The sequence below is a fragment of the Pseudomonas sp. S30_BP2TU TE3576 genome (assembly GCF_050436025.1).
Taxonomy (GTDB): domain Bacteria; phylum Pseudomonadota; class Gammaproteobacteria; order Pseudomonadales; family Pseudomonadaceae; genus Aquipseudomonas.
Genome location: NZ_JBNDLK010000001.1, coordinates 3,069,502 through 3,165,000 on the forward strand (window position 1 = coordinate 3,069,502; position 95,499 = coordinate 3,165,000).

A 95,499-nucleotide genomic window follows, 5' to 3' on the forward strand; every position below is an offset into this window, starting at 1 on the left:
GCGAACATTGCCCATGGCATCGGTTTGTTCCCGCAGCTCACCGCCGGGAGTGAAGGTGTGGCGGGTGATGAACGATTGCGCTTCCAGCCATGTCTCGCGCTCTTCGATGTCCAAGGGCCAATCGGGTGTTTCGAGATCAGCGAGGAAGCGTCGTTCTTCCACCAACACGGCGCCGCCAAGCCCGTAGGCGGGGAAGGTTTGAACACCGGCCGGATCGTCATGACGGATCAACTGCCCGCACTGGTTGTGTTCGGCGAAAGCAGGATCGGAATCTCCATAGGTCAAGCGCTCCACCACGTGTGGCAGCTCTCCCGCAGCCTGCTCGGTGACGGTGATCGGCCGCTGTTGCTCGTCGAACTCGGTGTGGCGCTGACTGCCGCGCGCATCCCAGAACGAACAGGGCGAACCCACCTGATCGAGCAAGCTCAATTGCCATCCGCCATCGACGCTGTCTGTCAGCAACGGTTGACCGCTCAGGCCGCAGAGCGTGGTCTGGTTCGGTTTCAGCGCCGTGCCCCACAATCGCGGGTCCCAGGATTCAATCAAGTGACCTGCCGCGTCGAAGCGTTGCCGGGTAATGCGTGGATCAATCATCGGGCTATCCGGGTGACGGCAATAACCCACACTGCAAATTGTCAGAGCACGCGGATCGATGACCGACAGTGTTGGTGTCGCTGCATGGTGAGAGGTATTCACGACGCTGACGGTCCTTCGCTTTGACTGTTGAAAGACTGCGCCATTTCTGGCCAAGCCGAAACTGTAAGAAGTTACAGGTCGATGTCTTTGAAAGCAGGCAAGATCCCTGATCAAAAGGTAAGTTTTCGTACAGGAAAATCAGCGGTTCCGCAGGCCCGTTCCCTTTCATTTGCAGGACATTTCCTAGATCATTTCGCTCGCTTGCGCCTGCCATTTTCCGTGGCTAGTCTCGGCCCGTCACCGCTCATCAGTGATCGGGTTTAGTCGCCCGGATCTTTCCAGGCGCACAGCGCCACCTCATTCCAGGTGTTTTCATTGCCTGAAAGTTATGGTGGCTGTGCGCAGGGCACCCTCGGGTGCGCCGGTATTGCCTGGAGACCGGTCGACTAACCTGCGTGCAGCCGCCACCCCGTTCGTTTAGTCGCGATATCGGTTGGCTCCAGTTAATTCCAGGAGTTTTACCAATGGAAAAATCCGTACCCGATCCACCACCCGAAAATGCCAACAACGAAACCAGCACTGAAGACCCTCTCAGGGACCGATCAGCGCTATATCGTGCTATCGATTTTTACCTGACCGGCAATCAACCCTCACCACCCGATGAACTGCGCTTCTACAACGTCAGCAAGGATGTGAGTTTCGAAGACACCCAGCTCTATGTCGCCGATCTGCTGCGTTGTGCCTCGGTCACGGCCTATCAGTGTGGCGACCATCTCAAGGGTGCCGACCGGGCGATGGTGTTTTCGATCTGGCATTTGCTGGAGATTGCCAAGGCGATGGTCGATCACTCCATTGAATGTTTGGGGATGAAAAAAAGTTGAGTCAGACTTTAGTAATCCGTTGTCAGTGATACAGCTTTCGCGAGCAAGCCCGCTCCCACACTTGGTCTCTGGCGAACACAAACCATTTGTTCGACGCGGTTAAGTGTGGGAGCGGGCTTGCTCGCGAATGGCTGCGAAGCAGCCCCCAGCGTCATGGCGTATATTCGACGAACCCCAATGACCTGCGTAGCCGACCATGAAACAGACGCCCGACGACCTCGAACAGATCACCGCCACCACCCTGGGCCATTACAACGCAGTGGCCGAAGACTTCCGTGAAGGCACGCGAGATCACGATGTCAGCCAGAACATCGAGGCCCTGCTGCGGCATATTCAGGGCGAAGCGCCTTTTGACATTCTCGATTTCGGCTGCGGGCCGGGCCGCGATCTGCAAACTTTCACCCGCATGGGCCACATAGCGATTGGCCTCGACGGATCGGAAAAATTCGCGCAGATGGCCCGTGAAGACAGCGGTTGCGAGGTCTGGCAGCAGGACTTTCTGAAACTCGATCTACCGGCCGAGCGCTTCGACGGGATCTTTGCCAATGCGGTGTTGTTTCATGTTCCGCGTCAGGAATTACCACGGGTGCTGAAGCAGTTGTGGGGAACGCTGAAACCGGGTGGGGTGTTGTTCAGTTCCAATCCCCGTGGCGAGAATCAGGAAGGCTGGAACGGACCGCGTTATGGGGCGTATCACGACCTGGCGGCCTGGCAGCAATTGCTGACCGAGGCGGGGTTTGAGGAGCTTGAGCATTACTACCGGCCGGCAGGGCTGCCGCGGGAGCAGCAGCCCTGGTTGGCGAGTGTGTGGCGTAAGGTGTAATGCCGACAAATTTGCAGCGTTTGTTCTGACGCCTTCGCGAGCAAGCCCGCTCCCACAGGGAACCGAGTGTTGCTGAACAACTCGGTCAACTGTGGGAGCGGGCTTGCCCGCGAATAGAGCGCGCAGCGCTCGCTTTTAAGCCACCTCTTTCTTCGGCTCGCGAATCTTGTACCAGGCCACATACAGCGCCGGCAGAAACAGCAGCGTCAGCAAGGTGGCGATAACGATCCCGCCGATCATCGCGTAGGCCATCGGCCCCCAGAACACTTCCCGGGCAATCGGGATCATCCCCATGCTCGCCGCCGCAGCGGTCAGCAGGATCGGCCGACGTCGATGTTCGGTGGCCTGCACCACTGCATCCCACGGCGCATAACCCTTCTGCTCGTACTCCTCGATCTGGGTCACCAGAATCACCGAGTTACGGATGATGATACCGATCAACGCGAGAATCCCGAGGATCGCCACGAAGCCCATGGGCGTACCCGTAGGCACCAGCGCGATCACCACGCCGATCAGTCCCAGCGGCGCGACGCTGGCCACCAGGAACAGCTTCTGCACGCTATGCAACTGGATCATCAGGAAGGTCGCCATCAGGAACAGCATCAACGGCACAACCTTGGCAATCGGTCCCTGAGCCTTGCCGCTTTCCTCCACCGTACCACCGGTGGCGACCTTGTAGCCCGCCGGCAATTTGGCTGCGAAAGCATCGATGGACGGCTTGAGAATTTTCACCAGGTCCGTCGGCTGGATCTCGTCGCGGATCGTCGCCTTGATGGTGATGGTCGGCAGGCGATCGCGACGCCACACCAGCGGCTGCTCCAGTTCGTAGCGCACCGTGGCGAACGCCAGCAGCGGAATCGACGTGCCGCCAGGCGTGACGATTTGCAGGTTCTGCAGGGTTTCCGGCGTACCACGCTCGGAATCCACCGCACGACCGACCACGTTGATCAGGTAAATGTCGTCGTCAACCTGGGTCACCGACTGGCCGCTGACGATGCCGTTCATTAGATTGGCCACATCCTCGGAAGACAGCCCCAACTGCCGCGCCTTGTCCTGGGCGATGTCGATCCGCAGCACTTTGCCCGGTTCGTTCCAGTCGTAGATGATCTCGCCAACATGCGGGTTCTTGTCCAGCTCAGAGGCCAGGTCGATGGCATGTCGGCGCACCTGGTCGGTGTCTTTGCCGCTGACCCGGTACTGGATCGGACGCCCTACCGGCGGGCCCATTTCCAGCGCCTGGACATAACCGCCGATGCCGACGAAGTCGTTGCGCAAGCGCTCGCTGATCTTCTGCATCATGGCCTCACGGGTATGGCCTTTGCTGACGATCACCAGCTGCGCGTAGAACGGGTTTTGCAGTTGCTGGTCCAGTGGCAGATAAAAACGGATGGCGCCCTGACCGATGTAAGTGCTCCAACGCACGATGTCCGGATCGTCCTTGAGCGTGGCTTCGAGGCGGTCGACGGCCCGGCGGGTTTCGTCGATCGAGGCGTTTTGCGGCAGGTTCAGGTCCACCAGGATTTCCGGTCGATCCGAAGACGGGAAGAACTGGTTCTGCACGTAGCGCATGCTGAACACCGCCAGTACAAAGCACAGTACGGTGATGCCAATGGCCCACCAGCGATTGCGCATGCACCACAGCAGCCCGCCGTTGAACGCCTTGCCGATACGCCCGGGTTCAGCTTCATGGGGTTTCACGTTGGCACTGAGAATGTGCACGCCAATCACCGGCGCAAACAGAACCGCCACCACCCATGACACCAGCATCGCGCAGGCAATCACCGCAAACAGGGTGTAGGTGTATTCACCGGCCGAGCTGGCGTTCAAGCCGATCGGCACGAAGCCCGCCACCGTCACCAGCGTACCGGTAAGCATGGGGAACGCCGTGGAGGTGTAGGCGAAGGTCGCGGCCTGTTCCTTGGTCTCGCCCAATTCCAGGCGCGTCACCATCATTTCCACGGTGATCATCGCATCGTCCACCAGCAGGCCGAGGGCGATGATCAGTGCGCCGAGGGAAATCCGCTGCATGGTGATGCCGCTGTACTCCATGAATACAAACACCATCGCCAACACCAACGGGATCGAGCAGGCCACCACCAGCCCGGCACGCACGCCGAGGCTGACGAAGCTGACCAGCAGCACGATCACCACCGCCTCGAACAGCGCGCTGGTAAAGCCGCCGACCGCTTCCTCCACCACCACGGCCTGGTCGGACACGTTGTAAATGCCAACGCCCACCGGCAAGTCTGCGGTCAACTCGTCAATACGGGCGTGCAAGGCCTTGCCGAACGCCTGGACGTTGCCACCCTTCTGCATGGCAATCGCCAGGCCGATGGCCGGTTTGCCGTTGAAGCGGAATTCCGGCGAGGCCGGATCGACGTAGCCACGGCTGATTTCGGCAATGTCGGCCAGACGATAGTAGCGGTCGTTGAGCTTGAGGTTGACCTCGGCCAGGTCTTTCTCCGAAGCGAACTTCCCTGAAGTGCGCACCGAAATCCGCTCCGGCCCGGCCTCGATGACACCCGCCGGGGTCACCGCGTTCTGGCTTTGCAGGCTCTGCACCACTTGACGCTCATCGATGCCCAGCGCTGCGAGTTTGCGCGTGGAGAAGTTCAGGTACAGCACTTCGTCCTGCTGGCCGACCATTTCGATCTTGCCCAGCCCCGGCACGCCACGAATTTCCATGCGGGCCTGTTCCACATAGTCGCGCAACTGACGCATGGTCAGGCCGTCGGCGGTGAAGGCGTAGATCGACCCGAAGACGTCACCGAACTCGTCGTTGAACGACGGCCCCTGTATGCCTTGCGGGAACTGGTACTTGATGTCGTTGATCTTCTTGCGCACCTGGTACCAGATTTCCGGGATGTCCTTGGCACTGGTGGTGTCGCGCAGGTACACGTACACCGTCGATTCGCCGGGGCGCGTGTAGCTTTTCACATAGTCGAGGGAGTCGAGCTCTTCGAGCTTTTTCTCGATCCGGTCGGTGATCTGCTTGAGGGTTTCCTCCTGGGTCGCCCCCGGCCATTTGGTCTGGATCACCATGGTTTTGATGGTGAACGAAGGGTCTTCTTCGCGCCCCAGGTTGAAATACGAGAACACACCCATCAACAACGCGACGAACATCAGATACCAGATGAACGACTGATGCTTGAGGGCCCATTCCGAGAGGTTGAAAGGCCCTTTCATTGACTGTCCTCGTCGATTTTCACTTGCTGCCCCGGTTTGAGGCTGTTCACACCGGCGCTGACCACCCGCTCGCCGTTCTTCACGCCGCCGGCCAGCACCACGGTGCTGTCGTTGCGGCTGATCACCGTGATGTCACGGGGGGAGACGGTTTTACTCTGTGCATCGATCACCCAGATCCGTGGCTTGCCATCGACCTCTTGCAGCGCGGTGACAGGCAGCTCGATGCGCGGCTTGATCGCCGAGCTCAGGGTGACGCTGATGGCTGTACCCAAGCGAAAGCCCGGTGGCGTTTCGGCCAGGGACAGACGGGCGCGACGGGTGCGTGTGGCCTTTTGGGCCTGAGGTTCGATTTCGCGAATGACGGCGGTAGTGTTGATGCCCGGATCAAGTTGCGAAGCGACCAGAAACACCACATCGCTGGGCAGTTGATCGACCAGGGTATCCGGCAGGTCGATCACCGCTTCCTTGATATCCGGTTGTGCCAGGGTCACCACTTGCTGACCCGCCGTCACCACTTGCCCGGCCTCGGCGCTCCATGCGGTGACCACGGCTTTATGGTCGGCGCGCAACTCGGTGTAGCCCAGTTGGTCCTTGCTCTGGTTGACGGCCGCCCGGGCCTGATCGAGGGAGGCCTGGGTAGTTTTCAGGTACGTATTGGCCTGGTCCAGTTGCGCTTGCGCACCGACCCCGCGATCAAACAAGGCTTGCTGGCGTTGGGCACTGGCCTTGGCATTGATCAGTTGCGCCTGGATTTTCGACAGGTCGCCCTGGGCCGAACGCAACTGGTTCTGCTGATCGGAAGGATCGAGGGTGGCGAGCAGCGTGCCCTTCTCCACTGCGGCTCCGACATCGACGTTACGACTGGCGATGCGCCCGCCCACGCGAAAACCGGTATTGCTTTCATAGCGTGCCTGGATGCTGCCGGCGAAGCGGCCCAGGTCCTCTTCGCTCAAGGCCTTAATCTTGATCGACAACACTGGCCGTACCGGTGTCGGCGGCGGTTCGCTCTTGGAACAGGCGCTCAGCACCAGCCCGATAGACAACACCCATAAAGGCTTCATGGCTTAGCTCCCCAAGTCAGATCCTTGTAAGTGTTATCGGCAATCTCGACTTCCATGCCCGGGTGCAAGAGTTGTCCGCCCGCGATGATGACTTTGTCGCCCTCTTTCAACCCGGCGCTGATGATGACCTTGCCGGTCAGGTAGCGGCTGACCGTGACCGAATGCAACTGGGCCTTACCCTGGTCATCGACAATCCAGACCGCAGGTTCACTGATGTTTTTGGTCAGCGCCGACCATGGCAATTCGATGACCGACTTGCCCGAGCCCCTGGCCGTGGCACTCACCACCGAGCCCAGTTGCATGCCGTCGGGCAGACTGTTGAGGCCGACCTTGACCTGCACGGTACCGGATTGTGCCGACACCGACGGGGTGATTTCGCGCACGGTGCCGGTGGTTTTGATCGCCGGGTTGTCGAGCAGGCTCAGGACAATGGTTTCATCCCTCGGCTTCTCGGCCAGCAGCGATTCATAGACATTGAACACCGCATCCCGGTCGCCGTCCCGGGCCAGGCTGAAGATCGGCATCGTCGCCTGAACCACCTGGCCGACTTCCGCCTGACGCGCGGTAATGATCCCCGGCGCATCGGCGATCAGCGCCGTATAGCTCAACTGATCCCTGGCATTGGCCAACTGTGCCTGGGCGGCGCTCAAGGCGCTCTGGCTGCTGCGCAAGGCGGCCTGGGCCGAGTCGAATTCGCTCTGGCTGGTGTAGCCCTTGGGCAAAAGTTTTTGCTGGCGCACGAACGCCGCCGCGCTCTGCGTCACTCGCGCCTGTTCAGCCAACACTTGTGCCTGGGCCGAGTCGACGTTGGTCTGCAAATCCTTGGGGTCGAGCCGGGCCAGCACTTGCTTGGCTGTCACGCGATCACCGACGTCCACCGAGCGCTGGATGATCTTGCCGCCCACGCGAAAAGACAGCTCTGTCTGTACCCGTGCCTGGATATCACCGGTGAGAGTAACCGGGGCCGCGTAATCCTCTGGCTTGACGACTTGCACGAACACCCGTGGCAAGTATTCCTGCACGGGCTTTTTCTCGTCGCAAGCAGTCAGCAGGGTGACGACACTCAAGGCCATTACGACTTTCAATCCAGGAACCGCCATGCACACTCCTTGGCCTTTTTTATGGACAACTCGACAGAGAGCTTAGAACAGTATTCCAACCGTGCACGCCCCCCTTATGAAGAAACAAACCGCAACGTTTAACGCCTGAAACACTTGCCATAGACGGCTGCGCGTACCTGACAATGAGCTCCGTCGATACCGTTTCAGGAACCCACATGCTCAAGACCCTCGCGGTGGCCAATTACCGCTCGATCAACAAACTGGTGATCCCGCTGGGTCAGCTGAATCTGATCACCGGCCCCAATGGCAGCGGCAAATCCAACCTTTACCGTGCTCTGCGCCTGCTGGCGGAAACCGCTCAGGGCGGCGTGGTCAATGCCCTGGCCCGTGAAGGCGGACTGAATTCGACCTTCTGGGCCGGCCCGGAAACCATCACCCGGCGCATGCGCAACGGCGAAGTGCCCATCGAAGCCACGATGCGCCAAGGCGCCAAACGCCTGCGACTGGGGTTTGTCGGTGAAGATTTTGGTTACTCGATCAGCCTGGGGTTGCCCGAATCCAATGGCCATTTCATGCTGCCCGGGCACAGTTCGCCCATACCGTCACGTTTCAGCCTCGACCCGCAGATCAAGCGCGAATGCCTCTGGGCCGGAGCGTTCTATCGCCCGGCGAGTCTGCTGGTCGATCGTGACGGTCCAATGATCCGTGCCCGCGCCAATCGCAGCTGGGATGTGCTGGCCCAGCACACGCCGACTTTCGACAGCCTGTTCGATCAGGTCGGCAGCCTGCGCGGTTCGCCGGAAGTGCTGGAGATGCGTGAGTTCATCCGCCGCTGGCGCTTTTACGATCACTTTCGCAGCGACGCCGACGCCCCGGCGCGGCAACCTCAACTGGGCACCCGCACGCCGGTGCTGCATCACGACGGACGCGATCTGGCGGCGGCCTTGCAGACGATCGTCGAAATCGGCGACCCCGAGGCATTGTGGGCCGCAATCAGCGATGCCTTTCCCGGTGCACGACTGCATATCGAACCCTTGCCCGGCGGGCGCTTCGCCATCGAGTTCTTTCAGGAAGGTTTGTTGCGGCCGTTGTCGGCCGCCGAATTGTCGGACGGAACATTGCGCTATTTGCTGCTGGTTGCAGCGCTGCTGACGCCACGGCCGCCAACCCTGATGGTGTTGAACGAACCGGAAACCAGTCTGCACCCGGATCTGCTGCCGGCGCTGGCACGCTTGATTATCCGTGCATCAGAACAGTGCCAGGTGTGGGTGGTGTCCCATGCCCGGCGCTTGATTTCGGCATTGCAGCAGGCCCCCCAATGCAACTGCATCGTGCTGGAAAAAAATTTCGGCCAGACCGGAATCGTGGGCCAGCGCATGCTGGATGAGCCAGCATGGTATTGGCCGGATTGAATGGCAGATGATTTGCCGGGACGATGGAAGACGTCTACTTTCCCTGGCGTCGTAGGAAGGATCTTTTTTTCGCAGTACATCTCCAGGGACGAAGCACTTTTGGTCAGACTCCCGGCCAACACCTCACAAGGACGAGAACATGGCAGACGTACAAACGCCGCACCGGTTGGATCCGCAGGACATTCTGAAATTATTGATGGCGTTGCGCAGGGCCTTGAAGGCCGGGCCGGCCTGAGCAACTCCAGGGTCAACAGGCTCTTTGTGGCGAGGGGGCTTGCCCCCGTTGGGCTGCGAAGCGGCCCCTAATAACCTCCAAAATTCTCAATGACGCACCTTGGGACGAATGCTGCGCATTCGAACGGGGGCAAGCCCCCTCGCCACAAAAACTCCCTCGCCACAGGTAAATCGAAGGCTCAAAAAAACGCCGACGCTAAATCAGCCGTCGGCGTTTGAAACCTTGAAGGGGTTTACTTCGCGAATCAGAACGCAGGCAATACCGCGCCGCTGTACTTCTTCTCGATGAATGCTTTCACTTCAGGGCTGGTCAGGGCCTTGGCCAGTTTCTGGATGGCAACGCTGTCCTTGTTGTCCGGACGGGCCACCAGGAAGTTCACGTAAGGCGAGTCGGCACCTTCGATCACCAGGGCGTCTTTAGCCGGGTTCAGACCCGCTTCCAGCGCATAGTTGGTGTTGATCATGTCCAGGTCGACCTGATCCAGCACACGCGGCAACATAGCGGACTCAAGCTCTTTGAACTTGAAGTTGTGCGGGTTCTTGGCGATGTCTTTCGGCGTAGCCAGGGCGTTTTTCGGGTCTTTCAACTCGATCAGGCCAGCCTTCTGCAGCAGGATCAGGGCACGGCCGCTGTTGCTGCCTTCGTTCGGGATGGCAATGGTCGCACCGTCTTTCAACTCAGCCAGGGTTTTGACTTTCTTCGAGTAGCCGCCGAACGGTTCGACGTGCACGCCGATCACGGTTTCCAGGTGAGTGCCTTTGCCTTCGTTGAAGCTCTTGAGGTATGGCAGGGTCTGGAAGTAGTTGGCGTCCAGACGCTTCTGGTCAACCTGCACGTTCGGCTGAACGTAGTCAGTGAAGACTTTGATTTCCAGGTCCACGCCTTCTTTGGCGAGGGTTGGCTTGATCAGCTCAAGAATCTCGGCGTGTGGAACCGGGGTTGCTGCAACCACCAGTTTTTCGCCAGCCTGGGCCAGGCCCGCGGTCAGGGCAGCCGCCAGTGCGGTGAACAACAGAACCTTTTTCATGCAGTGTCCTTATCGAAAATCACAGTCGCTTATGGCGACGGCTTGAAGATGAGAGTGCCAGTGAAGTGCTATCGCTGGCGTGAAGCGGACAATACCGGGATTTTTTATTCCCGAACAATAACGTTTATTCAGCTTCATATTCCATTTTGTTCATACAGCGCGTTAAAGCGTCTGCGTCAGGCTTTCCAGCAAACGCTTGAGTGCCGAACGCTCGGCAGCGGTGCCGTTTTTGCTCGTATAAACAATGTGTTGCTCGATTTTTGCGAGTGAAATCGAAGGCTCCGGCAGGTTCAGATGCTCCGGTAAAATCTCGTCACCGGTACTCACCAACAGCGCAAAGTGAATGACGTTTTCCAGCTCCCGGGTATTGCCCGGCCAACTGTGGCGTTCCAGCACAAGTTGCGCCGCGTCGCTGATCAATGGCACCGGCAGGCCGAGGCGTTGGCTGTAGATGCCGAGAAAGTATTCGGCCAGCGACAGGATGTCGCCCGTGCGCTCGCGCAGCGCCGGCAGCTCGAGCGGGCCTTCGCTGAGGTAGTGATAGAGCCGCTCATGGAATTTTCCGGCGGCGACGGCCTGGGCCAGATCGATGCTGGTGGCCGCCACCAGCCGCACATCCACCGGGCTCGGCTGCTGAGCGCCGACGCGGGTGACTTCGTGGTTCTCCAGGGCGGCAAGCAGCTTGATCTGGATCGGCAGCGGCAGGTCGCCGATTTCGTCCAGGTACAGCGTGCCGCCATTGGCCGAGCCGAACCAGCCTGCACGACTGCTCGCCGAACCACTGTAGCTGCCCGCCGCATAGCCGAACAACTCGGCGTCGGCGTAGGTCGGGCTGATCGCGCCGCAGTTGACCGAGACGAACAACCCGCCGCGATCACTGGCGCGATGGATATGCCGCGCCAGCAATTCCTTGCCGGTCCCGGTTTCGCCACGGATCAGCACCGAGACTGAACGCGTGGCCAGTTGCTCCAGGTCCTCACGCAACTTGCGCGAACGCGGATCGACAAACACCAACGCTTTGGCGCGGATGCTCAGGGGACTTTTTTCGGCATCGGGAAAGGTCAGCAGCGGCTGACCGAAGGTTTCAAAACTCATGGCAGACTCCCGCCCAAAACCGCCGGGAGACGGGGGCGTATTTACAGAAAAAGAAATTTCAAAGGGTTCAGGCACGGCGCAGGGCGTGGTGTTCCATACGGTTCTGCAGGCGATAGAGATAGGCAAAACCCTGCTCCCAGCGCTGGTGACCGGACTTCACATTGATATGCCCCGCTCCCGCCAGAATCCCCGCCTCGGCACCCCAGTGGCGCGCCAGTTCCAGGGCGCGCGGCGCACTGACAGCGCTGTCGTTGTCGGAGCTGACGACCTGGCTCGGGAAGGGCAGCAGATCCGTCGGGATCGGCGCGAAATTGCGCAAGGCCGGCGCGCAGGCCGGACGTTCGACATCCGCCGGTGCGACCAGCAGGGCACCGCGCACCTGACGCAAGAACTGCACGGGGGCGGTCGCCGCCCAATGGGCGACAGTGATGCAGCCCAGGCTATGGGCGATCAGAATCACCGGCGTGCTGTCGGCGGCAATCGCCTCGGCCAGCGCCGCGACCCAGTCTTCGCGACGCGGCGTCAGCCAGTCGGCCTGCTCCACCCGCGCACTGTTCGGCAGGCTGTTCTGCCAGTGGCTTTGCCAATGATCTTCTGGCGATCCTTGCCAGCCCGGCACAATCAGGTAGCGAATTGATTCGTTGCGCATGGGGGAGCTCTCCTGCTGCGTGTCTGTTCCCGGTCGAGTATAGGGAGGAGAGATATATTCGTTAAGGAATAAGAAGCTATTTGTTAATGCGATAATTGAATATACAACACACTTAAATGTGGGAGCGGGCTTGCTCGCGAAAGCGCTGTGTCAGTTGAAATTGATATACCTGACCTGACGCCTTCGTGAGCAAGCCCGCTCCGACAGGGATCAAATCCAGTCCAAAAAAAGGGGCCGCACCCTGCCAAGGAGACGGCCCCGGAAACTCAGAATCTGTCAGCGCTGATCAACAGCCCTTGAGCCGATGATTGGCGAAATTGGTTATCCAATAAAGGAATATTTAATTACTTTAATAGGCCAAAATCGCATATATCATCCCTACACTCATGAACAGGCGCCATCCTTGGCTTGCGTCATAACGTAGCGTCGCTTTGGGTCAAATTGATGACTGGCTTCTTCACATCCGAGTTTCCTGCGGCATTTGCTCAAGCCTGAGCGGCACGCACCTGTTGCGGCTCTGCCATTTCCTTGGTCACGAACCGGTTGGCCCGGCTGAACGTGCCGATATCGTTGAAGCGCACGCCCATTTCACGCATCACTTTATGCGCCACCGGCGCGGTCATCTGGCGGATGTAGAACGGTTCCTTCACCACGAAGTGATGGATGCCGTGGGTGCTGCCGAAGTTGAAGCAGAACGCCTGCAACGGCCACAACCACCAGGCGTTCAGTACCTGGGTCTGCTGCATCACGTTGCCCGGCTCCACGTCGCCGTAGTAATGCATGTTCGAACTGATGAAGTGCAGGCAAAAGGTACGCAACACGTTCGGGCCGATGATCACCACCGCTGCGATATCGATGACCTGCATCACCGACAGCGTGGTCGCCGACCACTCAATCGGTGCGCCCACCAAATGAGCAACGCCGTTGGCCGCATGGAAACCGAGAAACACATACCACGCGCCCCAATGCATCAACGCCAGTGGCGCGTAGGCCTTCAAGGTACGAGTGATGATGCTGAGTTTGAGGGCCCAGGTTTTCGCCCGCAGCATGCGGATGAAAGACGACATGATGTTATCGCCAACCATCAACAGCCGTGCGATGCCCCACGGCTCGCCGTTGGTGATGGCGCGCTCTTCCAGATCGGCCTCGGAGCCCGACACCTTGTGGTGATTGAGATGCAGGTGACGGCGAATCCATGGGTTGATCGTGCTCGGGCGCGCCAGCCAGACCAGGCCCATCATCAGGTTGTGCGGCACCCGCTGCTTGCGGAAGTACATGCTGTGAATAAGGTCGTGTTCCAGTTCGTGGGTCAGTGAAGCGAAAAACGCGTTGAGCAACAGGCACGCGCACCACGCCATTTGCCCTGTCAGGTAAAGCGCCGCCGAGCCGATCATCCCGGCCAGCGCGAAGGCCAGAATGCCCGCGCCGATGGCATCCTGATGCTTGAGAATCGGGTATCGCTCGCGCAACTCGACGCCCTTGGCTAACACCACTTCACGAATATGCGCTGATCGTTGAGTTGCATTCAATCGCTGGGGACTTGCAGAAGTACCGTGCATGCTTCCATCCTCTGGTTATCGATGGTTGCATCCTGCCTTGCGAGCCCTCGCAACGCGGTAGCCGAGAACGCCAACCTGTTGACTGGAAGCGCCAATCAGCATGACCGAACCGACCTCCCTCGCCAGCTGGACCCGCGCCCTGCGCAAGCAACTCGATGCCCTGGGCATCGACAGCACCGCCCTGTGCCATCAAGCGGGGCTCGACCCGTTGTTGATGGACGACCCGAACGCGCGCTACCCGCTGTCGGGCACCACGCGCCTGTGGGAACTGGCGGTGCAGGCCAGCGGCGATCCGGCGATTGGTTTGCGCGTATCACGCTTTGTCAGCCCGACCACGTTTCATGCGCTGGGTTATGCGCTGGTCGCCAGCGGTAGCCTGCGCGAAGTGTTCGAACGCATCGTGCGTTATCACCAGGTGGTCAGCGATGCCCTGGAACTGGAGCTGACCCGCGACGAGGATCGCTATCGTTTCCGGCTGAAAATTCCTTCCGGCAACCCGGCCCCGGCCTTCGAAGCCATCGATGCGTTCATGGCGATTTACGTACGCACCTGCCGCAATCGCCTGGGTCGTGATTACGCGCCGTTGGCCACCTACCTGCGCCGTCCGGAGCCGGAAGACGCGCACCAATGGCACAAAGTCTTTCGCTCGCCGGTACATTTCGGCGCCGACGAAGACCGGCTGGAATTCGCCTTCGTCGACTTCGACAGCCATCTGGACGATGCCAACCCGGAACTGGCCGAACATAACGAAACCGTACTCAAACGCACCCTGGCGCAACTCAAGCCACTGACCTGGGAACGCAAGGTCCGCGATGCCATTGAAGAACAACTGCCCGAAGGCGAACCCAGCGCCGAACACATCGCCAAGGCCCTGCACCTGAGCCTGCGCAGCCTGCAACGGCACCTGGCCGATGAAGGCTGCCGGTTCGATACGCTGCTCAACGAAAGCCGCGAAAACCTCGCGCTGTTGCACCTGCGCGACCCGCAGGTGTCGCTGAGCGAAATCAGTTATCTGCTCGGGTTTGCCGATACCAGCAGCTTCAGTCGCGCGTTCAAGCGCTGGACGGGAATGACGCCGGGGCAGTTTCGGGATGGGTTGCGCTGACGGATCCCGGAAGTGGGTTGCCTGGACCGGCCTCTTCGCGAGCAAGCCCGCTCCCACAGAGGTATTCGGTTAACCACAGATCTGAAGTTCACAAAAATCCACTGTGGGAGCGGGCTTGCTCGCGAAAGCGGTGTGTCAGTTGAAATTGATATACCTGACCTGACGCCTTCGCGAGCAAGCCCGCTCCCACAATGGTTCGTGCCAGCCATCAGATTGTGGCCAGTGTTCGCAACCGCACGGCATCGAGGATTTCGATTTCGCCGTAACTCAGTCCGATAATCCCCTGCCCCTGCAACTCCTTGAGAATCTGGTTGGTGGTCTGGCGCGACAGCGACAACATGGCGGCAAGCTGCTCCTGGGGCAGTTGCAGGACGCGGCGCGGCGGGGCGGTCTCGCCATAGCCTTCGGCGATCATCAGCAAACGGTGCGCCAGCCTTGCCGGGGCTGGCAACAGGCTCAATTGCTCGAGGTTGATGAAGGTCATGCGCAACTTCTGGCTCATCAGCAACGCCAGTTGCCGCCAATGCTGCGGATGCTCGTCAAGCAACGCCAGCAACGTGTTTTGGGGAATGTGCAGCAGCGTACACTGGCCCACGCCGCAGGCATCGTGGGTGCGTGGCTGGCCATCGAACAGGCAGATTTCGCCGAACCAGTGCGATGGCTCTACCAGGCTCAACAACGCTTCCTTGCCCTGCTCGCTCACGGCACCGACGCGCACCGCGCCTTCAAGTACCGCGTACAGGCCACAGGGCGGATCGCCACGCTTGAACAGCCGCTGGCCCGGGGACAAGCGCCGCACCCTGGCCGCCGACAGCAGACTATCCTGTAGGGAAACAGGTAAATGACTGAACCACTGACCGCTCATCAGGCGTGGACGCCAGACCTGCATATCCATGAAAACTCCTAGAGATTGTCGCCTGGCTGACAGAGCGGGAAGTGGCCCCGGGGGATGATCAATCACCCCACAGGAGAACAACAATGAAAAGCCTCGTCGACCACCTCAGTCAATACGCCGCCTACCACCGTGACCCGCGCAACATTGCCTCGCACTTTATCGGCATTCCGCTGATCGTGGTGGCCGTCGCGGTGCTGTTGTCCCGACCGCAGTGGTCGCTGGGCGGCCTGTGGATGTCACCAGCGGTGCTCGTTTCGCTGGCAGCGGCGTGGTTTTACCTGCGCCTGGAATTGCGCCTGGGTGTGTTGATGACGGTTTTGCTCGGGCTTTGCGTCTGGGCTGGTCATGCACTGGCTCAGCAAAGCACGCTGGTCTGGCTGAGCAGCGGCGTGGCGATGTTCGTGATCGGTTGGGCGATCCAGTTTGTCGGCCATCACTACGAAGGGCGCAAACCGGCCTTTGTCGATGACGTGACCGGGTTGATTGTCGGGCCGTTGTTTGTGGTGGCTGAGTTGGCGTTCATGCTCGGGATGCGGCATGAACTCAAAGATCAGATTGAGGCGCGAGCGGGGGGTGTGCGGGTCAATCCGAAGCGTGCAGCTGTCTAGATTGCATTCGCGGGCAAGCCCGCTCCCACACTGGATCTATGGTGTACATAGAACCCCTGTGGGAGCGGGCTTGCTCGCGAAGCTTTTGATTTCAAATATTCGCGACCTTCTGCCAGACCTTCGGCTTGAAGAACAGCGTCTCACCCTTCGCCAACCCGATCAGGCTGTCGTGATCCTTGACCACTTCGGCCTCGATCAGATCGCTCTGCCCTTCGACCTTCAGCGTCACCCGCGTCGTCGCACCCAGCGGTCGAATGTCCCGCACTTCAGCCGCGTGGTGATCTTCCAGTTCATGCCGGGACAACGACACCTCGTGCGGACGGAACAGCACGTGATTGTCCTCGCCCAAATGCAAACGGTTCGAATCACCGAGGAAGTGATAGACGAAGTCGCTGGCCGGATTTTCGTAGACGTCGCCCGGTGAGCCGATCTGCTCGATCACACCCTTGTTCATCACCACGATACGGTCGGCGACTTCCATCGCTTCTTCCTGGTCGTGGGTCACGAACACCGAGGTCAGGTTGATGTCTTCGTGCAGGCGCGCCAGCCAGCGGCGCAGCTCTTTACGGACCTTGGCGTCGAGGGCGCCGAAGGGTTCGTCGAGCAGCAGCACTTTCGGCTCCACCGCCAAAGCACGGGCCAGGGCAATGCGCTGACGCTGACCGCCGGAGAGTTGCTCCGGGTAGCGATCCGAGAGCCAGTCCAGTTGCACCATGTTCAACAGTTCGTGAACTTTGGTGGCGATCTGGCTTTCGCTCGGGCGCTGGTTTTTCGGCTTCATGCGCAGGCCGAAAGCGACGTTGTCGAACACCGTCATGTGGCGGAACAAGGCGTAGTGCTGGAACACGAAACCGACGTTGCGATCGCGCACGTCATGGCCGGAAACGTCTTCACCGTGGAACACGATGTTGCCCTGGTCCGGGGTTTCCAGGCCGGCGATGATCCGCAGCAGCGTGGTCTTGCCGCAACCCGACGGACCGAGCAACGCGACGAGCTCGCCGCTCTGGATATCCAGGCTGATGTTGTCCAGCGCCTTGAACGCGTTGAAATTCTTGCTGACGTTACGCACTTCGATCGACATGAATTATTCCTCCGCGGCGCTGGCGCGCAGGCGGTTAATACGGTTTTCGCTCCACTGCTTGAGCAGCAGGATGAAGAGCGCCAGGATCAGCAACAGGCTCGCCACGGCGAACGCGGCCACGTGGTTGTATTCGTTGTAGAGGATCTCGACGTGCAGCGGCAAGGTGTTGGTCACCCCGCGAATGTGCCCGGAAACCACCGATACCGCACCGAACTCACCCATGGCCCGCGCAGTACACAGCACCACGCCGTAGATCAGGCCCCATTTGATATTGGGAACCGTGACGTGCCAGAACATCTGCCAGCCGTTGGCCCCGAGCAGGCGCGCAGCCTCCTCTTCCTGAGTGCCTTGTTCCTGCATCAGCGGGATCAGTTCACGGGCCACGAACGGCACGGTGACGAAAATCGTCGCCAGCACGATGCCCGGCAGGGCGAAGACGATCTGGATGTCGTGATCCTGCAGCCATGGGCCAAACAGGCCCTGGGCGCCGAACATCAGCACATAGACCAGACCGGCAATCACCGGCGACACCGAGAACGGCAGGTCTATCAGCGTCACCAGCATGCTCTTGCCGCGGAACGAGTACTTGCTCACGCACCAGGCGGCGCTGACACCGAACACCAGGTTCAACGGCACCGAAATCAGTACGGCGATGACCGTGAGTTTCAGTGCCGACAGCGCGTCCGGCTCAAAGATCGCGGTGAAGAACGCACCGAGGCCGAGCTTCAGGCCCTGGGACACCACGATGAACAGCGGCAGCAACAGGAACAGCGCAAAAATCAGCCAGCCAAGGCCGATCAGGACTCGCCGCGAGGTCGCACTGCCACGGCGGGCAGCGTTCGAGGAAGCGGCAGCAATAGACGATTGGGACATGTGTGCGCCTCCTTATGGGGTTTCGATTCGCCGCTGCAACAAGTTGATCAGCAGCAACAGGACGAAGGAAACCACCAGCATCAGTACACCAATGGAGGTAGCGCCGGTGTAATCGTATTGGTCGAGTTTGACCATGATCAGCAGTGGCAGGATCTCGGTTTTCATCGGCATGTTGCCGGCGATGAAAATCACCGAACCGTACTCGCCGACCCCGCGGGCAAAGGCCAAAGCGAAACCGGTGAGCCATGCCGGCAGCAGCGCCGGCAGCAGGATATGGCGGAAAACCTGCAACGGCTTCGCCCCCAGGCACGCCGCCGCTTCTTCGACTTCACGAGGAATGTCCGCCAGCACTGGCTGTACGGTACGTACTACGAATGGAAGTGTCACAAAAGTGAGGGCAAGGGTGATGCCCAAGGGGGTGTAGGCGATCTTGAAACCCAGATCCGCTGCAAACTGACCGACCAGGCCGGTAGGGGTATACAGCGCCGTCAGCGCAATACCGGCCACCGCCGTGGGCAATGCGAACGGCAGGTCGATCATTGCATCGATCACTTTTCGTCCAGGGAAGGTATAGCGCACTAATACCCAGGCCAGCAGCGTGCCGATGATGCCGTTGATGATCGCGGCACACAGGGCGGTGCCGAAGCTGAGCTTCAACGCGGCCAGCACCCGTGGCGCCGAGATGATTGCCCAGAACTGATCCCAGGTGAGTTGAGCGGCATGCACGAACATCGCCGCCAGTGGTATGAGCACAATCAGGCTGAGGTACACCAAGGTGTAGCCCAGCGTCAGCCCGAAGCCGGGTATGACGGGGGAGATACGACGCGACATAAAAGTCCTTGGTTAAAAAAGCGATCAGCTAAACCCACTCATGTGGGAGCGGGCTTGCTCGCGAAAGCAGTGTGTCAGTCAACGTTAATGCCGCCTGATACACCGCCTTCGCGAGCAAGCCCGCTCCCACATGTTAAGCACCTTAGCTGACTTGCATTGGGGCTCGTAGTGGCTATTTAAGATTACTGCGCCTGATAGATCTGGTCGAACACCCCGCCATCATTGAAGAATTTCGGCTGCGCGGTTTTCCAGCCGCCGAAGTCCTTGTCGATGCTCACCAGTTCCAGCTTCGGGAACTGCTGGGCGTACTTGGCGGCCACGTCCTTGTCACGCGGGCGATAGAAATTCTTCGCCGCGATTTCCTGGCCGGCCGGGCTGTACAGGTGCTTGAGGTAGGCTTCAGCGATCTGCTCGTTGCCCTTTTTCTCGGCATTCTTGTCGACCACCGCCACCGGTGGCTCGGCGAGAATCGACAGCGAAGGCACGACGATGTCGAACTTGTCGGCGCCACCCTCTTCTTTCAGGGCCAGGAAGGCTTCGTTTTCCCAGGCCAGCAACACGTCGCCCTGGCCGTTGTTGACGAAAGTGATGGTCGAACCGCGAGCGCCGGTATCCAGCACTGGCACGTGCTTGAACAGGGTTTGTACGTATTCCTTGGCCTTGGCTTCGTCACCGCCATTGGCCTTCAGGCCATAGGCCCACGCCGCGAGGAAGTTCCAGCGCGCACCGCCGGAGGTTTTCGGGTTTGGCGTGATCACCGAGACGTCATTCTTGATCAGGTCACCCCAGTCCTTGATCCCTTTAGGGTTGCCCTTGCGCACCAGGAACACGATGGTCGAGGTGTAAGGCGTGCTCGCGTCCGGCAGGCGTTTTTGCCAGTCAGTTGGCAGGCTTTTGCCGAGCTTGGCGATTTCGTCGATGTCACCGGCCAGGGCCAGGGTCACGACGTCGGCACGCAGGCCGTCGATCACCGCCCGACCTTGCTTGCCCGAGCCGCCGTGGGATTGCTGGACCTTCACCGTGTCACCCGCGTGGTCTTTCTGCCAGAACTTGATGAATTCGGCGTTGTAGTCCTGATAGAGCTCGCGGGTCGGGTCGTACGACACGTTGAGCAACTCGTAGTCCTTGGCAACTGCAGAACCGGCAAAAAGGGCGCTGGCCAGGGCGGCCAAAGCGAGATGACGAATCGACGACATGGTGAAAGCTCCTGGAATTCTTGGTTTGTTGGCTTTTTCTTATGGGATATCGGAAATCGCGGTGCCTGATTCGCCTCAGCCCGGCTTGTTGCCCGGCTGCTGCAAACGGAATTTTTCTTTACGCTCGATCTGCACCACCTGGGCGTTGTGCACGGTGATCTCAACGGCACCAAAGCGCAGGTCGCGCAGGGCACTCTGGATTTCACGCAGGATGGTGGCTTCGTCTTGACCGTCGACGCTACGCAGGGATGCGCTCATATTGCTGCTCCTTCAACTGAGAGGTTGCCTGGCAGTGGCGGCACTGCTTGCGGCGTGAGAGCAATAGTAGAGAGGCACAGATATTCTTAAAAAGACTATTTAAGAATGTTTATATAACCATAAGACATTAATTGAAGGGACAAGGGCTTGAAGCGAATCGCCCTCTTCCAGGCACACCAAAAACCCTGTGGGAGCGGGCTTGCTCGCGAAGAGGCCGGCACATTCAACATCCCTGTTGCCAGACAGTCCGCCTTCGCGAGCAAGCCCGCTCCCACAGGTTTTGTGTATCAGCAAGGCGGTGAGGTAACTGCTCCGATCACCGGCGCATGAGCCCAGTTCAACTGCCCTGCCGGCACCGGTCGCCCAAACCAGTAGCCCTGCCCCAGATCGCAACCGTGTTCAAGAAGAAACGCCGCCTGCTCAACCTGCTCGATTCCCTCGGCATGCACCTGCATGCCCATGCTCTGTGCCAGGGCAATGATCACCCGCGAAATCGCCGCATCGTCGTCATCCCACGGCAACCCGGCCACGAAGCCCTGGTCGATTTTCAGTTTTTGCACCGGCAGGCGCTTGAGTCGCAACAGCGATGAATAACCCGTGCCGAAGTCGTCGATGGCCAGGCGTACTCCCAACTCGCGCAACCGATGCATCTGCTCCAGTGCGACTTCCGGGTCCTCCATCACCGCGCTTTCGGTCACTTCCAGCTCCAGAAAGGCCGGCTCCAGCCCGGTTTCGCGCAGCACCTGCGCCACCTGCTGATACAACTCACGACGGGCGAACAGCCGTGAAGATACGTTGACCGCAACAAACGACAGCACCACCCCGTCCTGCTGCCACAGGCACATCTGCCGGCACGCCTGCGCCATGACCCAGGCATCGATTTCGGCGATCAGACCGGTTCGTTCGGCGACCGGAATGAATTCCGCCGGCGACACCAATCCCCGCTGCGGATGCTGCCAACGTACCAGCGCCTCGACACCCATCAGGCGGCTGGTCTTGAGGTCGTGAACCGGCTGGTAATGAACCCGCAACTCTTGCCGGTCCAGGGCGCGGCGCAATTCGAAGGCGATCTCGACTCGTTGCTGCACGTGGGCCGTCAGCTCTTCGGTGTACAGGGCATAATCATTGCGCCCCGTGCTTTTGGCCTTGAACAGCGCAGAGTCGGCATTACGCAGCAGCTGCTCGACGCTCAAGGCATCGCTGGGGAACAGGCTGATGCCGATGCTGGTGTTGATGAACAGCGGGTGCCCATCGATGAGGAACGGCTCTTTGAGGCCATCGATAATCCGCTGGGCCAACGCAGCGGCCTGAACCAGTTGCGGACAGCTTTCGGCGAGTACCGCGAACTCATCCCCGCCCAAGCGCGCCAGGGTGATGCCCGGGCCGAACATGGCGCCCAGGCGCTCGGCCACAGCCTTGAGCAACTGATCGCCAACGCTATGCCCGAGGCTGTCGTTGATCATCTTGAAGTGATCGAGGTCGATCATCAGCAGCGCGCAACCACGCTTGTGAACCTGCGCCGAAGCCAGGGCCTGTTCGGCGCGGTCGGTGAACAACAGGCGGTTGGGCAGGTCGGTCAGCGGGTCGTGGTGCGCCAGGTACATCAACTCGTGTTCGGAGTTCTTGATCGCACTGATGTCGGAAAACACCGCCACGAACTGGCTCGGCTGGCCGTTGTCGTCGTGGATCAGACGGATCGTCTGCCATTGCGGGTATATCTCGCCGCTTTTGCGCCGGTTCCAGATTTCCCCGCTCCACTCCCCGGTGCTTTCAAGCGCGGCGAACATCGCCCGATAGAAATCGGGCGGATGACGTCCGGACTTGAACATGTCGGGCCGCTGGCCCTGCACGTCCTCACTCCCGTAGCCCGTGATTTCCATGAACGCCCGGTTCACATGGATGATCACGCCTTCCCGATCGGTGACCAGCACGCCTTCGCGGGTGCAGTCGAACACCGCAGCCGCCTGGCGCAGGCGCTCGCGGTTGGTACTGCGCTCGTGCAAAGTGGCGCCGATCCCCAGGCATCGCAACAGCCGCGCCCGGACAATGAAGATCAACCCGGCGCTGAATAGCCCCCAAACGTAACCGTTGATCAGTTGCCATCGCAGTCGCTCGACGGAGCTATCGAAGAAACTGTTCAATAAATAGCCACTGATCTGCAGCCAAATCACAGAAAGCAACAGATAGAGCAGCGCTGTGCGCAAGGCATCACGATAGGTGGCAGACATCCGGCGATCCATGTCCCTACAAAAAGGTTGGAATTATAGTTTAAAGACACATCCAGCCACTCTTATCTGAAAGGGCGACTGGTTTTCTGTGTGGGCTTAGTGATAATGCAACGGCTGTTTTTTTCTTTATCGAGGGCCCTATAGCCTATGTGGTACGAAGGTTTTCTTGGCTTGTCGCCCTGGTCACTGGTAGCAGTCACCCTGCTGATGACCCATGTCACAATCATTGCCGTCACGGTCTATCTGCACCGTTACTCGGCCCATCGCTCTCTGGAGCTGAATGGGGGCCTCAAGCATTTCTTCCGTTTCTGGCTGTGGCTGACCACGGCGCAGAACACCCGCGAGTGGACCGCCATCCACCGCAAGCATCACGCTAAATGCGAGACCGTCGATGATCCGCACAGCCCGGTCATCAAGGGTTTGTCCACCGTACTGCGCAAAGGCGCCGAGCTGTACCGCGCCGAAGCGGAAAACCCCGAGACCCTGCGCATCTACGGCAAGAACTGCCCCGAAGACTGGATCGAGCGCAACCTCTACAGCCGCTTCCCGCTGCTGGGCATCGCGATCATGGGCGTTATCGACCTGCTGCTGTTCGGCACCATCGGCATCACCATCTGGGCTATCCAGATGATGTGGATCCCGGTGTGGGCCGCCGGCGTGGTCAATGGCCTGGGCCATGCCATCGGCTACCGCAACTTCGAATGCCGCGATGCGGCGACCAACCTGGTGCCGTGGGGCATCCTGATTGGCGGCGAAGAACTGCATAACAACCATCACACCTACCCTAACTCGGCAAAACTGTCGGTGAAGAAGTGGGAATTCGACCTGGGCTGGGCATGGATCAAAGTCTTCAGCTTCCTGCGCCTGGCCAAGGTTCAACGGGTTGCGCCGATTGCCCATCGCGTCGAAGGCAAGGGCAACCTGGACATGGACACCGCCATGGCGATCCTCAACAACCGCTTCCAGATCATGGCCCAGTACCGCAAATTGGTGATCGGCCCGCTGGTCAAGCAAGAGCTGGAAAAGGTCGATCACTCGGTACGTCACCAGTTCCACCGGGCCAAACGCCTGCTTTCGCGGGAGACCAGCCTGCTGGATGACAAACACCACGTGCGCATCCAGAACATGCTCGAGCACAGTCAGGCGCTGAAGGTAATTTACGAGAAACGCCTGGCCCTGCAGCAGATCTGGGTCAAGACCAGCTCAAATGGTCACGACATGCTGGCGGCCATCAAGGATTGGGTACACGAAGCCGAAGCCAGCGGGATTCAATCCCTGCGCGACTTCGCCGACCAGTTGAAAACCTACTCCCTGCGCCCTGCTACCGTCTGAGCCACAAAACCTGTGGGAGCGGGCTTGCTCGCGAAGGGGTCGTGTCAGTCACCTTTTATTTCGACTGACACGCCCCCTTCGCGAGCAAGCCCGCTCCCACATAGGTTTGTGGCCTGGCCGAAAAATCGCGTCATCAATACCGCCCGGCGGGAGCCGCCTCCCTCGCCACAAATGGCGGGAACTTCATCCAAAAACCCCTATCTCAAAGACACTTCGCCATCCCGGCGGGCTTGGTGTTGGCCGCTATCGAACTCGCGGCATGCCCTTTGAGATTTGTGTCGATGGCCCCAAAAAACCTGCAAGACTCATCTGCGCCCCATTGGCCCGAGGCCGCGCAAACCCTGCTGGCGCTGATGCAAGCCCAGGGCGAAGTCGCACGCCTGAGCGAACGCGAACAGTTGTTCAGCACCTTGCTGGGGAGCGTCAACGCGGTGCTGTGGGCATTCGATTGGGAATCGCGCCGGGTGCTTTACGTCAGCCCCGCCTATGAACGGATCTTCGGCCGCTCGGCCGATCTGCTGCTGGCCGACTGCAATCAATGGCGCGACAGCATTTACCCTGACGACCTGGATTATGCCGAACGCAGCCTGGCCGAAGTACTGGACAAAGGTGCCGTGGAAGACCGCGAGTATCGAATCATTGCCGCCGACGGCCAAGTACGCTGGCTCCGCGACAAATGCTTCATCAATCGCCAGGCCGAGCCGGGTCAACCGGTGATCATCGTCGGCATCGCCGAAGACATCACCGACAAGAAGCAGATGGAAACCGAGCTGCATCGCCTGGCCACCACCGACGCGCTGACCCAGAGCAGCAATCGCCGTCATTTCTTCGAATGCGCTCACCGCGCGTTCGAATACGCCCGGCAACAGGGCGAGCCGCTGTCGTTCCTGATGCTGGACATCGATAATTTCAAAACGATCAACGACACCTACGGTCACCAGGAAGGCGACAACGTGTTGCAACGCATTGCCGAAAGCGGCCGCGCAGCGTTGCGCCGTCGCGACCTGTTCGGGCGCATTGGCGGTGAGGAGTTCGCAGCGGTGTTTCCCGGCTGTACGCCACAGATGGCCCTGCAAGTGGCTGAACGCTTGCAACGGCAGATACAGCAATTGAGTTTCAACCATGAAGGCCTGTCGTTCGGCATCACCGTCAGCCAGGGCCTGACCAGCCTTACCGCCAAAGACGAAAACGTGGAGAACCTGTTTTCCCGGGCGGATGCAGCGATGTATCAGGCCAAGCGTGAAGGCAAGAACCGGATTGTCACTGCCTGACAGGCCACCACAAAACCAATGTGGGAGCGGGCTTGCTCGCGAAGGGGCCGCGTCAGTCACCTTTTATGTCGACTGACACTCCGCTTTCGCGAGCAAGCCCGCTCCCACAGGGAATTGCGTGAAACTTACTTTTTGCGCAGGCGCATCAATTCAGGCAAGCCGATTTTGAGTAACCGCGCCGTCCGGCTCTTTGCCAGCTCTTCGATGCCCTCATGCTCAGTCAGGCGCGCCATCTGCGCCGCCATGTTCATCACCAATGCTTCGCGGGAGTAAACCCCGCCACCGAGCTGGTAGGCCGCCGCAATCAGCTCCCGCAACTCCAGCGGCAGGCGCCAGCGCGTGCGCAGGGCCGAACCATAGGCCGCACCATACTCGGCCAGCGCTTCACCCACTTCCTCTAACTCGTCCAGTTCGCCACCGGCCTGTTTCCATTCCTGCAAACAGCGCAGCAACGCCAGATCGCCGAGACGATGCAACATACCCGCGCAATAGCAGCGCTCCTGATCCAGATCGAGCAGGCGCGCCAGCGTCCGGGCGTATTCGGCGGTGTGCAGCGACAGATCCCAGTAACGCTCGGCATAGTCGGCCAATTGCGGATCGCTGAGCCGGGCACTGCGCTTGAGCGCCAACCCGAGAATCAGGTTCATGCTCTGCCCGGTGCCCAGGCGATGCAGCGCCTGGGACAGGGTTTGCACAGCGGCACCGTGGTGCTGGGCCGCGCTGTTGGCCGCGGCGATCAGTACAGCGGTAACCTGCGGGTCAGTACGGATTTCGTCTTCCAGTACCGTCAGATCAAGGCCATTGGGGTTGAGGCTGCGCTTGACCGCCACCTGCACGTCGGTCATCAGCGGTGCGCCATCGGCCAATTCGCGTCGACGTTCCAGATACACCGGCAATGTCATGCCCGGCGCCAGCAACGGTACTTCGCACGAAACCTCTTCACCGGCGTTGAGCAACAGAGCCTGCAGGCGCTGGGTCAGGCTTTCCATGTTCAGGGGCTTGGTCAGGTACGCGGCCGGCGCCAGCGGCAAGGCTTCACGCACACTGGCGCTGTCGTTGCGGCTGCTCATGAGGATAAAGGACAGCGGCGGATTGCGTTTGCGCTGACGAATACTGCGCAGGACATTCAGGCCATCGACGCCAGGCAACTCCCAATCGGCGATCACCAGGTCATAGGGGTTGGCCGCCAACAGCTCCAGCGCTTGCTGACCATCGGCGCACAAATCCAGCCGCGCATCGCAGCGTACGCTCAACAACACTTCCTTGAGCAGATCCCGGGACCAGGGGTCGGCCTCGGCGATCAGGACTCTCGGAACCGCGGGTAAAATGACAGTCGTCATACAGCTCTCCCTGGCAATGCCGGAACCTTAGCCAATACCGGCCATTCGATACAGCGCTAATGCGCGGGATGTGTTTCAAGGGGCGTAAAAAAACCCGCCGAAGCGGGTTTTTTGTGGATCAGATCACATCAGAGCTCGGAGAAGCACTCTTCGATGATCGCCAGGCCTTTGTCCAGTTGCTCGTCCGGCGAGGTCAGCGGTACCAGGACGCGCAGAACGTTGCCGTAAGTGCCGCAGGACAGCAGGATCAGACCCTTGTCGCGAGCCTTGGCCACAACCGATGCCACAGCGGCAGCGTTTGGCTTGTGGCTGTCGCCGTTTTCGAACAGCTCGACAGCGATCATCGCGCCCAGGGCACGGACTTCGCCGATCACCGGGTACTTGGCCTGGATGGCCTTCAGGCCAGTCACCAGACGCTCGCCAACAGCTTTGCAACGATCCAGCAGGTGCTCTTCTTCGAACACTTCCATCACGGCCAGGGCCGCGGCGCAAGCGATCGGGCTACCGGCGTAGGTGCCGCCCAGGCCGCCTGGAGCGATGGCGTCCATGTATTCGGCCTTGCCGCACACACCGGCCAGCGGGAAGCCGCCAGCGATGGATTTGGCGAAAGTGGTCAGGTCGGCAGCAACGCCCATCTGTTCCATGGCGAAGAAAGTACCGGTACGGCCAGCGCCAGTCTGTACTTCGTCAGCGATCAGCAGGATGCCGTGCTGGTCGCACAGGGCACGCAGGCGCTTCATGAACTCTTTTGGAGCGACGTAGAAACCGCCTTCGCCCTGAACCGGCTCGATGATGATCGCAGCGATGTCTTTCGGCTCGGCGTCGTTCTTGAAGATGCGTTCGATGGAAGCGATCGAATCGTCGATGCTCACACCGTGCAGTTCGTTCGGGTACAGCGCGCGGAAGATGCCGCCTGGCATCAGGCCCATGCCGGCCGAGTAAGGCACGACTTTACCGGTCAGGCCCAGGGTCATCATGGTGCGACCGTGGTAAGCGCCGGTGAACGCGATCACGCCGGCACGGCCGGTGGCGGCACGGGCGATCTTGATGGAGTTTTCCACGGCTTCGGAGCCAGTGGTCACCAGCAGGGTTTTCTTGGCGAAATCACCTGGCACCTTGGCGTTGATTTTTTCGCACACTTCCACGTACGGCTCGTAGGCCAGCACCTGGAAGCAAGTGTGGGTCAGCTTGTTCAGCTGTTCGGTCACGGCGGCGATAACTTTCGGGTGCACGTGGCCGGTGTTCAACACGGCGATACCGCCGGCGAAGTCGATGAACTCACGACCTTCAACGTCGGTCACGGTCGCGTTCTTCGCGGACTCGGCGAAGATCGGGTGAATCTGGCCAACACCACGTGGAACTGCATTGGTACGGCGGGCCATCAAAGAAGCGTTAGTCTTGCTCATTACATTCCTCATTCGCCGCTCATCGGTCGGCGTGGTTCAAGGATTAAGCGGTGGGGAGGTAACTAAGGCAGCATGCGATGATCGACTGCCACAGCTTTCCCGACCACAGAGAAAATTCCGGTTTTACGCACGCAAAGGGACAGCGCTCTCGTGCCCTTTGCGTTTCAAGCAATGCCTTCCCGGCTTATACCTTCGAGCTTAGATGCCCAGGCAGAGGTATTTGATTTCCAGGTAATCTTCGATGCCGTACTTGGAGCCTTCACGGCCCAGGCCCGAGGCCTTGATGCCGCCGAACGGCGCGACTTCGTTGGAGATCAACCCGGTGTTGACGCCGACCATGCCGTACTCCAGGGCTTCTGCCACACGGAACACACGACCCAGGTCGCGAGCATAGAAGTACGAGGCCAGACCGAATTCGGTGTCGTTGGACATCGCGATCACGTCGGCTTCGTCTTTGAAGCGGAACAGCGGAGCCAGTGGGCCGAAGGTTTCTTCCTTGGCCACGGCAGCATTATTCGGCACGTTGGTCAGGATGGTCGGCTCGAAGAAGTTGCCTTCCATCGACTTGCCACCGGACAGTACGGTAGCGCCTTTGGAAACAGCGTCAGCAATGTGCTCTTGCACCTTGGCCACGGCTTTTTCGTCGATCAGCGGGCCAGTGGTGGTGCCTGCTTCCAGACCGTTACCGATCTTGAGCTTGGCCACAGCCACTTTCAGCTTCTCGGCGAACGCGTCGTAGACCGAATCCTGAATGTACAGGCGGTTGGCGCAGACGCAGGTCTGACCGTTGTTGCGGTACTTGGAAATGATCGCGCCTTCGACAGCCTTATCCAGGTCCGCGTCGTCGAACACGATGAACGGTGCGTTGCCGCCCAGTTCCAGGGACACTTTCTTGATGTCCTTGGCGCATTCCGACATCAGTTGACGACCGATTTCGGTCGAACCGGTGAAGGACAGCTTGCGCACGATCGGGTTGCTGGTCAGCTCGCTGCCGATGTCGCCGGCACTGCCGGACACCACGCTGAACACGCCAGCCGGGATGCCGGCACGCTGGGCCAGTTCAGCCAGGGCGAAGGCGGAGAATGGAGTTTGCGAAGCAGGCTTGAGGACCATGGTGCAACCGGCGGCCAGTGCTGGACCAGCCTTACGGGTGATCATCGCAGCCGGGAAGTTCCACGGGGTGATGGCAGCGGTTACGCCGATAGGCTGCTTGATCACGATCAGGCGCTTGTCTGGCTGGTGGCCCGGAATCACGTCACCGTAGATGCGCTTGGCTTCTTCGGCGAACCATTCGATGAAGGACGCGGCGTAAACGATTTCGCCCTTGGCTTCGGCCAATGGCTTGCCTTGTTCCAGGGTCATCAGGCGAGCCAGGTCGTCCTGGTTCTCGATGATCAGCTCGAACCAGCGACGCAGCTTGTTCGCACGTTCTTTGGCGGTCAGTGCACGCCAGGCCGGCAGCGCTTTGTCAGCAGCTTCGATGGCACGGCGGGTTTCGGCCGCGCCCATTTTCGGCACGGTGCCCAGAATTTCGCCTGTTGCCGGGTTGTTGACCTTGATCGTCTGACCATTGTCCGCATCAACCCATGCGCCATCGATGAAGGCTTGCTGGCGGAACAACTGGCTGTCTTTAAGCTGCATGTCGGCTTTCCTTAACAGCACCGTAACAATACGGAGCAAATTATGATTGTAGAAAGGCGCCTCAATAGGCTGCCGTCAGGGAAATCATTCACCGGGCTGAAGCACATAAATAGCGCACTGATTGAACTCGTGCGGTTCAGCACCCAGACAAGAGCGTTTGAAATCTCAAACGAATCCTAGGATCAAAGGGGGTAAAGGACAATAGCCTGTTCGAAAAAAAGAACGAAAACGACGCTTTTGCCCATTTTTTCTGATCAACGTAGCAAACGCCCGTTACGCTTGTAATAAACGTAGGCGATTCAGCAGCATGGACGCCCGCAGCGCATATGAGTATCATGGCGCCCGCATTGCACCAGTAGCTCAGCTGGATAGAGTACTGCCCTCCGAAGGCAGGGGTCGTGGGTTCGAATCCCGCCTGGTGCACCATATAGATGTTTCTAGTTATCTCCCGATGTCTACGAAACACCCCGCAAAGCCCGCCCCGTGCGGGCTTTGTTGTTTCTGGTTGTCTCTACTCATATCCCCTTATATCTTTGCCCTCTGTATCCTAGGGTGTATCCCTATGAACTCTTAGAACTGATGGGATACACGGAAGTGAAGCGATCAGAAATCAAACGCAGACCACTCAGCGATACCGCGCTGGCAAGCATCGAACCCGAAACCCGCGAGTTTCGTGAGTTAGATGGCAACGGTGTGTACTTTCGAGTGAAGCCAGATGGCCAGAAATCCTGGCAGCTTCGCTATAAAAACCAGGCTGGCAAGTGGAGCTGGCTCGGACTAGGCGGTTACCCGCAGGTAGGTGGCGCATTAGCACGCAAGAAGGCGAGCGACCTACGCAAGGAGATCGCCCAAGGTGAAGACCCTCTCGCCAATAAAAAGGCCCGCCAGGCCGCCGAGCTTGCGGCAGCGACCAACACGTTCGAAGCTTTAGCCCGGGAGTGGATAGAAATTCGAACACCTGGTTGGCAAACCAGTACCGCCACGCGCAACGTTGGTGCACTCGAGCTGCACGTCTTTCCCGTCTTCGGCAAGCGGCCATATACCGAGATCACGCCGAAGCAGTGGATGGACTTCCTACAGTCGCTGGAGCGTAAGGGCATTCTCGAACAGATGAGTCGAGTTCGCCGTTCCTGCAAAGAGATCTACGACCTAGCACGCGTGACCGGCAGGGCCATTCACAATCCCTTGGAAGGTCTCAACAGATTCCTGCAGTCCAAGCCAGCCGAAAATTATGCCCACGTAACTTCCAAGGATTTACCCGAATTACTGCGAGCGATCCGCGCTTACCCTCACGCTCCAGATCTTCGACTCGGCCTGCGCCTACTTTCATTAACCGGCGTGCGGCCTACTGAATTGCGCGAAGCGCCTTGGGCAGAGATTGATTTCGATAACGCCCTTTGGAGTATTCCGGCCGAGCGCATGAAGAAACGCCGAGATCACCTGGTGCCACTTTCGCGCCAAGCAGTCGAGGCTCTACGTGAATTGCATGCTCTCAGTGGCCGTTACCCGCTCCTATTTCCTGGTCGCAGCGATCACAAGAAAGCTCGCAGCAACATGGCCTTTAATATGGCACTGCGTCGTATGGGATATGAGGGCCGCCAGACTGGCCATGGTTTTCGGCATATAGCGTCAACCACCCTACGCGAGCACAACTTCCCTCGGGAGCACGTGGAGGCCCAGCTTGCGCACGTCGAGGGAGGTGTAGCCGGGGTGTACAACAAAGCTATTTACCTCGAGCAGCGTAAACAGATGATGCAGTGGTATGCGGATCACCTGGACAAACTCGAGCGCGGCAATGTCGTGACAGTCGACTTCCAAACTAAAGGCTAAGGGATTCAGATGCCTGACTATCTATTCAAGGAATGGCTGACATTTGCTGAAGCAGCAGCTTGGCTTACGGACGCCACCGGTAAACATTTCAGTGCCGATGCAATCGCTCGCGCCGTGATGACCGCACGATTACCCGCTCACTACTGGCCAACTGACGGGGCCGAGATAGGCGTGTTTACTCTTCATATGCAACCAAATGCAATGCATCAAGAGCTGCCCGGTTTGAAGCCGATGGCTGAGTCGCCTACCGGCCTGGATCTGGAGCAAAGTAAAATTGTTTGCTTGGTGGACGGTCCTGTCCCTTTTCAACAGTACGAGTTTTTTCACAGTACAGTTCAAGCTAATCATGTGTCGCCTATCGGCATTTCCGCTTTCCACGACAAGCCGGAGCTGTATGGCTGTTACCGAATCGACGAAAACGACCGGCCAGTTAGTATGTCTTCTGGAAGCTTCCAGACGCTTATTCACATCGCGGATATGGAGCAACTGAGCAAGAACCTGCCCCTTCCAATGCCTCAGCGACCCCACAGCCTACTGCTTGAATCCGCCTATGTAGTCGGCATTGAGCAACGCTTAATTAGAGCTCGTACCTCCGTACAGTGGTTTAGCTACCCAGATTCAAGTGCAACAGCAGAATCTAAATCTGCGTCCACCGATAAACGCGCCGAACCTTTGTTGCGAGCCTTGGGACTCGCCACACACTTAATTGCCAAGCTAGGCACTGAACTCGACGCCCGTGAGAGTGTACCGAGCCACCGTAGAGGCTACACCCGGGGCGCGTCCCCCAATGTCGCAGCGATTGCCAGGACCTTAACCGACATTGCAGAAGAACTTAGGCACGAAGGCCACGGCTTCAAAGGTGATGGATTCCAGAAGCTGCTTAGCGCCGCCCTACGAGAAGTAAACTGACTGTTTTTCCGAAATCAGAAATCGGAATACCCCCCCTCCAGGCACATCCCATTGGCATCCTCGCTCCGTAGTCGAAAACTGCACCTACGGAGTCGAGAATGCATCTTCCAAGCCCCACAACACGCATCACTAACCTCTGGACGCCCGAGCATGCGGCACTCGCACTGGGCGTATCTATCCGCACGCTTGCTGCCTGGCGCAGTACCGGTCGCCACGGCCTCCCCTATGTGAAAATCGGCCGTTTAGTCCGCTACCGCGAGCAGGACATACGCAATTGGCTGCAATCCCAATTGCAGTGTTCTGAAGGGAGCAGCAAGTAATGGCAAGCACCCTTCCCCTAACGCATCGGCAAACAAGAACACCTTGTAGCCTGCGGCGCTACAGTGCCATGGCGTTTCGTTCTTCCCCAGTACTAGAGATGCTTGAGCCATCCAGAATTGGAGGCTCAATACACATGCCTAATACCTCATCCACGCCACGTAAAAATACTATCGGCATTAAGCGTCGGTGCCCCGACTGCGGAGCCGGTCTCGTTAAGCGCAGCTCCGAATCGCAGCACCTGCTGATGTCGAGGACATTTCTCGTTTGTAAAAACGCCGTGTGCGGAGCTACGTTCGCGGGCGTTGACGAGATTACCCATCGTCTGAGTCCAGCTAGTCAGCCAAACCCTGAGATCTCACTACCGTACGCGCCGAGCGCGATTCGTCGAAACATTCTCCAAGAGCTGGGATTACCAACCTGTCAGGTAATTCAAGTCGAGCTTACAACGCTCAAGGAAAAGCGCCCATGAGCGATCTGCCTACCCGAAAATCCACAGAGACCCTGGCTTTAGTACGCATGCCAGAGTTACAGCAACTCACCGGATTAGCACGCCCCACCGTCTACAAGATGATCCACCGCGACCCAACTTTCCCGCGCCCGGTGAAGTTGAATGACAGCGGCGCACGAAATGCGCCAGTGGCTTTTGTACTGAGCGAAGTGCACACCTGGATTCAGTCCCGTATCGCATCGCGGGAGCAGCATGCATGAGTCGATTTGCGCCAAAGCCATTTAGTCGCGTTCAACACATCGAGTTGGGCAATCGCCTGCTTAGGCGCAAGGAAGTGGAGTACAAAACAGGTAAAAGTCGCGCATCGATTTACGCGGACATTCGAGCGGGAAGTTTTCCGGTACCTGTGCCTATAGGACTCAACAGCGTGGCTTGGCTGGAGGCGGAAGTCGATCAATGGATCGCCGATCGCTTGGCTGAGCGCAACGAGGCGAGAGCAACCAGGTCGACATGACCGACTGCTGAAAAATCACCACACGAAGAATCACATCGCTGCTTGGCTTCACGCCGAGCGGACAGGAGTTTTGCATGCCGCAGAAAAGACAAAGCCCCGGCAAGCGCGCCAACGCTGCCAGGGCCACAAATCACATTACTCGCAGGTCGAAGTCTATCACCCCTACCAGCGGCGTGAGCGTTTTCGGTATTCAGGTCGGCTTGCAATCTGTACCTGGTGGGGCATATAGTTTGCCCGTCGCTGCAAATTCAGCGACCGACCTTGGCCGGTCGTTTATCTCTAGGCGCACAAGCGCCCACCATCCGATTGCTGGCGCTTTTTTTGTGCTCGCAGTTTCGTGTTATGGCGGCTGTGCGTGGGACACCTTCGGGTGTGCCGGGTGCCTAGAGTCCCGGTCGGCCAACCCGCGTACAGCCGTCACCATTCCTCGCTTGGCCGCGAGCGGTGATGGCTCCTCTACTCTAGGAGCTATACCCATGATGTACTCGCACGCCCTCAATCCGTCCTCACGTTTCATCCGCGCATCAGCACACAAGGCAATGGCCTTGGCTGCTCTACGCGCAAACTCCAGCCTTGCAACCCGTCTCGCCCGTTACAACCACCATATGCAACTCGCCCGCCTCGCGGTATCTGAGCAGATCGCAGCCATGGCGGTGCGCCATGATTAATCTCGTACCACTCACCTCCAACCCAACCAACACACCTGTCCTCCTATTGGATGCCAGCACGCCATTTGTTGACCTACAGGAGTGCGCAGAGCAGCGCCTGTGTGCCGCTAAGGGCCTTCTGTTCAGCTTGTCCTGCATGGGCATCAATCGGGCTGATGCAAAGGACGTAAGCCGCATCGCCGACGCCGCTTACGTACTGCTGGAAGATGCCACCGACCTCTTCAATGCGGCACGCAAGGCCGCTCTGCGTGAGGGCGTGCGCCATGCCTAAATCAATCTATGCCGTCCTGAAATCAGCTGATGATCAACCAGAAGCGACGACTGTTTGGCCAGTTGAATATCAAGAAGCAATCGACGCCGGCGGCGCCGCCTTCGAGCAATGGTTAAGCGAGCAAATCGAGCCAATGGCCACGTTCCTCGATCGTTGCGTCCAACGCCTACCTGGTCGCGTCATTGAAGCTTTTGAGCTTGCCTTCTGGCATCGCCTAGAGCAGCGCCTGCGCAGCCAGAACCCACTCACGTGCGCGATCGCCAAGCAACATTCCGAGGCCCTAGCCTTGGGCAATCGCGCTACGGCCATGATGCGACTGAGTTTGGAAGACACACTGCAACTCGCAAACAAGGGCGAGCTACGCGCTTGCACCGAGGATGCGGGGCGACACCTGAAAAAAGTAGCAGCTCTGGCCAGCGCCATCAGCCTGCCGGAAGCCTCGCTCTTTTTGGCGGAGGGTGGGGCTCATGACTGATCTGGATACTGTAAATCTGATCCGTTTGGTCGCCCTTCGAGCTCTCGAAGCAGCACCCCACCTGCTCAAAGAATGGCTTCCAGAAGGACGTGCAAACGGTCGCGAATGGGTGGCTCGCAACGATGTCAGGGGAGACCGTCAGCCTGGATCGTTTGGCGTATCTATCGACTCTGGTCGCTGGAATGATTTTGCCGATGATCGCGCCCATGGTGGGGATTTGGTTTCGCTATTGGCTTACCTGCATGGCTGTCGTCAGGTCGAAGCGGCGCAAAAGATCGATCACCGCTTAAACCTCGGTCTATTTGCTAGCCGCGGCGCCGATATGCAGCATTTGGAACAGCAAAAACATGCTGCAGAGAGTGCCCGCTTGGCCGCGAATCGACGCGATCAGGAGCGGTTACAACAAAAGCACCGGGATGCCGCCAACCAAGCGGCGAAGCTCTGGCAGATGGCCAAAGCAGCCGACCGCCAGCACGCCTACCTATTGGCCAAGCAGGTGCCACCATTCAGTCTGCGCCAATTGAGTCAGGGGCGCCTTCTGATTCCACTCTGCTCGGACGGGCGCCTGGTCAACTTGCAAATCATCAATGGCCACGGCACCAAACGATTCCTCAGAGGTGGCCGTGTACAAGGCTGCTATTCGCCCTTGGGCAGGATCAGCGATGGCTGTCGGTTATACATCTGCGAAGGCTGGGCGACGGGCGCCACACTGCACGCCCACACCGGCAGCCCCGTGGTCTGCGCGATGAACGCGGGCAATCTGAAGCCGGTGGCCATTGCCATGCGAGAACGCTACGGGCAGACCATCGAATTGGTCATTGCAGGCGACGACGATCAAGAGACACCGGGCAACCCCGGCCGTGCCGCAGCCAACCGTGCCGCCAATGCCGCAGATGCTCTAGTGGTTTTTCCCGAATGGCCCGCCAGCGCACCCGTCGAGCTTTCTGACTTCAACGACCTACACCTTTGGCGCAATGGTCGCAGGGAGACCCAATCATGAGCCATCCCAGCGATAAGAAGGCTGAACTCAGTCTAGTAGGCACACCCAAGACACCAACCCCAGACAAGCTTGAGCGCCCTGTGTTCGCCGTGTACGAAGAGATCACCTATATCGAAGGTAAGCAGTACAAACCTGGCACCTGGTATCACGGCGTGAAGCAAAGCGGGCCAGAAGAAAAGGCCATTCCGGTGGATCACTGGATCTGCGCACCGCTGCACGTTGAGGCAGAAACGGTGAACAGCGAGGACGGCAGCATTGGCCGTCTATTGAGATTCAACTATCGGGGCCGGCGCATCGAATGGGTCATGCCCATGGAGGCGTTGGCCGGCAAGGCAGACGACGTGATGAAAGCGTTGATGCGCCAAGGGCTGACAATCGAGTACCACCAGCGTCGCCATGTAGCGCCGTACCTGGCCAGCCACCACGCACCAGAGTTGATTATTGCCACCACGACCAAACCTGGCTGGCATGAGTCCGGGGCATTTGTCATGCCGTCTCGCGTGATTGGCGGCGAAAACGTGCGATACCAGGACTCTGGCCGGTCAGTGAACCTGTTCACATGCAAAGGCTCGATGGAGGCCTGGCAGACCAACATTGCGCCACTCTGCCTCGGAAATCCCGTGTTGATACTTTCGGTGTGCTGCGCTCTGGCAGGCCCATTGTTGGCCAAGTTAGGGATTAACGGCGGCGGTATTCATCTGGTAGGCGATTCTTCCAGCGGCAAGTCCTTGGCTCAACTCCTAGCCGCGTCCGTGTGGGGAAATCCTGGCACTTTCGCCGCCTCCTGGGACGTGTCCAAAGGGGGCGTCGAGATCGAGGCAGCGTCGCGCAACGACACGGTGCTAATCCTGGACGAGATCAAACGGGCCGACCCTAAGCGGGTGCAGGAAATGGCCTATGCCATCGCCAATGGCATGGGTAAAAGCACCATGACCCGTGAGCGTGAAGGCCGAGCGAAATTGACTTGGCGTGTACTGGCTCTCTCCAGCGGCGAGCGATCCTTGTCCGATCACGCCGCCATTGGGGGCAATGGCGCACACGCCGGGGCCGAGCTTCGCATGGTTGATGTGAACGCAGGCACGCGAACCCACCGCGCTTTTGATGATGTCCACGGAATGACCGGGCAAGAGTTTCATCGAGTGTTAAGCGATGCCGTGACACAACATTTTGGCCACCTAGGCCCCATGTTCGTTGAGGCGCTGATTGAGCAGTCAAAGGAGCTGCATACCGCCTTCGCACAAGTGCGAAATGCCTTTGCAACTGAGAGCTCACAGGCAGGTCGCGTGGCTGACCGATTCGCAATCATGGCGTTAGCCGGGGAATTGGCTATTGAACATAATCTGGTTGGATGGCCCGTAGGAACAGCCACCAAAGCATGCCGCCAATTGTTCAATGAATGGCTGGCGCGAATGGGTGATGGTAACGCCGAAGACCGCCAAATCCTGCGCGGCATTGCCGACTTCATCGCCCTGCACGGCGACAGCCGTTTCTCGGATGTACACGCTCAGCACGCCAACATCACTGTGCGCGACAGAGCCGGTTACTACGAGGTGGAACTCGACAAACGCCTGTACCTATTCAACGCACCAGCTCTGCTTGAGGCAGCCTCAGGCTTCAGCAGAGAACGGATCGTGCGAGCCCTGGTTGGCGCCGAGGCGCTAGCCAAATTCGACCAGGAGGCCAAGGGCACCCGATTAATGAAACGGTATCGCACACCGGGTGGAGGGAGTTCCCGTTTTTATGTGATTGAGTCCGACCTACTGGAAAGTGCGGGTGAAAGCCAATGCACTTGAAGGCCTACCGCTACCAGCAATGGTGGTTTTTTTGCGGGAACACGGGAACAGCGGGAACGACCCAGCAAGTCCGGGGTTTACAGCGTTCCCTATTAAGACTGGAGAGTGGGAACAAGGGAACACAACTCTGTTTAATAAAGAGCCTTCCCTCCTCCCTTGTTCCCGATGAAGAAAAGCCGGGAACAGCCATCACCTCTGAAACTCCCGTTTTAGAGCTACTGATCCCGCTTTCCAGCGTTCCCAGCGATTTTGAAATCAATCGCGTGAACAAGGAGGGAGCGTGTCGTTTCTATTGACAGAACTTCAGTCCCTTGAGCCGAACTTTTCCCACGCAGCTTTCAGACACCACCGATTCCGAAGATCGGATCGGGCTATAGACCAAGAGGAAATGCCCCATGCAGACAACACCAATCAACCAGGTCGAGCTGTCGCCACTGTTCCAGGAACAGCACGCCAAATTCGTTGCCGCACGCAGCGCCTATCACGAGAGCCAAGAGACCTATCAGGCAATTGTCCGGGAAACCGCCCGGCTTGAGCAGGCCGCGCAGGCGTTAGAGGCTGAGGCCGAACAGGCCAACAACTCGTGGAAGGAAATGGCCAAGGCCCGGCACGCCGACCAACGCAAGATCAACCAAGAAGTAGAGCGCAGCGTGCAGCTCAAGATGGAGGCCGAGAAATACCGTCGAACAGCCGGTGTCCGCGAAGAGCTGCATGGCGAGATCGTCGTGCAGATGGCCAAGGCGCGGGCAGATGTCTGCACGAACATCACCGCTTTGCGCGACCTCTACTGTGATGAGCGCATCGCCGCACTGCTCGCAACTGAAGGTCTACCGGAGCTGTTACGCGAACTGCGCGACCTTGCGGGTGATGATTTCAAAGGCCATCTGGACAAGACCGCTGACCAGGCGGAGCCCATCGCTTCGCCCGTCCTGGATGAAATCCACGCTCCCAAAATTATTCCCGGTGAAATCGTCCCGAAGAATGGCATGGAGATGCGTCGGCTCGAGATCAGCGGCGGTAAGACCACCAGTCACGCCGCCCACCAATAACCCTTCCAAGACCAGGAGAACCCCATGCAGAAAGAAACCCGCGACCTCTTCAATGCCTATCGCGAAAACCTCGCTTCCGAGAACGGCACCACCTCTACAGCTAGCACTTTTACCGCCAAGCCAGCTATCGAACAGCGGGCAGTGGCCACCGCCCAGGAGTCGCACGAACTGCTGAAGGGCATAAACATGGTTGGCGTTGAATCGCCCGAAGGCCAGGCGGTCGGGATCTCTATTGGCTCACCTATCGCAGGGCGTACCAACACCGAGATCAATCCACGTGAGCCTCGCAACCTGCTCAACTTGACCGAACAGAACACCTACAAGTGCGAGAAAACCGAGTTCGATGTAGCACTCCCTTACACCATGCTCGATGCCTGGACGCAGTTCCCCGACTTTTCCAAGCAGGTCGATCGCGCCATTGGTGAGCGTCAGGCCCTTGATCGGTTAACCATTGGTTTCAATGGCACCCATGTGGCGGCGCAGACTGACCGCGATACCTACCCGCTTCTGCAAGACGTCAACATTGGCTGGCTGGAGAAAATACGCACAAAGGCCCCGAGTCAGGTGAAAGCTGCGGGCGGTACGCCGGGCAAGGTGACAGTCGGGTCGACGGGCGATTTTCGAAATCTCGACGCCCTGGTTTATGCCGCCGTGCAGATGCTTTCTCCCTGCCATCGCAAACGCCCTGATCTGGTGGTGCTGATTGACCGCGACTTACTGCATACCAAGTCTCTGGCCAACGCGGACGGGGCAACCGACAACATCAACGAGCTGGCGTTGAACCGCATCCTCACCAGCGGCCTTATCGGTGGAATCACTCACCGTGATGCGCCGTTCTTCCCGGATGCCAAGCTGCTGGTCACGACTTTGGGCAATATTTCGATCTACTACCAAAAGGCAACATTGCGGCGATTCATCAAGGATGAGCCGATGATCAACCAGGTAGGCGACTATCAGTCGCTAAATGAAGCCTACGTGATCGAAGACTATGGTCTGGTGGCTCTGATCGAGAACATCGAGTTCGTCTAACAGGTGTGCCGGCGCGCCTGCTCCTTTCTAGGCAGGAGCCATGCTCACTGAATGCCTCCTTCAAGCCGCCGTTTGCGCGGCTTTTTTGTTGCCGAGGAGTACCTATCATGCAAGAGCTGGATCGATTCATACGAGTATCTGAGGTGCTGCTGTTTACCTCATTTTCGCGAACGACCCTTTGGCGAGAGATGAAAGCCGGGCGTTTCCCGAACTCAGTCCACATCAGCGCTGGTCGAAAGGCTTGGCGAACATCAGAGTTGACGGCATGGCAAGAAGACCCCGAAAACTGGAAAAATCGTCGGTGAAGCGATTCCCGCCCGACATCGAGTAACCGCGCTCGCCGGGGTTCGTTTCATCCTGGCGCGCGCAGTTGTCCCCCCGCCACACCTGCGGGCTAAATGTGTCGCTTTTTCTGCACCCCTTCAGTACCGTCACTGCCGCGCAGCCATTGGCTATGCATGACTCATTCGGCATGAGATAAAGCCTGCAAAACCCTGCACCGTGACGCAAATTCACCAAAGCCTCTCACGTTCGCAGATAGCAGCGGAGTTCCACCCAAATCATGCCCGCTGATAGAGATGTGATTAACGCAGTAAAGCAGGGACGAAAATGGCAGAAAAAACCATCAGGGAATTAACTGAGGCAGTTAAAAAGTTAAGTCCTGGCAAACCGCTTTTAAACTACATAACACACGCAAGATTCCCAAACTTCAAAGGTCTGGAAAAAAATGCTGAGCTTGATTTTCCATTTGCTCTCACTGCATTAGTTGGTGCAAACGGCATAGGAAAAAGCTCTGTTCTCCATGCGCTGTATGGAATGCCAGATGGGCAAAGTACGGCAAAATACTGGTTCGCGACTGCCGTAGATCCAATTGAAGTTAAAGTCGTTAGGGACCCTCCTAGGTACGTTTATGGTCATTGGCATGAAGGCGTAAATGGCATTGTTGAAACCCGCAAAGCACGCATCCACAGTAAAGCGCGAGCATATGAATACTGGGAGCCAACCAAAGTATCTAAAAACGATGGCATGTCTGATATGCCAACGAAAGAATATGATCGAAAAAGTACAGACCGCTGGAACCCTGTAGTTCGAGAAGTAGTATATATAAACTCAAAATTCAACATTGGCGCCTTTGATAGAAATTTTAACTTTGGCGACAAAGACGACAACCAAACAGAAAAATATGCTGAAATGCAATGGGGCGCGAATAAACTCAGACGCGCAATCGACAACAACATTCAAAGTTGGAACTTGGGCGGTGGCCGGGAAAGAATTTTCGAAAACCGCATGCTAAAAAAAGAGGAATTAGATGCGATTTCATTGATACTCGGAAGATCATATTCTTCAGCGAGGCTTATCAAGCATTCACTTTATCCGACTCAAAGAGGGAAAGATACAAGCGTCATTTTCGAGAGAGAACTCCAATACTCAGAAGCTTTCGCGGGAAGTGGAGAGATCTCAGTAGTCAGCATTGTTACAAGGGTATTGTCCGCACCGAAATACTCTCTCATTCTTCTAGATGAGCCAGAGACTTCTCTGCACCCAGGTGCGCAGAAGGAGCTTTTGGCGTTTTTACTTCAACAAATTCTGAAAAAGCATCTTCAAATTGTAATATCCACCCACGCAATTGACTTCATCGAAGACCTTCCAGAAAATGCAATAAAAGTCTTCGAAGATAACGGCCAAGCCAAAACCCGCATTATTAATAGCAGCTCTCCATATATCGCATTAAACAGACTAGGCCGAGCTTTAGAAAAGAAAAAAACAATTCTCGTTGAAGATGCAATGGCGAAAATTGTAGTTGAGAGGGCAGCACAAAATCTTCACGAAGGTGATAGAAATGCTCTGGATATCAGAATCTGTCCTGGTGGAGCCGATGCAATTCTTTCACTCCAAGTACCTGCAATGCTGCAAGCCGGCTCAAAAATATTTGCCTATCTCGACGGAGATAAAAAGAAAACGAGCACTTTCAGCAAACGAAAGAAGATTACTCCAGATATGCACGCCGACCTACCTGACATTATTAAAAAAGAAGTCGGAAGTAGTCCGCGCTTCACAAAAAACGGTGGAAATGACAGAAAAGGAATTCAGGAGCAACAAACCGAAAACCACTTGAGCTATTTGGACTGGATGAACTCTTATCTGGAATACATACCGCTCTGTTGTCCAGACGCAATTATCTATGAGTGCCTTACCGGTAGCAAAAGCAATTTTACAAAAAGTGCAGACGCAAAAGACAGCCTGAGAGAACAAATAGGTTTAGATCAATCAGCAGAGAACTCAGTTGGCGTGGCGCGGTATGCGCTAAATAGATGCACCGATAACACTCATATAAACCAAATACATGAAATACTCAAAAAGTGGGTAGCAACTGAGTAGCGATTGGAGATATAATCATTCATTGTACAAGACGACCAGATCATGAAAGGCTCTAGACAAGATATGCAAAAGCCAACTGCAATTGACCTATTTAGTGGGTGTGGCGGCCTGACATTAGGTTTAAAATACGCAGGGTATAATGTTCTGGGCGCAGTTGAAGTTGCCCCCAAAGCACAGCAAACTTACAAGATGAATCATCCTGAAGTAAGACTGTATGAGTCTGACATCAGAGATATATCTACAAGCACTATCCTTGCAGATACAGGTATAAATTACGGGGATTTAGACCTCCTCGCTGGGTGCCCTCCATGCCAAGGCTTTTCACGTTTGAGAACGCGAAACAGATTGAACTCTGTCGATGACCCACGAAATGACTTGATATTGCAGTTCCAAAGGTATGTTGAAGAGTTACTGCCAAAAAATGTCATGATGGAGAATGTTCCGGCACTTGCAAAAGACCCACGCTTCAAACAGTTGATATCCCACCTTGAAAGTTTAGGATACAACACAATATTTGAGGTTGCAGATGCCGCTAACTTTGGCGTAGCTCAGCGTCGAAAACGGCTCATACTACTCGCGTCCAGAGTAGGCGTGCCTAAATTAGCGGAAAAAAGCAAAAAACGGCTATTTGTTCGAGATGTTATTTCGCATATAGATGCACCTACCGTAAGTTCAGACGTAATTCACACTATTCCTGAGAAACGATCTGATGCTGTTAAACGGCTTATCGCCCTTATTCCTAAGGATGGCGGAAGCCGCGCTCAGCTCCCTTTGGAGTACCAACTTGCCTGCCATCTCAGAAGTGATGGTTTCAGGGATGTGTATGGAAGGATGGCTTGGGATGATGTCTCACCGACTATCACCAGCGGTTGCATCAATCCATCAAAAGGGCGTTTCCTCCATCCAGAAGAGAACAGAACGATTACGCTTCGGGAAGCTTCATTGCTCCAAGGGTTTCCTGTGGAGTATCGATTCGATGCAACGCATGGCAAAGAGGCGATTGCACTGATGATAGGAAATGCTTTGCCTCCCCCGTTCATCATGGCGCATGCCTTGGCTCTGCGTGCCCAGAAATGAAGTTACGGTGTATCCCTTTATGTATCCCAGATTTTTTGCTGGGAGCGAAGACCCTGTAATAGTGGACCTATTCTTGCTGGTTCGAATCCCGCCTGGTGCACCATACGTTGTAGCGAGAAAGCCTCAGGCCCGTTGGGTCTGGGGCTTTTTTGTGGGTGTATGAAGGCTTGGCGTCTAATGGTCAATGCTGTTTTTTTCAAACAGCCGGCCGATATCTCTCGCACTATGCAGTACGCGTTCGACCTTGATCCCGTCGTCCATCAGACAGTAGAAAATCAGATATCGGCCATGAGGAAGCATTCGCAACCCCTTGGCGCAATCGTCTCTAGAAACACCAAAATTCGGTTGATCGATCAATCGTGTGCACTGCATGCGTAGCTCGACCACAAACGTCCGGGCCCGTCCAGGGTTGTCTCGGGCGATAAAACGAGCGACTTGCAGCAGATCGTCCCGTGCCAATGCAGAGAAAAGCAATTGCCTCATGGACGGTTTTGCTCTGCTGCTACCTCGTCAATCAGCGTATCAAGCTCGGCAAACACTGCATCGGCAGCAATGGCCGGACGCGGATCATTGCGGCTGGCTGCAATGGCTTCACGAAGTTCGGCAGCATGCAGTCGATCCAGCAACTGTTGATAGGCCGCGTGCGGTAGAAGATAGGCGGCTGGGCGATTGTGGTTGAGCACGGCAACAGGCTCGGAGCCCGCTTGCTCGATTACCGTGCTCGGGCTGCGCTTGAGCTCGGTGATGCTGACCGAACGGCTTGCAAGTAGCTGCTCCATGACGGCTCCAAAGGTACTAAAAAAAGTACCTGATAGTGTTCCATTCGCTGCGTAGGGGTCAACGGATCTCCGACCAGTGCTGTGTCGGCGCACAAAAAAACCGCCAAAGGCGGTTTTTTCATTCTGTCGTCCAGTCGAACTCGTCATATTCATCGTCATCATCCTCGTCGTCCTCAAAGAATTCCTCTTCAAGGTCGTCGTCTTCAACAACGTCTTCTTCCGGCTGGTTCAGCAGAAAATCCTTGCGACTCTCGGTTATCGCTCGCCGCAGTTCTTCACCCTTTTGCGGGCAGTTGAGCATTTGGGCGATGCGGTCGATCTTTTTTGCCACGGCATCCTCCAACGCATCGGCTATGGCCTGATAGTGCGCGCTTTCGGGGGTGGATGCCAAATCCCCGGATGCTGCGCACTTCAGTTCTCTGCAAATCCGCCGGGGCGATCAGCCTTCAGCGGTGATAGCGCCGTACCACGCTGCTGTTTCTCAGGACGTGGCCTTTGATTTTTTCCAGCAACTGCGCACGGGTCAGGCCGGCGGGCAAGGCGTCCGGGGCCAGGTCCAGGGCGTAGATCTGGATGATGTAGTGGTGCGCGCTGTCGCCGACAGGCGGGCAAGGGCCGATGTATCCGGAGGTTGCCTTGCTGTTGGTGCCGCCGACGCCCTCAAGGCCAGGTTTGCTTCCGGCGCCCGCCGGGATCTGGTGGGTGCCGGCCTTGATGCCGTAATGCACCCACTGATCGACGCCCTGGCCGTTCTGGCCATCAGGGTCGTGCATGACGATGGCGTAGCTTTGGGTGGCTGCCGGGCCGGCGTTCCAGTTCAATGCCGGGGAAATGTTATGTCCGCCACAGCCCGCGGAATCGCTAGCAGCGGCCGAGGTGAACAAACGGTCATCGGAGACGCCGGGAATATTCAGGGTGAAGCGTTCCTGGGCCTGCGCCGGGAACTGCACACAAAGGGCGACTGTTACGGCCGCGAGCCAAGGGTTCAATGAGGTCAATCGGGTCATACCGGAGCACCTTGTGCGTGTTGGGCCGTCGTCGGCGTGCAAACTATAGCCGGACCGTTCGCGCCGTGGCAGGGGGGAAATTGGCTGAACCTCGCGATAAGCACCAGACTCATAAGTGAAACGTCTGTCTGGAGAGCGATCATGACTCTGCATCGCGTTGCGCGCTTCATCGATGTGCCCGAAGACCGGGGTCTGGAAGTGCAGGTTCAGGGCAGCAAGATTCTGCTGTTGCGGGCGGGCGCACACCTGCGCGCCTATCAGGCCGAATGCCCGCATGCCGGAGCCCCGCTGGCGGACGGCGCGATATGTCACGGGCGCCTGACTTGCCCGTGGCACAAGGCGCAGTTTCGGATCGAGGATGGCGGCCTGTGTGAACCGCCAGCCCTGGACAGCCTCATGCGCTATCCCCTCGAAGTCCGTGACGGTGACATCTGGGTCGGCGACCAGCCATTACCGGACGCCCACACGCCGCCGGACGACGATCCACGAACCTTCATTATTATCGGCGCTGGCGCGGCAGGCACGGCGGCAGCGGCGGCGTTGCGCGAGAAAGGTTTCGGTGGCCGGGTGCTGTTGATCGACCGCGAAGCCGATGCCGGATACGACCGCACCGCGCTGAGCAAATATGTGATCGCCGGGGAGATGCCGCCGCAGGAAGTCCCGCCGCTGCGCGACGAGGCGTTTTACCGCGAGCAGCGCATCGAGCGCCTGCAGGGCGAAGTGGCCAGTCTGGACGCATCAAACCGCACACTGCGGCTGACTGACGGCCAATCACTGACATACGACGCCGCGCTGCTGGCCACCGGCGGCATACCCAAGCCGCTGACGCTGCCCGGTGCCGACCTGCCGCAGGTGTTCGTTTTACGCTCCAAAACCCACGCACAACAGATTCTGGACAGCGCCAGCGCCGGCCAGCGAGTCGTGATCATCGGCGACAGTTTCATTGCCATGGAGTCCGCCTCGTCCCTGCGCCAGCTTGGCCTGAATGTAACGGTGCTGGCCCGCCACGAAGTGCCGTTTGCCAGACAGTTCGGAGACACGGTCGGCAAGGCCATTCGCGCGCGACATGAAGCCAATGGCGTCGTGTTTCACACCCAGGGCAATGCGACGCGGATCGAAGGAACGGACAAGGTCGAAGCCGTGCACCTGGACAACGGCCAACGCTTGGCGGCCGATCTGGTACTGGTTGGCATTGGCGTCACACCAGCCACGGCTGCCTTCACCGGGCTGCCGAAAGAGCAGGATCACTCACTGCGTGTCGACGGCGGAATGCGCGTGGCCGACGGCCTCTGGGCGGCTGGCGATATCGCCACGTTCCCGCTGAACAACCAACACTTGCGCATCGAACACTGGCGACTGGCCCAACAACAGGCGCGAATCGCTGCGGCCAATATGCTCGGTGGCGACGAGCATTACCTCGACGTGCCGTTTTTCTGGACCTGGCATTTCGGTAAAACCTACGACTACCTCGGGCACGCCGAGGCCTGGGACGAAGTCGAGTTCAAAGGCGACCCTTACGATCCGCCTTTCATAGGCCTGTTTGGAAAAAACGGCGTGGTGTCGGCGGCAGTAGCCTGCGAAATGGACTGGGCAATGGCGATGCTCGCTGAGCGGATGAAACAACCGTTGCCATGGACAGAGGCATGGCGCCTGATCCGCGACGTTCCCTAAAGACAGCAAAACGCCCGGCGTCTGCGCGATGCAGAGGCCGGGCGTTGCGGAGTCAACAGCCGACGTTATTCGGTAGCGCCAGTTCCTGAAAATTTGCTCATGACAAAACCGGCAAACTCTTCGACGGTCATCTTCTGGCCGTTGAAGTCCACCTGATTGTTGGCGTAATGCAGGTTGGTGACGATGTTATTGCCGTCCAGTGTTGCCAGTTGGCTGCCGACCGCCATGCTGCTGAACATGTCCGCGGTGGCGGTGGCCTGATCGGCAATTAGCTTGGCGTCGGTCTGACCGTCGATTTGCGATTGCACGGTAAGTACATCGACCAGCATGGGCTTGGACACCTGCAGCTTGAAGTCCAGCAGTGCGATCAGCTGTCTGACCAACTGATCGGTCGGCAGGTCGATGGCTTGTGGCTTGGTCAGGTCGAGCACCATATTGGCGCGGCTCTCGCCATTGGCAGTGTTGAACGACAGGTTTTCCAGGGCCACCCGCGGACCGGCCGCCAGCAGTTTTTCCAGGCTGGATTTGAGCAGCGCTTCTTCGGCTTCAGTGAGTTTCAGCTCCGGCGCCGGCAGGCCCGCCGCCGTCGCTTCGGCCGCCGCCCTTTCATACGGCTGCAGTCTGCTCTGGTAGACCTGCATCAACGACATCGTGGCCGGAATGTCGAGGTTCTTCAGGCTCATGGCCAGCGCACCGGAACCAATGGCCTTGCCGTTCAGGGACACTTCGCCGACCTTGTAATCGGCACGCCCGGAGGCGCTGCTGCCCGATTCTTCAGTCAGGTTTTTCATTTCGAATTTCTTGAAGTCCAGCACCGACTGCTTGACGCCAAAGGTCGATTTGCCGCTGGCCAGCTCAAGGACGTTCTCGCCGGTGTAGAAGCCGTAGGTACTTTTTGTCAGGTTGCTGGCCAGGGTCAGGCCGTTCAACTCAACCTGCACCGGTGCCTGGTCTTCGGAAACAGTGGTTACCTTCAAGCTGTCCATGTAGCCGTTGGCCTTGACCTTCTGCGCCTGGGCGCTGGCGGCGACGTCGATGCTCAGGCCGGAGAACTTCATGCTCGACTTGTCATCCAGCGCCATCTCCAGCGGCTGCAACTCGAAGGTACCGTTGGTGGCGTTGTCATAGCCGATGTTGACCACGCCGGTCAGCGGGGATTTATCCTTGGCGGCGGCAAACCACTTCTCGGTGAGCGGAGTCTTTTCCAGTTCGTAGTGACTGGTCGCCAGGACCGGCAACCACTTCAGCGACACCAGCCGCGAGAACGGCAACGGGCCGTGTTCGATGTGATCGACAAACAGCAGCTCGACCGGTGCTTCGCCGAACATTTCACCTTCGCCCTTGAGGCGGTAGTGCGCGGTGCTGCTGAATACATGACGCTCCAGCGACACCAGCTCCAGCGACGCGGTGCCGTTGGAACCGACCATGGCTGCTTGCAGTTCCTTGTTGGCATTGGCAATCGAGGTGTTCAACACACCGTCGAGCCTGGTGCCGGTGAACCAGGCGCCGCCTGCGCTGATGGCACCGATTGCGACAACAATTCCCAGTAGCACGCCTGCTGATTTATTCATGTATGACCCGTTCAATGTCCGTTGCTGAAAGAGAGGTCGTCTTCCCTGAACCCTTGACGGGTTGCGGCTCGACTGCGCTGAAAGTGGCATGCAGATTAGCACCAGGCACGACGAACGGCCCAATGATTAAAGGTGAAAGAGTGTCATTGGGGGGCGCAGGGTTCGAAATTTTCGCTGTGCATTCAATCGCTTTCGCGAGCAAGCCCGCTCCCACATTGGAATGCGTACTCCTGTGGGAGCGGGCTTGCTCGCGAAGGCGTCAGTCTTGCCAACACAGAATCAGGAATACTGGACTTCAATCTCGTCCAGTTGATGATCAAAGCTTTTGAGCCGCGCCGTCCAGGTGTACACCAGCACTTCGAAGTCGCGGTTGATCACCGCCCCGCCCGTCACCTCCGCACGTGGGTCGCAGACGTCCAGTTGATAGCGTTCGCGGGCCATGGCCGTGGCGACATCGGCCAGTTCCCGGGCATTGCTGAGCCAGTGCCGACCGTCGTCAGCTACTTGCCGGTCGAGCGCCAGGCATTGTTTTTTCAGGGTATCGAGGCTTTTTTCCAGCGGCGTGCCGGTCAGTTCGCCCATGACTTCCTGGAATGTGCGCCCCGGTTGCCAGTAGCTGCCCCAGAAATAGCGGTCGAACACCGTTTCGACCCGACGCAACGCCACCTTGGTATCCCAGATCAGGACCAGGGTCTTGCCTTGTTCGAGTTGTCTTTTTTTGATGCGTTGATTCTGGACCGAAGCCCAGGCCACCACCGCAACGGACATCACGGCAATCAGTGCGACGGCACTGTCGAGGAACGCCAGGGCCTTGTCGATCTGGTGGCCCAGCATGATGCCGTAGAAATAGGTGGCCGACAGCAGCACCAATGCCACGATGGCGCACCAGAAGCCGAGAGCATAAGGGTTTTTCATTATTGGTCCCCCTGACCTGCGCGAGCCTTGTGCGAAGAAAGGGCGCTTTGCACGAGGCGCCCTTCCAACACTTCAAAGCATAGCAACGGCCTCAGGGTTTGCCGGAGTTCGACGCTTGCGTTCGTCCGCTTTCCCAACCGCCGCCCAACGCGAGGAACAAATCGATCTGGCTCGCGGCAACCTGGGTGTTCGCGGCCGCCAGTTGCGCCGTGACATCGATGTAGGTGCGGGTGGCCTGCAGGTCCGCCAGGAACGAGGCGCGGCCGGCCTGGAAGAAGCGGTGGGTCTGGTCCGCCGCCAGTTTTGCCGATTGCTCGGCATCGGCCAGTGCGTCGCGGCGTTGCAGCAATGCCGTGTACTGGGCGAGGCCGGTCTGGGTTTCACGAATCGCGTTGAGCACCACGCCATCGAAATGCGCCAGCGTCGCCTGGGTCACCGCTTCGGCCTCGCGGATGCGCGCCCGGGCGCCGTTCGTCGGCACCTTCCAGGTCAGCGACGGGCCGAAGCCCCAGCGGTTGGTCGACGGATCGCCGAGATCGTCGAGGATACCGACGGTACCGATCGTCGCGCCGATGCTGATATTCGGGTACAGCTCACCCGTGGCGACACCGATGCCGGCCGTCGCGGCCGCCAGCCGCCGCTCGGCCTGCCGCACATCCGGGCGTCGCTTGAGCAACGCGGCGCCATCGCCCACGGGGACCAATTGCGCAATTTTCGGCAGCTCGTCGCAGGTGGCGGTGCCAGCCGGCAGTTGGTCCACCGGCTTGGCCAGCAACATCGACAGGCGATACAGCCCGGCCTGACGTGAGGCCTCATAGCGCGGCATGTCGGCGCGCAGGGATTTGAATTGGGTTTGCGAGCGGGTGACCTGGGTTTCGTCGCCACGCCCGGCATCGCGCAGGCGCTGGATCAGTGTGGTGCTTTGCGCTTGCAGGTCGAGTGAGTGCTGGGCGATTTCCCGCTCTTCATTGGCCGCGCACACTTGGGTGTAGGCCCGAACCACATCGGCCACTACGGTGATGCGTGCCGTATCGGCGGCGGCTTGTGTTGCATCGGCATTGGCCTTGGCCGCTTCGATGCCCCGTTGCAAGGTACCGAACAGGTCGAATTGGTAGGACGCGCTGATGCCGATGTCGCCAATGTTGGCCACCGGCACTTTTTCCGGTATCAGGAACGCCTGGCCGGACTCCTGCAAACGCTGGGCGCCCATCTGCACGCCGCCGCTCCAGCCGCCTGCCGCTTCGGCCTCATCCACCTGAGCGCGAGACCGCAACAGACTGGCCGCCGCCACGCGCAAATCGGTGTTGGAAGCCATGGCCTGCTGTACCAGCTGGTCGAGTCGCGGGTCTTGATACAGGCGCCACCAATCCGCCGGCACCGGTGCGGAAACCACCGTTTTACCGTCTACCGCCAGATCGCCCTGGAAGTCGGGCCGATGGACAGCCGCCTCATCGGGCAAACGATAATCCGGCCCGACCATCTGGCAGGCCGACAGCAGCAAGCTTAATCCGGCGACCGCCAAACCCGAGGCTTTGCTCATTGCGCCAGCTCCCGTTTCTGATCGTCAATGATCGATACCGTGGCGGTGCGTCCGGCGATCATGCGGAAATCTTCCGGCACGTCATCGAAGGCGATCCGCACCGGAATCCGCTGGGCCAGCCGCACCCAGCTGAATGCCGGGTTGACGTTGGGCAACAGATTGTTGCCGCTGGTGCGGTCGCGGTCTTCGATACCGGCAACGATGCTTTCCACATGCCCGCGCAGGCGCGCATTGTCGCCGATCACCCGGATGTCGACGCTTTGGCCAATGTGGATGCCGTTCAGTTTGGTTTCTTCGAAATAGCCGTCGATGTGGAATGAATTGCTGTCGACCACCGACAACACCGGACGCCCGGCGCTGACGAACTCCTGGGCCCGTGGCGCGCGGTCGTTGACGTAGCCGTCCACCGGGCTGCGGATCACCGAGCGATCGAGGTTGAGTTGTGCGCTGTCCACCGCCACCTGGGCTTCCATCAAGGCCACCTGAGCGCGGGCGACTTTCGACTGGCTTTCTTCCAGTTGTTCACCCGGCACCAGATTACCGAGGCCTTTGTTTCGCCTGGCTTCGCGCTGGGCCTGGGCCAGGGTTTCTTCGCGGTCGGCAACGGCCGCCTTGGCCTGGCGCAGCGCCAGCTTGAAGCGGTCCGGATCGATGCTGAACAGCACCTGGCCGCGCTGGACCAACTGGTTGTCGCGCACTTCCACTTGCTGGATCAACCCGGAGACATCCGGCGCGATTTGCACGATGTCGGCACGGATGTGCCCGTCGCGGGTCCAGGGTGCGAACATGTAATACATCACCATGCGCCAGACCACGACCACGGCGAAGCTCACGATCAGCAGGGTCAACACCACGCGACCAAGGGTTAGAAAGGGTTTTTTCATGTCATCAGGTATCGACTGAGTGAGTCCACAGCGCCAAGCAGCAGGGCGTAGAGGGCCACGTTGAACAATGCCCGGTGCCAGACCAGACGGTAAAAGTGCAGGCGCGTCAGCACCCCGTGCACCAACAGGTACAACACATACGTAATGCCCATCAGCACCAGCAGCGTGGGCAGGAACACCCCGCTGAGATCCAGGTCACCGATCATAAAGGCGCTCCATCAATGCCATGGGGAAGCGGTTCTTCCGGCTCGGCGGCACCGACGAATTCGACGCCGGGCAACAGTGCCAGGCGCAAGCCGCTCAGGGCGTGCAGCAGATGTAGACGGGTTTCATCATCGCCGGTACCGCTGAGGGCGCGACGCGTGCGGTCGAGGGTCATCAGCAACGGGCTCGGTGCCGGCAAGCGCTCACCGGCCTTGAGACAGGCCTTGAAGTACTCGCCCACCTCGGCCACCACCTGGCGCAGCAGCACCTGCGGCACACCGAGGACCCGCGGCGTATACGCGAGCAGGTCCAACAGATTCAGTGCCACTCGCACTTCCCGCAGCGCCACGCCGGAGTCCTGGCCGGTCATGGCCAGGCGCGGCAGATGCTGCATCAGCCGATCGAGCATCCGTATGCCCAGAAGCCGATGCTCAGACAGCGTGGCCGGTTCAGAGAGGCCGACGATGTCACGCCAGCTGAATCGGGTCAGGCGCTTGGCCGCCAGTTCAGCACCAAACGGCCGGGCGATCAGGGTCCAGATGAACGCGAACAGCAGCCCCATGGGACCGGCCAGGTTGGAGTTGGCGAAACTGAGGAAATCCGCGTCGTAAGCCCCCTGAATGCTGATGAAGGACGAGGTGTTGACCAGGGTCAACAGCATGCCCAGGTAAAATTGCGGTTTGACGGTCAGGGTACCGACGCAAATGAACGGCACGGCAAACGCCAGCACCAGCATCGGAAAGTCATGCAGATTGGGCAGCACCAGAAACAGGTAAAGGCTGGCGAACACCACCGACATCGCCGTCCAGAAAAAGAACCGGTAAATCTGTGGCGCCGGGTCGTCCATCGAGGCAAAGAAGCTACACGCCACCGCCGCCAGAATGACCGCGCTGCCGCCATCGGTCCAACCCAGCAGAATCCACAATACCGAGGCGACAATGATTGCCGTGACCGTCGACGCAGCGGAATAAAACATCAGGCCGCGATCCAGAAACGGCGTCAGCCGCCCCAGCCGCCAGTGCCGATACACCGCGCGCCAGCTGTCCTGGCTTTCGCACTGGATGGCGTATTGCAGGCTGCGGCAGTCTTGCCACAAATCGACCCACTCGCCGAGGCGGTAAATGGCATTGGAGAACAGCAATTGCTTGCGATCATCCAGCGCTTCGGGAGCAGGTTGCAGGGCCTCAAGTTGATCCTTCAGGGCTTGCCAGCGGTCGAGATCGGCATCCTTGTGCCCGAGCCATTCGGTGGTGGCGGTCAACAACGGCGCGAACTTGTCCACAAGCTCGGGAGTGCGCCGCTCCAGGGCGTAGAGTGCGTCGTCGAGGGCATCGATCACTGGCAGCAGGTGAATCATCCGTCCGCGCAACTCCTTGGTGTTGCGCACCGTCTGTGGACGCGAGCCTTCGTGGGGCAACTGACCGATCATCAACTCCAGGGAGTTGAACGTGGCAACCATCGATGCACGCAACGCACTGACCTCTTCAGGCTGCACGTTGCGGCTGAGGAAGCGCAGGCTGTAGGTCGATGCATCGGCAAACCATTTGCTCACAGAATCATTGAACACCGGCGCCAGACGCCGCGGCCAGAACATGGCACCGACCACCGCCGCCACGGCGATGCCGAGAAAGATTTCTTCGGTCCGTGCTTCGGCCACGTCCCACACCCCCAGCGGATTATTCACCACTGGCAGGGCGATCAACGGCAAGGTGTAACCGGCGAGCATCAAGGCGTAGTTGTTGGCGGTGCGCAAATGCAGGGACAGAAACAGTAGCGTGCCGGTCCACAGGGCAATCACTACCACCAACACATACGGGCTCTGCACGAACATCGGCACGAACAGAACCGCCGCCGCAGCGCCGATAAAGGTGCCAACCGCCCGGTACAACGCCTTGGAACTGGTAGGGCCGAGAAACGGACTGGAAACGATGTACACCGTGGCCATCGCCCAGTATGGACGCGGCATTTGCATGAGCAGGGCGATATACAGCGCGATCATCGATGCAGCGAATGTACGCACGCCGTAGAACCAGTCCCGCGCCGGTGGCATGCCAGAGAAAAATCCGTTCAAGAAATGGCCACCGATGGCGGCGTGGCCGCTTCAAAAGCTCTCAGTACCCGCAGCGTAGCTTCCAGATCACTCTGATCAATGCCCCCAAGTACTTCGTGGCGCAAGCGCACCAGCTCCACTTCGACCGCCTGTACCAGGTCCCGGCCGGTTTCGGTCAGGCTCAGGCATTTGGCGCGGCGGTCCTGTGTGTCTTCGGTGCGGCAAACGTAACCGTCATGGCACAGCTGATCGAGCAAGCGTACCAGCGAGGGGCTCTCCATCCCGGCGGCCTGGGCCACCGTCACCTGGCGCACGCCCTCACCCAGACGCCCGATCATCAACAGCGGAACGGCGCAGGCTTCGGAGATTCCATAGTTGACCAGCGTGGTCTGGCAGATTTTGCGCCAGTGCCTGGCGGCCACCACCATGGCGCTGCTGATGTTCATCTGGAGAACGTCGAGGTTATTCGGCACGAGGGAAAATACACACTGTTAGTTTGCTAACTATCAATATCGCACTGGAGGGGATTTTCCGTCAAGTTTTGATACAAATCCGTAACAGCAACCTGCAAAGAGCCATCAACGTTTCCTGGCACGCTCATACACTTCACTGTGTTCGCGCTTTCCTACTGCGACGACAGAAACGACGACGCGCTCATCTATTACCTCGTAGACGAGTCGATATCCCGATGACCTCAATTTGATTTTGTAGCAGTCAGGCATGCCATGCAGCGCGTCAGACTGGATTCGAGGCAACTCAAGGCGCTCTGACAGTTTCTTTTTGAATTGCTCGCGCAGCGTGTGTCCCAGCTTGTCCCACTCTTTGCGTGCAGACGGCAAAAATTCGAGCTTATAAGTCATCCAGGGTTACCGGGATCGGCGTTTCATGACGACGAGAACGCACGATTTCCGCCAACTCCAAATCATCCAGACGTTCCATCATGGCTTCGAACACATCGGCAGGAACCATGTAACCCATGACGCGATTGTGATTGAGCACTGCGACGGGCCCTCCATGGGCGCCATTCAAAACGGCAGATGGGTTTTTCTTTAGTTCAGACACACTGACAGCCATGTTGGCCAGAACACTTTGCATAATTAAGACCTCAAATAAGGTCTTAATTCTGGTCAATTATTTTGATCAGAGCAACCTCGGTGGACCGCCGCCTATCACTTTTTACACCCCCCGCCCCTTCCTCAACATCACATCCAGCTGATCCACCACCTCAGCCCAATCCGCGTCATCGAGAATCTCTTCCCGCAGAAGTTCCGCCTGGCTCGGGCTCCAGAAAAACGCATCCGCAAGGTGCAGCTCCGGTTTGAGCGGTGAATGGGTAGCAATGAATTTATCGATGCTTTCGGCGTCATCCGGCAGGCCGAGTTGTTTGAACAGCGAAGGCAGGTTGTGGGTTGGGCTTTCCATATCGAACTCCTGGGGACCAATTCAGGGACCGCTACGCGGTCATCGCGAGCAAGCTCGCTCCCACAGGTTTTGTGATCGACACAGATCCCTGTGGGAGCGAGCTTGCTCGCGATGACGGCAGCGAAGACGCTGCAGACCTAATGACTCAACTCCCGCACCTCGGCATGCGGCACCATTTTCAGAAACTCGGGCATGTCCATACGTACCAGGTTGACGTGGTTGCCGGCCTCCAGATAGATGTCTTTCTGCCGGGTCAGCAGAGGATCGATAACCACCTCCAGCCCATAAGCCTCACCCAGCGCCGGTACGGCACCGCGCTCGCAATCTTCGAACAGATGCGCCAGGTTGCTTTCGCGGGAAACCTGCCATTCACCGCTACTGCGGACTTTGCTCAGGTCAAGGTGACGGCTGGCGGGTAGCACGGCCATCAGATAATGCCCATGGTGATCGTCGAGGATCACCGATTTGGCCACCCGTTCGGCAGGAATGCCTGCGACCCGCGCCGTTTCAAGGCTGCTGGCCGAGTGTGGGTGGCTGACGATGTCATATTCGCATTGAGCCTTTTCCAGGCTTCGCTGCACGGTTCTTGCCATACGCATGATGCACCTCGGTGTCCGCCATGACCGCTGGCAGACGATGATTAAAGCTTTGCTTGCGTAGTAAAAGTCTAGGCCCGTCAGCGCGTTCCGGCGGGAAATCCGCCCATCGGACGCCGACGGCAATTGAGCAAAATTCATACCGGCCGAGGCTCAACTAAACTGTGTACAGAATCACTCCACGACTCTCCCGGAGGGTCAAGTGAACATGCGTTGCTGTGCAGTTGCGTTGCTGTTGGCGTTGAGCGGATCGGCCTTCGCTGCCGACACGGTTGTGTTGCTGGTGCCCAACCCCGTCGGGATCTGGCTGATCACCTTCGGCATCGCCTTCCTGATCGCCGAGGCAGCCCTGCCCAATTACGGCGTGATCGGCCTGGGCGGCATCGTGATGTTCGTGATCGGCGCGGTGATCCTGTCCAATACCGAAGTGCCCGTGCCGTTGATGATCGGCCTGGGACTGGTCAGTGCGCTGTTGCTGATCTACCTGGTGGTCCACGCCCTGAAGACCCGACCGCGCCACACCGTCAGCGGTGATGCCGGGCTGGTCGGCAGCGTGACGGCGGTGACGTCAGTGCAGGCCGGCAACGCCTATGGCGGCTGGATTCATCTGCAAGGAGAACGATGGCAAGTGCTCAGCGCAACGCCGCTGCAACCCGGGCAACCGGTGCGGGTGGTGGGGCGCAAGGGCTTGCTGCTGCAAGTGGCCGCGGCTGACGCGGCGCCGGGAGGAGAATAGTCATGGGTTTGCAATTGGGTCTTGTCGCGCTGCTGTTGTTGGTCATCGCATTGGCGGGGTCGACGTTCCGCATCCTGCGCGAGTACGAGCGCGGGGTGGTGTTCCAACTCGGGCGCTTCTGGCAGGTCAAGGGCCCCGGCCTGATCCTGCTGATTCCGGCGGTCCAGCAAATGGTTCGCGTCGATTTGCGCACGGTGGTCCTCGACGTACCGGCGCAAGACGTGATCACCCGCGACAACGTTTCGGTGAAGGTCAACGCAGTGCTGTATTTCCGCGTGCTCGATCCGCAAAAGGCGATCATCCAGGTCGAAGACTTTCTGATGGCCACCAGCCAATTGGCTCAAACCACCTTGCGGGCGGTGCTCGGTAAACATGAACTGGATGAACTGCTCGCCGAGCGTGAACGGTTGAACATCGATATCCAGCAAGTGCTCGACGCCCAGACTGACGCCTGGGGCATCAAAGTCGCCAACGTCGAGATCAAACACGTGGACCTCAATGAATCGATGATCCGCGCCATCGCCAAGCAGGCCGAGGCCGAACGGGAACGGCGAGCCAAGGTGATCCACGCCGAAGGCGAACTGCAGGCATCGGAAAAACTCATGCAGGCCGCCGAAATGCTTGGCCGCCAACCGGGGGCCATGCAGTTGCGCTACATGCAGACCCTGAGCTCGATAGCCGGGGACAAGAGCTCGACCATCGTCTTTCCGTTGCCGATCGAGTTGCTCAAGGGCATGGCGGACTTGTCGTCGAAGTCCTGAAGGTTGCGAGGACGTCACTCATTGCCCGTGATTGCCGGACAGGTACAACCTCGCGCCGACACCACCGGCCTTCATCTGACGAGCGATATGCCACTGCGCCGGCAACGGTGCGAATTCGTCCGGCACGTCAGCGGTGCCGATCAACCAGATTCGTTCAGTGCCCTTGGGCAGATCGCTCAAGTGGTCCAGATACACGTCTGACGTAGTCAACGTACCGAAACCATATTCGTTCGGCCGGCTCGAAGTGCCATCGGCCCGTGGCGGGGTGTACAGCAGAGGCTGAGTTTCGGTGCGATTGTAGTAGACGTAACTCAAGTACCAGAGCATGTCGCTGGTGACGATCCGGTCCCCCGGCCGAAAATGCAGATTGACGTCTTCCACCAGCACATTGACCTGATCATGGACGTCCACCGTCGCGTTGTTTTTCAGGCCCACCAGTTCAACACCGACAAACAGCACCAGCACCGTCAGAGCCAGCACCCGGGAGCCGTTGTACAAGCGGTCGATCGCCAATGCCGCCAGCAACGGCAGGCCAAGGGCATACGCGGTGAGGTAGCGCTCGATGAATATCGGCGAAAAAAACGACACCGCAAACACCAACAGCATCGGGACAAAGGTATAGACCGCGAGCAACGCACTGCCGCGAAACACACTGCGATCACGCGCCAGCGCCACCCACGCCAACACCGGCAAGGTCAGCGGCAAGGCAATAAATACCAGGGGCGGCAAGGTTTCACCGTCGTCCTGGGTCAGCAACGACCAGACCATCGACGGTAAGGAATCCAGGCTGACGGGCAGTTCCCAGCCAACGTCGCCATTGGCCTTGAGCTGATCCACGTGCCGTAGCAGGTCGACAAACCCCGGCAACCACGGCAGATACAGCGCCACGATAGCCACATTGGCCAGCCACCAGTCACCCCGCTGGATGTGGCGCAGACGATGGCCCGGCTGCACGCGGATGATCCCCAGGTACAACCAATGGCAGAGTACGCACAGGGCCGTGAAGTAATGTGTGTAAAACGCCGCGCTCATCAGCACGACATACATCACCAGGTAGCGCCGGCACTGCGGCTTGCGGATCCAGTACACCAGCGCAATGGTTGCCCCCAGCAACCACAGGCCCAGCAGCGAATACATGCGCACTTCCTGGCTATAACGCACCGCAGTCGGGAGCAAGGCCAACAGGAAACCGGCCAATATCGCGGCACGGCGGGTGGCGAGCCGATCGACCAGCCACACCCCGAGCCCGACCGAGGCAATCCCCGGCAGGGCACTGAGGCAGCGGATGGACAATATGCCGTCGCCAAACATCGCGATCCAGCCGTGCAGCAGCATGAAGTACAGCGGTGGGTGCACGTCGTAGGCGGCGTGCACCCAGATGTCAGGTATTGAGTAACGGGCCAGCAGCAGGCTGGAGCCCTCGTCGCCCCAAATCGCGGCAGCGGTCAGATCGTAAAATCGCACCAGTGCGGCCAATACCAGAATCGGCACCAGCCAATGCTCCCGCGCCCAGCGGATCAGCGGTTGCGCGCCCCTGGCGAAACCAGGATTGGCGTGCGGTCCCTGAGTGTCGCCCATCGGCGTTTCTCTGCGCGCCTCCATTGCTTCCCCTTGCAACGTTCAGTGATCAGCCGGGTTGTTTGCGCTTCACTTTAGCGCTTCAAGCCAGGCAACGTCGATGCTGACCCACTAATGGAGCGATAGTCGGCGTCGGCGGTGGCTGCAACGTCAGCGCTGTGCCGTCTCGGCCAACGGATACACCGACTCCCAACCCCCACCCAACGCCTTGTACAACCCGACGGCCGCCAGCGACACGCCGGTCGAGCTCTCGACCCACTGCTCCTGCGTGGCCAGCAACGCCCCTTGCACGGTGAGTACGGTGACGAAATCCACCACGCCCTCAACGTACTGCTGTTGCGCGGTATCCAGGGCAATGCGGTTCTGGCGCACGGCTTCGGCCAGGCTGTCGCGGCGCAATTGGCTGGCGTTGCAGGCGGTCAGTTGGTCATCGATTTCATGCCAGGCGCGCAGCACGGTTTGCTGATAAGCGATAGCGGCTTCCTGTTGTTGTGCTTCACGCAATTGGAGCACGCCACGCAAGCGGCCACCGTCGAACAGCGGCATGCTGAATTGCGGGCCGACCCCGAACGAACGTGAACCCCAGGAGCCGAAATCGCTCAATTGCATGGCCTGGGAACCGATGTTCCCCGACAGGGTGATTCGCGGATAGAAATCGCCCTTGGCCACGCCGATGCTGGCAGTGGCGGCATGCAACCGCGCTTCTGCCTGGCGAATGTCCGGCCGACGTTCAGCCAGTTGCGAGGGCAAGCCAATGGCGACCTGACGCGGCGTTTGTGGCACCGGTGCGTCTGTGGATAACTGCGCCGCCAATGCCTGGGGCGGTTCGCCCATCAACAGGCTCAAAGCGTTGATCAGTTGCCACTGGCGCTGCTCCAGTGCGGGCAGGCGCGACTCGATGGCCGCCACCTGCGCGGCGGCTTCGGCGACATCCAGATCCGTGGCGACGCCGTTGGCCAGGCGCAGCTGTGAAAGTTTCAGGCTATGCCGGGCGACGTCGAGGTTTTGCTCCGTGACGGCCCGGGTGTTTTGCACACCGCGCAGCTGAATGTAGTCCTGGGCGATTTCGGCCAGCACCGACAGCAGCACACCGCGTCGGTCGTTCTCGGCAACTTCCAGGTTGGCATCGGCGGCTTCGGTTTCCCGCCGCACGCGGCCCCAGAAGTCCAGCTCCCAGGAGGCGGAAAACCCGGCATCCCACAGGTTGAAGGCGGATTGGCCGTTGTGGCCTGACGGGTCGTTCAAGCCTTCACCGCTGCTGCGATTGCGTCCGTAACGGCCGCTGGCGGCCGTGTTGGGGTAGCGCTCGGCGGTGATGACCTGACGCACCGCACGACTTTGCTGCAAGCGGCTGCTGGCCAGTTTCAGGTCGAGGTTGTCGGTCAGGGCGCGTTGACTCAGGGCCGAGAGTTTCGGGTCGTTGAACACCTCCCACCAGCGCTCAGTCATCGTTTCGGCGATGGCCTGGCTGGCGGCTGCCTTTGATGGTTTTGCCCATTCGGCGATTTGTGTGGTTTCGGGCTTTTGGAAATCGGGGCCGACGGTGCAGGCACTGAGGCTCATGACAAGCAAGGCACTGAACGTGAGTTGCTGCCACTGCCCTCTTCGCGAGCAAGCCCGCTCCCACATTGAAACGCATTCCCCTGTGGGAGCGGGCTTGCTCGCGAAGGCGTCAGCGCGATCAACGAAAATCTTCATCGCTGAACAACCTCTTTCGCCTTGGCGGTGGCCGTATCGATACTCGCCTCCACCGACATCCCCACCCGCAAGCGCCCGGCCAGCGCTTGTCCCGGCTCCAGCACGATTTTCACCGGTATCCGCTGCACCACCTTGGTGAAGTTGCCGGTGGCGTTGTCCGGTTTGACCGCGGCGAACGTCACCCCGGTGGCCGGTGCGATGCTTTCGACCCGACCGTTGAGTGCCGCTCCGCCCAGGCTGTCGACGCGCACTTGGACAGCCTGCCCCGGTTGCACATCCGTCAGTTGGGTCTCCTGGAAATTGGCCATCACGTAAGCCTGCGCCAGCGGCACCACCGCAAGGATTTTGCTGCCTGGTGTGACATAGGCGCCGACCCGTACCGCGCGTTCGCCGACCATGCCGTCCTGTGGCGCAACGATCCTCGTATAGGACAACTCGTAGCTGGCCATTTCCAGCTTCGCTTGCGCTCGTTTCAGGCCACCTTCGGCCGCATCGCGCTGGGCGGTGAGGATGTCCACTTGCTTGCGTTCCGCCGCCAGCACCGCCGTGGCGTTGACCAGTCGTGCGCTGGCCTGGTCGATGCGCGTTTGCGCCTGTTGTGCATTTTGCACCGTGCCGGCACCCACGCCCGCGAGGTGGTTGTAGCGATTCAATTCATGCTCGGCAAAGGCCATTTCCGCCTTGGCCGAGACCACCGAAGATTGCGCCTGGGCAATCACCGACGCCTGGCGCTCAAGGGTCGCCCGGGCGTTTTGCAGTTGCGCCCTGGCCACCAGCGTTTCGGCATCGGCGGCCTCGGCGGCTGCGCGTAGATCCCGGTCATCAATCAGCGCCAGCAACTGCCCGGCCTTGACCTGCTGGTTGTCCTCGACCAGCACTTGCTTGATAAAACCGGCAACCCGCGGCACTACCAGGGTGAAATCCGCCGAGACATAAGCATCGTTGGTGTTCTGCCGGGTACGCTTGCCAAACAGTCCGGGCATCGCCAGGTACAGCAACACGCCGACAGCCAATGCGGCGGCCACGGCAACCGCGACTTTCTGCTTTGTTTGAGTGTTCATAAAAACCTTCTGTATCAGTGGAGCATTCAGGTCGGTGCGCGCGGCGGAAAGATCCGCGTCGGCAGCCAGAAAATCAGCAGGATCAAGGTCACGGCGATACCGGCCATGCACAGGTAAAGATCAGAGGAAGTGAGCACCAGCGCTTGCTCATGCAGACGATGAGCAAGGCTTGCGCTGTCGCGCTCGGCCAGCGGCGAGTTGCCGAGGCCGTCAACCAGCATCGTCGAGTGAAAATGCAAACGTGCGGTGGTCAGCGCCTCGATCACCCCGATGGCGATAACCGCCGACAGGCCTTTGACGGTATTGAACCAGGCCGATGCGAACGGCCCTTCCATCGGGTTGATGCTGCCGGTGGACAGCATCAGCAGCGGCAACACCGCCATGGGTTGACCGAAAATCTGCAGCCATTGCAGCACATAGAAATCGTCGCGAATCCACACGGATGTCAGTTGCGATCCGCCGACGCACGACAACGCCAGCATGCTCAGGCCGATGCCCAATACCCAGCGGCAATCAACCCAGCGAAAGTTGCACAGGGCCGCCACCAACGGCAGTGCGATCAATTGCGGCAGCGCCGCCAGCAGCATGATCGGTGCGGTCTGTACCGGGCGATAACCCTGGACCTGCGCCAGGTAGCTGGACGGGATAATAATCACCGCCTGCAACACCACCAGCACGCCCGCCAGGGTCAGCAGGGCGAAAGACAAGTTACGGATGCCGAGCATCTGCATCTTGAAAAACGGCATCGGCTGCGACCACTCGCCGGTCAAAAACAGCACCAGCAGCAACAGCCCGCCACCGAGCAATCCGCAGATCAGGTTCGACTCGAACCAGTCCAGGCGATTGCCCTGCAGGATGCCGATCACCAGCATGCAGATGGCTGGAAATCCCAGCAGCAATCCGCGCCAGTTGAAGGATTTGAAGCGTTCCAGGCGCAGCGGGTCCTGGGGCAAACCATAAGCCACCGCAGCCATGGCAATCAGGCACGGCGCGATGATTTGCCAGAAGGTCCATTGCCAGCCGACATACTCGGTCCACAGCCCGGCCAATGGCGTACCCAGACCCGGGCCGAACGTCGCCGTCAGGGCATAACCGGCCAGGCCATACAACTTCACGTTGGCGGGCAGAAACCGCAGGGCCACGGTCATCAACATGGGGGGCAATGCGCCGCCCGCCAGGCCTTGCAAGGTGCGCAGCAACAGCAGGCTTTCGTAATTCGGGGCAAAGGGGCACAACACACCCAACAGGGTGAACAGGCTGATGGCGCACAGGGTGAAACGCCGCAACGAGAACGTCACCGCACACCACGGCGCAAACGCCATGGCCGCCACCGACGTCGCGGTGTAACTGGCGACCAGCCAGGTGCCCTCGTCATAGCTGATAGCCAATGCACCGCGGATGTCGGCGAGCGCGACTTTGGTCACCATCTCGTTCAGGCCCGACACCAGTACCGCCAGCAGCACGCCCACCAGGCCGACGATGATCCGCGGGCCGAAGACCGGCGAAGCGGCTGCCGTGCTGGCCGCGACAACAGGTGCCGTGGCGGTAAGGGAAGTCATGTGCTGCAAGCTCCGGAGTGGAAATACCGAAGCATTCTAAGAAGCGTGATGCCTGACGAAAATCAACTTATCGGCAGGTTATAAGTGCATTAGACGCAACAATACAAAACCCTGTGGGAGCGGGCTTGCTCGCGAATGCGGTTCATCATTCAACATTGATACTGGCTGAGCCAACGCCTTCGCGAGCAAGCCCGCTCCCACAGGGGGGATTGCGCAGGACTTCAGTCCGGTTGTGCAGCCAACCATGTTTCATCGCAGCAGGCTTTCAGCGTTTCGCGCAGCCAGCGGTGGGCCGGATCCTTGTCGAAACGCGGATGCCAGGCCTGGGTCAGCATCAGGGTCGGCAAAGGAATCGGCAGGTCGAACGAGCGCAGTTTCAATCCCAGTCGACGCACGCTCAGCAGGGCTTCCTTGGGCACTGGCAGAATCAGGTCGGAATCGGGTAAGGCAAACATCGCCGCATGAAAGCTTGGCGCGATCACCGCCACCCGCCGCTCCAGACCCAGGGCATTGAGTGCGGTATCGATCGGCCCCCGGGCAATGCCGCGCCGGGACATGCTGATATGGGAATAACCCGCATACCGCTCCGCCGTGATCTCTTCGTCCAACAGCGGATGGTCCTCGCGTACGAGGCCGACGAAGTGGGTGGAAAACAGGTTCTGAACCTTCACTTCCGGGGTCAACGGCCGTGTGTTGCTGACGCTCAGATCGATCCGCCCTTCACGCAACGCCTCATCATCACCATCGCCTTCCGGGACGAAACGCAATTCGCAATGCGGTGCCTGCCGGTCGAGGGTGTCGAACAGCTTGCCGCCGTAGACGCCGACAAAGAAGTCGTTGGCCCGAATACTGAACCGCCGCCGCAGCGAACGCAGTTCCACCACATCGGCCGAACGAAACAGCAACCCGGCCTGCTCCACCACACTGCGCACCTGCTCGCGCAATTCCAGTGCCTTGGGGGTCGGCACCAGGCCACGGCCGGCGCGCACCAGGATCGGATCGCCAATGGCTTCGCGGATGCGCGTCAACGTCCGGCTCATGGCCGCCGGGCTCAGGTTCATCCGCCGCGCCGCGCCCACCACACTGCCCTCGTCGAGCAAGGCGTCGAGGGCGACCAGCAGGTTCATGTCCGGGAGTTGCATGCAGGGCACTCATGGCCGATCAGAATTGATCCAAGTGCAATGCTAGCAGAACAAAAGATCGCAGCCTTCGGCAGCGCCTGCAGAGGACTGCGATCTTTTGATTTCCAATCAGCGCTGCATCCCCCAGCGCTTCACCGTCACCCGCTCCAAGGAATCAAACACCAGATTCTCCACCAGCAACCCAATCAGAATCACCACCGCCAGGCCGGCAAACACCTTGTCGGTGTACAGCTCATTGCGATTCTGAAAGATGTACCAGCCCAACCCGCCCTTGCCGCTAGTCGCGCCAAACACCAACTCGGCAGCGATCAGCGTGCGCCAGGCAAACGCCCAGCCGATTTTCAACCCGGCGAGGATCGACGGCAGCGCCGCAGGGATCAGGATGAACAGCACAAAACGCATGCCCTTGAGGCCGTAGTTGCGCCCGGCCATGCGCAGGGTTTCCGAGACGCCGAGAAACCCGGCGTAGGTGTTCAGCGCCAAGGCCCAAAGCACCGAATGCACCAGCACGAAAATCAGGCTGTTCTGCCCCAGGCCGAACCACAACAGCGCCAGCGGCAATAGCGCGATAGCGGGTAACGGGTTGAACATCGAAGTCAGGGTACTGAGCAAGTCGCGACCGAATTGCGTCGACACCGCCAGCGTCGTCAGGGCGAATGCCAGGACGATGCCGATCAGGTAGCCCTTGAGCAGCACCACCAGGGAGATCCACACCTTGCCCAGCAATTCGCCGCTGAGCAGGCCGTCGTACAGCGCGTGAGCGGTTTGCACAAAACCCGGCAGCAGCAGATCGTTGTTCTGATAGCGCGCAACGGCTTCCCAGAGCACCGCGAGCAACACCAGGATCAGGCTTTTACGCAACCAGCCCTGTTGCCACAGGCGTTGCCCAAGGGGTAGTTCACGCTCCAGCGGCACGCTGGTCAGTGGTTGCAAAACCGTTTCGAACGCTTCACGCGGGGATGATAAATGGCTCATCGGGCCCTCCTCTCAACTGGCTCAATAAGCGATGCGGATGTCAGCGAAATCCAGCTCATGCCTGGCTTGCGGTGATTGACCTTCGTCGAACAACAGCCGGTGAATGCGGCGCGCCGATTCCTGAAACGCCACACCGCCGAGGCTGTGCAAATCGTATTGGTGGCTGTGCACTTCCGCCCGCACTCGCCCCGGATGCGGTGACAGCAACAGAATGCGGTTGCCCACCACCAGCGCCTCTTCGATGGAGTGCGTGACGAACAGCAGCGTGAAGCGCACCTCTTCCCAGAGCAGCAGCAGTTCCTCCTGCATCTTGCGTCGGGTCAGCGCATCGAGGGCGGCGAAGGGTTCGTCCATCAGGAGGATTTTCGGCTGCATCGCCAGCGCCCGAGCGATGGCGACCCGAGCCTTCATGCCACCGGACAAGGTGTGCGGATAGGCATCGGCAAACGCCGCCAGACCGACCTTGTCCAGGTAGTGCAACGCCCGCTCTTCAGCCTTTTTGCGCTTGAGGGTTTTCGAGGCCAGCAGCGGAAACATCACGTTCTGCTTGACGGTTTTCCACGGTGGCAGTTGATCGAACTCCTGGAACACCACGATCCGGTCCGGCCCCGGCGCATCGACGCGCCGGCCTTGCAGACGGATCTCGCCTTCCACTGGCTGGATGAAGCCGGCGGCGGCCTTGAGCAACGTCGACTTGCCACAACCGGACGGCCCGAGCAGGACAAAGCGGTCCGCCGGATCGATCTCGAAACTGACTTGATGGGTCGCCCGCACCACCCGCTGCGGCGTGCGGTACTCGAGGCTGACGTTATCGACCGACAGCAGCGCCTGGGCTGCCGCGATCGGATTGCTGACCGTGTGGCCTTGCAAAGGGGCGTTCATGGCGGTCAGCTCCCTTGCAGCGGCTTGGCGTCCTGGAAGAAGTAATCCTTCCACGAGTCCGGTTTGTTTTTGATCGCGCCGACCCGGTAGAGAAACTCGGCCAGTGGATACGTGTTTTTCGGTGTGACGCTGAATTCGAACTGCGGGTTGTCGATGATTTTCAGCAACGCGGCGCGGTCGATTTTCGCCTTGGTCACGCGGATGTAAGTGTCCGCTGCCGCGCCTTTGTCGTTCTGCGCAAACTGTGCGGCTTCGGTCAGCGCTTCGATGAAGGCTTTGTAGGTTTTCGGGTTTTCGTTGCGGAATTTCTCGGTGGCGAACAGCACCGTCGGCGAGTTCGGGCCGAGCAGGTCATAGGTATTGAGCACCACGTGCACATTGGGATTGGCCAGTTCCTGATCCTGGAACGGCGGGTTGGAGAAGTGCCCGCTCAGCTCCGTGCCGCCAGCCACCAGCGCCGCCGTGGCGTCGGGATGCGGAACGGCGATGGTGTACTTGTCGAGGCGGTTGAATTCCGTGTCGCCCCATTGTTTGGCGGCCGCGTATTGCAGGAAGCGCGACTGCACCGACACGCCCACCGCCGGCACCGCGATGCGGTCCTTCTCGGTGAAATCGGCAATGGTTTTGACCTTGGGGTTGTTGCTCACCAGGTAATACGGAAAGTTGCCGAGGGAAGCCACGGCCTTGACGTTCTGCTTGCCATGGGTGCGGTCCCAGATGGTCAACAGCGGGCCGACACCGGCACCGGCAATATCGATGGAGCCGGAAAGCAGCGCATCATTGACCGCCGCGCCACCGGAGAGCTGGGTCCAGTCGACCTTGATGTCGATACCTTCCTGCTTGCCGTATTTCTCGATCAGGTTTTGATCGCGCACCACATTGAGCAGCAGGTAAACGATGCCGAACTGTTCGGCGATACGGATTTCACCTTCGGCATGGGCCACGGTCGGCGCCACCAGGCTGCCGGCGATCAGGCTAAAACCCAGGCCGATGGCGGCGGCCAGGGGTGCAAAGGGCAGACGTTTGGACATGATCAATTCTCCGGCAATTCAGAAAGGCGTGTCGCCCTGGATGGTGGTGCGATACAGCTTGCGGCGCAGATGGCTGGGGCATCCGGCGGCGAGGTGAATCAGCGAACGGTTGTCCCAGAACACCAGGTCATGGGGCTGCCATTGATGGCGGTAGATGTTTTGCGGCAGCACGCTGTGGGCGTAGAGCTCGGCCAACAGTTGCTGGCTCTCGTCTTCCGGCAGGCCAACGATGCGGGTGGTGAACCCCTCGCTGACGAACAAGGCCTTGCGGCCGTTTTCCGGGTGTGTGCGCACGACCGGGTGGACGACCTCCGCGACCTGGGCCAGTTGCTCCGGGGTCAGGGTCGGGCGCCAGTTGCCTTCGAATTTAGTCTCGCTGTAACGCGCCGTGTAGGAGTGCGCCGCCGAGCGACCTTCCACCGCTTTGCGCAACGCGAGCGGCAGGTTGTCCCAGGCTTTGTGCATGTCGGCGAACAGTGTGTCGCCGCCCTCCGATGGCAGCTCCTGGGCATGCAGCATCGAGCCCAGGCTCGGCAGTTGTTTGTAGGAGAGATCGGAATGCCAGAACTTGCCGGCGTCGCCCAGGCCGATGTTCTGGCCGTTTTCGACGATGTTGGAAACGATGAGGATTTCCGGGTGGTTCGCCAACAGGAACTGCTTGAGCACGTGGATCTGCAACACGCCAAAACGACGGCTGAAATCGATGTGCTGTTCAGGGGTAATCCGCTGGTCGCGGAACACCACCACATGATGGTCCAGATGCGCGCGGTGAATGCGCGCGAAGTCCTGATCACTGATCGGGCGGGACAAATCGAGGCCGAGGATTTCGGCGCCCACCGCTCCGCTGAACGGACGGATTTCAAAGAATTGTGGCGCGATACTTGGCGAAGCTGAAGCTGCAGACATAAATCACTCCCACGCACGGCACGCTCAAGGGCGCGCGCGTCGATCAGAAACTCACGGAGGTCCCGTGTTGGTTCGTGTCGTGCGGCGCGCCGATTGGTCGGCAGGTACGCAGGGGATTGACTTTATAGATATAAGAATTGAAATTTAAATACCGTTAACGAATAACGATATGGCGATTGTTTAGGCCCGATGCCGGGTGGCTGGTGACATTTTTGTCACTCTTTGGCGGATTGGGGTTTTCGGATCGGAAGACGCATAGATTGAGCGGACGCCTTCGCGAGCAAGCCCGCTCCCACATTTGATCTTCAGCGACCACTTATTTTGTGCCTGGCAGAAATCCAGTGTGGGAGCGGGCTTGCTTGCGAAGAGGTCGTCAACCGCGCTGCAGGACTAGCGCTCGTGCAGCGCCTCGGCCCGAGCACGGATGATCGGCTTGAGCAGGTAGCTGAGGACGGTCTTTTTGCCGGTGATGATGTCCACGGAAGCCACCATCCCCGGAATGATCAACAAGGGTTTTTCGTCGGTGCCCAAGTGGCTGCGTTCAGTACGCAACTTGATCACGTAGTAGGTGGTTTTCTTGTCTTCGTCGGTGATGGTATCGGCGCCGATCTGCTCCAGCCTGGCCTTCAACCCGCCGTAGATGGTGTAGTCATAAGCGGTAAATTTCACCGTCGCTTCCTGCCCCGGATGCAAGAACGCGATGTCCTGCGGGCGGATCTTCGCCTCGACCAGCAAGGTGTCGTCCAGCGGCACGATTTCCACCAGGTCGCTGCCCGGCTGGATAACCCCGCCGATGGTGTTGACCAGCAACTTGTTGACGATACCCCGTACCGGCGAAGTGACCAGCGTACGGCTGACCCGGTCTTCCAGGGCCTTGCCGGTGGCTTGGGCCTTGTTCAGATCGGTACGTGCTTCATTAAGTTGGGTCAGGGCTTCGCTACGGAACTTGCCACGGGTTTCGTCGATCTTGCGTTGCACTTCCTTGATCGCCGATTCGGCTCGCGGGATCGCCAGTGTGGTGGCGTCGAGCTGGCCACGGGTCTCCGCTTCGGCACGCCTGAGGCGCAGGACTTCCACCGGCGATACCGCGCCCTGGGCCACCAACGGCTCGGACATGTTGATTTCCTGACGCTGGAAGCCCAATTGCTGGCGATACTGCGCCTGCTTGGAAGTGAATTCGCGCAGCTCTTGCTGGCGCTGGATCAACTGTTCCTGCAAGCCGCCAATCTCGTCGTGCAACTGCTGGCGACGGCTGATATAGAGCGACTCTTCACTCTTGGCCTGACCCGGCACGGCTTTGAGCACATCTTCGGGGAAGTTCAGCGGACGATCTTCGACCTCGGCGCTCAGGCGTTCGACCCGCAGCAGCATCGACAACCGATCGGCCTCGGTTTCACCGACGTTCGAGGCAAATCGCGTGTCGTCCAGGCGAAGCAGCGATGCGCCGGCCTCGACAATCTGGCCTTCCTTGACGAACAGCTCGGAAACGATACCGCCCTCAAGGTTCTGGATTTTCTGAATCTTCGACGATGGAATCGCCTTGCCATCGCCCTTGGTCACTTCGTCGATGACCGCGAAGTTGGCCCAGAGCATCAGGAACACGAAGAAAGCGATGATCGCCCAGATCGTCAGCCGCACCACACGCGGCGCATCCTCGATCAGCGCCTTGTTGACCTCCGGCAGCGGCTGGCCCTGCAGCGATGCAGTGCCTTTGAAATAGCGACGTATCGAATCCTTACCCGACTTAAGCAACACTGATCTGCCCCTTCTTCAACGCTTCCATCACCGCGGCTTTCGGGCCGTCGGCGAGAATCTGCCCGCGGTCGATCACGATCAGCCGATCCACCAGCGACAACAGCGATGCCCGGTGCGTCACCAGCACCATGGTCTTGTTTTCGATCACCGCCGCCAGGCGTTGTTTGAGGCGTTCTTCACCGGTGTTGTCCATGGCGCTGGTCGGTTCGTCGAGCAGCAGGATCGGCGGGTTGAGCAACAATGCACGGGCCAGGGCGACGTTCTGCCGTTGACCGCCAGAGAGGTTCTGCCCGCGCTCGCCGACTTGCAGCTCATAACCCTGTGGATGCAACCGCGCATACTCGTGAACACCGGCCAGCTCTGCCGCTTGCAGTACCAGCTCATCCTCGACATACCGCGCACCGGAAACCAGGTTGTCGCGCAAGGTGCCGGCGAGCAGCTGAATGTCCTGGGGCACGTAGCCGATGTTGTAGCGCAGCTCGCTGACGTCGATCTGGCGGATATCCACACCATCGACCAACAACGCGCCGTCATCCGGCTGATACAGCCCCACCAGCAGTTTCGCCAGCGAACTCTTGCCCGAGCCGCTTCGGCCGATGATGCCGACTTTCTCGCCGGGACGAATCGACAGGTTGATGGTCTTCAGCGCCAGGTTCTGCTGTTGCGGGTAGGTGAAGCTGAGCTGGCGGCACTCAATGGCGCCTTGCAGCACCTTGCGGCTGAGCGGACGCTCTTCGAAATTGCGTTCCTGGGGCAGCTCCATCATTTGGTCGACCGAGGTCATGGTCACCCGCGCCTGCTGATAGCGGGTCAGCAACCCGGACAACGACGCCAGCGGGCTGAGCGCACGACCACTGAGCATATAGCAGGCAATCAGGCCGCCCATGCTCAGGTGACCGTCGATGATCTGGTACACGCCGAAGACGATCATGATCACCCCGGCCAGTTGCTGGATCAGCAAGGTGATGTTCATCGCCAGGCCGGACAGCATCTTCACCCGCAATTCAAGGCGACTGAGGGTGCCGATGGTCTGTTCCCACTGATACTGGCGTTCGCTTTCGGCGTTGTTGACCTTCACCGCATCCAGGCCGGCCAGGGTTTCGATCAGGCTCGATTGGCGCTCGGCTCCCAGTGCCATGGTCCGCTCCATGGTCGCCACCAGGGGTTTCTGCAACGCATAGCCGATGGCCAGGGCAATCGGGAAGGCCAGCACCGGTATCCACACCAGGTGCCCGCCGAGGATCGCGATGACGATGAAAATCAAAATGGTGAACGGCAGGTCGATCAGGCTGGTGAGGGTCAGCGAGGCGAGAAAGTCGCGCAGGCTCTGGAACTCATGAATGTTCTGGGCAAAGCTGCCGACCCGTGCCGGCCGGTATTTCATGGCCATGCCGACGATACGCTCGAACAGCGTGGCCGAGATAATCAGGTCGGTTTTCTTGCCGGCCAGATCCAGACACAGGCTACGCAGGCTTTTCAGGATCAGGTCGAAGAGGTAGGCGCCAGTGATGCCGAGTGCCAGCACCCATAGCGTCGCTTCGGCCTGGTTCGGTACGACGCGGTCGTAGACGTTCATCACGAACAACGGCGCGGCCATGGCAATGATGTTGATCAGAAAACTGGCAGCGATGGCGTCGATGTACAACCAGCGCGAACGCTTGAGGGTGTCGCGGAACCACGAGCGCGCACGCGGGATCAGCGTGCCGTGATTGACGTCGAATTTATGCTGGGGCTGGGCGAAAAAGACTTTGCCGGTGTAGTCGTCGGCCAACAGCTCACGGCTGACCAGAGACTCGCCGCCATCGCTCTCGCTGAGCAGAACCCGTGCCTGAGCTTCGCCTTGCCAGCCGAGCAGGACGGTACTGCGACCGTCCTTGAGCAACAACAATGCCGGCATGGCAATCGCCGGAATATCCTCCAGCTTGCGTTGCAGCACCCGACCTTGCAGCCCCGCGCGCGCTGCCGCGCGAGGCAGCAAATCGACACTCAAGCGCTGCTCGGGCAATGGCAGGCCGGTGGTCAGCATTGCCGCGCTGGCAGGCTTCTGGTGCAGCATGCAAAGAGCGAGCAGGCCATCCAGTAACGGATCGTCATGCAACGCGCGCGGATCATGAATGAGTTGAACCCGACTGACTTCTGATTCCACGCTCGGCACTCTTGGCTAACAATTGAATAATGAAGGTCTTGCTCAATTCATACCGGGCAATTGGACCTTGGGCTTCACATCGTTTTGCACAACGGATGCCAATGGTGCGACCACTCCCTGGCTCTTGAGCAATTCGCCCATGGTCGCCTTGAGACGGTACTGAGTAAATAACTGAATATTCTTGATCTCCGCCAGGCGGCGAGAGGAGGTGAACAGTTCGTTCTCACTGTCGAGCAAATCGAGCAGGGTGCGCTCGCCGAGGCTGAACTGGCGCTGGTAAGCGGTACGCACGGCGGTGCTGTGATCGACGTATTGCTGGGCGATCGGCACCTGCGCGTTGGCGTTGTTCAGGGCGTTCCAGGCCAGGCCCAGCTCTTCATTCAATTGGCGCAGGGCATTGTTGCGGATGTCCAGCGCCTGGTTCGACAGGTAGGACTTGGATTCCAGATCGGCCTTGTTGCTGCCGCCGGAATACAAATTGAAGCGCATGCGCAGCATGGCTTGCCATCCGTTATCGTGGCCGTTCTGACCATCAATGTCGTTGTCCGCGGTGCGGCCCAATTCAGCATCGAAGCGTGGGTAGAAGGTCGACTTGGCCGTGTCGTACTGCTTCTCGGCCGCGGCGACATCGGATTCGGCCGAACGCAGGATCGGACTGTTTTCCAGCATCTGCGCACGGGCTTCATTCAGGTTGGCCGGCATCAGCGCCATGAAGTTCGCCGGGCGCTCCAGTTGATCGGGCATTTGACCAACAGCAGAGAGGTAGTTGGTTTCGGCGTCAGCCAGATTGGTCTGTTCGGTGATCAGGTTATTGCGCGCCTGGGCCATCCGCGCCTCGGCCTGGTCGAGGTCAGCCCCACTGCCGACGCCACGCTGGGTGCGCAGCTGGATCTGGTCGTAGATGCGTTGGTGGCTCTTGAGGTTGTCCTCGGCCAGACGCACGAATTCGCGGCGGGTCAGCACGTCGAGATAAACCTGGGCCACGGTCAGCCCGGTACGCTCGGAAGTACTCAGCAGCGAGTAAGCGCGTGAGTTGACGACGGCTTGTTGACGCCCCACTTCGCTGGACGTCGCAAAACCGTCAAAGACCATTTGGGTCAGTCGCAGACTCGATTCACTGCGATTCAGGGTTTCCCAGTGATTGTTGCTGCCGTCCGTGCGCGTAGTCACGCTATCGGTGCCTTCACGACCGTAACCTCCCAGCAGGTCGACCCGTGGCAGGTATCCACCTTTCGCTGCCTTCAATTGATAATCCGCAGCCAATCTGCTGTTGACGCCTGCCTGGACCTCCGGATGGACGTCCAGCGCTTGTTGCATGGCTTCTGGCAAGGATTGCGCCTGGGCGAAAGACGCGGCGAGAGCGAAAGGTAGAGCCATGAACAGAGGCGAACGCATTGTAGGAATTTCCCAGAACTTCTTGTCTTGAATCACAGCAAAAGAACGTGCTGCGTCGGAAGATGGCAAGCGGAATGACCGTATGTCGGAAAGCTCAAAAAGCGGAACTGGATCACATACCGAGGACAGGTCACCACTGAAATATCAATGTGACATTACTGGGACGATTGTTTAGGATGGCTCCGAGAAGGTCAATAGTTTGGCATAAAGTTAATAACTAAAAATTCTAGCCAAATTATTGACGAATTTATGCGTCAAACTTGTGCGCTCATTTTGCAATGTACGTCCAGACTGGTCGGCGCAGGCGCCATCAGCTCTATGGAAGTCAACTGAACGTGACACCCCGGAGAGTCTTCAATGAGCAGTGTTGTTGCCATCGTCAAAAGCATTGTCGGTCAGGTTTTCGTGGTGTCCCCAGAGGGCGTCCGCCGTGTTCTCGTTGAAGGCGACAAGCTGTTCGCCGGTGACCGGATCGATACTGGCCTTTCCGGTGCCGTGTCCCTGGAACTGGCCGATGGCCGCACACTCGATCTGGGCCGTGACACCCAGTGGAGCGCTGACGCCCCTGACTCCGGCACTGATCTGGCAGCCGCCACTGCGCAAGCCGCGCCGTCCGTTGAAGAACTGCAGCAAGCCATTGCCGCCGGTGCCGACCCGACCAAAGACCTTGAAGCCACCGCCGCCGGCCCGACGGCCGCAGGTTCTGGCAGTGCCGTCGGTGGCGGTCACAGCTTCGTGATGCTCGACGCCACTGCTGGCCGCGTCGACCCGACCATCGGCTTCCCGACCGCGGGTATCAACTCTGCTGCGCAAACCACTCAGGACACCACCGGCGGCCAGACCACCAGCACCACCGCCAACGCCCTGCGCGAGTCGACCCTGAGCCTCAGCGCCACGCCAACCATCACTGAAGCCGGTGGCGTGCTGGTGTACACCGCGACCCTGACCCAGGCACCGCTGAGTGACCTGACCATTACCTTGTCCAACGGCGCGGTGATCGTGATTCCCGCGGGCGCAACCACCGGCACCGTCAACGTGCCATTGGCTCCGAACGACACTGTTTATAACGACGCGACCCAGATCGACGTAACTGTCACCGGCACCAACGGCGGTAGCGGCATCACTGTGACGCCGCCGACCACCCCGGCCGCGACCTTGGTCACCGACACCGTCGACACCACCACGGTCACCCTGACGGCTGGCAACACCGTCACCGAAGGTGGCCAGATCACCTACACCGCAACGCTGACCAATCCGGCACAGACGCCGGTGACCGTCACCCTGTCCAACGGCGCGGTCATTACCATCGAAGCGGGCAAAACCACCGGCACTGTCGTAGTCGATACCCCGGCCAATGATGTTTACGTCAACGGCAGCACCGTCAGTACCACCATCACCGGTACCACCGGCGGCAACTTTGAAAACCTGGTGTCGAGTAAAGAGCCAGCGCTGACGTCCATCACTGACTCGATCGACAACACCACTGTCACCCTGTCCGCGACTCCAACCGTGTCGGAAACCGGCGCAATTACTTATACCGCCAGCATCATCGACGCCCAAGGCAACCCGGTAAAAGTGACAGGCTCAGACGTTATCGTTACGTTGGCCAATGGCGAAACGATCACCATCCCTGTCGGCCAGTCCGGTGCCAGCATCAACGTCAACGCGCCGAACGATGTGTACACTGGCGCGGCACCGATCAAGACCGAAATTACCACCACAAGCGGTGGCAACTTCGAAAACCTTGGCGCCGACAAAACGCCGGTCGAGACGACTGGCACCGACAGAATTGACGACACCGCCGTCACCCTCACCGCATCGCCAAGCACCGTTGAAGGAGGGCCGATCACCTACACCGCTACCATCACTGACGCACAGGGCAACCTGGTGAAAGTGACTGGTTCTGACGTGGTCGTAACCTTGGCCAATGGCGAAACGATCACCATCCCTGTTGGTCAGTCCGGCGCCAGTATCAACGTCAACGCGCCGAACGATGCGTACAACGGCGCTGAGCCGATCAAAACCTCGATCACTGGCACCACCGGCGGCGACTTCGAAAATCTGGGTTCAAACAAGACGCCGGTTGAAACAACGGTTACCGATAAAGTCGACACCACCACGGTGACGCTGAGCGCAACGCCGAGCGTGGACGAGAACGGCACCATCACCTACACCGCCACCCTGACCGATGCCCAGGGCCAGCCGGTCACCGCGCAAAACGGTCCGGTCACCGTGACCCTCGACAGCGGCAAGGTGATCACCATCGCTGAAGGTCAGAGCGCCGGCAGCTTGCCAGTGACCGTCGGCAATGATGTCTACAAAGGCCCGACCACGGTCACCGAGTCCATCAAGGACGCAGCCGGCGGCAACCTCGAAGCGATCAACCCGGTGAAGACGCCGGTTACCACCACGGTCACCGACGTCAACGACACCACCACCGTGACCCTGAGCGCCACCCCAAGCGTGGACGAGAACGGCACCATCACCTACACCGCCACCCTGACCGATGCCCAGGGCCAACCGGTCACCGCGCACAACACGCCGATCACCGTGACCCTCGACAGCGGCAAGGTGATCACCATCGCCGTCGGCCAAAGCTCTGGCTCCCTACCGGTGACGGTCGGCAACGACGCCTACAAAGGCCCGACCACGGTCAGCGAGTCCATCAAGGACGCGACTGGTGGCAACCTTGAAGCGATCAATCCGCTGAAGACCCCGGTGACCACCACGGTCAATGACGTCAACGACACCACCACGGTGACCCTGAGCGCGACGCCGAGCGTGGACGAAAACGGCACCATCACCTACACCGCCACCTTGACCGACGCCCAGGGCCAGCCGGTCACCGCGCACAACACGCCGGTCACCGTGACCCTCGACAGCGGCAAGGTCATTACCATTGCCGTCGGCCAAAGTTCTGGCTCCCTGCCAGTAACCGTCGGCAATGACGTTTACAAAGGCCCGACCACCGTCACCGAGTCGATTAAATCGGCCGACGGCGGCAACCTCGAAGCGATCAACCCGGTGAAGACCCCGGTCACCACCACCGTCACCGATGTCAACGACACCACCACCGTGACCCTGAGCGCCACCCCGAACGTGGACGAGAACGGCACCATCACCTACACCGCCACCTTGACCGATGCCCAGGGCCAACCGGTCACCGCGCAGAACGGTCCGGTGACCGTGACCCTCGACAGCGGCAAGGTGATCACCATCGCCGAAGGTCAGAGTTCCGGCTCCTTGCCAGTGACCGTCGGCAACGACGTCTACAAAGGCCCAACCACCGTCAGCGAGTCCATCAAGGACGCAGTCGGCGGCAATCTCGAAGCGATCAATCCGGTGAAAACGCCGGTGACCACCACGGTCACCGACGTCACCGACACCACCACGGTGACGCTGAGCGCGACGCCGAGCGTGGACGAAAACGGCACCATCACCTACACCGCCACCTTGACCGATGCCCAGGGTCAACCGGTCACCGCGCAGAACGGTCCGGTCATCGTGACCCTCGACAGCGGCAAAGTGATCACCATCGCCGTTGGCCAGAGTTCCGGTTCCCTGCCGATCACCGTCGGCAACGACGCCTACAAAGGCCCGACCACCGTCACCGAGTCGATTAAATCGGCCGACGGCGGCAACCTCGAAGCGATCAATCCGGTGAAGACCCCGGTGACCACCACGGTCAATGATGTCAACGACACCACCACGGTGACGCTGAGCGCCACGCCGAGCGTGGACGAGAACGGCACCATCACCTACACCGCCACCCTGACCGACGCTCAGGGCCAACCGGTCACCGCGCAGAACGGTCCGGTCACCGTCACCCTCGACAGCGGCAAGGTGATCACCATCGCCGTTGGCCAGAGTTCCGGCTCCCTGCCAGTAACCGTCGGCAACGACGTCTACAAAGGCCCGACCACCGTCACCGAGTCCATCAAGGACGCAGTCGGTGGCAACCTCGAAGCAATCAACCCGGTGAAAACGCCGGTCACCACCACGGTCACCGACGTCAACGACACCACCACCGTGACCCTGAGCGCCACGCCGAGCGTGGACGAAAACGGCACCATTACCTACACCGCCACCCTGACCGACAAGAACGGCGCGCTGGTCACCGCGCACAACGGTCCGGTGACCGTGACCCTCGACAGCGGCAAGGTCATCACCATTGCCGTTGGCCAAAGCGCTGGCTCCCTGCCGGTGACCGTCGGCAACGACGTCTACAAAGGCCCGACCACCGTCAGCGAGTCCATCAAGGACGCAGTCGGCGGCAATCTCGAAGCGATCAATCCGGTGAAGACCCCGGTGACCATCACGGTCACTGACGTCAACGACACCACCACGGTGACGCTGAGCGCGACGCCAAGCGTGGACGAGAACGGCACCATCACCTACACCGCCACCCTGACCGACGCTCAGGGCCAACCGGTCACCGCGCAAAACGGTCCGGTGACCGTCACCCTGGACAGCGGCAAGGTGATCACCATCGCCGTCGGCCAAAGCTCTGGCTCCCTGCCAGTGACCGTCGGCAACGACGTCTACAAAGGGCCAACCACTGTCACCGAGTCCATCAAGGACGCCACTGGTGGCAACCTCGAAGCGATCAACCCGGTGAAAACGCCGGTCACCACCACGGTCACAGACGTCAACGACGCCACCACCGTGACCCTGACTGCAACCCCATCGGTAAGCGAGAACGGCACGATCACGTATACCGCGACCATCACCGACAAGAATGGCGCCCCTGTCACTGCACATGACACCCCGGTCACCGTCACGCTGGACAGCGGCAACGTGATCACCATCGCCGTCGGCCAGAGCTCCGGCTCCCTGCCAGTGACGGTCGGCAACGACGTCTACAACGGCGCTCCAACCGTTACCGAATCAATCAAGACTGCCAGCGGCGGCAACCTTGAAGCCCTCGGCACGGACAAGACGCCAGTGTCGACCAGCGTCAGCGACTTCAACGACACCACCACTGTCAGCATCAGCGGCAGCGCCTCGGTAACCGAAGGGCAGACTGCCTCTTATACCGTCAGCCTGACTCATCCGGCCCAGACCGAAGTGACGTTGAAAATCGTCTACAGCGGTACCGCTGCCGACGGTTCTGACTTCAGCGGTGTGTACACCGTGAAGATCCCGGCGGGTGCCAGCAGCGCCAACTTCAACCTCGCGACCATCGATGACAAGATCACCGAAGGCACCGAAAACTTCGTGGTCAAGATCGACTCGGCCACCGGTGGCAATTTCGAGAACCTGGCTGTCAGCCCGTCCAACGGCAGCGTCAGCACTTCGATCATCGACAACGATGCACCGCCAGTGCTGGACCTCGACGCCAATAACTCCAGTGGCGCCACCGGGGCCGATTACAAGGTGACGTTCAGCGAAAACACGGCCGGTCCAGGCGTGTCGATCGGCGATACCGATCTGAGCCTCACCGACCCGGACAGCACCCTGCTGAACGGCGCAACGATCGTGCTGACCAACCGTCAGGACGGCGATGCGCTGAACCTTGGCAACAGCGTCAACGGCATCACCATCAATGCCAACAGCACTAATGGCACCGTCACCCTGACCCTGTCGGGCAACGCGACGCTGGCCGACTACATGCAGCAGATCAAGAACATCACCTTCACCAACAACAGTGAAGATCCGAGTACCGTGCCGCGCATCATCACCGTGACGGTGACCGATGGCAGCAACTACTCCAACACCGCGACCACCACGGTCAACGTGGTGGCGGTCAATGACGCGCCGGTCGCCGCACCGGTCAACGTCACCGGCACCGAAGACACGCCGCTGATCCTCGGCTGGTCGACTTTCGGTGTCAGCGACGTCGACAGCCCGGCCGCCGGCCTGGGCGTAAAAATCACCCAGTTGCCGGGCGAGGGCAAACTGCAGTACCTGGACGGCTCGACCTGGAAAGATGTCGCCACCAACCAGACGTTCAGCAAGGCTGATATCGACGCCGGCAAACTGCGCTTCACGCCGGATGCCAACGAGTCGGGCGTGGACGGATATGGCGGTACCGGCCTGGGCAACAACCAGGCTGACTACGCACAGATCAAGTTCCAGCCAGCTGACGGCCAGGTGCCGGGCAACACCGGCACGATCAAGATCGACATCACCCCGGTGGCGGATGCGCCGACCCTGAGCGTTGCCGACAACAGCGTGAAGTCCACCGGGTTGATCAAGGAAGTCTGGACCGGTCTTTCGGGTCTGGGTACCAGCGGCAGCGGCGCGGACTCGACCACGCTGAAAAACGTGATCGACGCCGCTGGCACAGCGAATTCCAAAGGCACCGTGACCAACGTGCAGTCCGACGGTAGCGTGACCGCCGGCACGGCGTCGAAAACCTCCGGCCTGATCTACCTCGAAGCCGGCAAGACCTACACCTTCAGCGGTACCGGCGATGACAGCCTGTTGGTGACCATCGGCGGCAAGAACGTAGCCGCAATCACGTGGGGCGCGGGCGGCAACCTCAATGGTTCGTTCACCCCGACGACCAGCGGCTACTACACCCTGGACATCTACCACCACAACCAGAGCGGCCCGGGCAGCTATGACGTCAACCTGTCGGTCAATGGCAGTACGCCGATCGACCTGAGCAGTGCCGGCGTACCGATTTACACCGGTGTGTCGGATCTGGTGAATGCCGGTGTGACCGTGGCCGACTTGCACGGCACCAATGGCGAAGGCTACTACGACGGTTACAAACTCAATACCGGCGCCGAAGGCACCAGTGTGAAATTGTCCGCCATCACCACCGCGTTGACCGACACCGACGGCTCGGAAACCCTGAGCCTGAAGATCAGCGGCATGCCGGTCGGCTCGGTGCTCACTGACGGCGCAGGACATACCTTCACGGTCACCGCGACCAATGGCGAGGCCAACGTGACGGGCTGGAGCCTCGGCTCTCTGACCGTCACTCCACCCGCGTACTTCAACGGCCAGTTCAACCTGACCGTGACCTCGACCTCCACCGAGGCCCTGGGTGGTTCGGCCAGCAGCACTTCGCAGATTCCTGTGACCGTGTACCCGACGGTCTATAACGCCGTCACCGCCACCGCGGCCGATGACACTATCACCGGCACCGACGGCAATGACATCATGGTCGCCGACATCGGCGGCCTGACCGTAGTGCCAGGCACCAACTACAACATCGCGTTCATGGTCGACAGCTCCGGCAGCATGAGCTCCTCGTCGATCAACTCGGCCAAGGACTCGCTGACGTCGGTGTTCAATACCCTCAAGCAAAGCCTGGGCAGCAACTCGGGTACGGTGAACATCTTCCTGGTGGACTTCGACACCCAGGTCAACGAGTCGGTGTCGGTGAACCTCAATGACCCGAATGCGCTGACACAGTTGAAGTCGATTCTGGACTCGATGTCGTCCGGCGGCGGCACCAACTACGAGGACGTGTTCAAAACCACGGCCAACTGGTTCCAGAGTGCGGACGCCGTGGCCAACACCGGGGCAAAGAACCTCACGTATTTCATTACCGACGGCAAACCGACTTACTACCAGAGCGGCGAGTCGACCAACCCGACCCTGTATGGCAGCACAACACTCGATAGCCTGATCACCACCAGCAACTATCAGTTGGGTAAAGCGATCAGCCTGTTCCCCGACAGCACGCACCAGATTGACATTACCGCCTCGGGCTACGTGACGGTCTGGACCAAGAGCAGCAACGGCAACGGCAACAGCAACAGCAACAGCAACAGCAACAGCAACAGCAACGGCAACGGCAACGGCAACGGCAACGACAACGGCAACAGCAACGGCAACGGCAACGGCAACGGCAACGGCAACGGCAACGGCAACGGCAACGGCAATGGCCATGGCAACGGTAATAACTGGTCATCCAAGGACTTCGGCTATCTGCATGCCCAGGGCGACGGCACCTACGAGTTTTCGGGTCGTGACGGCGACGGCAGCAGCACCGACGGGGACACCACCAGCAACTCCGGCAGCAGCTTTACATTGCTGAGCAACCTGTCGAGTGTCGAGGCCATTGGCCTGAACAAGGATGTGACGCTCAACGACCTGAAGCCGTACGATTCGGATCAAACGCCACAAACCAACATCGACCCGAAGGATCTGGCCAACTCGATCATCGGCCACACCGAGGCGACGATGCCGGGCAACGACACCGTCAGCGGTGGCGACGGCAACGACATCCTGTTCGGCGACCTGGTGAGTTTCAACGGCATTGCCGGCGAGGGTTACCAGGCGATCCAGGCCTTCGTGGCGCAGCAAACCGGCGTGGACGTCAGCAAAATCACCACCAGCAATGTGCACCAGTACATCACCGAGCACTACACCGCGTTCGATGTGTCGGGTGCCCATGACGGCAATGACACCCTGCTGGGTGACGCGGGCAATGACATCCTGTTCGGCTCGGGCGGCAACGACAACCTCGATGGCGGCACCGGCAACGACACGCTGATGGGCGGACAGGGCAACGACATCCTGATCGGTGGTTCCGGTGGTGATACCTTCGTCTGGAAAGCGGGCGACACCGGCAACGACGTGATCAAGGACTTCAAGGCCAGCGAAGGTGACCGGATCGACCTGCGCGATCTGTTGCAGGGCGAAACCGGCAGCACCATCGACAACTTCCTGAAGATCACCACGGTCGATGGTGTGTCGTCGTTGCAAGTCAGCTCGACCGGCCAGTTCAACTCGGGCAACACCGCAGCCGCCACACCGGACGCGACGATCAAACTGGAAGGCAACAACTGGTCAAGCGCCAACCTGCACAACCTGATTGCCGGTAGCGACCCAACCATCAAGGTCGATCACAACAACAGCTGATGCAGGAAAACGGCCGCCCCTCATGGGGCAGCCGTCACGTTTGCGTCCACTGCCCGGTGACGATTTCGTCGCCGCGCCACATACTGGCATGCAGTTGACCTATGCTGCTGACAGCACGACGCTGGCTCAATTCTGAGGGATGCTCAATGTTTTACGTGCAACGCGATGCGCAGGGCCTGTTGGTACGCGTGGAACCCGCCGCCTACGCTGGGGCCACGGAAACGCTGCCGGCCGACCATCATGAAATCCAGGCCTGGTTTGCCAATGCGGCTGTGGAAAACAGCCTCAAACAGCTCAAGCAAAGTGACCTGGAAATGATTCGGGTACTCGATGACTTGATTCAGGTGCTGACCCAGAAAGGCGTGATCCGCGTCACCGACCTGCCAACAGCGGCCCAGGCCAAGCTCATGGACCGAAACCAGGCCCGTGAGGCCTTGGGTGGCTTGAGCCAATTGATCGATGACGAAGAGGCCGGGCTCATCTGACACGCCCCTTCGATCATTCCCACGCCCTGTGTGGGACCGATCACATCAACCCCAGGGCCTGGGCTCGCCGAACAACTGGCCCTGCACACCGTATAGCCCCATCTCGCGAATCACCGACAACTCGCCTTCAGTCTCGACCCGCTCGGCAATCAGCGGCAAATCGATGCTGTGCGCCGCTCGCTGGATCGCCTCGATGAACAGGCGTTTGTCACTCTCCAGATCTATGGCCCGAATATAGCTGCCATCGATCTTCAAGTACGCCAGCCCCAGCCGAGCCAGGTTGCCGATCATGCTGAAGCGCCCACCAAAACGTTGCAGGCTCAGGGAGAACCCGAGTTCGCGCAGGCGCCGGGTCAATTGCTCCAGCACCACTTGGTCTGGCAGCTGCTCTTCACCGATCTCCAGGGTCAGACGCGGGCCAAGGCTGGAATGTGCACGCAGTATCTCGAAGATTTTGTTTTGCGCCTGCGGGTCGGCCAGAGTAGCCGACGACAGATTCAACGCCAGCGACTCCTCATGCCCGCTCATTTGCTCCAACACCTGTTCGAGCATCAGCCGATCCAGGCGCGCGGTCCAGCCGAAGCGCTCCAGCCACGGCAGGAAACGCCCGGCGGGAATGGTCTGACCCTGTTCGTCGAGCAGTCGCGACAACACTTTGTAGTGCAGTACCAGTTGCGTGTCCCGGGCGGCCACTACCGGTTGGAAATACAGCTCGAAACGCCGCTGTGTCAGCGCCTGGTCGAGCATGCGATGCCAGGCGTGGTGATCGTCGCCGACACTGGCCGCAAGGCTGTGTTCGATACAAGCCCAGTTCTGCTCGCCTTGGCCTTCGGCCTGCGCCAGCGCCTGATCAGCGAGGCTGAGCACGAACTGCGGGGAGTCGCCATGAGCAAAAGGCGCCAGACCGATAGACGCCACCGCTGGCACATCGGTAGCGCCAGTTGCATGAAGACTGGCCAAGGCACTGTCCAGGTTCTGTGCCAGTTGCAGCGCCTCTTCGCGCACCAGCCCCGGTGCCAACACGGCAAATTCGCCGCCGCGGATACGGGTCACCAGGTTCTGGGTTTCCGGGTACCTGGCGCACTCGCGAGACAGTTGCTCACCGACAGCCTTGAGCACTTCATCAGTGCGCTGGCCACCGAGACGCTGGTTGAGACCGGCCAGATCCTTGACCCGCAACAGCAGCAGGTAACCGGAACTGGCCTGTTCCGGGTTGCTCACCCGCGCATTCAGTTGCATCTCGAAATAACGCCGGTTGGCCAGCCCGGTCAACGAATCCTGATAGGACTCGACTCGTAGTTTTTCACTGCGTTCGGCCTGCTCCTGGAACAGTGCCTTGAGCTTCTCGACCATCTGGTTCATGGCCTGCACAACCCGGCGAAGCTCGGGGGTGCGCGGTAGTTCCGGCAGGCTGAGGAACTCCCGGCGGGCGATGGCGTGGGATTGTTTGACCATGTAATCCAGCGGTCGCAATTGCTGACGCAGCAACAGCGCGCCGAGTACTGCACTGACCGCGCCACATAGCAGCAACCAGCCCAGGCTGCCCAACGCGCTTTGCCACAACTTGGCCAACGCGAACATCGGGTGGCTGACCACCTCGACCCGGGCAGCCTGTTCCCAGCCGCGGCTGACGATCGCATCACCACCGGCGGGCTCCAGGCCGATCAGTCTGACGAACCAGTCCGGAACGTTGTTCACCGCCGGAATGCCTGTGCGCTCAACCAGGGTCTGGTCGGTCTTCAAATCGACCACGCGGATACTCGCGTAGTAACCGCTGTCGAAAATCGAGCTGACCAGCAACTCGACCATCGCCGGGTCGTCGATGTTCGGTGTCAGGGAAAGCGCCAGCGCCGTCGCGGCGTCCTGGGCATGGGAGCGCAACTGGTTGACGTACTGAGTACGCGAGCTCTCCAGACTGACCATGAAACTGCCGGTGAAAGCGACCACCAGGAACAGACAGATAGCAATCAACAGCTGTTTGAACAAAGACATCTGAGCGCGTGCTCCTAGTTATTCGTCTCGACCGGGAATCCTTCGGCCTGCATTTTTTTCAACACATCCTGCCAACGCGAAAGGCGTTTGGTATCGCCGACCTTTTTGTTGCCCTTGGCACCCGGCAACCACAACCCTTCTGCATTGAAAGAGTAGACCGGCAGCAAATCCTTCCGTTGACTGGCTGGCTTGATTGCATCAATCAGGCTGTCGAGCACCAGGGGCTCGGCCTCCGGGCTTGAGTAGTAGGTCAGCACCATGTGCGCGCGGTTCTGAGTCAGTGCCTTGACATAGGTAATGCGCAACTTTTCACTGGCTACACCGAGGTGACGCAGGCTGAAGTACTTGGCAATAGCGTAGTCTTCACAGTCGCCGGCGCCTTTCCAGAGTGCTTCGATCGGAGTTTCCCAGTAGTCGACTTCGTGCCACAGGTCGATGTCTTCAACGTATCGCAACTGTTTATTGAAGAAGCGATTGACCACATTGAGTTGTTCCAGCTCGCCGAGCTGTTTCTGGCTGGCCAATAAGTATTGCCAATCATTAATGCGTTGCTGACCTTCTCCCAAAGGTCCGTACAATGCCTGCGCCCGCCGGCTGATCAGGGAAAAATCCCAATCGGCACTCAAGCTGCCCAGCATCACGCCTGCCAGCAGCAAGGCGCTGCACAACCAGCGTAAAATCCGGGGGATCGCTAAACTTGCCGCCAATGCGAAGCATCCAGGGTAAGCAGGAGGGAGTTGTTTGAATGGTGAAGGTTAGACCGGAAAAAAACAATGGCACGGTGAGATCACTGGCGGCGCGCTAAACTGCAAGAAAGGCACTCGTTCGCTTGTTTGACAAGCCGTCAGTCAGTCACTAGTGTCACTTGGATCCAAAAATTTTCATCAATCAGGGTGCGTTTAGTGACACAAAAGCCCAACCCTCTCAGCAGTATCAAGGTCAACGGGCCGATTCCCGCACACTCGGCACGCTCAGTGATCGAAGAAACCCTGCGCTCGGCGATTCTCGACGGGCGCATTCCCTGCGGTGCAGCCCTGCGCCAGCAAGACCTCGCCGACCTGTTTGGCGTCAGCCGCATGCCCGTACGCGAGGCATTGCGCCAGCTCGAGGCACAATCGTTGCTCAACGTGGTTGCCCATAAGGGCGCCGTGGTCGCGCCACTGGTCCAGGGCGACGCCGTGGAAACCTACGCGCTGCGCATCCTGCTGGAATCCGAAGCCCTGCGCCTCTCGGTACCACTGCTCCAGGACGAAGATCTCGAACAGGCTGCCCGTTACATCGACGAACTGGAAACGGAAAACGACTACTCCAAAATCGGCCGGCTCAATCGCCTGTTCCACATGACGCTTTACAGCCGCGCTCCCAATCGCCGGCTGTTGAAACTGGTTGAAGACGGCCTGAATGAAGAAGAGCGTTTCCTGCGTTTCAACCTGGAGGCCATGGGCTTGGGCAAACTGTCCCAGGACGACCATCAGGCACTGTTGCAGGCCGCCGAAGACCGGGACGTCGAACGCTCCGTGAAACTGCTTGAACATCACCTGAACCGAGGGGTCGAGGTCATTACGCGCTACCTCAACAGCCCTGAAGCCCAGGCCAGAAACAAATCGAAGTAACCCGCGGCGGCAATACCGGGAAGCGCACCGAACGGTGCATCCTCGCTTGCCGCACATTCCGCCGAATGTGCTCCGCGAATAATTTGATTACAAATCCCCTGCGCCCATTCCACTCTGCTCTCGCGGCGCCATACCACACCCCAACGCCCCGCCGTCTTCAAACCTGACCATTGCAGCAATTGCGTGATGCCTCAGTAATGGCGGCCGCCTCGATTTACGCCCACTCTGGGTAACCAAGACACCATAAAACGGGGGGATGCTCCGTGCGAATGGCGTAGCCCCCACCCCCAGAAACGAAGGAAGGAGCCTCATTACGGGAACGGAAGGATCGGCATCACTAGCGACCTGCTTCCACCCCTCAGACACCCCCTACGACGCCCGTTAAAAGTTACTTCGAGTGAGGTATTCACTCTTTATTTAATTCTGACCTAAATAGGCCGGAAGGAGTAACTACGCCAAAATAAAACTTATATAAAAAGTTTTATCGGAACTTATCGCCCCTCAAAAAGTTGAACATTAAAATAATGTCAAAACAACTTGATTGACACTTTATATGTGTATTAGTTTTTCTTCGCTGCCAGCAACAAGCGACAGCAACGCCTCGACTACTCGGCATCCATAGCACTTACAAAGATCAATTCGTTTGAGGTACCCGCTCGCCACAAGAAAACTTCAAGCGAACTTCCGTGCTTGATTACTGCTCACCTCAAATCACTTACAGGCTCATCCATGAAACCAACTAAAGAACGTCTGATTCAAAAAAAAGCCGAACTTAGCGAACACCCGATCTTCTCTGAAATACATTCGCTACCGGCCCTGCGACACTTCATGGAAACCCACGTATTTGCCGTATGGGACTTCATGTCGCTGACCAAACGTCTGCAACAGGAACTGACCTGCGTGCAGTTGCCCTGGTTGCCGCCGCAGGATCCCCAGGCAGCGCGGTTGATCAACGAGATCGTGCTGGGTGAGGAGTCGGATGATCGCCCGGCCCAGGGTCACTACAGCCACTTCGAGTTGTACCTGGATGCAATGCGTGAAGTCGGCGCATGCACCGTTGCCATCGAACGCTTCGTGGCTCTGCAGCAAGAGGGTGTGAGCTACGACGTGGCCTTGCAGAGCGTCAACGTCGGGCCGGCGGCCGCAAATTTCGTACGCCATACGCTGCATACAGCGCTGCATGCGCCAGGTCACAGTGTGGCGGCGGCGTTTCTGCACGGTCGCGAGAGCGTTATCCCGCAGATGTTCCAGCGCATCCTCGACGACTGGGGTATCGGCATCGAGCAGGCACCGACCTTCCGTTACTACCTCGAACGGCACATTGAGGTCGATTCCGAAGATCACGGCCCGGCGGCGGAAAAGCTCCTGTCGCGACTGATCGATAGCAACCCGCAACGGCAGGAAGATGTGTATGCCAGCGCCATCGCTGCCGTGGAAAGTCGTATTGCCTTGTGGGACGGGTTGCGCCTGAGCATGAACGAATCCGTCACGGAGGTGAGCGCATGAACGCCGCCGACTACCAATCCTTCGCCGATGCCTGGGAAAGCCGCGCGACCATCCGCACCCGCCCGCGCCGCGTGCTGGAGAACGACGACAAACTGATCTACCCCTTGAGCCGCCAACCGTTGGTGCTGAGCGAAACCTTTCTGCGCGAATGCCCGGAACAGCGCGACTTCGCCCTGGTGCAGACGCTCTACAAATTCATCAACGATGTGGTGATTTTCGAAACCGAGATCGTCGACAAAACCGCCCGCAGCATCGCCAAGAATCGCTTCGCGGTCGAGTTCCCGTTTGCCTGCCGCTACGATGCCATGACTGTCGTGGTGGACGAGGACTACCACGCATTGGTGGCGATGGATTTCATGCAACAGACCATCGCCATGACCGGTATCGGCCCCATCGAATTGCCGAATGAGATCGAACTGAGCCGAGCGATACCGGCGGCCGTGGCGCTCGCACCGGAGCATCTTCGTAGCGCCGTAGAACTGATCTGCGTGGCCATCGCCGAAAACACTGTGACCGGTGATGTCGCCGCGTTCGCCAAGGACGCCACAGTCAAGCAATCGATCAAGGGCCTGATGGCCGATCACTTGCTGGACGAGGGGCGTCACTCCGGTTTTTGGGCGCGACTGGTACGTATCTACTGGCATACCGCAAGGGCAGACGACCGCCAGTGCATCGCGCAGATCCTGCCGATCTTCATTGGCCATTACCTGACCAATGACATTCAGAAATCGTTCGACTTCCGCTTGATCGACGCGCTGCAGATCAACGACGTGGCACGCCACGCGCTCAAGAGCGAAATATCGGCACTGGCGTTCCCGATCAATCGCCATCACCCGCTGGTGGCCAACATCGTGCGGTTTTTCCACAGCAGTTCGCTGCTTGATTCGCCGTGCGTACAAACCGCCCTCAGCGACTACCTGGTTTGACGAGGAGCCCATCATGAGACGTCTCGACATCTTGCTCACCGGACAAAGCCAGGCCCTGACCGACCTGGCGCTGGAACTCGAACAACACGGTCACTCACTGACGCGGTTATCCGCACCCGGCGAAATACCGGGACATGCGGATCTACTGATCGACGACGGCACGCCGCTTCAGTTCACCATTCAGGCGCCACGACTGACATTGCAGTGGGGTCTTGGCCTGCCGCAGGCCTCAGGCCTGCCATCGCTGGACTTGTTGTGCTGCCATGGCTCAACGCTGCTGACTCGAGTACCCATCGCCGATGAACCGTCGGGTAACGGCCAGGCATTGCGTATGCAGGCCATGACAACACTGGTTGACCATGTTGCGCTGCTGGTCAGCCGCTATTCGCGGGATGCCGACTATTTTCGACTCGCCGAACCTGCGGTACCTGCCCACTTCGAGCGCATCGAGAGCCTGCGGTTCCTGGACAACCTCGCGTTCGTGCATCGCCTGAACGCCACAGCCGACCCACGACTGCAACAACTCGCGCAAACGCCGATGATCGAAAGGCTGGAACAACAATGCATCCAGAACGCTAACCGTCCGGCCTTGAGCATCGCCGGCAACACCTTCGACTACCGCCAGTTGCACGCCCACAGCCGCGCCATCCAGCAACGTCTGCCAGCGCTGCTGGATCAACATCGAGGCCCCGTAGTCATCGGGATTTGCCTGCCAAAATGCAGCGCGCTGTATGCCGGGATCCTGGCAATCCTGGGCAGCGGCGCGGTGTACCTGCCGCTGGAGCCGAGCCATCCGCTGCAACGTCAGCAGTACATCCTGTCGAATGCCGGTGCAGTGTTATTGCTGCATGACGGCGAGCATCCCCTGGCGAAAGAGATGCCGGGGCTGGACATCAGCAGCATCGACGTTCGTGACGCAGACCTCACTCAACCGTTGATGCGCCAACGTCCTGACCTCGATGCGCCATGCATGGCGCTCTACACCTCGGGCACCACCGGCCATCCCAAGGGTGTGCTGCTCAGCCAGGCCAACCTTGCACACTTCACCCATTGGTACGCCGACTATGTGCAGTTGACCTGCCAGAGCCGGGTGTTGCAATTTTCGTCGTTGGGTTTCGACTCATCGCTGATCGACATCTTCCCGACCCTGTTGCAAGGCGCGGAGCTGGTCGTGCCCGGCGAAGACCAACGCCGCGATCCACTGCAACTGGTGGAACTGATTCGTCATCGGCAATTGAGCCATGCCTTTTTACCGCCGGCCTTGTTGAGCATCCTGCCGCTGGAGCAATTGCAGTGCCTGGATCATGTGATGACCGGCGGCGATGTCTGCGAACCGTGGGTCATCGAGCAACTGAGCCATCAGGGCAAGCTTTACAACCTTTACGGGCCCACCGAAGCCACGGTGCTGATTACCGCGCGACGACTACAGACGGGCGACAACAACCGCTCGCTGGGTGCGCCGATCGCCAACTGCCAGGTGTTGATTCTCGATGATGACTTGCAACCGGTAGCCGAACAGACCGTCGGTGAGTTGTACATCGCCGGCCCGGGGGTGTGCCTGGGTTACCTGAACAACCCGCAGCAAACCGCTGAACGCTATCTGGACCTGAACTTGCCTGATGGCCAGACCCTGCGCGTGTATCGCACCGGAGACATGGCGAAGTGGACGCCTGAAGGGATCGAGCTGTGCGGTCGACGTGATAATCAGGTGAAAATTCGCGGCTTCCGGGTCGAGCCGGAAGAGATTGAGCGCTGCTTGCGCGACAGCCAGTTGTACCGCCAGGTTGCCGTGGTCATTGATAGCCAGCGACGGATTCTGGCCTTCCTCGCCCAACCTCGGGAAGACCTCCCCGGCAGCGCTCGCCAAGCGTTGAAGGCCCACGCGACACAGCAACTGCCGGACTACATGCACCCCGTTGCATGGACCGAGCTGACAAGCATGCCCTACGCCAGCAATGGCAAGGTCGACCGCAAGGCACTGCTGGATCTGCCCGTGAGCGTCACCGAGAACCCTCTGCGGCGCTTGCCAGCCAGCGCCGATGAAGCCCTGCTGCTGGAAATCTGGGCCGAGTTGCTAGAGCTGCCGACGAGCGACATTTCCACCGACGAAAGCTTCTTCAACCTGGGCGGGCACTCGATCCTGCTCTCGCGCATGCTCCTGCGACTGCGCGAGGAGTTCGGGCGCAGCATCTCGATCAACCGTTTCATCGAACTGCCCACCCTCACGAAGCTGGCGACACTGGTACGCGGCTCCGGCAGCGAAGAAGTGCTGAGCGAACAGGCCATGAGCGATGCCTTCCGCGAACTGGATGTTCAGCCGCTGCCCGTCAGCCGCATGGGCGATGTGCATAAGGTGATCGTCACTGGCGCCAACAGTTTTGTCGGTGTGCACATCGTCGAGGCGTTGTTGGCCTGGGGTGCCAGTGAAGTCGCCTGCCTGGTTCGCGACGGCAACGGACAATCGGCGGACGAGCGCTTTGCCCAGGCGTTGCGAGAGAACCGTCTGGAGCATCTGGATATGAGCCGGGTACGAGTTTACGCGGCAGACATCACGCGGCCGGAACTCGGTCTGGCGGCAGAGGTTTACCAGCGGCTGGATCGAGAATACGGCGCATTGGTGCACAACGCGGCCAACGTCAATCACGTCCTCGATTACGAGTCGCTGGCGCGGGACAACGTCGAGCCGATTTTCGAGTGCTTGCGCTTGTGTGAAGGACGCAGCAAAAAAGTCTTCAATTTCGTCTCGACGCTCTCGGCCTCCAGCACGGTATCCACCGACGGCCGAGTGCTTGAGTTGCCGGCCGCCCCGACTCCACCGATCTACATCAAGAACGGCTACAACCTGTCCAAATGGGTCGGCGAACGAATCCTCGAACGGGCACGGGAGCTTGGGGTGCGGGTCAATCTCTACCGCCCCGGCAATATCAGCTTCAACAGCTTCACGGGCGTGTGCCAGCCGCACAAAAACCGCCTGATGCTGATGCTCAAGGGTTCGATCCAGCTTGGCCAGGTGCCGGAATTCGCCTTGAACTTCGACTTGATGCCGGTGGACTTTCTCGCCCGATTCATCGCCTTCCACGCCAGTCGTTATCAGCCGGAACAAGCAGTGTTCAACCTGCACAACCCCGAGCCCCTGAGTTGGGACAACTACGTGGCGTCCTTCCGCGAGGCAGGGCACGAATTCGCGATGGTCAGCGTCTCCGAGTGGCAACAGCAACTGGGCCGGGTCGACAGTGACAACGCACTGTTCGGCGTGCTGGGTTTTTACCTCAACGGCTTCGAGGAGGACATCGGCGACATCTCGATGATCGGTCACGACAACGCCCAGGCCGGTGTCCGGCTGATGGGCGCGCACTACCCGCAAAAGTCCCCGGCGCTGCTGCGTCGCGGCTGCGACTACCTCAAAGAAATCAACTTCATCTGACTCAACCCAAACGGAGCAAAACCATGAGCACTCTGCAACCCGATACCCTGATCAAAAACCCTCAAGGCTGCCACGTGGTGTCCTCGGTGGACGTGCCCGCCGATGCCGCGCAGGTGTGGAGCGTGGTCGGCAATTTTGCCGGTTTCGACCGTTTCATCCCCGCGCTGTCGCACATCGAGATGACCGGCGAAGGGGTGTCATCGCTGCGCAAGAAGTTCTTCAAGGACGGTAATCTGGTGGTCGAACAACTCAATTCCCGGAACGATCAGGCGCGGCACATGACCTGGACCACTATCTACAACACCTTGGGCGTGGCCAATCTGTGGGCTGCGATGAGCGTTGAACCACTGGATGCGGGCAAGTCTCGAGCCACCTGGACCATCATCGCCGAACCGGCACAGGGCGATGCCGAGGCGCTGCCGGGATTCAAGGGTTTCGTGCAGGGCTTTGCCGATGATGCGATGAACAACGTGCTGAAACTGTTTGCGTAAGACGTGAAAAAGCCCGTTGTGGACATGTTCCACAACGGGCTTTTCAATACCCCCTAAAACGACAAAACCCCTGTTTGCGTTAGCAGACAGGGGTTTCGGAATTCAATCTTGACGATGACCTACTCTCACATGGGGAAACCCCACACTACCATCGGCGATGCATCGTTTCACTGCTGAGTTCGGGATGGGATCAGGTGGTTCCAATGCTCTATGGTCGTCAAGAAATTCTGTGTGCCGATCCGCCTGTAGTGACGTGCCAGCGAATTCTTGATGCTTCTACTCTATAGACAAAACCCCCACCTGCATACGCAGATAGGGGTTTCGGAATTTAATCTTGACGATGACCTACTCTCACATGGGGAAACCCCACACTACCATCGGCGATGCATCGTTTCACTGCTGAGTTCGGGATGGGATCAGGTGGTTCCAATGCTCTATGGTCGTCAAGAAATTCGGGTACTGAGTCGTGACCGGTTGGCCTCGCTTCAGCAAATTGGGTAGGTGATAGTTTGGTGTTTTGTGAGCATCTCGAACTTTCGGTTCATTGCGTCTTCACACACCGCAATCTGGCCTCTTCCGAGTTCACAGATTGCTTGGGTGTTATATGGTCAAGCCTCACGGGCAATTAGTATTGGTTAGCTCAACGCCTCACAGCGCTTACACACCCAACCTATCAACGTCGTAGTCTTCGACGGCCCTTCAGGGAGCTCAAGGCTCCAGTGAGATCTCATCTTGAGGCAAGTTTCCCGCTTAGATGCTTTCAGCGGTTATCTTTCCCGAACATAGCTACCCGGCAATGCCACTGGCGTGACAACCGGAACACCAGAGGTTCGTCCACTCCGGTCCTCTCGTACTAGGAGCAGCCCCTCTCAAATCTCAAACGTCCACGGCAGATAGGGACCGAACTGTCTCACGACGTTCTAAACCCAGCTCGCGTACCACTTTAAATGGCGAACAGCCATACCCTTGGGACCGGCTTCAGCCCCAGGATGTGATGAGCCGACATCGAGGTGCCAAACACCGCCGTCGATATGAACTCTTGGGCGGTATCAGCCTGTTATCCCCGGAGTACCTTTTATCCGTTGAGCGATGGCCCTTCCATACAGAACCACCGGATCACTAAGACCTACTTTCGTACCTGCTCGACGTGTCTGTCTCGCAGTCAAGCGCGCTTTTGCCTTTATACTCTACGACCGATTTCCGACCGGTCTGAGCGCACCTTCGTACTCCTCCGTTACTCTTTAGGAGGAGACCGCCCCAGTCAAACTACCCACCATACACTGTCCTCGATCCGGATAACGGACCTGAGTTAGAACCTCAAAGTTGCCAGGGTGGTATTTCAAGGATGGCTCCACGCGAACTGGCGTCCACGCTTCAAAGCCTCCCACCTATCCTACACAAGCAAATTCAAAGTCCAGTGCAAAGCTATAGTAAAGGTTCACGGGGTCTTTCCGTCTAGCCGCGGATACACTGCATCTTCACAGCGATTTCAATTTCACTGAGTCTCGGGTGGAGACAGCGCCGCCATCGTTACGCCATTCGTGCAGGTCGGAACTTACCCGACAAGGAATTTCGCTACCTTAGGACCGTTATAGTTACGGCCGCCGTTTACCGGGGCTTCGATCAAGAGCTTCGCGTTAGCTAACCCCATCAATTAACCTTCCGGCACCGGGCAGGCGTCACACCCTATACGTCCACTTTCGTGTTTGCAGAGTGCTGTGTTTTTAATAAACAGTCGCAGCGGCCTGGTATCTTCGACCGGCGTGGGCTTACGCAGTAAATGCTTCACCCTCACCGGCGCACCTTCTCCCGAAGTTACGGTGCCATTTTGCCTAGTTCCTTCACCCGAGTTCTCTCAAGCGCCTTGGTATTCTCTACCCAACCACCTGTGTCGGTTTGGGGTACGGTTCCTGGTTACCTGAAGCTTAGAAGCTTTTCTTGGAAGCATGGCATCAACCACTTCGTCACCCAGAGAGTAACTCGTCATCAGCTCTCGGCCTTAAGATCCCGGATTTACCTAAGATCTCAGCCTACCACCTTAAACTTGGACAACCAACGCCAAGCTGGCCTAGCCTTCTCCGTCCCTCCATCGCAATAACCAGAAGTACAGGAATATTAACCTGTTTTCCATCGACTACGCTTTTCAGCCTCGCCTTAGGGACCGACTAACCCTGCGTCGATTAACGTTGCGCAGGAAACCTTGGTCTTTCGGCGTGGGTGTTTTTCACACCCATTGTCGTTACTCATGTCAGCATTCGCACTTCTGATACCTCCAGCAAGCTTCTCAACTCACCTTCACAGGCTTACAGAACGCTCCTCTACCGCATCATCCGAAGATGATACCCGTAGCTTCGGTGTATGGTTTGAGCCCCGTTACATCTTCCGCGCAGGCCGACTCGACTAGTGAGCTATTACGCTTTCTTTAAAGGGTGGCTGCTTCTAAGCCAACCTCCTAGCTGTCTAAGCCTTCCCACATCGTTTCCCACTTAACCATAACTTTGGGACCTTAGCTGACGGTCTGG

At 59.1% G+C, this 95,499-nt stretch carries 81 protein-coding genes, 1 tRNA gene and 3 rRNA genes (2 of these 85 cut by a window edge); 34 read left to right on the top strand and 51 right to left on the bottom strand.

What is annotated here, in order from left to right; translation table 11 throughout:
- A protein-coding gene (locus ABIA48_RS13835; protein ID WP_429489325.1) for an RHS repeat domain-containing protein crosses the window boundary here: on the bottom strand, positions 1-594 show its 5' end (the start). Its footprint begins 2,088 nt before the window's first position; the window shows 594 of its 2,682 coding nt (coding positions 1-594); its start codon is at positions 592-594; the stop codon falls past the left edge of the window.
- Between the two features lie 566 nt (positions 595-1,160).
- On the opposite strand from ABIA48_RS13835, the gene ABIA48_RS13840 reads away from it, so the two are divergent.
- Positions 1,161-1,517, top strand: a complete 357-nt coding sequence (locus tag ABIA48_RS13840) for a DUF6124 family protein (protein ID WP_007983112.1) — start codon at positions 1,161-1,163, stop codon at positions 1,515-1,517.
- 196 nt (positions 1,518-1,713) lie between these two features.
- Complete coding sequence (locus tag ABIA48_RS13845; protein ID WP_429489328.1) at positions 1,714-2,340, top strand: class I SAM-dependent methyltransferase; 627 nt, start codon at positions 1,714-1,716, stop codon at positions 2,338-2,340.
- 135 nt (positions 2,341-2,475) lie between these two features.
- On the opposite strand, the gene ABIA48_RS13850 is transcribed toward ABIA48_RS13845, so the two are convergent.
- The 3 genes from ABIA48_RS13850 to ABIA48_RS13860 are packed head-to-tail and all read right to left on the bottom strand — an operon-like array spanning position 2,476 to position 7,687.
- Complete coding sequence (locus tag ABIA48_RS13850) at positions 2,476-5,526, bottom strand: efflux RND transporter permease subunit (protein WP_429489330.1); 3,051 nt, start codon at positions 5,524-5,526, stop codon at positions 2,476-2,478.
- Positions 5,523-6,587: an efflux RND transporter periplasmic adaptor subunit gene (locus ABIA48_RS13855; RefSeq protein ID WP_429489332.1), complete on the bottom strand. Its 1,065-nt coding sequence runs from the start codon at positions 6,585-6,587 to the stop codon at positions 5,523-5,525. The genes ABIA48_RS13850 and ABIA48_RS13855 overlap by 4 nt, the downstream gene beginning before the upstream one ends.
- The gene (locus tag ABIA48_RS13860) at positions 6,584-7,687 is read right to left on the bottom strand and encodes an efflux RND transporter periplasmic adaptor subunit (protein WP_429489334.1); all 1,104 of its coding nucleotides are present in this window, start codon (positions 7,685-7,687) and stop codon (positions 6,584-6,586) included. The genes ABIA48_RS13855 and ABIA48_RS13860 overlap by 4 nt, the downstream gene beginning before the upstream one ends.
- Positions 7,688-7,863: 176 nt before the next feature.
- On the opposite strand from ABIA48_RS13860, the gene ABIA48_RS13865 reads away from it, so the two are divergent.
- Positions 7,864-9,060 carry an AAA family ATPase gene (locus ABIA48_RS13865; RefSeq protein ID WP_429489336.1) on the top strand — a complete coding sequence of 399 codons (1,197 nt, stop codon included), beginning with the start codon at positions 7,864-7,866 and terminating at the stop codon, positions 9,058-9,060.
- 479 nt (positions 9,061-9,539) lie between these two features.
- Here the strand turns inward: ABIA48_RS13865 and ABIA48_RS13870 are convergent, their stop codons facing one another.
- From ABIA48_RS13870 to ABIA48_RS13885, 4 genes are all read right to left on the bottom strand, one after another.
- Positions 9,540-10,322, bottom strand: coding sequence for a MetQ/NlpA family ABC transporter substrate-binding protein (locus ABIA48_RS13870; protein ID WP_007972924.1), 783 nt, complete (start codon positions 10,320-10,322; stop codon positions 9,540-9,542).
- 162 nt (positions 10,323-10,484) lie between these two features.
- Positions 10,485-11,417 (bottom strand): sigma 54-interacting transcriptional regulator, encoded by a 933-nt coding sequence (locus tag ABIA48_RS13875; protein ID WP_429489339.1) that lies wholly within the window; start codon positions 11,415-11,417, stop codon positions 10,485-10,487.
- Positions 11,418-11,484: 67 nt separating this feature from the next.
- On the bottom strand, positions 11,485-12,066 hold the full coding sequence (locus tag ABIA48_RS13880) for an alpha/beta hydrolase (RefSeq protein WP_007983096.1): 582 nt from the start codon (positions 12,064-12,066) through the stop codon (positions 11,485-11,487).
- A gap of 485 nt (positions 12,067-12,551) precedes the next feature.
- On the bottom strand, positions 12,552-13,625 hold the full coding sequence (locus ABIA48_RS13885) for a fatty acid desaturase (protein WP_429489341.1): 1,074 nt from the start codon (positions 13,623-13,625) through the stop codon (positions 12,552-12,554).
- Positions 13,626-13,725: 100 nt separating this feature from the next.
- Here ABIA48_RS13885 and ABIA48_RS13890 point away from each other — a divergent pair, with 100 nt between their 5' ends.
- Positions 13,726-14,730, top strand: coding sequence for an AraC family transcriptional regulator (locus ABIA48_RS13890; protein ID WP_429489343.1), 1,005 nt, complete (start codon positions 13,726-13,728; stop codon positions 14,728-14,730).
- A 208-nt stretch (positions 14,731-14,938) separates the two neighbouring features.
- Here the strand turns inward: ABIA48_RS13890 and ABIA48_RS13895 are convergent, their stop codons facing one another.
- Positions 14,939-15,625: a Crp/Fnr family transcriptional regulator gene (locus ABIA48_RS13895; RefSeq protein ID WP_429489345.1), complete on the bottom strand. Its 687-nt coding sequence runs from the start codon at positions 15,623-15,625 to the stop codon at positions 14,939-14,941.
- A gap of 83 nt (positions 15,626-15,708) precedes the next feature.
- On the opposite strand from ABIA48_RS13895, the gene ABIA48_RS13900 reads away from it, so the two are divergent.
- A complete protein-coding gene (locus ABIA48_RS13900) occupies positions 15,709-16,233 on the top strand; it encodes a DUF962 domain-containing protein (protein WP_429489346.1) in 525 nt (174 codons plus the stop codon).
- 91 nt (positions 16,234-16,324) lie between these two features.
- On the opposite strand, the gene ABIA48_RS13905 is transcribed toward ABIA48_RS13900, so the two are convergent.
- The 6 genes from ABIA48_RS13905 to dibA all read right to left on the bottom strand — a co-directional run bounded on the left by ABIA48_RS13905 (position 16,325) and on the right by dibA (position 22,700).
- On the bottom strand, positions 16,325-17,314 hold the full coding sequence (locus ABIA48_RS13905) for a sulfate/molybdate ABC transporter ATP-binding protein (protein WP_007983086.1): 990 nt from the start codon (positions 17,312-17,314) through the stop codon (positions 16,325-16,327).
- 3 nt (positions 17,315-17,317) lie between these two features.
- Positions 17,318-18,187: a sulfate ABC transporter permease subunit CysW gene (gene cysW / locus ABIA48_RS13910; protein WP_008068643.1), complete on the bottom strand. Its 870-nt coding sequence runs from the start codon at positions 18,185-18,187 to the stop codon at positions 17,318-17,320.
- Between the two features lie 12 nt (positions 18,188-18,199).
- Positions 18,200-19,018, bottom strand: coding sequence for a sulfate ABC transporter permease subunit CysT (gene cysT / locus ABIA48_RS13915; protein WP_007972956.1), 819 nt, complete (start codon positions 19,016-19,018; stop codon positions 18,200-18,202).
- A gap of 182 nt (positions 19,019-19,200) precedes the next feature.
- The gene (locus ABIA48_RS13920; RefSeq protein WP_429489349.1) at positions 19,201-20,214 is read right to left on the bottom strand and encodes a sulfate ABC transporter substrate-binding protein; all 1,014 of its coding nucleotides are present in this window, start codon (positions 20,212-20,214) and stop codon (positions 19,201-19,203) included.
- A gap of 75 nt (positions 20,215-20,289) precedes the next feature.
- Positions 20,290-20,472, bottom strand: coding sequence for a sulfur starvation response protein OscA (oscA, locus tag ABIA48_RS13925; RefSeq protein ID WP_007975618.1), 183 nt, complete (start codon positions 20,470-20,472; stop codon positions 20,290-20,292).
- 287 nt (positions 20,473-20,759) lie between these two features.
- The gene (gene dibA / locus ABIA48_RS13930) at positions 20,760-22,700 is read right to left on the bottom strand and encodes a phosphodiesterase DibA (protein ID WP_429489351.1); all 1,941 of its coding nucleotides are present in this window, start codon (positions 22,698-22,700) and stop codon (positions 20,760-20,762) included.
- Positions 22,701-22,847: 147 nt separating this feature from the next.
- Between dibA and desA the strand changes: the two genes are divergently transcribed.
- Together desA and ABIA48_RS13940 are read left to right on the top strand one after the other, a co-directional pair.
- Complete coding sequence (gene desA / locus ABIA48_RS13935) at positions 22,848-24,032, top strand: delta-9 fatty acid desaturase DesA (RefSeq protein WP_429489353.1); 1,185 nt, start codon at positions 22,848-22,850, stop codon at positions 24,030-24,032.
- A gap of 281 nt (positions 24,033-24,313) precedes the next feature.
- On the top strand, positions 24,314-25,303 hold the full coding sequence (locus tag ABIA48_RS13940; RefSeq protein WP_429489355.1) for a GGDEF domain-containing protein: 990 nt from the start codon (positions 24,314-24,316) through the stop codon (positions 25,301-25,303).
- Positions 25,304-25,428: 125 nt separating this feature from the next.
- Here the strand turns inward: ABIA48_RS13940 and ABIA48_RS13945 are convergent, their stop codons facing one another.
- The 3 genes from ABIA48_RS13945 to gabD form a co-directional block, all read right to left on the bottom strand.
- The gene (locus tag ABIA48_RS13945; RefSeq protein ID WP_429489357.1) at positions 25,429-26,643 is read right to left on the bottom strand and encodes an HDOD domain-containing protein; all 1,215 of its coding nucleotides are present in this window, start codon (positions 26,641-26,643) and stop codon (positions 25,429-25,431) included.
- 128 nt (positions 26,644-26,771) lie between these two features.
- Positions 26,772-28,049, bottom strand: coding sequence for a 4-aminobutyrate--2-oxoglutarate transaminase (gabT, locus tag ABIA48_RS13950; RefSeq protein WP_429489358.1), 1,278 nt, complete (start codon positions 28,047-28,049; stop codon positions 26,772-26,774).
- Between the two features lie 198 nt (positions 28,050-28,247).
- A complete protein-coding gene (gabD, locus tag ABIA48_RS13955) occupies positions 28,248-29,690 on the bottom strand; it encodes an NADP-dependent succinate-semialdehyde dehydrogenase (protein WP_277533448.1) in 1,443 nt (480 codons plus the stop codon).
- Between the two features lie 349 nt (positions 29,691-30,039).
- On the opposite strand from gabD, the gene ABIA48_RS13960 reads away from it, so the two are divergent.
- The 15 genes from ABIA48_RS13960 (at position 30,040) to ABIA48_RS14030 (ending at position 40,302) form a co-directional block, all read left to right on the top strand.
- Positions 30,040-30,116 (top strand) — tRNA-Arg (locus ABIA48_RS13960).
- A gap of 168 nt (positions 30,117-30,284) precedes the next feature.
- Complete coding sequence (locus tag ABIA48_RS13965; RefSeq protein WP_429489360.1) at positions 30,285-31,520, top strand: tyrosine-type recombinase/integrase; 1,236 nt, start codon at positions 30,285-30,287, stop codon at positions 31,518-31,520.
- Positions 31,521-31,529: 9 nt separating this feature from the next.
- The gene (locus ABIA48_RS13970) at positions 31,530-32,429 is read left to right on the top strand and encodes a hypothetical protein (RefSeq protein ID WP_429489362.1); all 900 of its coding nucleotides are present in this window, start codon (positions 31,530-31,532) and stop codon (positions 32,427-32,429) included.
- Between the two features lie 98 nt (positions 32,430-32,527).
- The gene (locus ABIA48_RS13975) at positions 32,528-32,749 is read left to right on the top strand and encodes a helix-turn-helix domain-containing protein (RefSeq protein WP_429489364.1); all 222 of its coding nucleotides are present in this window, start codon (positions 32,528-32,530) and stop codon (positions 32,747-32,749) included.
- Positions 32,750-32,883: 134 nt separating this feature from the next.
- Positions 32,884-33,219, top strand: a complete 336-nt coding sequence (locus tag ABIA48_RS13980) for an ogr/Delta-like zinc finger family protein (protein ID WP_429489365.1) — start codon at positions 32,884-32,886, stop codon at positions 33,217-33,219.
- Positions 33,216-33,458, top strand: a complete 243-nt coding sequence (locus tag ABIA48_RS13985) for a helix-turn-helix transcriptional regulator (RefSeq protein ID WP_429489366.1) — start codon at positions 33,216-33,218, stop codon at positions 33,456-33,458. The genes ABIA48_RS13980 and ABIA48_RS13985 overlap by 4 nt, the downstream gene beginning before the upstream one ends.
- Positions 33,455-33,712 (top strand): helix-turn-helix transcriptional regulator, encoded by a 258-nt coding sequence (locus ABIA48_RS13990; protein WP_429489368.1) that lies wholly within the window; start codon positions 33,455-33,457, stop codon positions 33,710-33,712. Before ABIA48_RS13985 ends, ABIA48_RS13990 begins: the two co-directional genes overlap by 4 nt.
- 476 nt (positions 33,713-34,188) lie before the next feature.
- The gene (locus ABIA48_RS13995; protein ID WP_429489370.1) at positions 34,189-34,380 is read left to right on the top strand and encodes a hypothetical protein; all 192 of its coding nucleotides are present in this window, start codon (positions 34,189-34,191) and stop codon (positions 34,378-34,380) included.
- A complete protein-coding gene (locus tag ABIA48_RS14000; protein ID WP_429489371.1) occupies positions 34,373-34,651 on the top strand; it encodes a hypothetical protein in 279 nt (92 codons plus the stop codon). Before ABIA48_RS13995 ends, ABIA48_RS14000 begins: the two co-directional genes overlap by 8 nt.
- Positions 34,644-35,126: a LasR-specific antiactivator QslA gene (locus ABIA48_RS14005; RefSeq protein WP_429489373.1), complete on the top strand. Its 483-nt coding sequence runs from the start codon at positions 34,644-34,646 to the stop codon at positions 35,124-35,126. Before ABIA48_RS14000 ends, ABIA48_RS14005 begins: the two co-directional genes overlap by 8 nt.
- The gene (locus tag ABIA48_RS14010; protein ID WP_429489375.1) at positions 35,119-36,126 is read left to right on the top strand and encodes a toprim domain-containing protein; all 1,008 of its coding nucleotides are present in this window, start codon (positions 35,119-35,121) and stop codon (positions 36,124-36,126) included. Before ABIA48_RS14005 ends, ABIA48_RS14010 begins: the two co-directional genes overlap by 8 nt.
- Complete coding sequence (locus tag ABIA48_RS14015; protein WP_429489376.1) at positions 36,123-37,919, top strand: DUF927 domain-containing protein; 1,797 nt, start codon at positions 36,123-36,125, stop codon at positions 37,917-37,919. The genes ABIA48_RS14010 and ABIA48_RS14015 overlap by 4 nt, the downstream gene beginning before the upstream one ends.
- Positions 37,920-38,314: 395 nt before the next feature.
- Entirely contained in the window at positions 38,315-38,968 is a 654-nt protein-coding gene (locus tag ABIA48_RS14020) for a hypothetical protein (RefSeq protein ID WP_429489378.1), read from the top strand.
- A 24-nt stretch (positions 38,969-38,992) separates the two neighbouring features.
- A complete protein-coding gene (locus ABIA48_RS14025; RefSeq protein WP_429489380.1) occupies positions 38,993-39,997 on the top strand; it encodes a phage major capsid protein, P2 family in 1,005 nt (334 codons plus the stop codon).
- A 107-nt stretch (positions 39,998-40,104) separates the two neighbouring features.
- The gene (locus ABIA48_RS14030) at positions 40,105-40,302 is read left to right on the top strand and encodes a helix-turn-helix transcriptional regulator (RefSeq protein ID WP_429489382.1); all 198 of its coding nucleotides are present in this window, start codon (positions 40,105-40,107) and stop codon (positions 40,300-40,302) included.
- Here the strand turns inward: ABIA48_RS14030 and ABIA48_RS14035 are convergent.
- Complete coding sequence (locus ABIA48_RS14035) at positions 40,220-40,513, bottom strand: hypothetical protein (RefSeq protein WP_429492979.1); 294 nt, start codon at positions 40,511-40,513, stop codon at positions 40,220-40,222. The two genes, ABIA48_RS14030 and ABIA48_RS14035, sit on opposite strands and share 83 nt — an antisense overlap.
- A gap of 93 nt (positions 40,514-40,606) precedes the next feature.
- On the opposite strand from ABIA48_RS14035, the gene ABIA48_RS14040 reads away from it, so the two are divergent.
- Together ABIA48_RS14040 and ABIA48_RS14045 are read left to right on the top strand one after the other, a co-directional pair.
- A complete protein-coding gene (locus ABIA48_RS14040; protein WP_429489384.1) occupies positions 40,607-42,376 on the top strand; it encodes an ATP-dependent nuclease in 1,770 nt (589 codons plus the stop codon).
- A 42-nt stretch (positions 42,377-42,418) separates the two neighbouring features.
- Positions 42,419-43,453, top strand: a complete 1,035-nt coding sequence (locus ABIA48_RS14045) for a DNA cytosine methyltransferase (protein ID WP_429489386.1) — start codon at positions 42,419-42,421, stop codon at positions 43,451-43,453.
- A 174-nt stretch (positions 43,454-43,627) separates the two neighbouring features.
- On the opposite strand, the gene ABIA48_RS14050 is transcribed toward ABIA48_RS14045, so the two are convergent.
- Genes ABIA48_RS14050 through ABIA48_RS14065 form a run of 4 tightly spaced genes read right to left on the bottom strand, consistent with a single transcriptional unit; the run spans position 43,628 to position 45,239 of the window.
- Positions 43,628-43,936 (bottom strand): type II toxin-antitoxin system RelE/ParE family toxin, encoded by a 309-nt coding sequence (locus ABIA48_RS14050; RefSeq protein ID WP_429489388.1) that lies wholly within the window; start codon positions 43,934-43,936, stop codon positions 43,628-43,630.
- Positions 43,933-44,394, bottom strand: coding sequence for a type II toxin-antitoxin system Phd/YefM family antitoxin (locus ABIA48_RS14055; protein WP_429489390.1), 462 nt, complete (start codon positions 44,392-44,394; stop codon positions 43,933-43,935). The genes ABIA48_RS14050 and ABIA48_RS14055 overlap by 4 nt, the downstream gene beginning before the upstream one ends.
- Positions 44,351-44,623, bottom strand: coding sequence for a hypothetical protein (locus tag ABIA48_RS14060; RefSeq protein ID WP_033052005.1), 273 nt, complete (start codon positions 44,621-44,623; stop codon positions 44,351-44,353). Before ABIA48_RS14060 ends, ABIA48_RS14055 begins: the two co-directional genes overlap by 44 nt.
- Before the next feature lie 55 nt (positions 44,624-44,678).
- Positions 44,679-45,239, bottom strand: coding sequence for a YbhB/YbcL family Raf kinase inhibitor-like protein (locus ABIA48_RS14065; protein ID WP_429489393.1), 561 nt, complete (start codon positions 45,237-45,239; stop codon positions 44,679-44,681).
- 141 nt (positions 45,240-45,380) lie between these two features.
- On the opposite strand from ABIA48_RS14065, the gene ABIA48_RS14070 reads away from it, so the two are divergent.
- Positions 45,381-46,910, top strand: a complete 1,530-nt coding sequence (locus tag ABIA48_RS14070) for an FAD-dependent oxidoreductase (protein WP_429489394.1) — start codon at positions 45,381-45,383, stop codon at positions 46,908-46,910.
- Positions 46,911-46,975: 65 nt separating this feature from the next.
- Here ABIA48_RS14070 and ABIA48_RS14075 read toward each other — a convergent pair whose 3' ends face one another.
- The 11 genes from ABIA48_RS14075 to ABIA48_RS14125 form a co-directional block, all read right to left on the bottom strand.
- Entirely contained in the window at positions 46,976-48,481 is a 1,506-nt protein-coding gene (locus tag ABIA48_RS14075; RefSeq protein ID WP_429489396.1) for a YdgA family protein, read from the bottom strand.
- Between the two features lie 279 nt (positions 48,482-48,760).
- Positions 48,761-49,396 carry a hypothetical protein gene (locus tag ABIA48_RS14080; RefSeq protein ID WP_007987404.1) on the bottom strand — a complete coding sequence of 212 codons (636 nt, stop codon included), beginning with the start codon at positions 49,394-49,396 and terminating at the stop codon, positions 48,761-48,763.
- A gap of 91 nt (positions 49,397-49,487) precedes the next feature.
- Positions 49,488-50,936, bottom strand: a complete 1,449-nt coding sequence (locus ABIA48_RS14085; protein WP_429489398.1) for an efflux transporter outer membrane subunit — start codon at positions 50,934-50,936, stop codon at positions 49,488-49,490.
- Positions 50,933-51,820, bottom strand: a complete 888-nt coding sequence (locus ABIA48_RS14090) for an efflux RND transporter periplasmic adaptor subunit (RefSeq protein ID WP_429489400.1) — start codon at positions 51,818-51,820, stop codon at positions 50,933-50,935. The genes ABIA48_RS14085 and ABIA48_RS14090 overlap by 4 nt, the downstream gene beginning before the upstream one ends.
- Positions 51,817-52,026 carry a DUF1656 domain-containing protein gene (locus ABIA48_RS14095; protein WP_007987399.1) on the bottom strand — a complete coding sequence of 70 codons (210 nt, stop codon included), beginning with the start codon at positions 52,024-52,026 and terminating at the stop codon, positions 51,817-51,819. The genes ABIA48_RS14090 and ABIA48_RS14095 overlap by 4 nt, the downstream gene beginning before the upstream one ends.
- A complete protein-coding gene (locus ABIA48_RS14100; protein ID WP_429489402.1) occupies positions 52,023-54,095 on the bottom strand; it encodes an FUSC family protein in 2,073 nt (690 codons plus the stop codon). The genes ABIA48_RS14095 and ABIA48_RS14100 overlap by 4 nt, the downstream gene beginning before the upstream one ends.
- Positions 54,092-54,520 (bottom strand): MarR family winged helix-turn-helix transcriptional regulator, encoded by a 429-nt coding sequence (locus ABIA48_RS14105; protein ID WP_007987395.1) that lies wholly within the window; start codon positions 54,518-54,520, stop codon positions 54,092-54,094. The genes ABIA48_RS14100 and ABIA48_RS14105 overlap by 4 nt, the downstream gene beginning before the upstream one ends.
- 132 nt (positions 54,521-54,652) lie before the next feature.
- Complete coding sequence (locus ABIA48_RS14110) at positions 54,653-54,934, bottom strand: type II toxin-antitoxin system RelE family toxin (RefSeq protein WP_429489405.1); 282 nt, start codon at positions 54,932-54,934, stop codon at positions 54,653-54,655.
- Positions 54,924-55,169, bottom strand: a complete 246-nt coding sequence (locus ABIA48_RS14115) for a type II toxin-antitoxin system prevent-host-death family antitoxin (RefSeq protein WP_007987390.1) — start codon at positions 55,167-55,169, stop codon at positions 54,924-54,926. The genes ABIA48_RS14110 and ABIA48_RS14115 overlap by 11 nt, the downstream gene beginning before the upstream one ends.
- Positions 55,170-55,250: 81 nt before the next feature.
- Positions 55,251-55,496, bottom strand: a complete 246-nt coding sequence (locus ABIA48_RS14120) for a DUF2789 domain-containing protein (RefSeq protein ID WP_015092958.1) — start codon at positions 55,494-55,496, stop codon at positions 55,251-55,253.
- Between the two features lie 137 nt (positions 55,497-55,633).
- Positions 55,634-56,095, bottom strand: coding sequence for an aminoacyl-tRNA deacylase (locus tag ABIA48_RS14125; protein WP_008001619.1), 462 nt, complete (start codon positions 56,093-56,095; stop codon positions 55,634-55,636).
- Positions 56,096-56,294: 199 nt separating this feature from the next.
- On the opposite strand from ABIA48_RS14125, the gene ABIA48_RS14130 reads away from it, so the two are divergent.
- The gene (locus ABIA48_RS14130; RefSeq protein WP_429489408.1) at positions 56,295-56,828 is read left to right on the top strand and encodes an NfeD family protein; all 534 of its coding nucleotides are present in this window, start codon (positions 56,295-56,297) and stop codon (positions 56,826-56,828) included.
- 2 nt (positions 56,829-56,830) lie between these two features.
- Positions 56,831-57,589 (top strand): slipin family protein, encoded by a 759-nt coding sequence (locus tag ABIA48_RS14135; RefSeq protein ID WP_310061056.1) that lies wholly within the window; start codon positions 56,831-56,833, stop codon positions 57,587-57,589.
- A gap of 18 nt (positions 57,590-57,607) precedes the next feature.
- Here the strand turns inward: ABIA48_RS14135 and ABIA48_RS14140 are convergent, their stop codons facing one another.
- From ABIA48_RS14140 to ABIA48_RS14195, 12 genes are all read right to left on the bottom strand, one after another.
- Positions 57,608-59,191 carry a glycosyltransferase family 39 protein gene (locus ABIA48_RS14140; RefSeq protein WP_429489410.1) on the bottom strand — a complete coding sequence of 528 codons (1,584 nt, stop codon included), beginning with the start codon at positions 59,189-59,191 and terminating at the stop codon, positions 57,608-57,610.
- A gap of 126 nt (positions 59,192-59,317) precedes the next feature.
- The gene (locus ABIA48_RS14145) at positions 59,318-60,865 is read right to left on the bottom strand and encodes an efflux transporter outer membrane subunit (RefSeq protein ID WP_429489412.1); all 1,548 of its coding nucleotides are present in this window, start codon (positions 60,863-60,865) and stop codon (positions 59,318-59,320) included.
- Positions 60,862-61,926, bottom strand: a complete 1,065-nt coding sequence (locus ABIA48_RS14150) for an HlyD family secretion protein (RefSeq protein WP_429489414.1) — start codon at positions 61,924-61,926, stop codon at positions 60,862-60,864. The genes ABIA48_RS14145 and ABIA48_RS14150 overlap by 4 nt, the downstream gene beginning before the upstream one ends.
- 26 nt (positions 61,927-61,952) lie before the next feature.
- Positions 61,953-63,485 carry an MFS transporter gene (locus ABIA48_RS14155; RefSeq protein WP_429489416.1) on the bottom strand — a complete coding sequence of 511 codons (1,533 nt, stop codon included), beginning with the start codon at positions 63,483-63,485 and terminating at the stop codon, positions 61,953-61,955.
- Positions 63,486-63,706: 221 nt separating this feature from the next.
- A complete protein-coding gene (locus ABIA48_RS14160) occupies positions 63,707-64,627 on the bottom strand; it encodes a LysR family transcriptional regulator (RefSeq protein WP_429489417.1) in 921 nt (306 codons plus the stop codon).
- Positions 64,628-64,735: 108 nt separating this feature from the next.
- Entirely contained in the window at positions 64,736-65,602 is an 867-nt protein-coding gene (locus ABIA48_RS14165) for an ABC transporter permease (RefSeq protein WP_429489419.1), read from the bottom strand.
- A 21-nt stretch (positions 65,603-65,623) separates the two neighbouring features.
- A complete protein-coding gene (locus ABIA48_RS14170) occupies positions 65,624-66,484 on the bottom strand; it encodes an ABC transporter ATP-binding protein (RefSeq protein WP_429489421.1) in 861 nt (286 codons plus the stop codon).
- Positions 66,485-66,489: 5 nt separating this feature from the next.
- Positions 66,490-67,515 carry an ABC transporter substrate-binding protein gene (locus ABIA48_RS14175; protein WP_429489423.1) on the bottom strand — a complete coding sequence of 342 codons (1,026 nt, stop codon included), beginning with the start codon at positions 67,513-67,515 and terminating at the stop codon, positions 66,490-66,492.
- An 18-nt stretch (positions 67,516-67,533) separates the two neighbouring features.
- Positions 67,534-68,421, bottom strand: a complete 888-nt coding sequence (locus tag ABIA48_RS14180) for a TauD/TfdA dioxygenase family protein (RefSeq protein WP_310061083.1) — start codon at positions 68,419-68,421, stop codon at positions 67,534-67,536.
- 390 nt (positions 68,422-68,811) lie between these two features.
- On the bottom strand, positions 68,812-70,176 hold the full coding sequence (locus tag ABIA48_RS14185; RefSeq protein WP_429489425.1) for an HlyD family type I secretion periplasmic adaptor subunit: 1,365 nt from the start codon (positions 70,174-70,176) through the stop codon (positions 68,812-68,814).
- Positions 70,166-72,322, bottom strand: a complete 2,157-nt coding sequence (locus tag ABIA48_RS14190; protein ID WP_429489427.1) for a type I secretion system permease/ATPase — start codon at positions 72,320-72,322, stop codon at positions 70,166-70,168. Before ABIA48_RS14190 ends, ABIA48_RS14185 begins: the two co-directional genes overlap by 11 nt.
- A 42-nt stretch (positions 72,323-72,364) precedes the next feature.
- Positions 72,365-73,717, bottom strand: coding sequence for a TolC family outer membrane protein (locus ABIA48_RS14195; RefSeq protein ID WP_429489429.1), 1,353 nt, complete (start codon positions 73,715-73,717; stop codon positions 72,365-72,367).
- Between the two features lie 357 nt (positions 73,718-74,074).
- Here ABIA48_RS14195 and ABIA48_RS14200 point away from each other — a divergent pair, with 357 nt between their 5' ends.
- Positions 74,075-82,540, top strand: coding sequence for a retention module-containing protein (locus tag ABIA48_RS14200; RefSeq protein ID WP_429489431.1), 8,466 nt, complete (start codon positions 74,075-74,077; stop codon positions 82,538-82,540).
- A gap of 146 nt (positions 82,541-82,686) precedes the next feature.
- Positions 82,687-83,025, top strand: a complete 339-nt coding sequence (locus ABIA48_RS14205; protein WP_204934940.1) for a tryptophan synthase subunit beta — start codon at positions 82,687-82,689, stop codon at positions 83,023-83,025.
- A gap of 45 nt (positions 83,026-83,070) precedes the next feature.
- On the opposite strand, the gene lapD is transcribed toward ABIA48_RS14205, so the two are convergent.
- Complete coding sequence (lapD, locus tag ABIA48_RS14210) at positions 83,071-85,017, bottom strand: cyclic di-GMP receptor LapD (protein ID WP_429489432.1); 1,947 nt, start codon at positions 85,015-85,017, stop codon at positions 83,071-83,073.
- A gap of 14 nt (positions 85,018-85,031) precedes the next feature.
- Positions 85,032-85,724: a cysteine protease LapG gene (lapG, locus tag ABIA48_RS14215; RefSeq protein ID WP_007992916.1), complete on the bottom strand. Its 693-nt coding sequence runs from the start codon at positions 85,722-85,724 to the stop codon at positions 85,032-85,034.
- 195 nt (positions 85,725-85,919) lie between these two features.
- On the opposite strand from lapG, the gene ABIA48_RS14220 reads away from it, so the two are divergent.
- The 5 genes from ABIA48_RS14220 to ABIA48_RS14240 all read left to right on the top strand — a co-directional run bounded on the left by ABIA48_RS14220 (position 85,920) and on the right by ABIA48_RS14240 (position 92,977).
- Positions 85,920-86,630: a GntR family transcriptional regulator gene (locus tag ABIA48_RS14220; protein WP_429489433.1), complete on the top strand. Its 711-nt coding sequence runs from the start codon at positions 85,920-85,922 to the stop codon at positions 86,628-86,630.
- 729 nt (positions 86,631-87,359) lie between these two features.
- Complete coding sequence (locus ABIA48_RS14225; RefSeq protein WP_429489435.1) at positions 87,360-88,136, top strand: DUF3050 domain-containing protein; 777 nt, start codon at positions 87,360-87,362, stop codon at positions 88,134-88,136.
- The gene (locus ABIA48_RS14230) at positions 88,133-89,062 is read left to right on the top strand and encodes a diiron oxygenase (protein ID WP_429489436.1); all 930 of its coding nucleotides are present in this window, start codon (positions 88,133-88,135) and stop codon (positions 89,060-89,062) included. Before ABIA48_RS14225 ends, ABIA48_RS14230 begins: the two co-directional genes overlap by 4 nt.
- A 13-nt stretch (positions 89,063-89,075) precedes the next feature.
- Entirely contained in the window at positions 89,076-92,486 is a 3,411-nt protein-coding gene (locus tag ABIA48_RS14235) for a non-ribosomal peptide synthetase (protein WP_429489438.1), read from the top strand.
- 23 nt (positions 92,487-92,509) lie between these two features.
- On the top strand, positions 92,510-92,977 hold the full coding sequence (locus ABIA48_RS14240) for an SRPBCC family protein (protein ID WP_429489440.1): 468 nt from the start codon (positions 92,510-92,512) through the stop codon (positions 92,975-92,977).
- Positions 92,978-93,083: 106 nt separating this feature from the next.
- Here the strand turns inward: ABIA48_RS14240 and rrf (ABIA48_RS14245) are convergent.
- The 3 genes from rrf (ABIA48_RS14245) to ABIA48_RS14255 form a co-directional block, all read right to left on the bottom strand.
- Positions 93,084-93,199 (bottom strand): 5S ribosomal RNA (gene rrf / locus ABIA48_RS14245).
- Positions 93,200-93,309: 110 nt separating this feature from the next.
- Positions 93,310-93,425, bottom strand: a 5S ribosomal RNA gene (gene rrf / locus ABIA48_RS14250).
- A 156-nt stretch (positions 93,426-93,581) separates the two neighbouring features.
- Positions 93,582-95,499, bottom strand: a 23S ribosomal RNA gene (locus ABIA48_RS14255); it runs 976 nt beyond the window's last position.

What these genes read in the sequence shown, in the direction of transcription:
- gabT (WP_429489358.1), bottom strand. Translation starts at nt 28,049, where the DNA reads ATGAGCAAGACTAACGCTTCTTTGATGGCCCGCCGTACCAATGCAGTT.
- ABIA48_RS14020 (WP_429489378.1), top strand. Translation starts at nt 38,315, where the DNA reads ATGCAGACAACACCAATCAACCAGGTCGAGCTGTCGCCACTGTTCCAG.
- ABIA48_RS14050 (WP_429489388.1), bottom strand. Translation starts at nt 43,936, where the DNA reads ATGAGGCAATTGCTTTTCTCTGCATTGGCACGGGACGATCTGCTGCAA.
- ABIA48_RS13875 (WP_429489339.1), bottom strand. Translation starts at nt 11,417, where the DNA reads ATGAGTTTTGAAACCTTCGGTCAGCCGCTGCTGACCTTTCCCGATGCC.
- lapD (WP_429489432.1), bottom strand. Translation starts at nt 85,017, where the DNA reads ATGTCTTTGTTCAAACAGCTGTTGATTGCTATCTGTCTGTTCCTGGTG.
- ABIA48_RS13945 (WP_429489357.1), bottom strand. Translation starts at nt 26,643, where the DNA reads ATGACGACTGTCATTTTACCCGCGGTTCCGAGAGTCCTGATCGCCGAG.
- ABIA48_RS14135 (WP_310061056.1), top strand. Translation starts at nt 56,831, where the DNA reads ATGGGTTTGCAATTGGGTCTTGTCGCGCTGCTGTTGTTGGTCATCGCA.
- ABIA48_RS14090 (WP_429489400.1), bottom strand. Translation starts at nt 51,820, where the DNA reads ATGAAAAAACCCTTTCTAACCCTTGGTCGCGTGGTGTTGACCCTGCTG.
- ABIA48_RS14125 (WP_008001619.1), bottom strand. Translation starts at nt 56,095, where the DNA reads ATGCGTATGGCAAGAACCGTGCAGCGAAGCCTGGAAAAGGCTCAATGC.
- gabD (WP_277533448.1), bottom strand. Translation starts at nt 29,690, where the DNA reads ATGCAGCTTAAAGACAGCCAGTTGTTCCGCCAGCAAGCCTTCATCGAT.
- ABIA48_RS13920 (WP_429489349.1), bottom strand. Translation starts at nt 20,214, where the DNA reads ATGTCGTCGATTCGTCATCTCGCTTTGGCCGCCCTGGCCAGCGCCCTT.
- ABIA48_RS14025 (WP_429489380.1), top strand. Translation starts at nt 38,993, where the DNA reads ATGCAGAAAGAAACCCGCGACCTCTTCAATGCCTATCGCGAAAACCTC.
- ABIA48_RS14070 (WP_429489394.1), top strand. Translation starts at nt 45,381, where the DNA reads ATGACTCTGCATCGCGTTGCGCGCTTCATCGATGTGCCCGAAGACCGG.
- ABIA48_RS13865 (WP_429489336.1), top strand. Translation starts at nt 7,864, where the DNA reads ATGCTCAAGACCCTCGCGGTGGCCAATTACCGCTCGATCAACAAACTG.
- ABIA48_RS14150 (WP_429489414.1), bottom strand. Translation starts at nt 61,926, where the DNA reads ATGAACACTCAAACAAAGCAGAAAGTCGCGGTTGCCGTGGCCGCCGCA.
- ABIA48_RS14195 (WP_429489429.1), bottom strand. Translation starts at nt 73,717, where the DNA reads ATGCGTTCGCCTCTGTTCATGGCTCTACCTTTCGCTCTCGCCGCGTCT.
- ABIA48_RS14175 (WP_429489423.1), bottom strand. Translation starts at nt 67,515, where the DNA reads ATGTCCAAACGTCTGCCCTTTGCACCCCTGGCCGCCGCCATCGGCCTG.
- ABIA48_RS13940 (WP_429489355.1), top strand. Translation starts at nt 24,314, where the DNA reads ATGGCCCCAAAAAACCTGCAAGACTCATCTGCGCCCCATTGGCCCGAG.
- desA (WP_429489353.1), top strand. Translation starts at nt 22,848, where the DNA reads ATGTGGTACGAAGGTTTTCTTGGCTTGTCGCCCTGGTCACTGGTAGCA.
- ABIA48_RS13895 (WP_429489345.1), bottom strand. Translation starts at nt 15,625, where the DNA reads ATGGATATGCAGGTCTGGCGTCCACGCCTGATGAGCGGTCAGTGGTTC.
- ABIA48_RS14055 (WP_429489390.1), bottom strand. Translation starts at nt 44,394, where the DNA reads ATGATGACGATGAATATGACGAGTTCGACTGGACGACAGAATGAAAAA.
- ABIA48_RS14030 (WP_429489382.1), top strand. Translation starts at nt 40,105, where the DNA reads ATGCAAGAGCTGGATCGATTCATACGAGTATCTGAGGTGCTGCTGTTT.
- ABIA48_RS14095 (WP_007987399.1), bottom strand. Translation starts at nt 52,026, where the DNA reads ATGATCGGTGACCTGGATCTCAGCGGGGTGTTCCTGCCCACGCTGCTG.
- oscA (WP_007975618.1), bottom strand. Translation starts at nt 20,472, where the DNA reads ATGAGCGCATCCCTGCGTAGCGTCGACGGTCAAGACGAAGCCACCATC.
- ABIA48_RS14015 (WP_429489376.1), top strand. Translation starts at nt 36,123, where the DNA reads ATGAGCCATCCCAGCGATAAGAAGGCTGAACTCAGTCTAGTAGGCACA.
- ABIA48_RS13905 (WP_007983086.1), bottom strand. Translation starts at nt 17,314, where the DNA reads ATGTCGATCGAAGTGCGTAACGTCAGCAAGAATTTCAACGCGTTCAAG.
- ABIA48_RS14040 (WP_429489384.1), top strand. Translation starts at nt 40,607, where the DNA reads ATGGCAGAAAAAACCATCAGGGAATTAACTGAGGCAGTTAAAAAGTTA.
- ABIA48_RS13870 (WP_007972924.1), bottom strand. Translation starts at nt 10,322, where the DNA reads ATGAAAAAGGTTCTGTTGTTCACCGCACTGGCGGCTGCCCTGACCGCG.
- ABIA48_RS14120 (WP_015092958.1), bottom strand. Translation starts at nt 55,496, where the DNA reads ATGGAAAGCCCAACCCACAACCTGCCTTCGCTGTTCAAACAACTCGGC.
- ABIA48_RS14140 (WP_429489410.1), bottom strand. Translation starts at nt 59,191, where the DNA reads ATGGAGGCGCGCAGAGAAACGCCGATGGGCGACACTCAGGGACCGCAC.
- ABIA48_RS14110 (WP_429489405.1), bottom strand. Translation starts at nt 54,934, where the DNA reads ATGACTTATAAGCTCGAATTTTTGCCGTCTGCACGCAAAGAGTGGGAC.
- ABIA48_RS14105 (WP_007987395.1), bottom strand. Translation starts at nt 54,520, where the DNA reads ATGAACATCAGCAGCGCCATGGTGGTGGCCGCCAGGCACTGGCGCAAA.
- ABIA48_RS13990 (WP_429489368.1), top strand. Translation starts at nt 33,455, where the DNA reads ATGAGTCGATTTGCGCCAAAGCCATTTAGTCGCGTTCAACACATCGAG.
- ABIA48_RS13860 (WP_429489334.1), bottom strand. Translation starts at nt 7,687, where the DNA reads ATGGCGGTTCCTGGATTGAAAGTCGTAATGGCCTTGAGTGTCGTCACC.
- ABIA48_RS14200 (WP_429489431.1), top strand. Translation starts at nt 74,075, where the DNA reads ATGAGCAGTGTTGTTGCCATCGTCAAAAGCATTGTCGGTCAGGTTTTC.
- ABIA48_RS13995 (WP_429489370.1), top strand. Translation starts at nt 34,189, where the DNA reads ATGATGTACTCGCACGCCCTCAATCCGTCCTCACGTTTCATCCGCGCA.
- ABIA48_RS13840 (WP_007983112.1), top strand. Translation starts at nt 1,161, where the DNA reads ATGGAAAAATCCGTACCCGATCCACCACCCGAAAATGCCAACAACGAA.
- ABIA48_RS14160 (WP_429489417.1), bottom strand. Translation starts at nt 64,627, where the DNA reads ATGCAACTCCCGGACATGAACCTGCTGGTCGCCCTCGACGCCTTGCTC.
- ABIA48_RS13880 (WP_007983096.1), bottom strand. Translation starts at nt 12,066, where the DNA reads ATGCGCAACGAATCAATTCGCTACCTGATTGTGCCGGGCTGGCAAGGA.
- ABIA48_RS14045 (WP_429489386.1), top strand. Translation starts at nt 42,419, where the DNA reads ATGAAAGGCTCTAGACAAGATATGCAAAAGCCAACTGCAATTGACCTA.
- ABIA48_RS14230 (WP_429489436.1), top strand. Translation starts at nt 88,133, where the DNA reads ATGAACGCCGCCGACTACCAATCCTTCGCCGATGCCTGGGAAAGCCGC.
- ABIA48_RS14000 (WP_429489371.1), top strand. Translation starts at nt 34,373, where the DNA reads ATGATTAATCTCGTACCACTCACCTCCAACCCAACCAACACACCTGTC.
- ABIA48_RS14240 (WP_429489440.1), top strand. Translation starts at nt 92,510, where the DNA reads ATGAGCACTCTGCAACCCGATACCCTGATCAAAAACCCTCAAGGCTGC.
- ABIA48_RS14010 (WP_429489375.1), top strand. Translation starts at nt 35,119, where the DNA reads ATGACTGATCTGGATACTGTAAATCTGATCCGTTTGGTCGCCCTTCGA.
- ABIA48_RS14075 (WP_429489396.1), bottom strand. Translation starts at nt 48,481, where the DNA reads ATGAATAAATCAGCAGGCGTGCTACTGGGAATTGTTGTCGCAATCGGT.
- ABIA48_RS14080 (WP_007987404.1), bottom strand. Translation starts at nt 49,396, where the DNA reads ATGAAAAACCCTTATGCTCTCGGCTTCTGGTGCGCCATCGTGGCATTG.
- ABIA48_RS13885 (WP_429489341.1), bottom strand. Translation starts at nt 13,625, where the DNA reads ATGCACGGTACTTCTGCAAGTCCCCAGCGATTGAATGCAACTCAACGA.
- ABIA48_RS14180 (WP_310061083.1), bottom strand. Translation starts at nt 68,421, where the DNA reads ATGTCTGCAGCTTCAGCTTCGCCAAGTATCGCGCCACAATTCTTTGAA.
- ABIA48_RS13890 (WP_429489343.1), top strand. Translation starts at nt 13,726, where the DNA reads ATGACCGAACCGACCTCCCTCGCCAGCTGGACCCGCGCCCTGCGCAAG.
- ABIA48_RS14145 (WP_429489412.1), bottom strand. Translation starts at nt 60,865, where the DNA reads ATGAAGATTTTCGTTGATCGCGCTGACGCCTTCGCGAGCAAGCCCGCT.
- ABIA48_RS14205 (WP_204934940.1), top strand. Translation starts at nt 82,687, where the DNA reads ATGTTTTACGTGCAACGCGATGCGCAGGGCCTGTTGGTACGCGTGGAA.
- ABIA48_RS13900 (WP_429489346.1), top strand. Translation starts at nt 15,709, where the DNA reads ATGAAAAGCCTCGTCGACCACCTCAGTCAATACGCCGCCTACCACCGT.
- ABIA48_RS14005 (WP_429489373.1), top strand. Translation starts at nt 34,644, where the DNA reads ATGCCTAAATCAATCTATGCCGTCCTGAAATCAGCTGATGATCAACCA.
- ABIA48_RS13980 (WP_429489365.1), top strand. Translation starts at nt 32,884, where the DNA reads ATGCCTAATACCTCATCCACGCCACGTAAAAATACTATCGGCATTAAG.
- ABIA48_RS13850 (WP_429489330.1), bottom strand. Translation starts at nt 5,526, where the DNA reads ATGAAAGGGCCTTTCAACCTCTCGGAATGGGCCCTCAAGCATCAGTCG.
- ABIA48_RS14065 (WP_429489393.1), bottom strand. Translation starts at nt 45,239, where the DNA reads ATGACCCGATTGACCTCATTGAACCCTTGGCTCGCGGCCGTAACAGTC.
- ABIA48_RS14235 (WP_429489438.1), top strand. Translation starts at nt 89,076, where the DNA reads ATGAGACGTCTCGACATCTTGCTCACCGGACAAAGCCAGGCCCTGACC.
- ABIA48_RS14165 (WP_429489419.1), bottom strand. Translation starts at nt 65,602, where the DNA reads ATGAGCCATTTATCATCCCCGCGTGAAGCGTTCGAAACGGTTTTGCAA.
- ABIA48_RS14155 (WP_429489416.1), bottom strand. Translation starts at nt 63,485, where the DNA reads ATGACTTCCCTTACCGCCACGGCACCTGTTGTCGCGGCCAGCACGGCA.
- cysW (WP_008068643.1), bottom strand. Translation starts at nt 18,187, where the DNA reads ATGTCCCAATCGTCTATTGCTGCCGCTTCCTCGAACGCTGCCCGCCGT.
- ABIA48_RS13975 (WP_429489364.1), top strand. Translation starts at nt 32,528, where the DNA reads ATGCATCTTCCAAGCCCCACAACACGCATCACTAACCTCTGGACGCCC.
- ABIA48_RS14225 (WP_429489435.1), top strand. Translation starts at nt 87,360, where the DNA reads ATGAAACCAACTAAAGAACGTCTGATTCAAAAAAAAGCCGAACTTAGC.
- ABIA48_RS14115 (WP_007987390.1), bottom strand. Translation starts at nt 55,169, where the DNA reads ATGCAAAGTGTTCTGGCCAACATGGCTGTCAGTGTGTCTGAACTAAAG.
- ABIA48_RS13845 (WP_429489328.1), top strand. Translation starts at nt 1,714, where the DNA reads ATGAAACAGACGCCCGACGACCTCGAACAGATCACCGCCACCACCCTG.
- ABIA48_RS13970 (WP_429489362.1), top strand. Translation starts at nt 31,530, where the DNA reads ATGCCTGACTATCTATTCAAGGAATGGCTGACATTTGCTGAAGCAGCA.
- ABIA48_RS14170 (WP_429489421.1), bottom strand. Translation starts at nt 66,484, where the DNA reads ATGAACGCCCCTTTGCAAGGCCACACGGTCAGCAATCCGATCGCGGCA.
- ABIA48_RS13985 (WP_429489366.1), top strand. Translation starts at nt 33,216, where the DNA reads ATGAGCGATCTGCCTACCCGAAAATCCACAGAGACCCTGGCTTTAGTA.
- dibA (WP_429489351.1), bottom strand. Translation starts at nt 22,700, where the DNA reads ATGTCTGCCACCTATCGTGATGCCTTGCGCACAGCGCTGCTCTATCTG.
- cysT (WP_007972956.1), bottom strand. Translation starts at nt 19,018, where the DNA reads ATGTCGCGTCGTATCTCCCCCGTCATACCCGGCTTCGGGCTGACGCTG.
- ABIA48_RS13855 (WP_429489332.1), bottom strand. Translation starts at nt 6,587, where the DNA reads ATGAAGCCTTTATGGGTGTTGTCTATCGGGCTGGTGCTGAGCGCCTGT.
- ABIA48_RS14085 (WP_429489398.1), bottom strand. Translation starts at nt 50,936, where the DNA reads ATGAGCAAAGCCTCGGGTTTGGCGGTCGCCGGATTAAGCTTGCTGCTG.